Annotated in this window: 112 protein-coding genes, 1 tRNA gene and 2 riboswitches (1 of these 115 cut by a window edge); of the genes, 41 read left to right on the forward strand and 72 right to left on the reverse strand. The window is 69.9% G+C overall.

Features of this window, described 5'->3' with window-relative positions; translation table 11 throughout:
* Positions 1-76: 76 nt before the first annotated feature.
* Complete coding sequence (locus tag ACI6PP_RS00005) at positions 77-403, forward strand: antibiotic biosynthesis monooxygenase family protein (protein WP_421107972.1); 327 nt, start codon at positions 77-79, stop codon at positions 401-403.
* A gap of 118 nt (positions 404-521) precedes the next feature.
* Here ACI6PP_RS00005 and ACI6PP_RS00010 read toward each other — a convergent pair whose 3' ends face one another.
* Genes ACI6PP_RS00010 through ACI6PP_RS00020 form a run of 3 tightly spaced genes read right to left on the reverse strand, consistent with a single transcriptional unit; the run spans position 522 to position 2,730 of the window.
* Positions 522-1,127 (reverse strand): GNAT family N-acetyltransferase, encoded by a 606-nt coding sequence (locus tag ACI6PP_RS00010; protein ID WP_421107974.1) that lies wholly within the window; start codon positions 1,125-1,127, stop codon positions 522-524.
* Positions 1,124-1,579: an Lrp/AsnC family transcriptional regulator gene (locus ACI6PP_RS00015; protein ID WP_421107976.1), complete on the reverse strand. Its 456-nt coding sequence runs from the start codon at positions 1,577-1,579 to the stop codon at positions 1,124-1,126. Before ACI6PP_RS00015 ends, ACI6PP_RS00010 begins: the two co-directional genes overlap by 4 nt.
* Before the next feature lie 47 nt (positions 1,580-1,626).
* Positions 1,627-2,730 (reverse strand): M24 family metallopeptidase, encoded by a 1,104-nt coding sequence (locus ACI6PP_RS00020; protein WP_421107977.1) that lies wholly within the window; start codon positions 2,728-2,730, stop codon positions 1,627-1,629.
* Between the two features lie 19 nt (positions 2,731-2,749).
* Here ACI6PP_RS00020 and ACI6PP_RS00025 point away from each other — a divergent pair, with 19 nt between their 5' ends.
* Entirely contained in the window at positions 2,750-3,688 is a 939-nt protein-coding gene (locus ACI6PP_RS00025) for a 5'-3' exonuclease (protein ID WP_421107978.1), read from the forward strand.
* A 55-nt stretch (positions 3,689-3,743) separates the two neighbouring features.
* On the opposite strand, the gene ACI6PP_RS00030 is transcribed toward ACI6PP_RS00025, so the two are convergent.
* The 11 genes from ACI6PP_RS00030 to dop form a co-directional block, all read right to left on the reverse strand.
* Positions 3,744-6,518, reverse strand: a complete 2,775-nt coding sequence (locus ACI6PP_RS00030) for a DEAD/DEAH box helicase (RefSeq protein WP_421107979.1) — start codon at positions 6,516-6,518, stop codon at positions 3,744-3,746.
* 30 nt (positions 6,519-6,548) lie between these two features.
* Complete coding sequence (gene tatC / locus ACI6PP_RS00035; RefSeq protein WP_421107981.1) at positions 6,549-7,436, reverse strand: twin-arginine translocase subunit TatC; 888 nt, start codon at positions 7,434-7,436, stop codon at positions 6,549-6,551.
* Between the two features lie 80 nt (positions 7,437-7,516).
* Positions 7,517-7,816 (reverse strand): Sec-independent protein translocase subunit TatA, encoded by a 300-nt coding sequence (gene tatA / locus ACI6PP_RS00040; protein WP_421107983.1) that lies wholly within the window; start codon positions 7,814-7,816, stop codon positions 7,517-7,519.
* The gene (locus ACI6PP_RS00045; RefSeq protein ID WP_421107985.1) at positions 7,816-8,835 is read right to left on the reverse strand and encodes a helix-turn-helix transcriptional regulator; all 1,020 of its coding nucleotides are present in this window, start codon (positions 8,833-8,835) and stop codon (positions 7,816-7,818) included. Before ACI6PP_RS00045 ends, tatA begins: the two co-directional genes overlap by 1 nt.
* Positions 8,832-9,791, reverse strand: a complete 960-nt coding sequence (locus tag ACI6PP_RS00050) for a helix-turn-helix transcriptional regulator (protein ID WP_421107987.1) — start codon at positions 9,789-9,791, stop codon at positions 8,832-8,834. The genes ACI6PP_RS00045 and ACI6PP_RS00050 overlap by 4 nt, the downstream gene beginning before the upstream one ends.
* A 12-nt stretch (positions 9,792-9,803) precedes the next feature.
* Positions 9,804-10,718: an FKBP-type peptidyl-prolyl cis-trans isomerase gene (locus ACI6PP_RS00055; protein WP_421107988.1), complete on the reverse strand. Its 915-nt coding sequence runs from the start codon at positions 10,716-10,718 to the stop codon at positions 9,804-9,806.
* A 97-nt stretch (positions 10,719-10,815) separates the two neighbouring features.
* Entirely contained in the window at positions 10,816-12,177 is a 1,362-nt protein-coding gene (gene pafA / locus ACI6PP_RS00060) for a Pup--protein ligase (protein ID WP_421107989.1), read from the reverse strand.
* A 4-nt stretch (positions 12,178-12,181) separates the two neighbouring features.
* Positions 12,182-12,895 carry a proteasome subunit alpha gene (prcA, locus tag ACI6PP_RS00065; RefSeq protein ID WP_421107990.1) on the reverse strand — a complete coding sequence of 238 codons (714 nt, stop codon included), beginning with the start codon at positions 12,893-12,895 and terminating at the stop codon, positions 12,182-12,184.
* Between the two features lie 43 nt (positions 12,896-12,938).
* Positions 12,939-13,754 (reverse strand): proteasome subunit beta, encoded by an 816-nt coding sequence (prcB, locus tag ACI6PP_RS00070; protein WP_421107992.1) that lies wholly within the window; start codon positions 13,752-13,754, stop codon positions 12,939-12,941.
* Positions 13,755-13,964 (reverse strand): ubiquitin-like protein Pup, encoded by a 210-nt coding sequence (locus ACI6PP_RS00075; RefSeq protein WP_421107993.1) that lies wholly within the window; start codon positions 13,962-13,964, stop codon positions 13,755-13,757. It abuts the gene before it with no gap.
* Between the two features lie 210 nt (positions 13,965-14,174).
* Positions 14,175-15,695: a depupylase/deamidase Dop gene (gene dop, locus ACI6PP_RS00080; protein ID WP_421107994.1), complete on the reverse strand. Its 1,521-nt coding sequence runs from the start codon at positions 15,693-15,695 to the stop codon at positions 14,175-14,177.
* A gap of 23 nt (positions 15,696-15,718) precedes the next feature.
* On the opposite strand from dop, the gene ACI6PP_RS00085 reads away from it, so the two are divergent.
* Genes ACI6PP_RS00085 through ACI6PP_RS00095 form a run of 3 tightly spaced genes read left to right on the forward strand, consistent with a single transcriptional unit; the run spans position 15,719 to position 18,378 of the window.
* Positions 15,719-16,228, forward strand: a complete 510-nt coding sequence (locus ACI6PP_RS00085; protein WP_421107995.1) for an NUDIX hydrolase — start codon at positions 15,719-15,721, stop codon at positions 16,226-16,228.
* Between the two features lie 34 nt (positions 16,229-16,262).
* Positions 16,263-17,147 (forward strand): DMT family transporter, encoded by an 885-nt coding sequence (locus ACI6PP_RS00090; RefSeq protein WP_421107996.1) that lies wholly within the window; start codon positions 16,263-16,265, stop codon positions 17,145-17,147.
* 10 nt (positions 17,148-17,157) lie between these two features.
* Positions 17,158-18,378, forward strand: coding sequence for an FAD-binding domain-containing protein (locus tag ACI6PP_RS00095; protein ID WP_421107997.1), 1,221 nt, complete (start codon positions 17,158-17,160; stop codon positions 18,376-18,378).
* On the opposite strand, the gene ACI6PP_RS00100 is transcribed toward ACI6PP_RS00095, so the two are convergent.
* From ACI6PP_RS00100 to ACI6PP_RS00120, 5 genes are all read right to left on the reverse strand, one after another.
* A complete protein-coding gene (locus ACI6PP_RS00100; RefSeq protein WP_421107998.1) occupies positions 18,344-18,829 on the reverse strand; it encodes a GNAT family N-acetyltransferase in 486 nt (161 codons plus the stop codon). The two genes, ACI6PP_RS00095 and ACI6PP_RS00100, sit on opposite strands and share 35 nt — an antisense overlap.
* 3 nt (positions 18,830-18,832) lie before the next feature.
* Positions 18,833-20,578 carry a proteasome ATPase gene (gene arc, locus ACI6PP_RS00105; RefSeq protein ID WP_421108000.1) on the reverse strand — a complete coding sequence of 582 codons (1,746 nt, stop codon included), beginning with the start codon at positions 20,576-20,578 and terminating at the stop codon, positions 18,833-18,835.
* 151 nt (positions 20,579-20,729) lie between these two features.
* On the reverse strand, positions 20,730-21,050 hold the full coding sequence (locus tag ACI6PP_RS00110) for a hypothetical protein (RefSeq protein WP_421108001.1): 321 nt from the start codon (positions 21,048-21,050) through the stop codon (positions 20,730-20,732).
* Positions 21,047-21,922 (reverse strand): tRNA (adenine-N1)-methyltransferase, encoded by an 876-nt coding sequence (locus ACI6PP_RS00115; RefSeq protein WP_421108319.1) that lies wholly within the window; start codon positions 21,920-21,922, stop codon positions 21,047-21,049. Before ACI6PP_RS00115 ends, ACI6PP_RS00110 begins: the two co-directional genes overlap by 4 nt.
* Positions 21,923-21,965: 43 nt before the next feature.
* Positions 21,966-23,087, reverse strand: a complete 1,122-nt coding sequence (locus tag ACI6PP_RS00120; protein ID WP_421108003.1) for a site-2 protease family protein — start codon at positions 23,085-23,087, stop codon at positions 21,966-21,968.
* A gap of 65 nt (positions 23,088-23,152) precedes the next feature.
* Between ACI6PP_RS00120 and ACI6PP_RS00125 the strand changes: the two genes are divergently transcribed.
* Positions 23,153-24,046: a RecB family exonuclease gene (locus ACI6PP_RS00125; RefSeq protein WP_421108004.1), complete on the forward strand. Its 894-nt coding sequence runs from the start codon at positions 23,153-23,155 to the stop codon at positions 24,044-24,046.
* Between the two features lie 20 nt (positions 24,047-24,066).
* Here ACI6PP_RS00125 and ACI6PP_RS00130 read toward each other — a convergent pair whose 3' ends face one another.
* The 7 genes from ACI6PP_RS00130 to metH form a co-directional block, all read right to left on the reverse strand.
* Positions 24,067-25,131 carry an ABC transporter ATP-binding protein gene (locus ACI6PP_RS00130; RefSeq protein WP_421108006.1) on the reverse strand — a complete coding sequence of 355 codons (1,065 nt, stop codon included), beginning with the start codon at positions 25,129-25,131 and terminating at the stop codon, positions 24,067-24,069.
* Positions 25,128-26,114 (reverse strand): ABC transporter ATP-binding protein, encoded by a 987-nt coding sequence (locus tag ACI6PP_RS00135; RefSeq protein ID WP_421108007.1) that lies wholly within the window; start codon positions 26,112-26,114, stop codon positions 25,128-25,130. Before ACI6PP_RS00135 ends, ACI6PP_RS00130 begins: the two co-directional genes overlap by 4 nt.
* Before the next feature lie 4 nt (positions 26,115-26,118).
* Positions 26,119-27,027, reverse strand: coding sequence for an ABC transporter permease (locus ACI6PP_RS00140; protein WP_421108008.1), 909 nt, complete (start codon positions 27,025-27,027; stop codon positions 26,119-26,121).
* Positions 27,024-28,028: an ABC transporter permease gene (locus ACI6PP_RS00145; RefSeq protein ID WP_421108009.1), complete on the reverse strand. Its 1,005-nt coding sequence runs from the start codon at positions 28,026-28,028 to the stop codon at positions 27,024-27,026. Before ACI6PP_RS00145 ends, ACI6PP_RS00140 begins: the two co-directional genes overlap by 4 nt.
* An 88-nt stretch (positions 28,029-28,116) precedes the next feature.
* A complete protein-coding gene (locus ACI6PP_RS00150; RefSeq protein WP_421108011.1) occupies positions 28,117-29,808 on the reverse strand; it encodes an ABC transporter substrate-binding protein in 1,692 nt (563 codons plus the stop codon).
* Between the two features lie 148 nt (positions 29,809-29,956).
* The gene (locus tag ACI6PP_RS00155; protein WP_421108013.1) at positions 29,957-30,616 is read right to left on the reverse strand and encodes an HAD family hydrolase; all 660 of its coding nucleotides are present in this window, start codon (positions 30,614-30,616) and stop codon (positions 29,957-29,959) included.
* Positions 30,606-34,091, reverse strand: coding sequence for a methionine synthase (gene metH / locus ACI6PP_RS00160; protein ID WP_421108015.1), 3,486 nt, complete (start codon positions 34,089-34,091; stop codon positions 30,606-30,608). Before metH ends, ACI6PP_RS00155 begins: the two co-directional genes overlap by 11 nt.
* 132 nt (positions 34,092-34,223) lie before the next feature.
* Here metH and ACI6PP_RS00165 point away from each other — a divergent pair, with 132 nt between their 5' ends.
* Complete coding sequence (locus ACI6PP_RS00165; RefSeq protein ID WP_421108017.1) at positions 34,224-35,078, forward strand: PAC2 family protein; 855 nt, start codon at positions 34,224-34,226, stop codon at positions 35,076-35,078.
* 81 nt (positions 35,079-35,159) lie between these two features.
* On the opposite strand, the gene ACI6PP_RS00170 is transcribed toward ACI6PP_RS00165, so the two are convergent.
* The 5 genes from ACI6PP_RS00170 to ACI6PP_RS00190 all read right to left on the reverse strand — a co-directional run bounded on the left by ACI6PP_RS00170 (position 35,160) and on the right by ACI6PP_RS00190 (position 39,586).
* Positions 35,160-36,077, reverse strand: a complete 918-nt coding sequence (locus ACI6PP_RS00170; protein WP_421108019.1) for a hypothetical protein — start codon at positions 36,075-36,077, stop codon at positions 35,160-35,162.
* A gap of 117 nt (positions 36,078-36,194) precedes the next feature.
* On the reverse strand, positions 36,195-37,496 hold the full coding sequence (gene mshC, locus ACI6PP_RS00175; protein WP_421108020.1) for a cysteine--1-D-myo-inosityl 2-amino-2-deoxy-alpha-D-glucopyranoside ligase: 1,302 nt from the start codon (positions 37,494-37,496) through the stop codon (positions 36,195-36,197).
* A 24-nt stretch (positions 37,497-37,520) separates the two neighbouring features.
* Positions 37,521-38,321, reverse strand: a complete 801-nt coding sequence (locus tag ACI6PP_RS00180) for an SCO1664 family protein (protein WP_421108022.1) — start codon at positions 38,319-38,321, stop codon at positions 37,521-37,523.
* Complete coding sequence (locus ACI6PP_RS00185) at positions 38,314-38,838, reverse strand: DUF3090 family protein (RefSeq protein WP_421108024.1); 525 nt, start codon at positions 38,836-38,838, stop codon at positions 38,314-38,316. The genes ACI6PP_RS00180 and ACI6PP_RS00185 overlap by 8 nt, the downstream gene beginning before the upstream one ends.
* Positions 38,839-38,881: 43 nt before the next feature.
* The gene (locus ACI6PP_RS00190; protein ID WP_421108025.1) at positions 38,882-39,586 is read right to left on the reverse strand and encodes an MSMEG_4193 family putative phosphomutase; all 705 of its coding nucleotides are present in this window, start codon (positions 39,584-39,586) and stop codon (positions 38,882-38,884) included.
* 48 nt (positions 39,587-39,634) lie between these two features.
* Between ACI6PP_RS00190 and corA the strand changes: the two genes are divergently transcribed.
* The gene (gene corA / locus ACI6PP_RS00195) at positions 39,635-40,606 is read left to right on the forward strand and encodes a magnesium/cobalt transporter CorA (RefSeq protein ID WP_421108026.1); all 972 of its coding nucleotides are present in this window, start codon (positions 39,635-39,637) and stop codon (positions 40,604-40,606) included.
* Positions 40,607-40,610: 4 nt separating this feature from the next.
* Here the strand turns inward: corA and ACI6PP_RS00200 are convergent, their stop codons facing one another.
* A complete protein-coding gene (locus tag ACI6PP_RS00200; RefSeq protein ID WP_421108027.1) occupies positions 40,611-41,444 on the reverse strand; it encodes an undecaprenyl-diphosphate phosphatase in 834 nt (277 codons plus the stop codon).
* Position 41,445: 1 nt separating this feature from the next.
* Positions 41,446-42,495, reverse strand: a complete 1,050-nt coding sequence (locus ACI6PP_RS00205; RefSeq protein ID WP_421108029.1) for an LLM class F420-dependent oxidoreductase — start codon at positions 42,493-42,495, stop codon at positions 41,446-41,448.
* Positions 42,496-42,589: 94 nt separating this feature from the next.
* On the opposite strand from ACI6PP_RS00205, the gene ACI6PP_RS00210 reads away from it, so the two are divergent.
* Together ACI6PP_RS00210 and ACI6PP_RS00215 are read left to right on the forward strand one after the other, a co-directional pair.
* A complete protein-coding gene (locus tag ACI6PP_RS00210; protein ID WP_421108030.1) occupies positions 42,590-43,540 on the forward strand; it encodes an aldo/keto reductase in 951 nt (316 codons plus the stop codon).
* A 60-nt stretch (positions 43,541-43,600) separates the two neighbouring features.
* Positions 43,601-43,786, forward strand: coding sequence for a DUF5703 family protein (locus tag ACI6PP_RS00215; protein WP_421108320.1), 186 nt, complete (start codon positions 43,601-43,603; stop codon positions 43,784-43,786).
* Here ACI6PP_RS00215 and ACI6PP_RS00220 read toward each other — a convergent pair whose 3' ends face one another.
* Complete coding sequence (locus ACI6PP_RS00220; protein WP_421108031.1) at positions 43,787-45,103, reverse strand: M20/M25/M40 family metallo-hydrolase; 1,317 nt, start codon at positions 45,101-45,103, stop codon at positions 43,787-43,789.
* A gap of 87 nt (positions 45,104-45,190) precedes the next feature.
* Here ACI6PP_RS00220 and ACI6PP_RS00225 point away from each other — a divergent pair.
* Together ACI6PP_RS00225 and ACI6PP_RS00230 are read left to right on the forward strand one after the other, a co-directional pair.
* A tRNA-Leu gene (locus ACI6PP_RS00225) sits at positions 45,191-45,275 on the forward strand.
* A 358-nt stretch (positions 45,276-45,633) separates the two neighbouring features.
* Positions 45,634-46,545, forward strand: a complete 912-nt coding sequence (locus ACI6PP_RS00230) for a hypothetical protein (protein WP_421108033.1) — start codon at positions 45,634-45,636, stop codon at positions 46,543-46,545.
* Positions 46,546-47,205: 660 nt separating this feature from the next.
* Here ACI6PP_RS00230 and ACI6PP_RS00235 read toward each other — a convergent pair.
* Positions 47,206-48,963: an acyl-CoA synthetase gene (locus ACI6PP_RS00235; protein ID WP_421108034.1), complete on the reverse strand. Its 1,758-nt coding sequence runs from the start codon at positions 48,961-48,963 to the stop codon at positions 47,206-47,208.
* On the opposite strand from ACI6PP_RS00235, the gene ACI6PP_RS00240 reads away from it, so the two are divergent.
* Positions 48,943-49,488 carry a TetR family transcriptional regulator gene (locus ACI6PP_RS00240; protein WP_421108035.1) on the forward strand — a complete coding sequence of 182 codons (546 nt, stop codon included), beginning with the start codon at positions 48,943-48,945 and terminating at the stop codon, positions 49,486-49,488. The genes ACI6PP_RS00235 and ACI6PP_RS00240 overlap by 21 nt on opposite strands.
* Before the next feature lie 102 nt (positions 49,489-49,590).
* On the opposite strand, the gene ACI6PP_RS00245 is transcribed toward ACI6PP_RS00240, so the two are convergent.
* From ACI6PP_RS00245 to ACI6PP_RS00255, 3 genes are all read right to left on the reverse strand, one after another.
* On the reverse strand, positions 49,591-50,058 hold the full coding sequence (locus ACI6PP_RS00245) for a PaaI family thioesterase (RefSeq protein WP_421108037.1): 468 nt from the start codon (positions 50,056-50,058) through the stop codon (positions 49,591-49,593).
* Positions 50,059-50,260: 202 nt separating this feature from the next.
* Positions 50,261-51,637 (reverse strand): MFS transporter, encoded by a 1,377-nt coding sequence (locus ACI6PP_RS00250; RefSeq protein ID WP_421108038.1) that lies wholly within the window; start codon positions 51,635-51,637, stop codon positions 50,261-50,263.
* Positions 51,634-51,804: a hypothetical protein gene (locus ACI6PP_RS00255; RefSeq protein ID WP_421108039.1), complete on the reverse strand. Its 171-nt coding sequence runs from the start codon at positions 51,802-51,804 to the stop codon at positions 51,634-51,636. Before ACI6PP_RS00255 ends, ACI6PP_RS00250 begins: the two co-directional genes overlap by 4 nt.
* Before the next feature lie 87 nt (positions 51,805-51,891).
* Between ACI6PP_RS00255 and ACI6PP_RS00260 the strand changes: the two genes are divergently transcribed.
* Positions 51,892-52,455, forward strand: a complete 564-nt coding sequence (locus ACI6PP_RS00260; protein ID WP_421108041.1) for a TetR/AcrR family transcriptional regulator — start codon at positions 51,892-51,894, stop codon at positions 52,453-52,455.
* Positions 52,456-52,627: 172 nt separating this feature from the next.
* Here ACI6PP_RS00260 and ACI6PP_RS00265 read toward each other — a convergent pair whose 3' ends face one another.
* The gene (locus tag ACI6PP_RS00265; RefSeq protein ID WP_421108042.1) at positions 52,628-53,077 is read right to left on the reverse strand and encodes a VOC family protein; all 450 of its coding nucleotides are present in this window, start codon (positions 53,075-53,077) and stop codon (positions 52,628-52,630) included.
* A gap of 248 nt (positions 53,078-53,325) precedes the next feature.
* On the opposite strand from ACI6PP_RS00265, the gene ACI6PP_RS00270 reads away from it, so the two are divergent.
* The 6 genes from ACI6PP_RS00270 to ACI6PP_RS00295 all read left to right on the forward strand — a co-directional run bounded on the left by ACI6PP_RS00270 (position 53,326) and on the right by ACI6PP_RS00295 (position 59,444).
* Positions 53,326-53,778 carry a DUF2231 domain-containing protein gene (locus ACI6PP_RS00270; RefSeq protein ID WP_421108043.1) on the forward strand — a complete coding sequence of 151 codons (453 nt, stop codon included), beginning with the start codon at positions 53,326-53,328 and terminating at the stop codon, positions 53,776-53,778.
* A gap of 139 nt (positions 53,779-53,917) precedes the next feature.
* On the forward strand, positions 53,918-55,078 hold the full coding sequence (locus ACI6PP_RS00275) for a DUF3500 domain-containing protein (RefSeq protein ID WP_421108044.1): 1,161 nt from the start codon (positions 53,918-53,920) through the stop codon (positions 55,076-55,078).
* A complete protein-coding gene (locus tag ACI6PP_RS00280; protein ID WP_421108045.1) occupies positions 55,071-56,378 on the forward strand; it encodes a HupE/UreJ family protein in 1,308 nt (435 codons plus the stop codon). Before ACI6PP_RS00275 ends, ACI6PP_RS00280 begins: the two co-directional genes overlap by 8 nt.
* Positions 56,379-56,471: 93 nt before the next feature.
* A complete protein-coding gene (locus ACI6PP_RS00285) occupies positions 56,472-57,302 on the forward strand; it encodes a hypothetical protein (protein WP_421108047.1) in 831 nt (276 codons plus the stop codon).
* A gap of 49 nt (positions 57,303-57,351) precedes the next feature.
* On the forward strand, positions 57,352-58,050 hold the full coding sequence (locus ACI6PP_RS00290) for a response regulator transcription factor (protein WP_421108049.1): 699 nt from the start codon (positions 57,352-57,354) through the stop codon (positions 58,048-58,050).
* Positions 58,050-59,444 (forward strand): sensor histidine kinase, encoded by a 1,395-nt coding sequence (locus tag ACI6PP_RS00295; RefSeq protein ID WP_421108051.1) that lies wholly within the window; start codon positions 58,050-58,052, stop codon positions 59,442-59,444. The genes ACI6PP_RS00290 and ACI6PP_RS00295 overlap by 1 nt, the downstream gene beginning before the upstream one ends.
* Positions 59,445-59,458: 14 nt before the next feature.
* On the opposite strand, the gene ACI6PP_RS00300 is transcribed toward ACI6PP_RS00295, so the two are convergent.
* On the reverse strand, positions 59,459-60,772 hold the full coding sequence (locus ACI6PP_RS00300; RefSeq protein ID WP_421108052.1) for a ferredoxin reductase family protein: 1,314 nt from the start codon (positions 60,770-60,772) through the stop codon (positions 59,459-59,461).
* A 757-nt stretch (positions 60,773-61,529) separates the two neighbouring features.
* Between ACI6PP_RS00300 and ACI6PP_RS00305 the strand changes: the two genes are divergently transcribed.
* A complete protein-coding gene (locus tag ACI6PP_RS00305) occupies positions 61,530-62,321 on the forward strand; it encodes a COG4705 family protein (RefSeq protein ID WP_421108054.1) in 792 nt (263 codons plus the stop codon).
* 120 nt (positions 62,322-62,441) lie between these two features.
* Here the strand turns inward: ACI6PP_RS00305 and ACI6PP_RS00310 are convergent, their stop codons facing one another.
* Positions 62,442-63,053, reverse strand: coding sequence for a hypothetical protein (locus ACI6PP_RS00310; RefSeq protein WP_421108055.1), 612 nt, complete (start codon positions 63,051-63,053; stop codon positions 62,442-62,444).
* A gap of 452 nt (positions 63,054-63,505) precedes the next feature.
* Between ACI6PP_RS00310 and ACI6PP_RS00315 the strand changes: the two genes are divergently transcribed.
* Positions 63,506-64,255, forward strand: coding sequence for a class I SAM-dependent methyltransferase (locus ACI6PP_RS00315; RefSeq protein ID WP_421108057.1), 750 nt, complete (start codon positions 63,506-63,508; stop codon positions 64,253-64,255).
* A 234-nt stretch (positions 64,256-64,489) separates the two neighbouring features.
* Here the strand turns inward: ACI6PP_RS00315 and ACI6PP_RS00320 are convergent, their stop codons facing one another.
* From ACI6PP_RS00320 to ACI6PP_RS00350, 7 genes are all read right to left on the reverse strand, one after another.
* Complete coding sequence (locus ACI6PP_RS00320; RefSeq protein ID WP_421108058.1) at positions 64,490-65,143, reverse strand: sulfotransferase family protein; 654 nt, start codon at positions 65,141-65,143, stop codon at positions 64,490-64,492.
* Positions 65,144-65,244: 101 nt separating this feature from the next.
* Entirely contained in the window at positions 65,245-66,255 is a 1,011-nt protein-coding gene (locus ACI6PP_RS00325; protein ID WP_421108060.1) for a ribonucleotide-diphosphate reductase subunit beta, read from the reverse strand.
* A 28-nt stretch (positions 66,256-66,283) separates the two neighbouring features.
* The gene (locus tag ACI6PP_RS00330) at positions 66,284-68,845 is read right to left on the reverse strand and encodes a ribonucleoside-diphosphate reductase subunit alpha (protein WP_421108061.1); all 2,562 of its coding nucleotides are present in this window, start codon (positions 68,843-68,845) and stop codon (positions 66,284-66,286) included.
* 142 nt (positions 68,846-68,987) lie between these two features.
* A riboswitch (cobalamin riboswitch) is annotated at positions 68,988-69,211 on the reverse strand.
* Positions 69,212-69,253: 42 nt separating this feature from the next.
* Entirely contained in the window at positions 69,254-69,607 is a 354-nt protein-coding gene (locus ACI6PP_RS00335) for a hypothetical protein (RefSeq protein ID WP_421108063.1), read from the reverse strand.
* Between the two features lie 2 nt (positions 69,608-69,609).
* The gene (locus tag ACI6PP_RS00340; RefSeq protein ID WP_421108064.1) at positions 69,610-70,680 is read right to left on the reverse strand and encodes a homocysteine S-methyltransferase family protein; all 1,071 of its coding nucleotides are present in this window, start codon (positions 70,678-70,680) and stop codon (positions 69,610-69,612) included.
* A 111-nt stretch (positions 70,681-70,791) separates the two neighbouring features.
* Positions 70,792-70,997: riboswitch (cobalamin riboswitch) on the reverse strand.
* A 191-nt stretch (positions 70,998-71,188) separates the two neighbouring features.
* Entirely contained in the window at positions 71,189-71,572 is a 384-nt protein-coding gene (locus ACI6PP_RS00345; protein ID WP_421108065.1) for a VOC family protein, read from the reverse strand.
* Positions 71,573-71,730: 158 nt separating this feature from the next.
* On the reverse strand, positions 71,731-71,958 hold the full coding sequence (locus tag ACI6PP_RS00350) for a hypothetical protein (RefSeq protein ID WP_421108067.1): 228 nt from the start codon (positions 71,956-71,958) through the stop codon (positions 71,731-71,733).
* 648 nt (positions 71,959-72,606) lie between these two features.
* Here ACI6PP_RS00350 and ACI6PP_RS00355 point away from each other — a divergent pair.
* Complete coding sequence (locus tag ACI6PP_RS00355) at positions 72,607-73,926, forward strand: MATE family efflux transporter (protein ID WP_421108069.1); 1,320 nt, start codon at positions 72,607-72,609, stop codon at positions 73,924-73,926.
* Positions 73,919-74,950: an NUDIX hydrolase gene (locus ACI6PP_RS00360; protein ID WP_421108071.1), complete on the forward strand. Its 1,032-nt coding sequence runs from the start codon at positions 73,919-73,921 to the stop codon at positions 74,948-74,950. The genes ACI6PP_RS00355 and ACI6PP_RS00360 overlap by 8 nt, the downstream gene beginning before the upstream one ends.
* Before the next feature lie 893 nt (positions 74,951-75,843).
* On the opposite strand, the gene ACI6PP_RS00365 is transcribed toward ACI6PP_RS00360, so the two are convergent.
* The 6 genes from ACI6PP_RS00365 to ACI6PP_RS00390 all read right to left on the reverse strand — a co-directional run bounded on the left by ACI6PP_RS00365 (position 75,844) and on the right by ACI6PP_RS00390 (position 80,271).
* Positions 75,844-76,062, reverse strand: a complete 219-nt coding sequence (locus ACI6PP_RS00365) for a hypothetical protein (protein WP_421108072.1) — start codon at positions 76,060-76,062, stop codon at positions 75,844-75,846.
* A gap of 497 nt (positions 76,063-76,559) precedes the next feature.
* The gene (locus ACI6PP_RS00370; RefSeq protein WP_421108073.1) at positions 76,560-77,162 is read right to left on the reverse strand and encodes a hypothetical protein; all 603 of its coding nucleotides are present in this window, start codon (positions 77,160-77,162) and stop codon (positions 76,560-76,562) included.
* A 273-nt stretch (positions 77,163-77,435) separates the two neighbouring features.
* Positions 77,436-77,933, reverse strand: coding sequence for a barstar family protein (locus ACI6PP_RS00375; RefSeq protein ID WP_421108075.1), 498 nt, complete (start codon positions 77,931-77,933; stop codon positions 77,436-77,438).
* A 243-nt stretch (positions 77,934-78,176) separates the two neighbouring features.
* Entirely contained in the window at positions 78,177-78,743 is a 567-nt protein-coding gene (locus ACI6PP_RS00380; RefSeq protein WP_421108077.1) for a suppressor of fused domain protein, read from the reverse strand.
* 302 nt (positions 78,744-79,045) lie between these two features.
* Complete coding sequence (locus tag ACI6PP_RS00385) at positions 79,046-79,441, reverse strand: hypothetical protein (RefSeq protein ID WP_421108078.1); 396 nt, start codon at positions 79,439-79,441, stop codon at positions 79,046-79,048.
* A 194-nt stretch (positions 79,442-79,635) separates the two neighbouring features.
* Positions 79,636-80,271: a hypothetical protein gene (locus ACI6PP_RS00390; protein WP_421108080.1), complete on the reverse strand. Its 636-nt coding sequence runs from the start codon at positions 80,269-80,271 to the stop codon at positions 79,636-79,638.
* A 380-nt stretch (positions 80,272-80,651) separates the two neighbouring features.
* Here ACI6PP_RS00390 and ACI6PP_RS00395 point away from each other — a divergent pair, with 380 nt between their 5' ends.
* Entirely contained in the window at positions 80,652-80,867 is a 216-nt protein-coding gene (locus ACI6PP_RS00395) for a hypothetical protein (RefSeq protein WP_421108081.1), read from the forward strand.
* Between the two features lie 95 nt (positions 80,868-80,962).
* On the opposite strand, the gene ACI6PP_RS00400 is transcribed toward ACI6PP_RS00395, so the two are convergent.
* From ACI6PP_RS00400 to ACI6PP_RS00420, 5 genes are all read right to left on the reverse strand, one after another.
* On the reverse strand, positions 80,963-81,511 hold the full coding sequence (locus ACI6PP_RS00400; RefSeq protein WP_421108083.1) for a hypothetical protein: 549 nt from the start codon (positions 81,509-81,511) through the stop codon (positions 80,963-80,965).
* Positions 81,508-82,083 carry an RNA polymerase sigma factor gene (locus ACI6PP_RS00405; RefSeq protein WP_421108085.1) on the reverse strand — a complete coding sequence of 192 codons (576 nt, stop codon included), beginning with the start codon at positions 82,081-82,083 and terminating at the stop codon, positions 81,508-81,510. The genes ACI6PP_RS00400 and ACI6PP_RS00405 overlap by 4 nt, the downstream gene beginning before the upstream one ends.
* 414 nt (positions 82,084-82,497) lie before the next feature.
* On the reverse strand, positions 82,498-82,893 hold the full coding sequence (locus ACI6PP_RS00410) for a hypothetical protein (protein ID WP_421108087.1): 396 nt from the start codon (positions 82,891-82,893) through the stop codon (positions 82,498-82,500).
* Between the two features lie 85 nt (positions 82,894-82,978).
* The gene (locus tag ACI6PP_RS00415) at positions 82,979-83,293 is read right to left on the reverse strand and encodes a hypothetical protein (protein WP_421108089.1); all 315 of its coding nucleotides are present in this window, start codon (positions 83,291-83,293) and stop codon (positions 82,979-82,981) included.
* A gap of 155 nt (positions 83,294-83,448) precedes the next feature.
* Complete coding sequence (locus ACI6PP_RS00420; RefSeq protein WP_421108091.1) at positions 83,449-84,078, reverse strand: hypothetical protein; 630 nt, start codon at positions 84,076-84,078, stop codon at positions 83,449-83,451.
* A gap of 206 nt (positions 84,079-84,284) precedes the next feature.
* Between ACI6PP_RS00420 and ACI6PP_RS00425 the strand changes: the two genes are divergently transcribed.
* The 3 genes from ACI6PP_RS00425 (at position 84,285) to ACI6PP_RS00435 (ending at position 87,984) form a co-directional block, all read left to right on the forward strand.
* Positions 84,285-84,467 carry a hypothetical protein gene (locus ACI6PP_RS00425; protein WP_421108093.1) on the forward strand — a complete coding sequence of 61 codons (183 nt, stop codon included), beginning with the start codon at positions 84,285-84,287 and terminating at the stop codon, positions 84,465-84,467.
* A gap of 664 nt (positions 84,468-85,131) precedes the next feature.
* On the forward strand, positions 85,132-86,436 hold the full coding sequence (locus ACI6PP_RS00430) for a right-handed parallel beta-helix repeat-containing protein (RefSeq protein ID WP_421108094.1): 1,305 nt from the start codon (positions 85,132-85,134) through the stop codon (positions 86,434-86,436).
* A gap of 135 nt (positions 86,437-86,571) precedes the next feature.
* Positions 86,572-87,984: a hypothetical protein gene (locus ACI6PP_RS00435; protein ID WP_421108096.1), complete on the forward strand. Its 1,413-nt coding sequence runs from the start codon at positions 86,572-86,574 to the stop codon at positions 87,982-87,984.
* Positions 87,985-88,166: 182 nt separating this feature from the next.
* On the opposite strand, the gene ACI6PP_RS00440 is transcribed toward ACI6PP_RS00435, so the two are convergent.
* The 7 genes from ACI6PP_RS00440 to ACI6PP_RS00470 all read right to left on the reverse strand — a co-directional run bounded on the left by ACI6PP_RS00440 (position 88,167) and on the right by ACI6PP_RS00470 (position 94,002).
* Positions 88,167-88,472: a hypothetical protein gene (locus ACI6PP_RS00440; RefSeq protein WP_421108097.1), complete on the reverse strand. Its 306-nt coding sequence runs from the start codon at positions 88,470-88,472 to the stop codon at positions 88,167-88,169.
* A gap of 137 nt (positions 88,473-88,609) precedes the next feature.
* Positions 88,610-89,185, reverse strand: a complete 576-nt coding sequence (locus tag ACI6PP_RS00445) for a hypothetical protein (protein WP_421108098.1) — start codon at positions 89,183-89,185, stop codon at positions 88,610-88,612.
* Positions 89,186-89,502: 317 nt separating this feature from the next.
* On the reverse strand, positions 89,503-90,078 hold the full coding sequence (locus tag ACI6PP_RS00450) for a hypothetical protein (RefSeq protein ID WP_421108100.1): 576 nt from the start codon (positions 90,076-90,078) through the stop codon (positions 89,503-89,505).
* 256 nt (positions 90,079-90,334) lie between these two features.
* The gene (locus ACI6PP_RS00455) at positions 90,335-90,496 is read right to left on the reverse strand and encodes a hypothetical protein (protein WP_421108102.1); all 162 of its coding nucleotides are present in this window, start codon (positions 90,494-90,496) and stop codon (positions 90,335-90,337) included.
* Positions 90,497-90,878: 382 nt separating this feature from the next.
* A complete protein-coding gene (locus ACI6PP_RS00460) occupies positions 90,879-91,367 on the reverse strand; it encodes a hypothetical protein (RefSeq protein WP_421108104.1) in 489 nt (162 codons plus the stop codon).
* A 293-nt stretch (positions 91,368-91,660) separates the two neighbouring features.
* The gene (locus tag ACI6PP_RS00465) at positions 91,661-92,815 is read right to left on the reverse strand and encodes a hypothetical protein (RefSeq protein ID WP_421108106.1); all 1,155 of its coding nucleotides are present in this window, start codon (positions 92,813-92,815) and stop codon (positions 91,661-91,663) included.
* Positions 92,812-94,002 (reverse strand): hypothetical protein, encoded by a 1,191-nt coding sequence (locus ACI6PP_RS00470; protein ID WP_421108107.1) that lies wholly within the window; start codon positions 94,000-94,002, stop codon positions 92,812-92,814. The genes ACI6PP_RS00465 and ACI6PP_RS00470 overlap by 4 nt, the downstream gene beginning before the upstream one ends.
* Positions 94,003-94,187: 185 nt before the next feature.
* Here ACI6PP_RS00470 and ACI6PP_RS00475 point away from each other — a divergent pair, with 185 nt between their 5' ends.
* Positions 94,188-96,209, forward strand: coding sequence for an ArsR family transcriptional regulator (locus tag ACI6PP_RS00475; RefSeq protein ID WP_421108109.1), 2,022 nt, complete (start codon positions 94,188-94,190; stop codon positions 96,207-96,209).
* Here ACI6PP_RS00475 and ACI6PP_RS00480 read toward each other — a convergent pair.
* Together ACI6PP_RS00480 and ACI6PP_RS00485 are read right to left on the reverse strand one after the other, a co-directional pair.
* Positions 96,199-97,539, reverse strand: a complete 1,341-nt coding sequence (locus tag ACI6PP_RS00480; RefSeq protein ID WP_421108111.1) for a hypothetical protein — start codon at positions 97,537-97,539, stop codon at positions 96,199-96,201. The two genes, ACI6PP_RS00475 and ACI6PP_RS00480, sit on opposite strands and share 11 nt — an antisense overlap.
* Positions 97,540-97,791: 252 nt before the next feature.
* Positions 97,792-99,366 carry a protein kinase domain-containing protein gene (locus tag ACI6PP_RS00485; protein ID WP_421108112.1) on the reverse strand — a complete coding sequence of 525 codons (1,575 nt, stop codon included), beginning with the start codon at positions 99,364-99,366 and terminating at the stop codon, positions 97,792-97,794.
* A gap of 229 nt (positions 99,367-99,595) precedes the next feature.
* On the opposite strand from ACI6PP_RS00485, the gene ACI6PP_RS00490 reads away from it, so the two are divergent.
* The gene (locus ACI6PP_RS00490) at positions 99,596-100,009 is read left to right on the forward strand and encodes a hypothetical protein (protein ID WP_421108114.1); all 414 of its coding nucleotides are present in this window, start codon (positions 99,596-99,598) and stop codon (positions 100,007-100,009) included.
* 1,059 nt (positions 100,010-101,068) lie between these two features.
* Here ACI6PP_RS00490 and ACI6PP_RS00495 read toward each other — a convergent pair.
* Positions 101,069-101,272 carry a hypothetical protein gene (locus tag ACI6PP_RS00495; RefSeq protein WP_421108115.1) on the reverse strand — a complete coding sequence of 68 codons (204 nt, stop codon included), beginning with the start codon at positions 101,270-101,272 and terminating at the stop codon, positions 101,069-101,071.
* 61 nt (positions 101,273-101,333) lie between these two features.
* Here ACI6PP_RS00495 and ACI6PP_RS00500 point away from each other — a divergent pair, with 61 nt between their 5' ends.
* Positions 101,334-101,846, forward strand: a complete 513-nt coding sequence (locus ACI6PP_RS00500) for a GNAT family N-acetyltransferase (protein ID WP_421108116.1) — start codon at positions 101,334-101,336, stop codon at positions 101,844-101,846.
* Positions 101,847-101,850: 4 nt separating this feature from the next.
* Here ACI6PP_RS00500 and ACI6PP_RS00505 read toward each other — a convergent pair whose 3' ends face one another.
* The gene (locus ACI6PP_RS00505; protein WP_421108119.1) at positions 101,851-102,444 is read right to left on the reverse strand and encodes a GNAT family N-acetyltransferase; all 594 of its coding nucleotides are present in this window, start codon (positions 102,442-102,444) and stop codon (positions 101,851-101,853) included.
* 122 nt (positions 102,445-102,566) lie between these two features.
* Here ACI6PP_RS00505 and ACI6PP_RS00510 point away from each other — a divergent pair, with 122 nt between their 5' ends.
* The 10 genes from ACI6PP_RS00510 to ACI6PP_RS00555 are packed head-to-tail and all read left to right on the forward strand — an operon-like array spanning position 102,567 to position 112,217.
* Complete coding sequence (locus ACI6PP_RS00510) at positions 102,567-103,394, forward strand: amidohydrolase family protein (protein ID WP_421108120.1); 828 nt, start codon at positions 102,567-102,569, stop codon at positions 103,392-103,394.
* A 59-nt stretch (positions 103,395-103,453) separates the two neighbouring features.
* Positions 103,454-103,975 carry an MSMEG_0572/Sll0783 family nitrogen starvation response protein gene (locus ACI6PP_RS00515; RefSeq protein WP_421108122.1) on the forward strand — a complete coding sequence of 174 codons (522 nt, stop codon included), beginning with the start codon at positions 103,454-103,456 and terminating at the stop codon, positions 103,973-103,975.
* Between the two features lie 10 nt (positions 103,976-103,985).
* Positions 103,986-105,080: an MSMEG_0568 family radical SAM protein gene (locus ACI6PP_RS00520; RefSeq protein ID WP_421108124.1), complete on the forward strand. Its 1,095-nt coding sequence runs from the start codon at positions 103,986-103,988 to the stop codon at positions 105,078-105,080.
* Position 105,081: 1 nt separating this feature from the next.
* Positions 105,082-106,497, forward strand: a complete 1,416-nt coding sequence (locus ACI6PP_RS00525; RefSeq protein ID WP_421108126.1) for an MSMEG_0567/sll0787 family protein — start codon at positions 105,082-105,084, stop codon at positions 106,495-106,497.
* The gene (locus ACI6PP_RS00530; RefSeq protein WP_421108127.1) at positions 106,494-107,345 is read left to right on the forward strand and encodes a carbon-nitrogen hydrolase family protein; all 852 of its coding nucleotides are present in this window, start codon (positions 106,494-106,496) and stop codon (positions 107,343-107,345) included. The genes ACI6PP_RS00525 and ACI6PP_RS00530 overlap by 4 nt, the downstream gene beginning before the upstream one ends.
* A complete protein-coding gene (locus ACI6PP_RS00535; protein ID WP_421108129.1) occupies positions 107,338-107,634 on the forward strand; it encodes an MSMEG_0570 family nitrogen starvation response protein in 297 nt (98 codons plus the stop codon). The genes ACI6PP_RS00530 and ACI6PP_RS00535 overlap by 8 nt, the downstream gene beginning before the upstream one ends.
* A complete protein-coding gene (locus tag ACI6PP_RS00540; RefSeq protein WP_421108131.1) occupies positions 107,631-108,914 on the forward strand; it encodes an MSMEG_0569 family flavin-dependent oxidoreductase in 1,284 nt (427 codons plus the stop codon). The genes ACI6PP_RS00535 and ACI6PP_RS00540 overlap by 4 nt, the downstream gene beginning before the upstream one ends.
* On the forward strand, positions 108,911-109,750 hold the full coding sequence (locus ACI6PP_RS00545) for a carbon-nitrogen hydrolase family protein (RefSeq protein WP_421108133.1): 840 nt from the start codon (positions 108,911-108,913) through the stop codon (positions 109,748-109,750). Before ACI6PP_RS00540 ends, ACI6PP_RS00545 begins: the two co-directional genes overlap by 4 nt.
* Positions 109,747-110,829 carry an MSMEG_0565 family glycosyltransferase gene (locus tag ACI6PP_RS00550; protein WP_421108135.1) on the forward strand — a complete coding sequence of 361 codons (1,083 nt, stop codon included), beginning with the start codon at positions 109,747-109,749 and terminating at the stop codon, positions 110,827-110,829. Before ACI6PP_RS00545 ends, ACI6PP_RS00550 begins: the two co-directional genes overlap by 4 nt.
* Positions 110,830-110,834: 5 nt before the next feature.
* Positions 110,835-112,217: an AMP-binding protein gene (locus tag ACI6PP_RS00555; protein ID WP_421108136.1), complete on the forward strand. Its 1,383-nt coding sequence runs from the start codon at positions 110,835-110,837 to the stop codon at positions 112,215-112,217.
* Positions 112,218-112,255: 38 nt separating this feature from the next.
* Here ACI6PP_RS00555 and ACI6PP_RS00560 read toward each other — a convergent pair whose 3' ends face one another.
* Together ACI6PP_RS00560 and arsB are read right to left on the reverse strand one after the other, a co-directional pair.
* Positions 112,256-112,651 carry an arsenate reductase ArsC gene (locus ACI6PP_RS00560; RefSeq protein ID WP_421108138.1) on the reverse strand — a complete coding sequence of 132 codons (396 nt, stop codon included), beginning with the start codon at positions 112,649-112,651 and terminating at the stop codon, positions 112,256-112,258.
* Positions 112,648-113,221, reverse strand: the 3' portion of a protein-coding gene (arsB, locus tag ACI6PP_RS00565) for an ACR3 family arsenite efflux transporter (protein WP_421108140.1). 515 nt of this gene lie beyond the right edge of the window; only the last 574 of its 1,089 coding nucleotides appear in the window; its start codon lies off the right edge, out of view; it ends in the stop codon at positions 112,648-112,650. The genes ACI6PP_RS00560 and arsB overlap by 4 nt, the downstream gene beginning before the upstream one ends.

A 113,221-nucleotide genomic window follows, 5' to 3' on the forward strand; every position in this document is an offset into this window, starting at 1 on the left:
AAGTTGTCCGTACAGGATGGGTCGCAGGGAGCGACGGTGTCAACCGGGGCTGGGTCTCGCCTGGCAGGATCGCGGCATGACGATCATCAAGATCAACGCCATCAGCGTCGCCGAGGGCTCCGGCGACGAGCTGGCCCACCGGTTCGCTGCCCGCGCGGGAGCCGTCGACGGGCAGGACGGCTTCGAGGGCTTCGAGCTGCTCCAGCCCACCGACGAGCGCACCACCTGGCTCGTCATCACCCGCTGGCGCGACGAGGAGTCGTTCCAGGCATGGCTGTCGTCCCCGTCCTTCGCCCACGGCCACCGCTCCCAGGCCGAGCGCGACGGCGGCGACGCCCCCAAGCCCGTCGGCGTCCACTCCGAGCTCTGGTCCTACGCCGTCGCCGGCGGCTCCCCCGGCTGACCCCGGCCGCGGTCTCGGTTTCCCAGGTTCACCTGGGAAACCGACGAGACCACGGGAAGTTCTCCGGGGTGCCGTCGGGACACCAGGTTCACCTGGGAAACCGTCACACCGGAGAGCGTCAGCGCAGCTCGGACGCGCCGGGGCCCTCGGGGGTGTCGCCGAGCATCTCGAGGTCGGCGTGCTGGGCCTTGCCGCGCAGGTCCATCGAGAAGTAGACGTTGTCCCAGCGCTGGTTCTCCACCGCGACGAAGTCGGGGATGCGGCCGTACTCGACGAAGCCGAGGCGCTCGTAGACGTGCATCGCGGCGTGGTTGTTGCCGCGGACGTCGAGGGTGAGGATCTCGATGCCGACCGTGCGGGCGTACTCGATCAGGCCCTCGACCAGGCGGCGGCCGAGGCCGCCCCCACGGGCGTGGGACGAGACCGCGACCCGTCCGATGTCGGCGTGGGGCTGCTCGGTCTCGCCGTCGCGGCGCGTCCAGTACGCGAACCCGACGACCTCGCCGTCGGCCTCGCGCTCGGCCACCACCAGGCAGGCGTCGTCGAAGTCGGCGCCCTGGATCAGGTCGGCGAGCAGCTCGCCGACGTCCGAGCGCGTCGGCGGCTCGACCCAGCCGAGCGCGGCACCCTCCTCGACCATCTCGACGACGAGCCGGTGGATCTGGTCGAGGTGCTCGGGCTCGGGCTCGCTCACGCGCCGGACGACGTACTCGGACTGGCTCACGCAGGTGGCTCCTCGGTTCCCAGGGGGCGGTTCTCGTACGGGATGGACAGCACGATGGTCGTGCGGGTCGACACGTTCGCCGCGGCGCGCACGCGGGCCAGCAGCGTCTCGAGCGCGGGGGTGTCGGCCACCCGCACCTTGAGGATGTAGCTCTCGTCGCCGGCCACGGAGTAGCAGGCCTCGATCTCGGGGATGTGGCGCAGCCGCTCGGGGCAGTCGTCGGGCTCGCTCGGGTCGATCGGGCGGATCGAGATGAACGCCGTCAGGGCCAGGCCGATGACGGCGGGGTCGACAACGGCGCGGTAGCCCGAGATCGCTCCGCGCTGCTCGAGCCGCTTGACGCGCTGGTGCACCGCCGACGTCGACAGGCCGGTGGCCTTGCCGAGGTCGGTGTAGGACAGCCGCCCGTCCGCGGCCAGCAGGCCGAGGATGCGTTGGTCGATCTGTTCCACGCCCGGCACTCTACCGGCGCGGGTCGCCCGGACCGGACGTTCGACGCTCAGGGCAGCGTGACGACATCGCGGGTCGTCAGGTTGAGCCGCTCCAGGCCGTCGTCGGTGCAGACGACGATGTCCTCGATCCGCGCGCCGTGACGGCCCTCGAGGTAGATGCCGGGCTCGATAGAGAAGGCCATGCCCGGCTCGAGCACGATGTCGTTGCCCTCGACGATGTAGGGCTCCTCGTGGGTCTCCAGGCCGATCCCGTGCCCGGTGCGGTGGATGAACAGGTCGCCGTACCCGGCGTCGGCGATCACCCGGCGTCCCACGGCGTCGACGGACTCGGCCGTCACGCCGGGGCGGGCGTAGTCGCACTGCACCTGCTGGGCCTCGCGCAGCACCGCGAACGCCTTCTCGTACTCCGCGGACGGGGTGCCGCCGGCGACGTAGTTGCGCGTGCAGTCCGAGCAGTAGCCGGCCGGGGTGGTGCCCCCGATGTCGACGACGACGGGGTCGCCCGCCTCGATCACGCGGTCGGACACCTCGTGGTGGGGCGAGGCGCCGTTCGGACCGGACCCCACGATGACGAAGTCGACGGTCGCGTGCCCCTCGGCCAGGATCGCGTCGGCGATGTCGGCGCCCACCTCGCGCTCGGTGCGACCGGGACGCAGCCACTCACCCATCCGCGCGTGCACGCGGTCGATGGCCGCGCCCGCCTCGCGCAGCGCGTCCACCTCCTGCGGGGTCTTGCGCATGCGCAGCTCGCGCAGCACGGGGCCGGCGAGCCGCTGCTCGACGCCGGGCATCGCGTGCGCCAGCGCCAGGACCTTCTCGGCCCACATGTGGTTGTCGAGGCCGACGACGCCGCCCTTCACGAGGGTCGCGGTCAGCGCGTACGGGTCGTGCGTCTCCTGCCAGGTGACGATCTCGACGCCGAGCGCCTCCACGCCGGACGCGACGGCGGCCGCGCGCTCCAGGTGCGGGGCCACGAGCACGGGCGTCCCGCTCGACGGGAGCACCAGGCAGGTGAGCCGCTCGAGCGGCTTGGCGTCGTACCCGGTGAGGTAGCGCAGGTCGGGTCCCGGCGAGACCAGCAGGGCGTCGACCCCCTGGTCGGCGGCGGTCTGCTGGGCGCGGCGGAGTCGGTCGGCTGTGTCGGAAGTCATCGCCTGGCACGATACCCGCATGAGTCCGACCGGCCCGCGCCTGATGCTGCTCGACACCGCCTCGCTGTACTTCCGCGCGTTCTACGGCGTGCCCGACACGTTCAAGGCTCCCGACGGCACGCCCGTCAACGCCGTGCGCGGGCTGCTCGACTTCATCGCGACCCTGTCCTCGGGCTACCACCCCGACGCGATCGCGGCGTGCTGGGACGACGACTGGCGCCCGGCGTGGCGCGTCGAGCTGCTGCCGTCGTACAAGGAGCACCGCGTCGCCGAGGTCCGGCCCGGCGTGGACGAGGAGGAGGCGCCCGACGAGCTCGGCGTCCAGGTGCCGCTGATCCGCGAGGTGCTCGCGCTGCTCGGCATCAGCGTGGTGGGCGCGGCCGCGGCCGAGGCCGACGACGTCATCGGCACCCTGGCCACCCGCTGGGAGGGCCCGGTCGAGGTGGTCACCGGCGACCGCGACCTGTTCCAGCTCGTCGACGACGACGCCGGCATTCGCGTGCTCTACACCGCCCGCGGGGTCGGCCGTCACGACAAGGTCGACCGTGCCTGGGTGCACGAGAAGTACGGCGTCGACCCCGATCGCTACGTCGACTTCGCCGTGATGCGCGGCGACCCGTCCGACGGCCTGCCCGGCGTCACCGGAATCGGCGACAAGACCGCCGCACGCCTGCTCAAGGAGTTCGGCGACCTCGACGGGATCCTGGCCGCCGCCGACGACCGTCGCAGCTCCATCACCCCCCGCGTGCGCACCAACCTTCAGGCCGGCCACGACTACGTCGCCCGGGGGCGCAAGGTCGTCGCCGTCGACCGTGAGGTGGAGTGCGGTGAGCCCGGCACCGTCGAGGCGCTCACCCTCACCCCGCTGGACGTCGACGCGCGCGCCGCGGTCGTCGCGTTCGGCGAGACGTGGGGCCTCGGCGGCTCGGTCGAGCGCGTCCTGTCCGCGTTGCCGTAGGAGTTGTCGGTGGCTGGTGATGCCAGGGCATCACCACGCACCGACAAGTCGACGATCAGGGCGCTGAGACCGAGCTGTACGCGACCACGCCGTGGCGCAGCAGGCCGGCGGCCGTGCGGGCCTGCTGGCGCACCGGTGAGTCGGGCCCGGCGGCGTCGGCCACCTGCTCGGTGACGTCGAGCAGCTGCTTGACGGCGCGGACGAAGTCGCCCGCCGCGATCTCGTTCTCGGCGAGCAGCCGGTCGAGCGGGACGCCGGTCGCCCACTGCCAGGCCGCCCAGGCGAACCCGAAGTCGGGCCGCCGCAGGAACGACACCCGGTGCGCGCGCTCGACGGACTCCAGCGAGGCCCAGATCCGGTTCATCGTGGACGCGGCGTCCTGCACGCCGCCCTTGGGGAACTGCGGCGCGTCGGCGTCGTCGGGGTTGCGCGACTCGAACGTCAGCCCGCTCAGCGCCGAGACCAGCTCGGCGGGCGTGAGGTCGTCCCAGACGCCCTTGCGGATGCACTCGCTGGCCACCAGGTCCAGCTCGGAGTAGAGCCGTTGCAGGCGTCGTCCGGTGGGCGTCACCTGGTCGCCGTCGAGGTAGCCCAGCTCGTCGAGCACCTCGCAGACGCGGTCGAACTGCCGCGCGACCGTGTTGGTGCGGTCCTCGATCTTGCGGCGCTGGGCCGTGACGTCGCGCTCGAGCTTGTGGTACCGCTCGGCCCAGCGGGCGTGCGACTCCCGCTCGGGGCAGCCGTGGCACGGGTGGTCGCGCAGACGCTTGCGGATGTGGTCGATCTCGGGGTCGGGGGCGGAGTCACCGCGCTCGGCGCGCCTCGGCCCGCCCTTGCGGGGCGGCGGCAGCTCGCCGGCCCGCTGGCGCAGCGTGGACGCGAGGTCGCGCCGGTTCTGCGGGTTGCGGGCGTTGAACGACTTGGGCACCCGCATCTTGCCCAGCGCCTCGACGGGCGTCGGGAAGTCGACCATGGCCAGACGCCGCGCGTGGCGGTCGGCGGTGAGCACCAGCGGACGGGGCCCGCCGCGGTCGGCCGTCACACCGGGGTCGAGGACGACCGCCAGGCCGGCCCACCGTCCGGCGGGCACCTCGACGATGTCGCCCGGGCGCAGCATCTCCAGCGCCTCGACGACGGTCTGGCGCTCGACCGAGCGTCGCTGCTTGGAGCCCTTGGACTCCCGGTCGCTGAGCTCGCGGCGCAGGGCGGCGTACTCCATGAAGTCGCCGCGGTCGCAGGTGGCGGCCTCGGCGTAGCCGGCCAGCGCCTCCTCGGCCTTCTGCGCCTGGCGGGCGAGCCCGACGACGGCGCGGTCGGCCTGGAACTGCGCGAACGACTGCTCGAGCAGCTGGCGTGCGGTGGCCCGCCCGACCTGGTCGACCAGGTTGACCGCCATGTTGTACGACGGGTGGAACGACGACCGGAGCGGGTAGGTGCGCGTCGACGCGAGGCCGGCGACGTGCCGCGGGTCGAGCCCCGGCTGCCAGAGCACCACGCCGTGCCCCTCGACGTCGATGCCGCGACGGCCGGCGCGTCCGGTGAGCTGGGTGTACTCCCCCGGCGTGACGTCGGCGTGCGTCTCGCCGTTCCACTTCGAGAGCCGCTCGATGACCACCGAGCGCGCGGGCATGTTGATGCCCAGCGCAAGGGTCTCGGTGGCGAAGACGACCTTGACGAGGCCGCGGGTGAACAGCTCCTCGACGCACTCCTTGAACCGCGGCAGCATGCCGGCGTGGTGGCTCGCGATGCCGCGCGCCAGCGCCTCGGAGAACTCGTGGTAGCCCAGCACGTGCAGGTCCTCGGCCGGGATGGACGCGCAGTGGTCCTCCACGAACGCGCGGATCTCGCGCTCCTCGTCGGGCGAGGTGAGGCTGAGCCGGGTGGTGAGGCACTGCTTGACGGCGTCGGCGCAGCCCTTGCGGCTGAAGATGAACACGATCGCGGGCAGCAGCGCCGCCGCGTCGAGCCGTTCGAGCACGTCGATGCGGCTGGGGGTGAAGTTCTTCTGCCGGTTGCGGTGGGACGCGTACTGCTCGCCGCGCTTCTTGCCCCGCCCGTACCTGCCCTGCGACGCGCGCTGCAGGCGCTGGGCGCGCTGGTCGTCGCGGGCGATGCGCTCGAGCTCGCGGTTGACGCGGCGCTCCGACCCGTCGGGGCCGTCCTCGAACAGGTCGTGCATGCGCCGGCCCACCAGCACGTGCTGGTACAGCGGGACCGGTCGCCTCTCCTCGACGATCGTCACGTTGTCGCCGCGCACCTCGGCCAGCCAGTCGCCGAACTCCTCGGCGTTGGACACCGTGGCCGACAGCGACACGACGGCGACGGACTCGGGCAGGTGGATGATGACCTCCTCCCACACCGCCCCGCGGAACCGGTCGGCGAGGTAGTGCACCTCGTCCATCACCACGTAGCCGAGTGTGTCGAGGGTGCGTGAGCCCGCGTAGAGCATGTTGCGCAGGACCTCGGTGGTCATCACGACGACGCTCGCGTCGCCGTTGATCGAGTTGTCGCCCGTCAGCAGTCCGACGCGGTCGGGGCCGTAGCGCTCGACGAGGTCGTGGTACTTCTGGTTCGACAGCGCCTTGATGGGCGTGGTGTAGAAGCACTTGCGGCCCTGCTCGATGGCCAGGTGCGCCGCGAACTCGCCGACGATCGTCTTGCCCGACCCGGTGGGCGCGGCGACGAGGACGCCGTGCCCGTCCTCGAGCGCCTTGCACGCCTCGATCTGGAAGCCGTCGAGACCGAACTCGTACAGGCCCCGGAACTCGGCGACCTGCGGGTTCTGCCTGTCCGCGCGCGACTGGGCATAACGCTCGGCCGGGGAGGTCATGCCACCCACCCTACGTGGGCGGCACGACGCTCACCTGATGTCGTCGTCCTCGCCGCGGTCGCGCCGGATCACGTCGTCGTCGGGGGCGTCGAGGTCGCTCGGCCCCTCGATCGCCGTGGCGCCCACGGCACCGGACGCGACGATGGGCGAGGCCTCGTCGTCGGACCACGACGCGTAGTCGGCGTCGTCCAGGGACCTGGCGGCGCGACGTCGGTCGACGACCCGGGCGATGATCTCGGAGATCATGAACAGCACGGTCATGGGCAGGGCCAGGAACAGCATGCTGATCGGGTCGGTTGACGGGGTCGCGACGGCCGCGAAGACGAAGGTGCCGACGATGATCCAGGGCCGCACCTCGCCGAGCTTCTTGCCGCTCACGACGCCGGCGAAGTTGAGCATCAGCACGAACAGCGGGATCTCGAACGCGACGCCGAAGACCAGCAGCATCCGCAGGATGAAGTTGAGGTAGAGCCCGATGTTGGTGAAGTTGCTGACGCCGTCGGGGGTGAACCCGATCAGGATCTCGATGCCCTTGGGGAGCACGTAGTACCCGACGCCCACGCCGAGGATGAACAGCGGGCCGGCGACGGCGACGAAGGCCATCGTCCACTTGCGCTCGTGCCGGTGCATCGCCGGCACGATGAAGGCCCAGATCTGGTAGAGCCAGACCGGGCTGGACAGCACGATGCCGACGACCAGGCTCGTCTTGAGGAACAGGGTGAGCGGGCCGGCGACGTTGTCGATCACCAGCTGCGCGTCGACGCCCTTCTCGCGCGCCAGGTCGGCGACCGAGGTGGTGTACGGCTGCGTCAGCGCGGCGTAGATCTCGTCGTAGAAGAACGCGGCGACCACCGACAGCACGACGATCGCCAGCACCGACTTGACCAGCCGGTTGCGGAGCTCCCGGAGGTGCTCCATGAGCGGCATGCTGCCGTCAGGGGTCGCCGGCGACGGCGCGCTCCCCCGGCGGAACGAGAGGGCCACGGACTACCCGCGCCTCAGGCGTTGTCGTCGCGCTGCAGGCGGCGCAGGGACTCCTCGGGCGTCTCCGCACCGGTGGCGCCGCTCTCGCGGGGCAGCTGCTGCGGCTGGGCGGCGCGCTGGGGCTTGGCGGCCGGGTCGTCGACGGCCTTGGTCTTCTCGTCGTCGTCGTCGCTCATCAGGCCGGACGTCTCGGACTTAAAGATGCGCAGGGCTCGGCCGGAGCCGCGGGCCAGCTCGGGGAGCTTCTTGGCGCCGAACAGCAGCACCACGACCAGGAGGATCAGGATGATCTCGGTCGGACCTAGGTTGCCCATCAGGGTGACTCCTCTTCGCGGGTGCGCGCGTCGTCACCGACGCCGGTCGCTTCGTCCTCACTGTACGCCCCGAGCGCCAGGCGGGCCCGGGACCTCACGTCGTCGGCCAGTGACGCAGGCTCGACGACCACGACGGTACCCGCCTGCCTCAGGACGAAGCGACGCAGCCACTCCTCGTCACCGCGCATCGTCACGCGGACGATGCCGTCGTCGCGGTCCTGGCGGTCCTCGAGCGCGTAGTACTCGCAGATCCAGTGCGCGTTCGGGCTGAGGTCGAGCACCGCGTACGGGCCCTCGCCGTGGGGGCGGTAGACGCCCTGGCTGAGGTCGCGCGGGGCGACCTCGGGGTGGTCCTCGGCCGGGACGTCGAGCACCTCGACCCCCACGACGCGGTCGAGCCGGAACAGCCGCAGGTCCTCGGCGCGGTGGCACCAGCCCTCGAGGTAGGTGCGTCCCTCGGCGGTGAGCACGCGCAGCGGGTCGACGTCGCGCTCGGTGCGCTCGTCGCGCCAGGGCACCAGGTAGGTCAGGTGCACGCGCCGACGCTCGCGGACCGCGGTGGCGAGCCGGTCGCGCAGCGCGGTGTCGACGTCCTCGTCGAGCACCACCTCGACGGCCGCGCTGGCCGCCGCCGCGTCTCCGGCGGCCGACTCCAGCTTGGCCAGGGCGCGCTCGATGACGTCGCGCTCGTCGCCGGTGGCGCTCTCGCGCAGCGTGCGCAGCGCCACGACCAGCGCGACGGCCTCGCGTGCGGTGAGGCGGACGGGACGCGACAGGAACTCGGCGTTGTCGACGTAGACGACGCCCTGGCCGCGCAGGGCGTCCATGTCGACGTCGATCATCTCGCCGGTGACGGCACCGGGCAGACCGCAGAACCACAGCACGTTGAGGTCCTTGACGATCTGGCGACGCGGGACGCCGAAGGTCTCGGCCACCTGCGCCACCGGCACGCCCTCGTTGCCGCGCAGGTAGGGCACCAGGGCCAGCATCCGGGTCACCTGCTCCTGGGAGGTGCTCACGCGTCGTCCCCCGCCAGCCGGCGCAGGCCGTCGACCACGCGTGCACGCAGCTCGGCCGGCTCCAGCACCACGACGTCGGGCCCGTAGCTGACGACGTCCTCGGCGAGCTCGCCGACCATGCCGTAGGGGACCTCGAGACGGTCCCAGCGGTCGTCCTCGACGGTCTCGGACGCGGCCCGACGGCGTAGGCCGAGGCCGGCGCCCGAACGCACGCGCAGGACGGCCGTCGAGGCGGCCGGCGCCGGGAACAGCGAGGTGGCCATCGCCTCGACGTCGAGGTCCTCGGGCACGTCGTACTCCCCCGCCGCCCCGGCGGGCGTCACCTCGCCCACCACCCGCGACAGACGGAACATGCGCGGCGCGTCGCGACCGCGGTCGCGTCCGGCGAGGTACCAGCGGCCGTGCCACGACAGGACGCTCCACGGCTCGACCTCGCGCCAGGTGCGGTCGTGGCCGGGGCGCTGGTAGGTGAACGTGACGGGGGTGCGCGACACGACGGCGTCCCACAGCGGCTCGAACGCGGGCTCGCTCGCGGCGAGCCGGGGCTCGATGCCCGTCAGCCCGGACGCGTCGACCTGCTGGCCCGCCGCGCGCAGCTTGAGCAGCGCGGACTGGGTGGCGTCGGCGAGCCGCGCCTGCTGCCAGACCCGCGCCGCGAGCCCCACGACGGCGGCCTCGTCCGGCTCGAGCGAGATCTCGGGCAGCTCGAACGCGTCGCGGCGGATCCGGTAGCCGAGCTCGTCGCCGAACACCGCGTCGTGCGAGCCGGTCTCGATCTCGACGCCGATCTCGCGCAGCTCCTCCTTGTCGCGCTCGAACATCCGCCCGAAGGCCTCGTCGTTCTGGTCGCGGTACCCCTCGACGGCGTGCCGGATGCGCTCCTTGGACAGGTACGACGGGGTGACGAGGAGCGCGATGACCAGGTTCATCAACCGCTCGCTCTTGCGTGCCGACATGGGTGGAGCGTGTCAGCCGATCTTGAGGATGTCGACCACGAAGACCAGCGTGTCGGTCCCCTGGATGCCGGCCTGGCTGTTGCCCTGGACGCCGTAGCCGTCGGCGGGCGGGATGGTGATGACGACGCGGTCGCCGACCTTCTTGCCCACCAGGCCGGTGATGAAGCCCGGGATCAGCTGGCCCTCGGCCAGGGTGAAGTCGGCGGCCTGGCCGCGGGTGTAGGAGCTGTCGAACTCCTTGAGGTCGCGGCCGTTGATGCCCACGTAGTTCACGTTGATCGTGTCGCCGGCCTTGACCACCGCGCCGTCGCCCTCACGGGTGACCTTGGACTCGGTCTTGTCGACGTAGAAGTCCTTCTTCACCTCGACCTTGGGGGCCTTGCCCTCGGCGCCGGTGACCTTGACGTCGGCGATGGTGCCGGTGGCGGCCTTGGGCTCGATCTTGGAGACCAGGTCGAACACCCAGACCATCGTGTCGGTCTTGTTCAGGCCGATCTGCTCGTTGCCGTCGGGGAAGCCGTCCTTGGCCGGGATCGCGACCAGCACGCGGCTGCCGATCTTCTTGCCCTCCAGGCCCTTGACGAAGCCCGGCACGAGCGACTCGGCGGTGAGCGTCGTCGACAGCGGCTCGCCACCCTGGCTGAACGAGCTGCCGAACTCCTTGCCGGTGCGACCGTTGACGCCCACGAAGTCGAGCGACAACGAGTCACCCTCCTTGACGGCGGCGCCGTCGCCCTCGTCGAGGACCTTGGACTCCGTCGACGTCACCGAGAAGTCCTTGCCGGTGGTGACCTTGGGGGTCTTGCCGAACGCGCCGGTCACCTTCACGCCGTCGATGCCGTCGCCGGAGCCACCGCCGTCACCACCACCACCGCACGCGGTGAGCGCGAGGACGAGGACGGTCAGGCAGGCGAGCAGACGGCGCACGGTGGTTCAGGCCTCCGGGGTGGGGAAAGTCGAGAGCCCACCAGTGGCGGGCCTCCCCCAGCGTAACCACCGCCCGGTCGCCGACAAGGACGGCGGGTTACATGCCCTCGATCAGCTTGTGCACGCGCTCGTCGTGCGACCGGAACGGGTCCTTGCACAGGACGGTGCGCTGCGCCTGGTCGTTGAGCTTGAGGTGCACCCAGTCGACGGTGAAGTCGCGGCGACGCTCCTGGGCCTTCTTGATGAAGTCGCCGCGCAGGCGGGCGCGGGTGGTCTGCGGGGGCACCGACTTGGCCGCGAACACGTCGAGGTCGTTGGTGACGCGGGCGACGGCGCCCTTCTTCTCGAGCAGGTAGTACAGGCCGCGGTCGCGGTGGATGTCGTGGTACGCCAGGTCGAGCTGGGCGATGCGGGGGTGGCCGAGGCCGATGTCGTTCTTGGCGCAGTAGCGCTCGAGCAGCTTGTACTTGATCACCCAGTCGATCTCGCGCTCGACGAGCGACAGGTCGCCGGAGTCCACGGCCTTGACGGTGCGCTCCCACAGGTCGAGCACGCGCTCGATGGTGGGCGTGGCCAGCCCGTTGCGGTCGACGAAGTCGCGCGCCTTGGTGAGGTACTCGGTCTGGATCTCGATCGCCGACAGCTCGCGGCCGTTGGCCAGCGCCACCTTGCGGCTGCCGGTCATGTCGTGCGCGATCTCGCGGATGGCGCGGATGGGGTTGTCGAGGGTCATGTCGCGCATGACGACGCCCGCCTCGATCATCCGCAGCACGAGGTCGGTGGTGGCGACCTTGAGCATCGCGGTGGTCTCGCTCATGTTGGAGTCGCCGACGATGACGTGCAGGCGGCGGAACCGCTCGGCGTCGGCGTGCGGCTCGTCGCGGGTGTTGATGATCGGCCGCGAGCGGGTGGTGGCGCTCGAGACGCCCTCCCAGATGTGCTCGGCGCGCTGGCTGACCGAATAGATCGCGCCGCGCGGCGTCTGCTGCACCTTGCCGGCACCGCAGATGATCTGCCGGCTCACCAGGAACGGGATCAGGACGTCGGCGATCTTGTTGAACTCGCCGTCGCGACCCACCAGGTAGTTCTCGTGGCAGCCGTAGGAGTTGCCGGCCGAGTCGGTGTTGTTCTTGAACAGGTAGATGTCGCCGAGGATGCCGTCCTCGCGGAGCCGCTGCTGGGCGTCGATGAGCAGGCCCTCGAGGATCCGCTCCCCCGCGCGGTCGTGCGTGATCAGCTCGGTGATCTCGTCGCACTCGGGCGTGGCGTACTCGGGGTGGCTGCCGACGTCGAGGTACAGCCTCGCGCCGTTGCGCAGGAAGACGTTGCTGCTGCGGCCCCACGACACGACCCGGCGGAACAGGTACCGCGCCACCTCGTCGGGCGACAGTCGGCGCTGACCCTTGAACGTGCAGGTGACGCCGTACTCGTTCTCGATGCCGAAGATGCGACGGTCCACTGTCTCAGCCTAGGTCGGTGGGGCTGTTCTGCAGGGCAGTGCGGACCGCGTCGCGGGTGATCCGGCGGAACTTGCGGGGACGGGCGCGGGTGCGGTCGAGCACCGCGACCTCCAGGAACCCGGCCTCGACGGTGCGGGGCTCGGTGCCGTCGTGGCCCAGGGCGTCGGCGGCCAGGCGCAGCGCGGCGTCGAGGTCGAGGCCGTCGGTGAAGTGCTCCGACAGCCAGGTGCCGACGGTCTCGGCCTGCCCGCCCATCACGCCGTGGCCCTGGACGTCGGCCACCGAGCCGTCGTAGGTGAGGCGGTAGATCTGGTCGCCGTCGGCGTCGTCGCCCACCTCGGCGACGAAGATCTCGACCTCGTACGGCTTCTCGCCGCCCGAGGAGAAGATCGTGCCGAGCGTCTGGGCGTAGGCGTTGGCCAGCCCGCGGCCGGTGACGTCGCGCCGGTCGTAGGAGTAGCCGCGGACGTCGGCGAGGCGGACGCCCGCGATGCGGAGGTTCTCGAACTCGTTGTAGCGGCCCACCGCGGCGAACCCGATGCGGTCGTAGATCTCGCTGATCTTGTGCAGCGCCTGCGAGGGGTTCTCGGCGACGAACAGGACGCCGTCGGCGTACTGCACCACGACCACGCTGCGGCCCCGGGCGATGCCCTTGCGGGCGAAGTCCGCCCGGTCCTTCATCAGCTGCTCGGGCGAGACGTAGAACGGGGCGGTCACGGTGCCTTCTTCCTGGGGCTGGGTGGGCGGGACGAGGGGCGGGTCAGGTGAGCCCGGCGACGGGGCCGTCGGGGCGCGTCATCCGGCCACCGATGACGGCGTCGGCGACGGCGGCGGTGGCGTCCTCGTCCCACTGGCGGTAGCCGTCGGCGGTGACGACCGAGACGAGCGGGAAGATCCGACGCGTGAGGTCGGGGCCGCCCGTCGCAGAGTCGTCGTCGGCGGCGTCGTACAGCGCCTGGATGGCCGCGGTGACCGTCTCGGTCTCGGTGAGGTCGTCGCGGTAGAGCTTCTTGAGCGCGCCCCGAGCGAACGTCGAGCCCGAGCCCACCGAGTGGAAGGTGCGCTCCTCGTTCTTGTTGCCCGTGACGTCGAAGGCGAAGATCCGCCCCACCTGGGCGTCGATGTCGAAGGCGGCGAACAGGGGGACGACGGCGAGGCCCTGCATGGCCATGCCGAGGTTGCCGCGGATCAGGGCGGCCAGGCGGTTGGCCTTGCCGTCGGTGGAGAGCGTGGCGCCCTCGATCTTCTCGTAGTGCTCGAGCTCGACCTGGAACAGCCGCGTCATCTCGACCGCGAGGCCCGCGGTGCCGGCGATGCCGACGCAGGAGTACTCGTCGGTCGGGAAGACCTTCTGGATGTCGCGCTGGGCGATGACGTTGCCCATGGTGGCGCGGCGGTCGCCGGCCATGACGACGCCGCCGGGGAACGTCGCGGCGACGATGGTCGTGCCGTGGGTGGGCGCCGGGGACAGGCTCTCGGTGCCCGGGCGGTTGCGCGGGAGCGCGTCGGGCACCTGGCTGCCGAGGAACTCGGCGAACGAGGAGGTGCCGGGACGCAGGTAGGCGTCGGGCAGCATCTACTGCCCGCCCTTCTGCACGAAGCTGCGCACGAACTCCTCGGCGTTCTCCTCGAGCACGTCGTCGATCTCGTCGAGGATCGAGTCGACGTCGTCGTCGAGCTTGCCCTTGCGCTCGGCGACGTCCTCGGAGGAGTCGACCTGCGTCTCCTCCTCGACCTCGCTGCTCCTGCGGGGGGTCTTGTGCTGCTGTCCGCCGTCGCGCGCCATGGTCCACCTCGTCCGGGTCGTGGGGTGCCTTGATTCGTGGTGCCGACGGTCCCGCCGGACCGTCACCTCGACCCTATAACGGGGGTGGGACCCACGTCCGACGACGCGGCGACGTCTCACCGCGACGGGTCGGCCGGGGAATCGGCCTATGACCGCCCACGACGGCCGTACGCCGATTCTCCCGTCGTCACGCGCCGGTCGTGCCGCGCGCTACCGCCCCGTGATGGCGGCGAACAGCTCGGCGGCGGTGGAGCTGCGCTCGAACAGGTCGCCGACGTGCTCGCGGGTGCCACGGAGGGGCTCGAGGGTGGGCACGCGCTGCAGTGAGTCGTGGTCGGGGAGGTCGAAGATCACCGAGTCCCACGACGCGGCCGCCACCTGGTCGGGGAAGCGGGCCAGGCAGGTGCCGCGGAAGTAGGCGCGGGTGTCGTGCGGGGGCGTGGCGACGGCGGCCGCGACCTCGTCGTCGGTGAGCAGGCGCTGCATGCGTCCGGTGTCGACGAGGCGGTGGTACAAGCCCTTGCCGAGCCGGACGTCGGCGTACTGCAGGTCCACCAGGTGCAGCTTGGCGTGGTCCCAGTTCAGGCCGTCGCGGTCGCGGTACTGCTCGAGCAGCTTGAGCTTGGCGACCCAGTCGAGCTGGTCGGCCAGGCTCATCGGGTCGGACTCCAACCGGTCCAGGACGTCCTCCCAGCGCGCGAGCACGTCCTGGGTCTGCTTGGCGTGGGTGTCGTCGGTGTCGTAGGAGCCCTGCTGGACGAACTTCTGCGCCAGGGCCAGGTACTCGCGCTGCAGCTCGACCGCGGTGATGCGGCGTCCGTCCGCCAGCTCGATCTCGTGCTGCAGCGAGTAGTCGTGCGACACCTCGTGCACCGCCTGGACGGGTCGGGTGATCGCCAGGCCCGACGGGATGGCGCCGGCCTCGATCATCGCGATCACCAGCGAGGTGGTGCCGACCTTGAGGTAGGTGGAGATCTCCGAGCAGTTCGCGTCGCCGATGATGACGTGGAGGCGGCGGTACTTCTGCGGGTCGGCGTGCGGCTCGTCGCGGGTGTTGATGATCGGGCGCTTGAGCGTGGTCTCGAGCCCGACGCCGACCTCGAAGTAGTCGGCGCGCTGGCTGATCTGGAACCCCTGCTCGCTGCCGTCCTGCGCGCGCCCGACCCGTCCGGCGCCGGTGACCACCTGGCGCGAGACGAAGAACGGCGTGAGGTGCTCGACGATCGCCGCGAACGGGACGTCGCGCCGCATCAGGTAGTTCTCGTGGGTGCCGTAGGAGGCGCCCTTGTTGTCGACGTTGTTCTTGTAGAGCAGGATCGGCGTCGCTCCGGGGACGCGCCCGGCCAGCTCGGCGGCGCGGCGCATGACGTGCTCGCCCGCGACCTCCCACAGCACGGCGTCGCGCGGGTTGGTGGTCTCGGGGGCGGAGTACTCCGGGTGCGCGTGGTCGACGTAGAGCCGCGCACCGTTGGCCAGGATGACGTTGGCCAGCCCGAGGTCCTCGTCGGTGAGCAGGCCGGGGTCGGCCTGGTCGCGGCCGAGGTCGAAGCCGCGCGCGTCGCGCAGCGGGCTCTCCTCCTCGAAGTCCCAGCGGGCCCGCCGCGTCAGGCCGTGGGCGCTGGCGTACGCGTTGACGATCTGGGTGGCGGCGAGCATCGGGTTGGCGCCCGGCTGCCCCTGGACGGAGATGCCGTACTCGACCTCGGTGCCGACGACACGCGTCACAGTCATGCCCGCAACCCTACGCTGGGGTCGTGGACGAGGTGGGTCAGGAGCAGGTGGGGCTGTTCGACGTCGAGGGACGCCCGGCGGGCACGGCGCCCCGGGCACGGGTGCGTCGCGAGAACCTCCTGCACGCCGCCACCGCGGTCCTCGTGCGCGACGGCACCGGACGCGTCTACGTCCACCGCCGCACGACCACCAAGGACGTCTACCCGGGCCTGCACGACTACGTCGCGGGCGGGGTGCTGCAGGCCGGGGAGGACCCGACCGAGGGTGCCGTCCGCGAGCTCGAGGAGGAGCTGGGCGTCAGCGGCGTCCCGCTGTCGCCGCTCGGCGCGAGCCTCTACGAGGACGAGCACACCCGTTACTGGGCGCACCGGTTCGAGGCGGTCTGGCACGGCCCCGTCCGCTGGCAGCCCAGCGAGGTCGACTGGGGCACCTGGATGACGCCCGACGAGCTGCGCGCCCACCTCGCCGACCCCGCCTGGCCGTTCGTGCCCGACACGCGCGCCGTGATGGGGCCGGTGCTCCGCACGCTCTGACCGGGCCGTCCCCGGCGCGTGGTTGTGTGGGCCCATGGCGAGCGCCCGCACCGACGTGGTGTCCTCCACGGTCTTCGTCCTGTGCTGGAGCTCGGGCTTCGTCGGGGCGCGCCTGGGCACGGCGGTGGCCTCGCCCGTCACGGTCCTCGGCTGGCGGTTCGCGTGCCTCGGCCTGGTGCTGCTGGCGGTCTGCCTCGTGCTGCGCGTGCGGTTCGCCGCCCGCACCGTGCGCCAGCAGGCGCTCCTGGGAACCCTGCAGCAGGTCTGCTACCTGGGGCTCGTGTTCTGGGCGATCTCGCTCGGGGTGCCGGCCGGCCTGGCCGCGCTGGTGACGTCCATGCAGCCGCTGCTGGTCTCCACCGTCGCCGGACCGCTCCTCGGCGAGCGGGTGACGCGGTGGCAGCGCGTGGGGCTGGTCGTCGGCCTGGCCGGCGTGGCGCTGGTGGTCGGCGGCGACCTGGGCGGCTCGTCCGCACCGTGGTGGGCGTACCTGCTGCCCGTCGCCGCCATGCTCACGATGGCCGTCGGCACCGTCACCGAGCGTCGCTGGCGCACGAGCGAGTCGCTGCTCCAGGTCGTCACGGTGCAGTCGGTCGTGGCCGCGCTGGTCTTCGGCGTGGTGGGCGCCCTGACGGGGCACGCCGCACCCCCGCCCGACGTCCAGTTCTGGGTGGCCGTCGCGTGGCTGGTCGGGCTGTCGAGCATCGGCGGGTACGGCGCCTTCGTGTTCGTCAGCCGGCGCCAGGGCGCCACCCGCGCGAGCACCCTGCTGTACCTGACGCCGCCGACGGTGATGGTGTGGACGTTCCTGATGTTCGGCGACACCGTGACCGCGCTCGGGCTGACTGGCCTGGTCGTCTGCGCCGCCGGCGTCACCCTCGCGCTGCGCTCGCGCGGCGGTCCGCAGCCCGTCGGGTGACCATGGACGGGTGCCCGTCCTCCCCGCTCCCCCGGTCGGCGTCGACGCGGCCGTCGACTGGGTGCGCGAGCACCTCGGCCACCTCACCTGCGACGACGTGCACCCCTCGGCGATCCGCGGGGGCCAGTCGGCCGCCGACGCCGCGCTCGCCGGTCTCGACGTCTCCGGGTACGCCTCGAGCCGCAGCACGGTCGCGCCGGTCGCACGGCGCGGCGCGTCCCGGATGTCGCCGTACATCCGCCACGGCCTGGTCGACCTGCCGACGGTGTGGGCCGCCGTGGCCGACGCACCTTCGCGCGACCGCGGCAAGTACCGCGACGAGCTGCTCTGGCAGGAGTACGCACGCCACCTCTACGCCCGAGTCGGCGCCGACCTCGGGTCGTCGATGCGCCACGAGCAGCCGGTGGGCGACTGGGCCGACGGGACGGGCCGGTTCGGCCCGCACGAACCGTGGCCGCAGGAGATGGCCTGCATGCAGGCCACCGTCACCGAGCTGCACGACGACGGCTGGCTGGTGAACCAGACCCGGATGTGGCTCGCCAGCCAGTGGGCGGTCCGTGCGGGCGCGGCGTGGCGCGACGGCGAGGACGAGATGTTCCGCCACCTGGTCGACGGGTCGCGGGCCGCCAACCGCCTGGGCTGGCAGTGGACGGTCGGCACCGGGAGCGGCAAGCCCTACGGCTTCAGCCGCTGGCAGGTCGAGAAGCGCGCCCCCGGCGTCTGCGGACGCTGCGCCCTGCGCGACGCCTGCCCGGTGCAGGACTGGCCCGAGTCCGGCACTGGCGCCCGGATCGAGCCGCCGGCCGGCCTGGGCGGCGGCGACACCGACGCCGGACCGGTCGAGCCGCTCGTCAACGGCACGCCCGAGGCGGTCTGGCTCACCGCCGAGTCGCTCGGCGTGGACGACCCCGCGCTCGCCGCCCACCCGGACCTGCCCGCGGTGTTCGTCCTCGACGAGCCGCTGCTGGGCCGGTTGCGGCTCTCGGGCAAGCGGCTGGTGTTCCTGGCCGAGACGCTGGCCGAGCTGGGCTGCGAGGTCCGGCTCGGCGACCCGGTCGAGGAGCTGGCCGGGACGCCGCTCGCCACCACGTTCGCCCCGGTGCCGGGCTGGCGACGACGCGCCGACCGTCTCGACGTCGCGGCCCTGCACCCCTGGCGCTGGCTCCGATGTCCCGGCGGCGGGACGCTGCGGTCGTTCAGCGCCTGGGTGCGCAAGGACGGGTCGCGCTGACCGCCAGGTCGCGTCCGAGGTAGACGCTCAGCGGGCTGTCGGCGTAGTGGCCGAACGCCTCGACGTCGGTGTACCCGCCCGAGCGGTACATCGCGACGGCGGCGGGCTGCATCAGCCCGGTCTCGAGCACCAGGCGCCGCGCACCGGCCTCGGCGGCGGTGCGCTCCAGCCAGTGCAGCATCTGCCGGGCGTGCCCGCGCCCGCGGTGCTCGTCGGGCACGTACATCCGCTTGATCTCGGCGCGCTCGTCGTCGAGCTGGCGCCACCCGCCCATCGCGACCGGCACGCCGTCGGCCAGCCCCACGCCGAACAGACCGGCCGGCGGCACGAACTGCGCGCCGTCGGCCGGGCCCTCGTCCGGCGAGCCGTACAGCACCGTGTACTCGGCCTGCACGCGCTCCACCAGCGCGACGACCTGCGGGTGGTCGTACGCGCGGACCTCGATGCGCATGCCCTACAGGTACTGCCCCGTGTTGGCGACGGTGTCGATGGAGCGGCCGGGCTCGCTGCCCTGCTTGCCGGAGATGAGCGTGCGGATGAACACGATCCGCTCGCCCTTCTTGCCCGAGATGCGCGCCCAGTCGTCGGGGTTGGTGGTGTTGGGGAGGTCCTCGTTCTCCTTGAACTCGTCGAGGCACGCCTGGAGCAGGTGCTGCACCCGCAGGCCGCGCTGGCCGAGGTCGAGGAGGTCCTTGATCGCCATCTTCTTGGCACGGTCAACGATGTTCTGGATCATCGCGCCCGAGTTGAAGTCCTTGAAGTACAGGACCTCCTTGTCGCCGTTGGCGTACGTGACCTCGAGGAACCGGTTGTCCTCGGACTCGGTGTACATCCGCTCGACGGTGCGCTGGATCATCCCGGCGGTGCACGCGTCTCGGTCGCCGGAGAACTCCGCGAGGTCGTCCTCGTGCAGCGGCAGGCGCGACGTCAGGTACTTGGAGAAGATGTCGCGCGCCGACTCCGCGTCGGGGCGCTCGATCTTGATCTTCACGTCGAGCCGGCCGGGGCGCAGGATCGCGGGGTCGATCATGTCCTCGCGGTTGGAGGCACCGATGACCAGGACGTTCTCGAGCCCCTCGACGCCGTCGATCTCGCTGAGCAGCTGCGGGACGATGGTGTTCTCGACGTCGGAGGAGACGCCGGACCCACGGGTGCGGAACAGCGAGTCCATCTCGTCGAAGAACACGATGACGGGGGTGCCCTCGCTCGCCTTCTCGCGGGCGCGCTGGAACACGAGCCGGATGTGCCGCTCGGTCTCGCCGACGTACTTGTTGAGCAGCTCGGGACCCTTGATGTTGAGGAAGAACGAGCGTCCCTCCTCGCCGGTCTTCGCCGCGACCTTCTTGGCCAGCGAGTTCGCGACCGCCTTGGCGATCAGCGTCTTGCCGCAGCCGGGAGGGCCGTAGAGCAGGACGCCCTTGGGCGGCTTGAGCTCGTGCTCGACGAACAGCTCGGGGTGCAGGTAGGGCAGCTCGACGGCGTCGCGGATGGTCTCGATCTGGCTGCTGAGACCGCCGATCGTCGAGTAGTCGATGTCGGGGACCTCCTCGAGCACCAGCTCCTCGACCTCGCTCTTGGGCACCCGCTCGTAGACGTAGCCGGCGCGGGAGTCGAGCAGCAGGGAGTCGCCGGCGCGCAGCTTGACGTCCTTGAGCGACTCGGCGAGGCGCACGACGCGCTCCTCGTCGGCGTTGCCCAGCACCAGGACGCGCTCGGCGTCGGCCATGACCTCCTTGAGCATCACCACCTCGCCGACCTGCTCGAACTGCAGGGCCGCGACCACGTTCATGGCCTCGTTGAGGATGACCTCCTGGCCGCGCTGCAGCTCGTCGCGGTCGACCGCGGGGCTGACGTTGACGCGCAGCTTGCGGCCGCCGGTGAACACGTCGATGGTGTCGTCGTCGTTGCGCTGGATGAAGGTGCCGAAGCCCGTGGGCGGCTGGGCGAGGCGGTCGACCTCCTCCTTGAGCGTGAGGATCTGGTCGCGGGCCTCGCGCAGGGTGGCGCCGAGGCGCTCGTTCTGGGCGGTGACGCCCGACAGCCGCGACTCCGTCTCGGCCAGCCGGGCCTCGAGGTTCCGGGGGCCGCCGATGCCGGGGCTCGCCTCGGACAGGCGGCGTCGCAGGTGCTCGACCTCGGCGCGCAGGTAGGCGATCTCGTTGGCCTCGTCGCTGGGACTCGGCGTCTGGTTCTCGGTCATGGCGCAACCTCCACCCCGTCCGCGGTGACCCGCGGTCGTCATCGGCTTCCTCCCTGTCGACCCTACCGGGGTTCGGTGACGGTGACGTGACGAAGACACGTGGTTACCGATTCGGTATCAACGTTCCTGCAACCTCGGGGCCGCGCGGCGTTCAGGCGTCGTCGTCCAGCGCGTCGAGGTCGCGCAGCGCGTCCTCCCAGCGGCGCCGACGATCCTCCAGCGGGAGGTCCCACCACGCGTCGCCGCGCTCGCCGAGGCCGTGCTTGGCGAGCCCGACGCGCTCGCGGGCGGCGGCCACCGCGTCCTCGTCACCGGCCTTCTTGGCGACCCCGACGCCGGAGCGTCCGCGTCCGAGGTGGGAGCGCAGGCGATCGGCGACGTCGTCGGGCAGCTCGGGGTCGGTCGCGCGCCAGCGGCGTCCGTCGACCACGATCCAGTGGCCGTCGTCGGTGCGCTCGACGTCGCGGCTCACGCCTGCTCCGGCTCCTGCGCGTCGGCGGGCCGGGGGCCGGTGTAGTCGGGGCCGTACGCGCCGGGCGCGGGGCGGCGGCTGCGCGTGAGCGGCTTCTCGCCCGGCGCCATCCGGCGCGCGGTGACGAGGAAGGCGGTGTGGCCGACCATCTTGTGGTCGGGACGCACCGCGAGGCCCTCGAGGTGCCAGGAGCGCACCATCGTCTCCCAGGCGTGCGGCTCGGTGAACTCGCCGAGGGCGCGGATGGTCTCGGTCACACGGGACAGCTGCGTGGTCGTGGCGACGTAGCAGCAGAGCACCCCGCCGGGCACGAGCGCGGCCGCGACGGTGTCGACGACCGTCCACGGGTCGACGAGGTCGAGGATGACGCGGTCGACGTCGGTGTCACTGAACGTCTCGCGGACGTCGCCGACCGTCAGCCGCCAGGCCGGGTGGTCCTGCGATCCGTAGACCTGGCCGACGTTGCGGCGGGCGACCTCGGCGAAGTCCTCGCGCCACTCGTAGGACGAGACCATGCCGTGCGGGCCGACGGCGCGCAGCAGGTAGCTGGTGAGCGCGCCGGAGCCGGCACCGGCCTCGACGACGCGCGCGCCGGGGAAGACGTCGGCCATCGTGATGATCTGGCCGGCGTCCTTGGGGTAGATCACGGCCGCACCGCGCGGCATCGACACGACGTACTCGTGCAGCTGGGGCCGGAACACCAGGTACTGGCCGCCCAGGCTGCTGGACACGACGATGCCCTCGGGGCGCCCGATCAGCTCGTCGTGGTCGATCTGGCCCTTGTTGGTGTGGAAGCTCTCCCCCACCGCCAGGCAGATGTTGTGCTTGCGGCCCTTGGCGTCGGTGAGGCGCACCCACTCGCCCTCGGCCATCGGGCCCCGGCGCACGCCGGACCACGGTCCTGCCTCCACCACCTCAGACCTCCGAGAAGGCGCGGTCGACGTCGCGCGTCGTGAGCAGGCCGTACGGCGCGCCCTCGGACGTGACCAGCACGTAGTACGGAGCCGGGTGTGACTGCATGGAACGGAGCATCTCCTCGCCGCCTGTGGAGTCGGGCAGCACCTGCCCGTCGTGCAGCGTACGGGCCACGCTCGTGACGGCGAGGTGCGCCCGTCGCAGGTCGGGCATCGCGAGGACGGCCTCCTCGTCGACGACCGCGACCGGACGCCGCTCGGCGTCGACCACGACCACGCCGGCGGCGCCGTCGGTGCGGGCGGCCTCGACGGCGGCGGCCACCGTCGTCTCGGGGGTGACGGCGACGACGCGCCGCGCGATCGTGCGGCCGTGCAGCGCGGGCAGCTTCTTGCGCAGCCGGGCCGAGAGCAGGGCCTGGGACGCACCGCCCCACAGGAAGGCGGCGACGACGGCGGCCAGCACCCAGTCGATGATCGTGGGCTCGCTGCCGAGGAGCTCGCTGATCAGCAGCGGGTAGCCCAGCACCAGGACCGCGAGCACGCGGCCGGCCCAGGCCGACACGATCGTGCCGGTGTGCGGCGTGCCCGAGACTCCCCAGACGAGGGCGCGCAGGACGCGTCCGCCGTCGAGCGGCATGCCCGGGAGAAGGTTGAGCACGCCCACGACCGCGTTGGCCAGCGCCAGGGACTGGAACGCGAGCAGCAGCAGGCCCTCGGGGAGCAGGAAGGTGACGCCGAAGGACGCCGCGGCGATGGCGATCGACGTCAGCGGGCCGACCACGGCGATCCAGAACTCGCGCCAGGCGGTGTCGGACTCGCCCTCGATCTCGGTGACGCCGCCGAGGAAGTGCAGGGTCACCGACCGGACCTCGAAGCCGAAGAACTTGGCCATCACCGCGTGCGACACCTCGTGCAGCAGCACCGACAGGTACAGCAGCACGGCGAACGCGAGCCCCGCGACGTAGACCAGGCCGCCCAGGCCGGGGGCCACCATGTCGATCCGCGGCGAGACGATGTAGCTGATCAGCACGGCGACGACGAACCACGACGCGCGCACGAGCACGTCGACGCCCGCGATCGTGCCCAGGCGGATGGTGCCGGGAGGGCGCTGCGGGGAGGTCACGGGCCAACGCTATCGGGTGGTGCGGCACGCGCCGGTTGTCGTGGGCGCCTCCTAGGCTCGGGTCCATGACCACGCAGGCGCACGCCACCGACCCCGAGACCGGCCGCACGCTGGTCGACGGCGTCGACGTCGTGGGCAGCCTCTCGCCCAGCCGCGCCGCCGACTTCATGGCCTGCCCGCTCAAGTACCGGTTCCGCACCATCGACCGGCTCCCCGAGACGCCCAGCGCGGCCGCCGTGCGCGGCACCGTCGTGCACGCGGTGCTCGAGCGCCTCTTCGACCGTCCCGCGCCCGAGCGCACGCCCGACGTCGCCGTCGGCCTGCTGCCCGCCGCGTGGGAGTCCGTGCTCGCCGCCGAGCCCGGGCTGGCGGCGCTCTTCGAGGGCGACGAGCCGCCCGTGGCCGACCGCGCGGCCTGGCTCGAGGAGTGCGCGGGGCTGGTGCGGCGGTGGTTCGAGCTCGAGGACCCCACCCGCCTGGAGCCCGCCGACCGCGAGCTCTACGTCGAGCACGTCATCGACTCGCGGCTGCTGCTGCGCGGCTACGTCGACCGTCTCGACGTCGCGGCCACCGGCGAGGTGCGGGTGGTCGACTACAAGACCGGCCGCGCCCCCAGCGAGCAGTGGGAGGCCTCGGCCCTGTTCCAGATGCGCTTCTACGCCCTCGTCCTGTGGCGCAGCACCGGACGCGTCCCCACGCTGCTGCAGCTGGTCTACCTCGGCAGCGGCGAGGTGCTCACCCATGCCCCCGACGAGGCCGACCTGCTCGCCACCGAGCGCAAGGTCGAGGCGCTCTGGACGGCCATCGACCTCGCCCGCACCACCGGCGACTTCCAGCCCAACCGCGGCCGGATCTGCTCGTGGTGCGACCACCGCGCCCTCTGCCCCGCCTGGGGCGGCACGCCACCACCCCTGCCGACCGTGGAGCTGTCGGTGCCTCACAGGCCCATAGGCCCCTGAGGCACCGACAGCTCCTCAGGTCAGGCGGGGGTGGGCGTGTCCGTGGGCGACGTGTCGGCCGCGACGACGGTGCCGGCGGCGATCTCCTCGGCGTAGTGGCAGGCGACGCTGTGGCCGGGGGCGAGGAGCCGCAGCAGCGGACGCTCGTCGTCGCAGCGGGTCTCCTGGCGGAACGGGCAGCGGGTGTGGAAGCGGCAGCCGCTGGGAGGGTCGGCCGGCGACGGGAGGTCGCCGCTGAGCAGGATCCGCTCGCGCCGGTCCTCGACCTCGGGGTCGGGCACGGGCACCGCCGACATCAGCGCCTTGGTGTACGGGTGCAGGGGTGCGTCGTAGAGGTCGGGGGCGTCGGCCTGCTCGACGATGCCGCCGAGGTACATCACCGCGATCTCGTCCGACACGTGCCGCACCACCGCGAGGTCGTGCGCGATCACCAGGTAGGTCAGGCCGAGGCGCTCCTGCAGCTCCTGGAGCAGGTTGAGCACCTGCGCCTGGATCGAGACGTCGAGCGCCGAGACGGGCTCGTCGGCGATCACCAGGTCGGGCTCGAGCGCCACCGCGCGGGCGATGCCGATGCGCTGGCGCTGGCCGCCGGAGAACTCGTGCGGGTAGCGCGAGCCGGCGTCGCGCGGCAGGCCGACGAGGTCGAGCAGCTCGGGCACCCGCGCCCGCTTGTCGAACGCGATCCCGTGGGCCTTGAGGGGCTCGGTGAGGATCGTCTCGATGCTCTGGCGCGGGTTGAGCGAGCTCATCGGGTCCTGGAAGACCATCTGCATCCGACGACGCGCGCGTCGCAGCGTCTCGCCCTTGAGCGCGGCGACGTCGGTGCCGTCGAAGTGCACCGACCCGGCGGTGGGTCGCGTCAGCTGCAGGATGGCGCGGCCGAGCGTGCTCTTGCCGCAGCCCGACTCCCCCACCAGGCCGAGCGTCCGGCCCCGGCGCACCGAGAGGTCGACGCCGTCGACGGCCTTGACGTGGCCGACGGTGCGCGACAGCACCGCGCCGCTCTTGATCGGGAAGTGCACCTCGAGGCCCTCGACGCGCAGCAGCACGTCGTCGTCGGTCCGGTCCACGGTCTCCTCGTTCATCGGGCGCCCACCGGGGCGGCCAGCGGGTGGAAGCAGCGCAGCGCACGGGCGTCGTCGCGCTGCAGGAGCGGCGTCTCGGTGCGGCACCGGTCGTCGACGTTGCCGCAGCGCGGCGCGAACGCGCAGCCCTGCAACCACGGCAGCGTGTCGGTGGGCGACCCCGGGATGGGCAGCAGCGGCTCGCCCCGCGCGGTGTCGACGCGCGGGATCGACGCCAGCAGCCCGCCGGTGTAGGGGTGGCGCGGCTCGGCGAACAGCGGCCGACGCGGCGCGGTCTCGACCACCCGTCCGGAGTACATGACGTGCACGGTGTCGCACAGGCCCGCCACCACGCCGAGGTCGTGGGTGATCATCACCAGCGCGGTGCCGGTGCCCGAGACGAGCTCCTTGAGCAGCTCGAGGATCTGCGCCTGGATGGTGACGTCGAGCGCCGTCGTGGGCTCGTCGGCGATGAGCAGCCGCGGCTCGCAGGCGAGCGCGATGGCGATGAGCACGCGCTGGCGCATGCCGCCGGACAGCTGGTGCGGGTACTCCCCCACCCGGCGGCCGGGGTCGGGGATGCCGACGCGGCGCAGCAGCTCGACCGCCCGCTCCCTGGCCTCGCGCTTGTCCATCCCCTTGTGCTGCTTGAGCACCTCGGTGATCTGGGTGCCGACGGTGACCACGGGGTTCAGTGAGCTCATCGGGTCCTGGAAGACCATCGCGACCTCGCTGCCGCGGATCTCGTTCAGCTCCGAGCGCTGCAGGCCGAGCAGCTCGCGTCCGTCGAGCCTGACGCTGCCGCTCACCTCGACGCCGCGCCGCGGCAGCAGGCCCATGATCGCCAGCGACGTGACGCTCTTGCCGCTGCCCGACTCGCCCACCAGTCCGACGTGCTGGCCGGCGTCGACCGCGAAGCTCACCTCGCTGACGGCCTCCACCGGGTCTCGTCCCTTGCGGGTGAACCGCACGGACAGGTCCTCGACCTCCAACAGCATGCTCATCTGCTCACCGCCTCTGCTTGGGGTCGAGCGCCTCGCGGAGCGCCTCGCCGAACAACGTGAACCCGAGGGCCGTGATCGCGATGCAGATGCCCGGGTAGAAGGCCAGCCACGGCGCGATGTCGAAGCGGTCCTGGGCGCTGACGATCATCCGTCCCCACTCCGCCACGGCCACCTCGCCCGTGCCGAGCCCGAGGTACGACAGCGCCGCCACCTCGATCACCGCGGTGGCGAGGTTCAGGGTCGCCTGGACGATCGTCGGGCCGATCGAGTTGGGCAGGACGTGCCCCATGACGATGGTGCGCCGACGCAGGCCGAGCGCCGTCGCCGCGAGCACGTAGTCCTGACGGCCCTGCGAGAGCATCGAGCCACGCAGCAGCCGCGCGAAGATCGGCACCTGCGCCGCGCCGATGGCGATCATCAGCGCGAACGCGCTCTTGTCGAGCACCGCGGCGATGCTGATCGCGAGCAGCAGGCTCGGGATCGACAGCAGGATGTCGACGATGCGCATGACGATCGAGTCGACCCAGCCGCCGAACGCCCCGGCCAGCAGGCCGAGCGCCGCGCCGGCGAGGAGGCCGAACGCCGTCGACACCAGGCCGATGACGAGCGACTGCCGTGCGCCGTAGATCAGCTGGGTGAGCATGTCCGAGCCCCAGCGGTCGATGCCGAGCAGGTGCTCGGGGCTGGAGAACTGCACCGCGTACGGCGTCGACAGGCTCTGCCACTGCGTCGAGGCGGGCTCGTACGGCGCGAGCACCGGCGCGAAGATCGCGACGAGCACGAACAGCAGTACGATGACGGCGCCGATGATGGCCGTCGGGCTGCGCCGCAGCCGACGGAACGCGCCGCGCCACAGGCTGTCGCCGCGCTCGAGCTGCTCGGGTGCCTGGGTGGCGTCGAGGGGGATCGTCATGACTCACGCACCCGGGGATCGATGAGGCCGTAGGACAGGTCGACCAGCAGCGTCACCAACGCGTAGATGATCGCGATGAACAGGATGAAGCCCTGCAGCACGGGGTAGTCGCGGTCGCGGATCGCCTGGTACAGGTAGTTGCCCACCCCGTCGAGCGCGAACACGGTCTCGGTGAGCACGGCGCCCGCGAGCAGGAGCCCGAGCTGCAGGCCGATCGTGGTGACGACGGGCAGCAGCGCGTTGCGCATGACGTGACGGCGGTTGACCAGCGACGCCTTCAGGCCCTTGGCCTCGGCGGTGCGCACGTAGTCCTCGTGGATGACCTCCGACACCGCGGCGCGCGTCATCCGCACGATGATCGCGAGCGGGATGGTGCCCAGCGCGATCGCCGGCAGCACGAGGTGGACGACCGCGTCCCACGCGGCTCCCGGTTGGCCGTTGATGATGCCGTCGAGCACGTAGAAGCCGGTGGTGTGCGTCGCGTCGCTGCGGGCGCTCTGCCGGCCGACGGTCGGGAAGATGCCGAGCTGGATCGCGAACACGTACTTGAGCAGCAGGGCCAGGAAGAACACCGGGGTGACGACGCCGACCAGCGAGACGGTCACGGCACCGGCGTCGGCGGCGCTGCCGGTGCGGCGGCCCGCGACGTAGCCGAGCGGGATGCCCACGAGGATGGCGAACAGCAGCGCGGCGACGGTCAGCTCGATGGTGGCGGGGATCTTGTCGAGGAACGCGGTGAGCACCGGCTCGTTCTTCTTGATCGACTCGCCGAAGTCGCCGCGCAGCAGCGACCCCATGTAGGTGAAGTACTGGGTCAGCAGGGGCTTGTCGAAGCCGTAGACCTCGGTGACGCGGGCGATGGCGGCGGGCGTGGCGCGCTCGCCGAGCAGGGCACGCGCGGGGTCGCCGGGCAGTGCGCGCACCCACGCGAAGAGCAGGAGCGTCAGGCCGAACAGCGTCGGCACGAGCAGCGCGACGCGTCGGATCGCGAAACGGAGCACGCGTTCCTCAGTTCTTCAGACGGGGAGGGGATGAGCAGGCAGAGCCCGGGGTGCGACGGCCGACGGCCGCCGCACCCCGGGCGCCGGATCACTTGGTGACGGTGACGTTCGCGAACGACTCGTCCTGCACCGGGCTGGGCACGAAGCCCTTGACGCCGGGGCCGAACGCGAGCGACGGGACGCCGTGCGCCAGCGGGACGCCGGGCAGGTAGTCCATGACGTCCGCGTTGATCTTCTCGTAGGCCGGCTTCTGCTCCTCGACCGTCGGCAGCTGACGGGCCGCGGCGAGCTCGTCGAACAGCGTCTGGTTGGTGAAGCCCCACTCGTTGCTGGCCTGGCCGAAGAAGACGCCGAGGAAGTTGTCGGTGTCGTTGTAGTCGCCGGTCCAGCCGAGCAGGTGGATGCCGTGGTCCTGGCCGCCCTGGATCTTGTCCAGGTAGTCCGGGCTCCACTGGTCGGCGACGGGCGTGACCTTGATGCCCACCTCCTGCAGCTGGCCGCGGATCACGTTGAAGGTGTCCTGGGGGCTCGGCATGTACGGACGGCTGACGTCCGTCGGGTAGTTGAAGGTCAGCTCCAGGTTCTCCTGGCCGGCCTCCTTGAGCAGCGCCTTGGCCTTGGCCGGGTCGTAGTCGTAGCCCGTGACGTCGTCGTTGTAGCCGTTGACGACCTCGGGGATGAACTCCTTGGCGGCCACCGAGCCCGGCGTCATCGACTGCGACACGATCGCGTCCTTGTCGATGGCGTGGGCGATCGCCTGGCGGACCTTGGGGTCGGCCAGGGCCGGGATCTTCTGGTTGAAGCCCAGGTACAGGACGTTGAACGCCGGACGCTGGACGAGCTCGAAGTCCTCGTCCTGCAGGGGCTTGATGTCACCGGGGCCGACGAGGTCGAAGCCGTCGATGTCACCGGCACGCAGGGCGTCGGTGCGGGCCTTGCCGTCGGCGATCGTGGTGATGCGGACGTTGGGCGTCTTGGCCTTGTCGCCCCAGTAGCTCTCGTTGGCCTTGAGGGTGACGGCCTGGCCGCGGTCCCACGAGACGAACGAGTACGGGCCGGTGCCCGTCGGGTGCGCGGTGCCGTACTCGCTGGACGTCGGGTCGCCGCCCGCCTCGACCTTGTTGTACTTGGCGAGCGCCGTGGGGCTCTGCATCGAGAACGCCGGCAGCGACATCGAGGCGACGAAGCCCGCGTAGGGCTGCTTGAGGGTGATCGTCGCGGTGTTGCCCTCGGTGGCGCAGGAGTCGTAGATGCTCTTGTCGCCGAAGCCCTTGAACAGCGAGATCCAGTAGTACGTGACGTCCTCGGTCTGCGCCGGGCCGGCGGGCTGGTTGTTCCAGTACTCGAACATCGAGCAGACGGCCGCGCCGTTGAACGGGGTGCCGTCCTGGAAGGTGACGCCGTCGCGCAGCGTGAACGTCGTCGACTTGCCGTCCTCGGAGGTCTCCCACTTGGTGGCGAGCGACGGGGCGGGGTCGGCGGTGCAGGGCTTGGCCGAGACCAGGCCCTCGAAGATCTGGCGGCTGACGCGGAACGTCTCGCCGTCGGAGGCGTGGAACGGGTTCAGGGTGGTGGGGTCCGACGAGGCGGCGAACACGAACGTGTCCTCGCCCGCGTCGCCGCTGTCGGCGTCGGCCAGCTCCTTGCACTGGGCCTCGGCGTCGGCGCCGTCGGGCGCAGCCGAGTCCGAGGAGCCGCCGCCGCACGCGACGAGGGTGGCGGCCGACAGCGCGCCGGCCACCGCGAGCATCACGCTGCGGCGAAGGTGTCGATGACTCATCCAGGTCCTGCTTTCTCCGGGGCGCTCCAGCGCCCGCACGGTCAGATGTGCGGGACGCTAGTGCGTCCACGGAGCGAGACGGAAGCCACCGGGCGGTTGCGGGCCGAATCGTTATGGAGTCAGTACCTGGCGAAATGTGCCGGTTACCTCAGAGCAGGCGGCCGAGGTCCTGCGGCGTCAGCCCGACCAGGGACTGCCGCACCGTGCGGCGGTCCTCCTCGCCGACGGGCACGTGGTGCGGCACCGCGAGGACGTGGCAGCCGGCCGCCTGGGCCGAGCGCGCCCCCGTCGGGGAGTCCTCGACGGCGACGCAGTCGCGCGGGTCGACGCCGAGCGCGCGGGCGGCGGCGAGGTACGGCTCGGGGTCGGGCTTGCCGGCCGACACCTCGTCCCCGGTCATCACCACGTCGAAGACGTCCTCGGGCAGGTGCGGCAGCAGCGACTCCACGATGCTGCGCCACGACATCGTCACCAGGCCCAGCAGCACCCCGGCCGAGCGCAGCTGGGCCAGCAGCTCGAGGGCGCCGGGCCGCCACTGCAGGTCGCCGGACTCCATGTGCCGCAGCACCGCCGCGATCAGGTCGGCGACGATCTCCTCCGGCTCGAGGTCGAGGTCCATCCGCTTCTTGATGTAGCGGCCCGACTCGAGCAGGTCGTTGCCGACCAGCTGCATGGCGTCGTCGTCGCTCCACTCGGCGCCGTGGCGACGCGCGAGGTCGAACTCCGCCGCGATCCAGATCGGCTCGGTGTCGACGATGGTGCCGTCGAGGTCCCACAGGACGGCGGCCGGCAGGCCGTCAGTTCGCATTGAAGTAGGTCGCCTCGGGGTGGTGGAGGATGATCGCGTCCGTCGACTGCTCGGGGTGCAGCTGCAGCTCCTCGGACAGCTCGACGTTGATCCGCTCGGGACGCAGCAGGCGCACCAGGTCGGACCGGTCCTCGAGGTTCGGGCAGGCCGGGTAGCCGAAGGAGTACCGCTCGCCCCGGTAGCCCTGCTTGAGGATGCCCGACAGCTCGGTGGGGTCGTCGCCGTCGATCTTGAGCTCCTCGCGGATCCGCGAGTGCCAGTACTCCGCGAGCGCCTCGGTGAGCTGGACCGACAGGCCGTGCAGCTCGAGGTAGTCGCGGTAGGCGTTGCGGCTGAAGATCTCGTTGGTCACGTCGCTGACGTGGGCACCCATCGTCACCAGGTGGAACCCGACGACGTCGAGCTCGCCCGAGCTCTTGGGACGGAAGAAGTCGGCCAGGCACAGGTGGCGGCTGCGGGTCTGCCGCGGGAACGAGAACCGGGCCACCTCGTCGCGCTGGTGCTCCGCGTCGAGGACGACGAGGTCGTTGCCCTCGGAGTAGCAGGGCCAGTAGCCGTAGACGACGGCCGGCTCCATGATCTTCTCGGTCTGGATCCGGTCCATCCACATGCGCAGGCGCGGGCGTCCCTCGGTCTCGACGAGCTCCTCGTACGAGGGACCGTCGTCGGCGCGCGAGGTCTTCAGGCCCCACTGCCCCATGAACGTGGCGCGCTCGTCGAGCCAGGACGCGAAGTCCTGCAGCGGGATGCCCTTGACGATGCGGTCGCCCCAGAACGGCGGCGTGGGGACGTCGACGTCCTGGCGCACGTCGGAGTGGTCGGGCGGCGGCGGCGCGTCCTCGGCGGGTGCGGCGGGCTTGCGCTTGACCCGACGCTGGCGCAGCTCGGGCAGCGCGGCCCCGGGCACGCCGCGCTTCACGCCGATCATCGCGTCCATGAGCCGCAGGCCCTCGAACGCGTCGCGGGCGTAGCGGACCTCGCCCTCGTACATCCCGGCGAGGTCCTCCTCGACGTAGCCGCGCGTCAGCGCCGCGCCACCGAGGATGACCGGGAACCTGGCGGCCATGCCGCGGGTGTTCAGCTCGCCGAGGTTCTCCTTCATGATCACGGTGCTCTTGACGAGCAGGCCGGACATGCCGATGACGTCGGCGCGGTGCTCCTCGGCGGCGTCCAGGATCGCCTGGACCGGCTGCTTGATGCCGAGGTTGACCACGGTGTAGCCGTTGTTGCTGAGGATGATGTCGACGAGGTTCTTGCCGATGTCGTGGACGTCGCCCTTGACGGTGGCCAGGACGATGGTGCCCTTGCCGTCGTCGTCGGTCTTCTCGATGTACGGCTCGAGGTAGGCCACCGCGGTCTTCATGACCTCGGCGGACTGCAGCACGAACGGCAGCTGCATCTGGCCGGAGCCGAACAGCTCGCCGACCGTCTTCATGCCGGCGAGGAGGTCCTCGTTGATCACCTCGAGCGCGGTGCGGCCGGCGTCCATCGCCTCCTGGAGGTCGACGTCGATGCCCTTGCCCTCGCCGTCGACGATGCGCGCCTGCAGGCGCTCGGCCAGCGGCATCGCGGCGAGCTCGGCGGCGCGGTCGGCCTTGGAGTCGGCGGCCTTGACGTCGGCGAACATCTCGAGCACCGCGGTGAGCGGGTCGTAGTCGCCGTCGCGCTTGTCGTGGACGAGGTCGAGCGCGGCCTTTTTCTGGTCCTCGGGGATGCGGTTGAGCGGCAGGATCTTGGCCGCGTGGACGATCGCGGAGTCCAGGCCGGCCTCGACGCACTCGTGCAGGAACACCGAGTTCAGCACGATGCGCGCGGCCGGGTTCAGGCCGAACGAGACGTTGGACAGCCCGAGCGTGGTCTGCACCGTCGGGTAGAGCTGCTTGATCTGGCGGATCGCCTCGATGGTCTCGATGCCGTCGCGGCGTGTCTCCTCCTGACCGGTGCCGATGGGGAACGTCAGCATGTCGATGACGATGTCCTCGACGCGCATGCCCCAGTTGCCGGTGAGGTCCTCGATCAGACGGGTGGCGACGCGCACCTTCCACTCCGCGGTGCGGGCCTGGCCCTCCTCGTCGATGGTCAGGGCCACGACGGCCGCGCCGTGCTCACGCACCAGGCGCATCGTCCGCGCGAAGCGGGAGTCGGGGCCGTCGCCGTCCTCGTAGTTCACCGAGTTGATGACGCTGCGGCCGGCCAAGCGCTCCAGGCCCGCCTGCAGGACGTCGGGCTCGGTGGAGTCGAGCATGATCGGCAGCGTGGCCGAGGTGGCCAGGCGGAACGCGAGCGTGCTCATGTCGGCGGCACCGTCGCGTCCGACGTAGTCGATGTTGAGGTCGAGCATGTGGGCGCCGTCGCGGATCTGGGCGCGCGCGATGTCGACGCAGTCGTCCCAGCGCTCCTCCAGCATCGCCTCGCGGAACGCCTTCGAGCCGTTGGCGTTGGTGCGCTCGCCGACCGACAGGTACGACAGGTCCTGGCGGAACGGGACGGTCTGGTACAGCGACGCCGCACCGGCCTCGGGCTCGGGGTGACGGGTCACGACCTCGCGTCCGCGGACGCGCTCGACGACCTTCTTCAGGTGCTCGGCGGTGGTGCCGCAGCAGCCGCCCACCAGGCTCAGGCCGTACTCGCGGGTGAACGTATCGTGCGCGTCGGCGAGCTCGTCGGGCGTCAGCGGGTAGTGGGCGCCGTCAGCCGTCAGCTGGGGCAGGCCCGCGTTGGGCATGCAGCCGATGGGGATGCGCGAGGTGCGCGACAGCTGGCGCAGGTGCTCGCTCATCTCGGCCGGGCCGGTGGCGCAGTTCAGGCCGATCATGTCGATGCCGAGCGGCTCGAGCGACGTCAGCGCGGCGCCGATCTCGCTGCCGAGCAGCATCGTGCCGGTGGTCTCGACCGTGACGTTGACGATGATCGGCAGGTCGACGCCCGCGGCCTCCAAGGCGCGCTTGGACCCGACGACCGACGCCTTGGTCTGCAGGAGGTCCTGGGTGGTCTCGATCAGGATCGCGTCGGCGCCGCCGTCGATCAGGCCGCGGGCCTGCTCCTGGTAGGCCTCGCGCAGGATCGCGTAGGTGGTGTGGCCGAGCGTGGGCAGCTTGGTGCCCGGGCCCATCGAGCCGAGCACCCAGCGGGGACGCTCCTCGGTGGCGTACGCGTCGGCGGCCTCGCGGGCGATGCGCGTGCCCGACTCGGCCAGCTCGTAGATCCGGTCGACGATGTCGTACTCGGCGAGGTTGGCGAAGTTCGCGCCGAACGTGTTGGTTCCCACGCAGTCGCAGCCGACCTCGAGGAAGCTGTCGTGGATGGCGCGCACGACGTCGGGCCGGGTGACGTTGAGCACCTCGTTGCAGCCCTCGAGACCCTCGAAGTCCTCGAGGTCGAGGTCGAAGTCCTGCAGGGCCGTGCCCATGGCGCCGTCGGAGACGACGACGCGCTCGGCGAGGGCCTGGCGGAGGAGGTGCGGGGAGGGAGGCATCGGCATCCATCTGAGACGTCGGGTGGGACTGGCCAAGTCTAGGTGGTCGGACGCGGGCTCCCCCGGACTTGCCACGGTGCGGGACGGCGGGGTATCGCCCGTCACACCCGGGCGCGGGCCTACGCTTGCGGGATGGACGAGGTGCAGGAGCCGAGATCGGCGGTCGACCCGTGGATGGTCGTCGCCTTCGAGGGCTGGAACGACGCCGCGGACGCCGCGTCCGGCGTCGTCGACCACCTGCTCGAGTGGTGGGACGCGACGCTCGTCGGCGAGATCGACCCCGAGGACTACTACGACTTCCAGGTCAACCGCCCTCACGTCGGCACCGACGAGCACGGCGACCGCGTCCTCACCTGGCCCACGACGCGGGTGTACCTGGCCCGCCCCGTCGGCGCCGACCGCGACGTCCTGCTGGTGCGCGGCGTCGAGCCGAACATGCGCTGGCGCTCGTTCTGCGAGGAGCTGCTGGCCATCGTCGACGTGCACGCCGTCAGCACCGTCGTGACGCTGGGAGCGCTGCTGGCCGACACGCCGCACACGCGTCCGATCCCGCTCTCGGGGACGACGAGCGACGTCGGGCTGGGCGAGGCGCTGCAGCTGGAGGAGTCGCGGTACGAGGGCCCCACCGGCATCAACGGCGTGCTGGCCGACCTGTGCATCCACGCCGACGTCCCCCACGTCTCGCTGTGGGCCGCGGTGCCGCACTACGTCGCGCAGCCGCCGTGCCCCAAGGCCACGCTCGCGCTGCTGAGCCGCCTGGAGGACCTCCTCGAGGTGCCCCTCCCCCTCGGCGACCTCGTCGAGGCGTCCAAGGCCTGGGAGCGCGGCGTCGAGGAGCTCGCCGCCGAGGACACCGAGATCGCCGAGTACGTCGAGGCGCTCGAGGAGGCCCAGGACACCTCCGACCTCCCCGAGGCCTCCGGCGACGCCATCGCCCGCGAGTTCGAGCGCTACCTCCGCCGCCGCTCTCGCGACTCCGACACCTAGCCCCCATCCCCCACCCCGCGATCCGTCGATCGCCGTCTACCGATCCGCCGATCCGTGCCTATCGATCCGCCGGATCGTGACTCACCAGAGCCGGGGAAGCGATCCGATGCCCAGCATCTCGGCCACCTGCGCCTCGAACGGCGGGCCGTCGCCCCAGATGTCCTCGCTCGTCACCACCAGGACGCGCCAACCGAATTGCTCGGCGACGGCACGGCGTCTGGCGGCGTCGTGGGCCCGGTCCTCGTCCGACGAGTGGTCGCGCCGCCCGTCGAACTCGACAGCGATCTTCTGCTCCTCGTACCCCATGTCGAGCCGGGCGACCACGACACCGGAACGAGACCTCAGGACGATCTGGGACGTCGGCGCGGGCAACCCTGCGTCCACCAACCTCAGGCGGGTCAGCGTCTCGCCGCTCGACTCGACGAGTGGGTCGATCAGCTCGGCCAGGACACGGGCCTGACGGATCCCCGGGTAGCCGCGCAGCATCACCAGAGCGCCCCGGACCGCATCCGGATCGATGAGACCGGCAGCGGCGAACGCGTCGGCGGCCACGAGGGCATAGGGGCGAAACGACGTGCGAAGCAGGTCGGTGACGGTCCGGACGGCTGTGGTCACCTGCAGGCCGTCGATCGTCTCGACGTCCCGTGGAGCGATGTAACCCTCGTGGCACACCACCCCTGCTCGCCGTGCCCGGCCGGAGCCGTGTGGCACCACGCACCGCGGGACGAGCTGGTGGCGGTCACCGGGCCGAAAGACGTCGAGCCCATGAAGCCACGCGACGGTCTCCCCGTAGAACACCGCACCCTTCGGCCGGACGAGGTCGAGTACCACCGCACGCAGGTCACGCGACTCGGGCACCCGCGCGTCGACCACTACCCCGCGAAACACGTCCCTGAGCCCGCCGTCGGCTCGCAGGGCGCGGACTCGGTAGGTCGACAGGCCGACGTCGGCAGAGTCGCGGGTGAGGAACGGACGTCCGCCGTTGATGAGTGCGCTCATCACCGAAGCGTCGCGCAGGTCAACGATCCGTCGCAGTCTCTATCCACAGGCCGCCGGAATCGACGGATCAATGGGTCAGGATCGACGGACGGATAGACCCGAACTGGCGGATCGCGGTCAGGGGGTGAGGCCGAGGAGGGCGTCGAGGACGAGGCGGACGGTGCCGGTGGCGTCGGTGCCGGTGGTGTCGGGACCGGGGGCCGCGCCCTCGTCGCCGCGGGGGTCGGTGCCCTGGGTGGGGGTGTGGCCGGCGAGGGTGGCGTCGACCCAGGCGTCGACGACGGCGAGGGCGGCGGGGGCGTCGAGGTCGGAGGCGAGGGCCGCGCGGACGCCCTCGACGACGGGGGCTGCGTCGGCCGGGGTGGGCGACGCGAGGGCCTCGCGCCACCGGGCGAGGCGGGCCTCCGCGGAGGCGAGGTCGCCGTCCGGCCCCTCGAGCCACTCCCAGTCGGTGCGGTAGTGGTGCGCGAGGAGCGCCAGGCGGATCGCGGCGGGGTCGACGCCGTCGTGCCGCAGCCGCGAGACGAGCACCAGGTTGCCCTTGGACTTGCTCATCTTCTCGCCCTCGTACCCCACCATGCCGGCGTGGACGTAGGCCTGCGCGAACGGCTTGCCCGTGGCGACCTGCGCCTCGGACGCCGACATCTCGTGGTGCGGGAAGACCAGGTCGGACCCGCCGCCCTGCACGTCGATGGTGTCGCCGAGGTACTCCAGCGCCATCGACGAGCACTCGACGTGCCAGCCGGGTCGGCCGCGACCGAGCGGCGAGTCCCACGCCGGCTCGCCGGGGCGCTCGGCCTGCCACACCAGGCAGTCCAGACGGTCGCGCTTGCCGGCGCGTTCGGGGTCTCCCCCGCGCTCGGCGAACAGCGCGTCCATGGTCGCGTCGTCGTAGCCCGACACCGACCCGAACGCCGGGTCGTCGTGCACCGAGAAGTACAGGTCGCCGTCGACCTCGTACACCGCGCCACGCTCCTGCAGCGTCTGGACGAGACCGACGACCAGCGGGATCGACTCCACCGCGCCGACGAAGTGCTGCGGCGGGACGACGCGCAGCGCCGTCATGTCCTCGCGGAACAGGTCGGTCTCGCGGACGGCGAGCTCCTCCCAGTCGACGCCGGTGGCCAGCGCACGCTCCAGCAGCGGGTCGTCGACGTCGGTGACGTTCTGCGTGTAGAGCACGTCGATGCCGCGGTCGCGCCAGGCGCGGAGCAGCAGGTCGAACGTCAGGTACGTCGACGCGTGCCCGAGGTGGGTGGCGTCGTACGGCGTGATGCCGCAGACGTAGATGCGCGCGGCGTCGGACGGGTCGCTGTCGACCAGGCCTCCGGAGGCGGTGTCGTGCACGCGCACCCGCGGGCCGTGGCCCAGCTGGTGGTCGGCGAGCGACGGGACGTCGGGAGCAGACCAGGCACGCATGACCGCGAGCCTATCGGCCGTCGGTCAGAACGCCGGCCACGGGATGGACGGCCAGTGCCGTCCGGGCTCGGGCAGGCGCCCCGAGCCGATCAGCGCGTCCACGCGTCCGACGAGCGCGAGGTGCTCGATCGGGGAGATCAGGCCGAGCAGCCGGCGTCGGACGGGCTCCTCCTCCAGCTCGATGCGCAGGGCGCCCAGGGTGAAGAGCTCGTCGTCGGTGAGCTCGCTGTCGCCCCAGCCCCACAGCACGGTGCGCAGCTTGTCCTCGGTGTGGAAGCAGATGCCGTGGTCGCAGCCGCGCACCTGCCCGTCGGCGTGCGGGAGCACGTGCCCGCCCTTGCGGTCGGCGTTGTTGACCACGACGTCGAACACCGCGAGCCGGCGCAGCCCGGGGTCGTCGGCGTGGACCAGCGAGATCGGACGGTCGCGCTCGTCGAACGCGTCGAGCACGTGCAGCCAGCCGTCGGGCACCTCGCCCTCGGGCACGACGTCGACGAGCTCGGAGTCCTCGGGGCTGTCGACCCACGCCTGCACCATGCCGGGCCCGAACGGCCCGTCGCCCAGCACCGTGGTGGGGACGACACCCCACCCGCCGAGCTCGGACAGCGCGTACGCCGCCACCTCGCGACCCGCGAGCGTGCCGGTCGGGAAGTCCCACAGCGGCTTCTCGCCACGGATGGGCTTGTAGACGCACGGCACGGTGACGTCGCCGTCGCGGGCCTCGGCCAGGAACGTCGCGTTGGACGCCTGGACGAGGCGTCCGGAGATCTCGAGGTCACCCGAGGCCAGCACCTGCGCGAGGTGCGCGGAGGCGTCGTCAGTCACGGATCACGCGGCGGAAGCCGTTGGCGCGGGGGCACAGGTGGCCGGTGGGGTCGATCGGGCCGCCGCAGAACTGGCACCGCTCGCGTCCGGCGCCGACGACGCTGCGCGCGCGCTCGGCGAACCCGTGGGCGGCGCCGACGCTGAGGCGCACCACCAGCTTGTCGGTGGCCTCCTCCTCCTCGTCGCCGTCGGTGAGGGAGAACGCCTCGACGAGCACGGACGCGGTGTCGGTCTCCCAGGCCAACGTCATCGTGCCGACCTTGAACTCCTCCTCGATCGGCTGGTCGAGGGGGCCCATGTCGGTGGTGATGTCGGCGAGGTGCTCGGCGTGGGTCTCGAGCGCGGTCTCCAGCAGCTCGTCGATCCGCTCGGCCAGGACCGAGACCTGCTCCTTCTCCAGGGACACCGACGTGAGCCGGTTGCCCTCGCGGGCCTGCAGGAAGAACGTCCGCGACCCCGGGGTGCCGACGGTGCCCGCGACGAAGCGGGTCGGCGTCTCGTACCGGTGGATCAGCATGACGACGAGCCTATTGCGTCGTCCCACACCGCGCGGGTCGGGCTCACAGGCTGCCGTCCCCGCCGCCCACCGCGGCGTCGCCGGAGCGCTTGCGCGCACGCTTGCGCGCGGGGGGCTTGAGGCCGGACAGGTCGGCGCCGCCGTCGTTGACGAACAGCACCACCGGGCGGCTCTGGGTGTACTGGACGACGCTCACCGACGCGGGCGCGACCATGAGCCGCTGGAACGAGTCGAGGTGCATGCCGAGGGCGTCGGCCAGGATCGCCTTGATCACGTCGCCGTGGCTGACCGCCACCCAGCACGCGCCGTCGCCGTGCTCGGCGGCCACCTCGGCGTCTATGCGCCGCACGGTGGCGACGGCCCGGTGCTGGACGCCGGCCAGCGACTCGCCGCCGGGGAACGTCACGGCGCTGGGCTGGCTCTGCACGGTCTTCCAGAGCGGGTCCTTGGACAGCTCCTTGAGCGGCTTGCCCGTCCAGTCGCCGTAGCCGCACTCGACCAGGCCCTTGTCGCGGACGATCGTCGGCGTGGGGTCCTGGTGGGCCGCGATGGCCTTGGCGGTCTCGACGGTGCGCGTCAGCGGGCTCGCGACGAGGCGCGCCAGCGGCACGGCGGCGATGCGAGCGGCGACCTTCTCGGCCTGCTCCCGGCCGACCTCGTCGAGGTGGACGCCGGGGGTGCGGCCGGCAAGGACGCCCTGGGCGTTGGCGGGCGTACGCCCATGACGGACGAGCACGAGGGTGGGCACGGGACCAGCCTATGCGCGGGGTGGGACACGGCAGGTCATGATGTCCCCGTGATCATCGACGCCGCCGTCTACCGCGACGGCAAGCGGGCCTCCGACCGGTGCTCGCTCAAGGAGGTGCGCCACCTGCTGGCCACCGTCGAGGGCGAGAACGACTTCGTCTGGATCGGCTTGCACGAGCCGACCGCGGCCGAGCTCGACGAGATCGGCGAGCTGTTCGGGCTGCACCGGCTCGCCATCGAGGACGTCTCCGAGCCGCACCAGCGGCCCAAGATGGAGAAGTACAAGGACCACTTCTTCATCGTGCTCAAGACGCTCTCCTACCACGACGACCAGGTCGAGACTGGCGAGATCGACGCGTTCCTCGGACCCAACTACTTCATCACCGTCCGCAACGGCAACCACTCGATCAAGGACGTGCGCGCCCGCGCCGAGGAGCGCCTGTTCTTCCTCGACCACGGCCCCGCGGCGGCCCTGTACGCGGTGGTGGACGGCGTCGTCGACCAGTACGAGGCCGTCGCCGACGAGCTGCAGACCGACGTCGAGGAGGTCGAGGCGTCGGTGTTCTCCGACGGCCGCACCCGCGACTCCGACCGCATCTACGCGCTCAAGCGCGAGATGCTCGAGTGCCGCCGGGCGATCCTGCCGCTCAAGGCGCCCACCGGACGTCTGCTGCGCGGCGACTTCGACTTCATCCCCGAGCGGGCGATGCCGTTCTACCGCGACGTCGCCGACCACCTCGCCCGCGTCGCCGACGACATCGACGCCGCCGACCACCTGCTCGACAACGCGCTCAACGGGCACCTGGCGCGGCTCTCGCTCCAGCAGAACGACGACATGCGCAAGCTCGCCGCGTACGCCGCGATGTTCGCCGCCCCCACCCTGATCGCGGGCGTGTACGGCATGAACTTCGAGAAGATGCCCGAGCTGACCTATCCCTACGGCTACCCGCTGTGCCTGCTGGCCATGGTCGCGGTGGTGGCCTGGCTCTACTGGAGCTTCAAGCGGTCCGGCTGGCTGTAGCGCGTCAGGCCGCGACGCCGGCGGTGATGACGCCGGCTCCCACGAGCACCAGGACGAGCGTGCCGAGGCCCACGCGGTAGACCACGAACGGCGTGTACGAGTGCGTGCTCACGTACTTGAGCAGCCAGGCGATGGACGCGTAGCCGACGGCGAACGACACCACCGTGGCGACGGCCGTCGGGCCGATGCCGTAGGGGTTGTCGGCGCCCGGCACGTCCTTGAGCTTGTACAGCCCCGCCCCCACGACGGCCGGGATGGCCAGCAGGAACGCGTAGCGGGTGGCGGCCGCGCGCTCGTACCCGAGGAACAGGCCCATGGTGATGGTCGCGCCCGAGCGGGAGACGCCGGGGACGAGCGCCGCGGCCTGCGCCAGGCCGAACGCGATCGCGTGCCCCCAGGTGAGCTTCTCGATCGGACGGTTGAGCCGACCGACGCGCTCGGCCAGTGCGAGCACCAGACCGAGCACGATCAGCGTCGTGCCGATCACCCACAGGTTGCGGAACTGGCTGTCGATCGCGTCCTCGAGCACCAGGCCGAGCAGCACGATGGGCATCGAGCCGATGATGACGAACCAGCCCATGCGCCACTCGTGCTCCCGACGTGCGGCGGCGCTGAACAGCCCGCGCACCCAGCCCGACCCGATCGTCCAGATGTCCTTGCGGAAGTAGATGAGCACCGCGAGCTCGGTGCCGATCTGGACGACGGCGGTGAACGCCGCGCCGGGGTCCTCCCAGCCGAAGAACTTGGGGTAGATCGCCAGGTGCGCGCTGGAGGAGATCGGGAGGAACTCCGTCAGCCCCTGCAGCACACCGAGGAAGATCGCCTGCAGCAGCTCCACGTCACTCCCCCAGACCGGACGCGTCGAGCGCCTCGGCCATGGTGCGCAGCACGGCCGCGCGCTCGTCGTGGGTCTCGCCGAACGTCGAGACCGCGATGGTGGTGGCGCCCGCCTCGGCGTACGCGTGCAGCCGCTCGGCGATGCGCTCCCGGGGGCCGATCAGCGCCGTCTGGTCGATCAGCTCGAACGGGACGGCCGCGGCCGCCTCGCGCGGCTGGTGGTCGAGGTAGAGGTCCTGGACCTCCTGCGCGGCGTCCTCGAACCCCATCCGGCGGGCCAGCGCGTTGTAGAAGTTCTTGTCGCGGCTGCCCATGCCGCCGACGTACAGGGCGGTGTACGGCCGCAGCGGCGCCGCGCACGCCTCGAGGTCGTCGCCGACGACGACCGGCACCGTGGCCACGACGTCGAGGTCGGCGCGTGCGCGTCCGGCGCGGGCCAGCCCGGCGTCGAGCGGGTCGAGGGACACCGCGGCGTGCTCGGGGGCGAAGAAGATGGCCAGCCAGCCGTCGGCGATCTCGCCGGTGAGCTCGAGGTTCCTCGGACCCACGGACGCGAGGTAGATCGGCAGGTCGGCGCGCTGCGGGTGCAGCATCAGCTTGAGCGCCTTGCCGGGGCCGTCGGGCAGCGGGAGCGTGAAGAACTCGCCCTCGTGGCGGACGGTCTCGCGGGCCAGCGCTGCCCGGACGACCTCGACGTACTCGCGGGTGCGTGCCAGCGGCTTGTCGAACCTGACTCCGTGCCAGCCCTCGGAGACCTGCGGGCCCGAGACGCCGAGCCCGAGCCGGAAGCGCCCCTCGGACAGCCGGTCGAGCGTGGCGGCGGTCATCGCCGTCATGGCCGGGGTGCGGGCGGGGATCTGCATGATCGCGCTGCCGAGGTCGATCCGCGACGTGCGCGCTCCGATCCACGACAGCATCGTGGGCGCGTCGGAGCCGTAGGCCTCGGCGGCCCAGACGACGTCGTAGCCGAGCTGGTCGGCGAGCACGGCGGTCTCGACGCGCTCGGCGACGTCCGGGCCGGCCACGTAGCCGACGTTGAGTCCCAGGCGCACGTGCGCTCCTCTCGTCCCGCGGTGGGTGTGATTCCCCACGGCCTCGGCGAGCCTAACCCTCGTCGGGGACACCCCGGGCACTAGCCTCGGGGGCATGCGAGAGCGGTACGTCGGGCGTTCAGGGCTGCGTGTCCCGCGCCTCGGCCTGGGCACGTGGTCGTGGGGACGCGCCACCGACGAGCACGAGGCGCCGGACGTCCTGCGCGCCTACCTCGACGCCGGCGGCTACCTGCTCGACACCGCCCCCACCTACGGCGGCGGCGCCTCCGAGGAGCTGCTCGGCAAGATGCTCGGCACCGTCGTGCGCCGCGAGGAGGTCGTGCTCGCGTCCAAGGCCGGCCTGCGGGTGACGCCCCGCGGCGCGTCGGCCGACACGTCCCGCCGCTCGATGCTCGCGCGCCTCGACGACACCCTGCGCCGTCTCGGCACCGACCACCTCGACCTGTGGCAGGTCAACCGCTGGAGCCCCGACGTCCCCCTCGAGGAGACGCTGTCGGCGCTCGACCACGCGGTGGCGACCGGTCGCGCCCGCTACGTCGGCGTGTCCAACTACGCCGGGTGGCAGACGGCGCTCGCCCACTCCTGGCAGGCCGCCGCACCGGGCCGCTCGGCCATCGTCTCGACCCAGGTCGAGTACTCGCTGCTCAACCGCGAGGTCGAGCACGAGGTCGTCCCCGCCGCCGAGGCGCTCGGCGTCGGCGTGCTCGCCTGGTCCCCGCTCGGACGCGGCGTGCTCACCGGCAAGTACCGCCACGGCATCCCGTCGGACTCCCGCGCGGCGTCCGACGACCTCGCGTCCTTCGTCGAGCCCTACCTGGACGACCACGCCGCCCGCGTCACCGAGGCCGTCGTCCGCGCCGCCGACGGGCTCTCGCTGAGCCCGGTCGAGGTGGCGCTGGCCTGGGTGCGCGACCGGCCGGGCGTCACGTCGGTGCTCCTGGGGGCCCGCACGGCCGACCAGCTGCGCGCCGCGCTGTCGGTGGAGAAGGTCGAGCTGCCCGCCGAGATCGTGCGTGCGCTCGACGACGTCTCGGCTGGTGGCTAGCCGACCGGTCCTCCTTGGCCCGGTTGGGCATGATGGGGCGTCGGACGTCGGAGAGGGGTCATCGTGGAGTACGAGTTCCAGCGCTTCTCGTTGTCGCGCACGCACTCCCGCTCGGCCGTGCGCCGGCTGCTGACCGACGCGGCCGAGTACCAGGGCTGGGAGCTCGACCGGCTCCGCCTGTTCCCCGACGGCACCCGCCGCGTCGTCCTGCGCCGCAAGATCATCCGGGTGCGCCGCACCCTCTGATCACGCGAGGTCGACGAGGGCGTCCAGGACCTTGCAGCCGAACTCGAGGGCGTCGGTGGGCACGCGCTCGTCGATGCCGTGGAAGAGCGCGGTGAAGTCGAGGTCGGCGGGCAGGCGCAGCGGCGTGAAGCCGTAGGAGCGGATGCCCAGGCGGTCCCAGGCCTTGGCGTCGGTGCCGCCCGACATCAGGTAGGGCGCGATGTGGGCGCCGGGGTCCTGGGTGTGCAGCGCCAGCGTCATGGCGTCGACGAGGTCGCCCTCGAAGCCGATCTCCAGCGCGGGCTGGAACGTCTCCGGCTCGGCCCGGACGCGCTCGCCCAGCACGTCCTGGACGGCCTTCATGAACGAGTCCTGGTGGCCGGGCAGGTAGCGGCCGTCGATCTTGGCCTCGGCGGTGCCGGGCACGACGTTCACCTTGTAGCCGGCCGACAGCATCGTCGGGTTGGTGGTGTTGCGCATGCCCGCGCCCACCATCCGCGCGGCCGGTCCGAACTGCTCCAGCAGCGCGGACGTGTGCCCGCGGTCGATGCCCGACAGCTCGGCCACCTTGTCGAGCAGCAGCTGCATCGACGGGCCGGGCTCCTCCGGCCACTCGTGGGCACCCAGCCTGGCGACGGCCTCGGCGAGCGCCGTCACCGCGTTGTCGGGATGACGCATGGAGCCGTGGCCGGCGGTGCCGTCGACCTGCAGCCGCATCCACGAGATGCCCTTCTCGCCCGACTCCACGAGGTAGAGGCGCTGGCCGCCGATCTCGACCGAGTACCCGCCGACCTCGCCGATCGCCTCGGTGACGCCCTCGAACAGGTCGGGGTGCTCGTCGACGAGGTGGTGCGCCCCGTAGGTGCTGCCCGCCTCCTCGTCGGCCGTGAACGCGAGCACCACCGGACGCCGCGGCGGCACCCCGGCGCGCTGCCGCGCCCGGACGACCGACAGCACCATCGCGTCGAAGTCCTTCATGTCGACGGCGCCGCGCCCGTACAGGTAGCCGTCGACGACCTCGCCGCCGAACGGGTCCTGCGACCAGTCCGCGGCCTGCGCCGGCACCACGTCCAGGTGGCCGTGCAGCAGCAGCGGCGCCTGGCTGCCCGAGTGGTCGCCCCACCGCGCGACGACGCTGGCACGCCCCGGCGCCGACTCGACCAGCGTCGACTCGATGCCCACCTCGTCCAGGCTCGCGGCGACGTACTCGGCGGCCTTGCGCTCCCCCGGCCCGGTGCCGTCCCCGAAGTTCTGGGTGTCGATCCGGATCAGCTCCCGGCAGATCCGGACGACCTCGGCCGTGGGGTCGTACGAGGGCGTCTGCTGTGCGTCCGTCATGGCTCCATCCTGCCCGACCGATGCGAGAGTGCCGGACGGTGTTTGCTAGTGTTCTGTCCGCACCGAGGGACGCGACGCGCCCCTCACGTCCGGGTGGCGGAATAGGTAGACGCGCTAGCTTGAGGTGCTAGTGCCCGTATAGGGCATGGGGGTTCAAGTCCCCCCTCGGACACGACCTGGTGGGTTGAATCCCACTCACCGGGTAGTCGCAGGATCAGGTCCCACCGTCAGGCCCACGAGCCCGACGGTGGGACTTCGTCGTTCTCGGGCAATCGCCCACCGTCGGCAGACCCCTTCCACGTGGACGACAACGACGGTCCGGCGGCGGCCTCGGAATGCACGGGTCCGTAGACGGCGATCGGGGCGACTGCGCTCGAGGCCGAGGTCCAGACGGGTGCGTCCATGCCCAACTACGCACCACCGGCCGCCCACCGTGCCCGCCCGTCCGCCCACCGTGCCCGCCCGGTCACCCACGTGCCCGACGCGGCGCCCCGCCCAGGTGGTCCGGCTCCGATGCAGCCCGTCCCCACGTGTTCCCCGAGACCGGGCAGTCCGCCACCCACGACGAGTTCGTCGCCGCCCGCACCGCCGGCATCCCCCGGCTCGTGTTCCACAAGACCGGTGTCGACCCCGACGCCGAGCAGGCGGGATTCATCACCGCCGTGGGCGACTACTCCGTCGGGAGCTTCTGGGCCCACTACGAGTCCGTACCGGAGCTTCAAACCCTGGCGACCAGGGCCATCCGCGAGCTCGAGGCCCAGCCGTCCCCGTTGACGTTCGAACCGCTGACGGAGTCACCGAACGTGCAGTGGAAGGACGACTGGCACGCCGGCACGCCGTCGTTCGGGTTCGGTCACGTGGCCCCGTTCATCGAGCTCCACGCCGTCGACCTGGCCGGCAACGCACTGTCGGCCAGGCAGCTGGGCGACCTCGGCGACCCGCTGGTCACCAAGCTGCGGACCTTCGGGGTGCTGCCCGTCGCATCGGGCGCAGAGGTCGACGTCAGCGAGACGTCGGTGACGATCACCGTCCCGACGCCGGATCGCCGGTTCGACCAGGCGGTCCCCCATCGCTTCGCCGGTGTCAGGGTCACCAAGTCCGGGCAGGTGAGCGTCTGGTCGACCCTGCCTCACGACAACATGGGCGGGATGCTCGACGAGACCGACCTGAGGGCGACGCTCGTCGAGCAGCTCGGAGTCATCGGGGTCCTGGGCGTGTTGACCGGCGACCGGTTCGCCCTCGCGCCCGGTCTCGGCGGATCGATGAGCCGGGTCACCATCGCCTCGCCCGGCATCGCGCGCAGCTCTGTGTCAGGCTTCGGCTCGGACCAGCCGGTCCGCGTGGACCCTGACGAGTCGGTGTCGGCGGCCGCGTTCGACGTCGGCGCCGACGACGTCGCGAGGATCCTGGCTCGGTCCGTCATCACGAGGCTCGGCGGCTGACACATCGTGGGAGCGGTCGGCCTTGCCCTCCGCCAGCCACCTCTTCATCTGCCTGCTATTCCTGCTTGTCGCCGGTCTCGCCGTCCATCCCCGGATGGGGATCGCCAAATGAGACGCTCGGACCGATCGAGATTGGGACGCTACGACGGGTTGTCGCCAACTTGGCGCCCGTTACGGTTCATGCGACAACCGCAGTTCGCGCAGGTCCATCCACCGCGCAGTGCCTGACTGGCACTAGTTGGCTTGCGAAAGCGCGGAACCTTCTCGCCGCAATTGGGGCAGTTCGGTAGAGGCAAGAGCGTTGCAAGGCCGAGAACCGCCAGACCCCCGGCGATCCCGCCAACAACCCCGACAATCAGCAAGCCTGTGAGCATGGCCAGATCCTGTCATCCGAGTGCCTGCCGGAACGGCGTCTCGGACCCTCACAAACGTCCGCTGCCGTAAGCCGATCCCCATCCGGACCGACAGTCGCGCGCCGGGATAGTTCTTGCGGTCGACATGGACGCTCGCAACGTGCGGGGATGTCGGGCGACAGCCGAACCTTCGCGCAATCGAGTAGGTCAGGCAGTTGAGCGCCACTTCGGGCCATCCGTGAGCTGTGTCCGATGCCGCACAGCCTGTCGGTCACCCAAGAGGCCAGGCGGTGCAACTCGCACCGTGTCAGCGCGGCACTGACGTCTCGCGGTACTGCTGCGCGAGGACCCGCTTGACGAGCTTGCCGGTGGCCGTGCGTGGGAGCTCTTCGATGAAGTCGACGGAGCGGGGGGCCTTGTAGTGCGCGATCCGCTCCCGGACAAAGGCGATGAGCTCGTCGGCGAGCTCGGGGCCGGTTGTGATGCCCTCGGCGGGCTGCACGACGGCCTTCACCTGCTCGCCCATCTCGTCGTCGGGGACGCCGATGACGGCGACGTCCTGGACGGCGGGGTGGAGGACGAGGGCGTCCTCGGCCTCCTGGGGATAGATGTTCACGCCGCCGGAGATGATCATGAACGACGTGCGGTCGGTGAGGTAGAGGTAACCCTCGTCGTCGACGTAGCCGATGTCGCCGACGGCAGACCAGGTCGGGTGGTCCGGGTGCTGCGCCAGGGCAGTCTTGTCGGAGTCGTTGTGGTAGCTGAACGGCATGGTGTCGCGCTCGAACCAGATGACGCCGATCTCCCCCGGAGGTAGCTCCTCACCGGCCGGGTCGCAGACGTGGATGACTCCGAGCCCCGCGCGTCCGACGCTTCCGGGGTGCTCGAGCCAGTCCTGCGGTCCGATCAGGGTGATGCCGTTGGCCTCGGTGGAGGAGTAGTACTCGTGCAGGATCGGCCCCCACCAGTCGATCATCTGCTGCTTCACCTCGACCGGGCACGGAGCGGCTGCGTGAACGGCGACCTCGAGCGACGACACGTCGTACCTCGCACGGGTCTCGGCGGGCAGCTTGAGCATCCGCACGAACATGGTGGGCACCCACTGGCTGTGGGTGACGCGGTGCTCTTCGATCGCGGCCAGGGCCTGCTCAGGGTCGAAGCCGTGGGCGAGCACGACGGTGCCGCCAAACCGGTGGACGATGCCACCGAAGCGCAGCGGCGCCGCGTGATACAGCGGGGCGGCACTGTAGTAGACCGTGTCGGTCGAGAAGCCGTAAAGGGGGCCGAACACCGCGGCGAACATGTCACCGGGCTCATCGACCTGGTAGGTAGGCAGGGGCGGCAGCACCCCCTTGGGGCGGCCGGTGGTGCCCGAGGAGTACAGCATGTCGGCACCGGCCGGCTGGCTCTCCGCACGCTCGGACGAGCCCGCAGCGAGCCCGGCCGCGTAGTCGTCAAACCCGTCCACCGGCCCACCGAACGCGAGGGCCAGCGTCACCGCCGGGCACTGGTCAAGCACGGCGACGGCCAGATCGGCAAGGTCACCCGACACGACCAGGACGCTCGCCCCGCAGTCGCCGACGATGTAGGCGGCCTCGGCGGCCGTCAAGTGGCTGTTGACGCCGGTGACGTAGAGCCCCGAGCGCATCGCCGCCCAGTAGATCTCAAAGATCTCCGGAGCGTTCGTGCTGAGGAAAGCCACATGGTCCCCGGGCTGCAGACCGTGACCGCGCAGCAGCGACGCCAGCCTGGCGGACCGCTCGTCGAGCTCGGCGTAGGTGGTCACGGCGTCGGTGTCCGCGTCGACGATCGCAGCACGGTTGGGCGCCGACGACGCGAAGGTGCCTGGGTACAAGACGGGGCTCCTCGGTGCGCGGGGGTGTGTGCGCGCAGTTTCGTACCGGTCAGCACTGACTGTCAACGCAGCGGGTCGCGGTACGGTACCTCGATGACGGACACGCCGAGGGGCTTGGACGCCCCGGCGGACCCACGTCCACGACGGTCCCGCAGCGAGGTCAGCCAGCGGACCATCCTCGACGCCACGGTGCGCGTGCTCGTTGAGCACGGACACGCCGGAGCCTCGACCCTGCAGATCCAGCGGGAGGCCGGCGTGTCCCGCGGGCGGCTCCTGCACCAGTTCGCCTCCCGCGAGGCCCTGCTGGTCGCAGCCGTCAGCCACCTGGCCTCGATCTACATGACGTCGAGCGGGCAGCTCTCAGCCTCCCTCCCCGACAGCTCCCAGGACCGCGTCAACGCGGCGGTCACAGACATGTGGGCGAACTACCAGCAGGACCACTTCTGGGCCGCCACCGAGCTGTGGCTGGCCGCCCGTCACCACCCCGCGCTCGCCGAGGCGCTGCGCCCGGTCGAGCATGTCGTCGGGGAGCGGGTGCGCGCCGCCACCGACTCGTACTTCGGGCCGACCCTGTGCGACCACCCGGACTACCGGGCGACCCGAGAGCTCCTCAACACCTCGATGCGCGGGGTGGCGCTGACTTACGCCTTCAACGGACGCCGCGACCGCATGGCCGACGACACGCACCTGCCGCAGTGGCGCGACCTCGCCTCCCGGTCGCTGCTTGACCCCTGAGGACGTCGACGTGCCGACCGAGGAGGTGTCGGCGTCGCGGGCCGACAGGAGACCAACACCCCAGTGTGGAGGTGTCCCCCGTCGATCTGGGCTCTGGACCTGTCAGCCGCCCGGCTTCGAGGTCGGTGCCGGCGCCCCGTCCTGACGGGGTGGCGAGATGACCAGCAGACCGCTGGTGGCCGAGGCGATCAGGGTCCCGTCCTCGGTGTGGACCTTCGCCTCGGCTGTCATGTTGCGGCGCCCCGGATGGATGATCTCCGCTCGGGCTCGTAGTGTCCCGCTGCCGGGGCGGGCCGCCTTGTGGAAGCGCACCTGCAGGTCCACCGTGGTGTAGGCGACGCCCTGGGGCAGCAAGGTCTGGCAGGCGCAGCCGCACGCCGAGTCCAGGATCGTGGCCAGGGCGCCGCCGTGGATCGAGCCGATGGGGTTCATCAGGCTCTCGTCCGGCTCGAGGTGGAACTCGACGACACCGGGGTCGGCGAAGGCGATCTGGGCTCCGACCAGCGCGGCGAACGGCGGTGCCGGCACCTCGCCGCTCACCAGGCCGCGGATGAAGTCGAGTCCGCTCATGGTGGCTGCGCGCGCCAGGACGGGCCCAGGGTCTACCCAGGAGACCTCCCTGGACCCCATCACCGCCTCCCCAGCCGCGAGGTCGTGGTCCTCGTCGCTGCCGGCGGGCCGCCGAGCGGTCGAGCTCCTCGCTCGTCTGGGTGGTGCATCGTCATGGCTGCGTCTCCTTGGGTGGCGGGCGTTGGCGGGTCGTCGTGGCGGGTCACTGCTTCGCGGGCACCAACAGGGCGGCGAGGACGGCGGAGGCGGCGAACACTCCTGCCACGACCTCCACGCCCAGCTGGACGCCGTGGGCGACGACGACGGACCCCACGAAGCTGGAGCCCATCACCGAGCCGACCTGTCGGGCGGCGTTGACGGCGCTGGCGGCCATGCCGGCCTCCTCTGGGCGCACGCCGGCGATCGCGGCCGCCGTGCTGGGCGCGGCGACAAGTGCGATGCCGGCACCGATGGCGATCAGGGCGGGCCAGACCCGCAGGTAGCCGGCCGCGTCCACCTGACTCGCCAGCCCCAGGCTTGCCGCGGCGACCAGGACGAGTCCGGCCACCAGGGGCACCCGGAACCCCGCCCGACGCACCAGTCGGCCCGCGGCCATGGCCACGACGACGTAGGCGAGGAAGAGCGGAAGCAGACGCCACCCCGTCGCCAGCGCGTCCAGCCCCAGGTCGCTCTCGAAGTGCAGGACGAGCGTGATGGCCAGGCCGGTGAAACCGAACAGCGCGACGCCGGCCACCACCATGACCGCGGCGAAAGCGGGGTTGGCCAGCAGCCTGACGTCGAGCATCGGTCGTCTCACCCTGCGTTCGACGTCGACAAACACGGCCGCGGCCACCGCGGCGGCGGCGAAGGCGGTCAGCGAGCGTGGGTCGTCGTACCCGTGCTGGCCGCCACCGACGAGGCCGTAAACGAAGCCGCCGATCGCCACGGTGCCGAGCACGGCGCCGGCGAAGTCCAGCTCGGCGTCGGGGTGGCGCGAATCGGTGACCAGTGAGAGAGCCAAGCCGGTGGCGAGCAGGCTGAGGACGATGACCGGCACGAACGTCAGGCGCCAGTCGTGGTGCAGCAGCACCCAACCGGCCGCGAGTGGGCCCACGGCCAGGCCCAGGCCCGAGCTGGCCACCCAGGTCGTGATCGCCTCGGTCCGACGGTGGGGGTCGGCGAAGGTCAGGCTCACGATCGACAGGCTGTTCGGGAGCACCAGGGCACCGCCGACGCCGGCGAGCAGCTCCCCGGCCAGCAGTGCGCCGAACGTGCGCGTCGACAGCACGAGTACGGCCGCGGCGGCCAGCACCAGGGTGCCGCACACGAAGGCCCGTCGACGGCCCCACCGGTCACCTGCCGACCCCGCGGTCAGGATCAGGCTGGCGACCACCAGAGTGTACGAGCTCGGCACCCACACCAGGCTGGCCGGAGCCACGGCTAGGTCGGCGCCGATGGCACCGAGGGAGGAGACCGAGGCGGTGATGAGGAAGAACGTCACCATCGCACCCAGGCACGCCGCGACGAGAACCCCGGCCTCGCGGGACGAGAGTCTGGTCGAGGCCCGGTGGAGGTGGGCGACCTCGGGGACCGCGCTCACGGCAGGTCCGCCGGCGAGCCGGTGGGCATCGCCCTCGCCGCCCGGGTGACCGCGTCATCGCGGGGCTCGACCTCGTCCGAGACCGGCGTGGCGAGCAGCTTCGGGCCGAAGGCGCGGCCCGGGCCGCGGTCGCCGCCTGCGATGGAGGCCATTCGTCGCTGGCTCACGCTCACGCCCCTCTGCCTCGTTGCGGACCGATCGGTCCGTGCTCATCCAACCACATGACGGACCGGTCGGTCCGGTAGCGTGTCGACATGCCCCGAGCGCGAGACCCGCACACGCGTACGCGGATCCTCGACGCCGCCGTGCCCCTGTTCTACGAGCGCGGCGTCCAGGCCGTCGGCATGGCCGAGCTTGCCGCCGCCGCAGCGTGCGGCAAGAACGCGATGTACCGGGAGTTCGCCACCAAGGACGGACTCGTGCTGGCCTACCTGCGACTCTTCGGCGAACGCCGCAGGGAGTCCGAGCGCCTCGCCGTGACGGGCGCGGCGGACCCGCGCGACGCCATCAGGGCCATCGCCCTCGAGGTGGTCGCCAAGTCCGACCGGCCCGGCTTCCGTGGCTGTCCGCTGCGCAACTATCTGAGTGAGCTCGGCCACGCCGACGACGAGGTGTCGCTCTACGCGGAGCAGTGGCTGCGCGAGCGTCGCGCCACCGTCCAGAGCCTGGTCCGCGAGACCGAGGTGCCCGACCCGGAGGTCGTCGCCGACCAGGTGTGGTTGGCGCTGGAGGGCCTGTGGTCCAGCGCCGCCTACCCCGACCGGCGTCGACTCGGGGAGGCAGCACTCCGCCTTATCGATGACCTGATGAGCGCCTAGCCGGCCGCGCTCGGGAGTTCTGCTCCCCGCCCGCAGAGGAAACCCGAGTCGCGACACGCCACATCGAACCGCCACCCCCAGTTATCGGACCGCGGCCTCCGACGTCCCGCGCTGGATCGTCGACTGGATGAAGCGGGAAGCGCGGCTGGCTCGTCCAACCGCACGCTCAGTCTCAGACGACGCAGAACTCATTACCTTCCGGGTCCGCGAGTGTCGTGGCGTAGTGACCGACGAACTCGCCCTCGTGTGTGTGCAGCACGGTGGCGCCGAGCGCGGTCAACGTCGCGACTCTCGACCGGACCCGCGTCCTCCGTTCGTCGAGCGGCACCCCACGTCCGCCACCGACCTGGACGTCGATGTGCAGCCGGTTCTTCACCACCTTGCTCTCCGGCACGACCTGGAACCACACAGCGGGCCCGACTCCCTTCGGGTCGACGATCCGGTCGCAGGCGTCGCCGGTCTCAGGCAGCTCGGTCTCGGGGACGCCGCCGCGTACGTAGAACTCGCGCCACGTCGGACTTCCCGCGGGCGGCGGAGCCGGTACGTAGTCGAGCGCCGCAGCCCAGCACGGGATCAGTCGGGCGGGATCCGAGCAATCCACCACGAGTTGAATCGTCGCCATGCCGCAACTGTGTTCCCGCTCCCCCTGAAACCGCAAACTCCCTTGTTGTCGCGACGACTACCGGCGCCGTTCGCCATTGTGCGCGGCGGTCGTTCCGCGGGGGATCGCCTTGCGGGACCGGACCATCGCCCCGTCTTACGGGCCCCGTGTATAGCGGCGGATTGACGCGGTCTTGACGTCTGGTTAATGACCGGACGGACACCCTAAGCACGGCCCGCGCTCCGCGGGCCCACACCCAGGGAGCTCTCGTGTTCGACTCTTTCAACGGCCTGCCGCTGCACCCGCTCGTGGTGCACGCCGTGGTCGTGCTGCTGCCGCTGACGGTCGTCGGCGTCGTGCTGGTCGCGCTGCGGCCCGCGTGGCGCCAGAGGTACGGCTGGCTGGTCGCTGCGCTCGGCGTCGTCGGCGTCGCACTGATCCCGGTCGCCACGTCGAGCGGCGAGGCCCTGGAGCGTCGCGTCGGCGACCCCGGTGCTCATGCGGCGCTGGGCGACCAGCTGCTCTGGTTCTCGCTGCCGATGGTCGTCCTGCTCGTCGTGCTGCTCATGCTCGACCGCGCCGGCAGCGCCCGGAAGGCGATCACCACCGGTGTCGCGGTCTTGGCCGTCGTTGCCTCGGTCGCGGCCGGCGTCCAGGTGTACCGCGTCGGCGACTCCGGTGCCCGCGCCGCGTGGGGCGACACACCAGCCGCAGCCCGCTGACCACTCCGGGCCCACGATCGGCCCGTGCACACGCGGCTCCATCCCGGGCCACAGGGGGCGCACAGGTCGAGCCCCCAGATTTCTCCTGAACACTCCGTCGGGCACATGCCCGTCAGACCTCGAACGGACACACCCCTTCATGAACAAGATCCGTCGCACCGTCGTCGCCCCGATCGCTGTGCTCGCGCTGGTCACCGGCCTGGCCGCCTGCAGCTCCAGCGACAGCACCGACGCCTCCTCGTCGTCCACCAGCTCCGAGAACGGCCCCCCGCAGGGCGGTTCCGGTGGCGGCCCCGGTCAGATGCAGACCTTCACCGCGGTCGACCTGAACACCGACGGCACCAACGCCTCCGACGCGAACACCACCGACGTCGTCAAGGCCACCGACGCGTTCCTCGCCACGCTCACCGACGAGCAGAAGAACACCGCCACCTACGACTTCAGCGACAACCAATCGCGTCAGACCTGGTCGAACTACCCGGCCTCGACGGTCGCCCGCAAGGGCATCGCGCTCACCGATCTGAGCGCCGAGTCCAAGACCGCTGCGATGGCCGTGGTCAAGACGATGCTCAGCGCGCAGGGCTACTCCCAGGTCGAGGCCATCCAGAAGGCCGACGACTGGCTCAAGGCCAACAGCGACGGTGGCAACAGCGACTTCGGCGACGAGAACTATTACATCGCCGTGTACGGCACGCCGTCCACGACCGACCCGTTCATGGTCCAGTTCGGCGGGCACCACCTCGCCCGCAACTACACCTACAAGGGCACCACGGCCAGCATCACGCCGGACTTCACCGGCACCGAGCCCAAGTCGTTCACCATCGACAACACCGACGTCGAGCCCATGAAGGAGAAGGCCGGCACCGCGTTCGCCGTCTTCGACTCCCTCACCGACGACCAGACCGCCCAGGCCAAGCTCTCGGCCACGCTGAACGACATCCTGATGGGACCCGGCGTCGACAGCGGCAAGTTCCCCACCACCGAGGGCCTCAAGGTCTCCGACCTGTCCACCGCGCAGCAGAAGCTCGTCCTCGCCGCCATCGCCGCATGGGTGGACGACGCCAACCCCGGGATGGCCGCGTCGCTGATGAAGACCTACGAGTCCCAGCTCGACCAGACCACCATCGCGTTCTCGGGCAGCGACACCGTGGACGGCGACAACACCTACCTGCGCATCGACGGTCCCCGCGTGTGGATCGAGCTGGTCAACACCCGAAGCCGCAGCACCCCCAACGTCCACTACCACGGCGTGTACCGCGACAAGACCGACGACTACGGCAGCACCAACCCCAGTGCGTGACGTCCTCACCGCCTGGGCGCGACGGGCGGCGGCGCTCCTGGTGGGCGCCGCCGTCCTCGTCCTCGCGGGCTCACAGGTCGCCTCGGCGCACCCCCTGAGCACCTCGGCGGTCCTGCTCGACGTCACCTCCAGCGAGGTGACCGCCACCGTGCAGATCCCCCTGGACGAGCTCAGCATCGCCCAGGACCGCGATCTCACCGCCACCAGCGTGCTCACCCCGTCCACCCTGGCCGGGCTGCGCGCCTACGTCCGCGACCACCTCGGCGCCACCGACGACGCCGGCCGCACCTGGACGACCACGGTCAGCGGCGGCACCGTCACGGAAGTCGACGGCGTCGACAACCTGGTGCTGGCCGCCACCCTCGCCCCGGCGACCGGGACCGTCGGCGACTTCGTGCTCCACGACGACGCCGTCATGGACGCGCTGCCGGCGCACCGCGTCTTCGTGTCGGCCCGCTACGGCCACGACGGCGCCTACACCCAGCTGGCGATGCTGTCGTGGCAGACCACGGCGGTGCCGGTGGCCCGGGCCTCGGCGGCCACCGACGCAGACAGCGGGTTCGTGCCGGCGGTGCACCTGGGCATCGAGCACATCAGCGGCGGCAGCGACCACCTGCTGTTCCTGCTCATGCTGCTGCTGCCCGCTCCCCTGGCGGTCCGAGGCCGGAGATGGGTCCGCCGGCCCGATGTCCGCCGGGCCGGGTGGCGGATCGTGCACGTCGTCACCGCGTTCGCGATCGGGCACTCGATCACCCTGGCGCTCGGCGCGCTCGGATGGGTGCACCTGCCGTCGAGGTTCGTCGAGGCCGGCATCGCCCTGTCCGTCCTCGTCTCGGCCGTGCACGCGATCCGACCACTCGTGCGACGCGGCGAGGTGCTCATCGCCGGTGGGTTCGGCCTGCTGCACGGTCTGGCGTTCGCGACGCTCCTCGGTGACCTCGACCTCAGCCGCACGAGCCTGGTGACCACCCTGCTCGGCTTCAACCTCGGCATCGAGGTCACCCAGCTGCTGGTGGTCGCCCTGGCCATGCCGTCACTGATCGTCCTCAGCCGCACCCCGGCCTACCCCTGGCTGCGCGCCGCCCTGGCGTCGCTCGGCGCGGTGCTGGCCTCGGCCTGGCTGCTCGAACGGGTCGGTGTCCTGACGGCCAACCCGCTCGAGCCGGTGGCCAACCTCCTCGTCGACCACCCAATCGCTCTCGCCGTCGGCCTTGCGACCTGCGCCCTGGTGGGTCACGCGAGCATGCGGGCGAGCGGTGGCGGAGCCACCGCCCCGGACCGGTTCTTAACCCGGACTTGACGGTCCGCTGCCACCGGCTTGACGCGCACGCTCCTAGCGTCGAGCCATCGCCGCCGGGCCATCGGGGCCCGGCTGACGCCCACTGGAGACCACGTGAACATCAAGCAGCTCAGCACCACCAGGAAGGCCCTCTTCGGGGCCGGCTCGGTCATCGCCGGCGGCGCGGTCCTCACCGCGGTGCTGCTCACCGGCGGCACCGCGTCGGGCGAGGCCACCGACGGCGCGTCTGCCTCGACGTCTCAGAGCAGGTCCGACGAGACGCCGCTGACCGGCACCACCGCCGCCAAGGTCAAGGCCGCCGCACTCGCGAAGTACCCCGGCGCCACCGTCGACCGTCTCGAGACCGACTCCGACGGCGTCTACGAGGCGCACCTCACCACCACCGCCGGCCAGGACCTCACCGTCCAGGTCGACAAGGCCTTCAAGGTCACCGGCACCCAGACCGGCCGCGGCGGGCACGGCGGCGGCAATGAGACGCCGCTGACCGGCACCACCGCCGCGAAGGTCAAGGCCGCCGTCCTGGCCAAGTACCCCGGCGCCACCATCGAGCGAGCCACCACCGACGACGACGGCACCTACGAGGCCCACATCACCACCAAGGCCGGCGACCGCCTCGAGGTCCAGCTCGACAAGGCCTTCGCCATCACCGGCACACAGACCGGACACGGCGGACGCGGCGGGCACGGCGGCGGCAACGAGACGCCGCTGACCGGCACCACCGCCGCGAAGGTCAAGGCCGCCGTCCTGGCCAAGTACCCCGGCGCCACCATCGAGCGCGCCACCACCGACGATGACGGCACCTACGAGGCCCACGTCACCACCAAGGCCGGCGACCGCCTCGAGGTCCAGCTCGACAAGGCCTTCGCCATCACCGGCACACAGACCGGACACGGCCGAGGCGGCCACCACGGGGACGACGACTGAGCACGTCGGCGGTCCGGCTGTCCGGGGCAGGTGGCCTACGGTGTCCGACGTGACGCACGTGCTGCTCGTCGAGGACGACGACGCCATTCGTACCGCGCTCACGCGCGGCCTTGGTGAGCTCGGCTCGTCAGTCACTGCCGTCCCGTCAGGCGCCGAGGCGATCGCAGCGGCGGTCGATCAGCGTCCCGACATCGTGGTCCTCGACCTCGGACTGCCTGACATCGACGGCGCCGACGTGCTCAAGATGCTCAGGGCGATCAGTGACGTCCCGGTCATCATCGCCACCGCCCGCGACGACGAGCGCGAGGTCGTGCGTCTCCTCGACGCCGGCGCCGACGACTACGTGATCAAGCCGTTCTCGGCCGCACAGGTCGAGGCACGTGTGCGTGCAGTCCTGCGCCGCTCGGGGGCGACCAGCAAGCGCGGCGCGCACGTCGAGGTGGGGCGTCTGCGCATCGACCGGTCCGCCCGCCAGGCCCGCCTCGACGGAACGGATCTGAAGCTCAGTCGCAAGGAGTTCGACCTGCTCCTGGCACTCGCCGAGAACGTCGGCACCGTGATGAGCAAGCGCGACCTGCTCGCCCAGGTGTGGCAGATGCCTTGGGGCGGCGCCGACCGGACCGTGGACGTCCACCTGTCGTGGCTGCGCCGCAAGCTGGGTGAGACGGCGCAGGAGCCGGTCTACCTGCACAGCCTGCGCGGCGTCGGGGTCAAGATGGTGGACCCCACGGCTGCAGCAGGAAGCTGATGCTCGGCACGATGCGGCGCCGGGTGCTCGCGCTCACCACCGGCACCACCGCCATCGTCCTGGTCCTTCTCGCGGTGCCGCTGGCCGTCACCATCCGGGATCAGCTGATCGAGGGCTCGACCCGAGAGGCGTCCCTGCTCGCGCAGTCGGTGGCCGACTACCTCAGCACGGGCCGCTACGACGAGGAGCAGCTCGACGCCTACCTCGCCCGCCAGGGCCGCCGTGACCAGGTGAGCCTCCAAGTCGAGCTGCCCGACGGCACCGAGGTGGGGGACACCTTCCCCCAGGACGTCACGGGCACGGACCGCGCCGGGCGACGTGGAGGTGGCCGGGGCGACGGCGACCGGGACGGCCGTGGACGTGACCGCGACGGCGACGGGCTCGGCGAGGTCTCCACGGCCACCGAGAGCGCGACCGCGCAGGGCCGCCTCGTCGAGGTGACGGCGTCAGCGACCGGCGGCATCGCCGTCGTCCGCGCCTACGCCGACGACGACGAGCTCGCCGCCGGCGTCACCGCCCGCTGGGCCCTGATCGCCGGCGTCTGTCTGCTGCTGCTCGTCGCCTCCGCGGTGGGCGCCGAGCTGGTGAGCCGGCGCCTGGTGCGCCCGCTCGACTCCGCCGCCGACACCGCCGACCGGCTCAGCGCCGGCGACCTCGCGGCCCGCGCCCCCGAGGGCGGGCCGCGCGAGGTCGCCGCCGTCGGGGTGGCGCTGAACGCGCTCGCCGACCGCATCGGCGACCTGATGGCCGCCGAGCGCGAGACCGTCGCCGACCTGTCCCACCGGATGCGCACTCCCCTGACCGCGGTGCGTCTGGACGTCGAGGCGCTTCCGCCCGGTCCGCGGACCGACGACCTCACCGAGCACGTGGCCCAGCTGGAGCGCACCTTGACGGCGGTGATCCGTGCCGCACGCCGCCGTCCCGAACGGGCCGACTCCAGCAGGTCCGACCTCGCCGCCACCGCACGTGACCGGGTCGCGTTCTGGCTGCCGCTGCTGGAGGACCAGGGACGTGAGGTCCAGGTCGACGTCGTCAACCGTCCGGTCTGGACCCGCTGCGAGGAGGGCGACCTCACCGCGACCCTCGACGCCCTGCTCGAGAACGTCATCGCCCACACTGCCGAGGGCACCGCGCTGTCGGTGCAGGTGGCCGTCGACGACGACCGCGTGCAGCCGATGGCGCGCGTCGACGTCATCGACGAGGGCCCCGGCATCCCCGACGCCGCTCGCGAGCGCGGCCACAGCGACCGCGGCTCCACCGGGCTCGGCCTCGACATCGCCCGCCGCTGCGCCGAGAGCGGCGGCGGCACCCTGGAGATCAGCCGCCCAGACGGCCGCACCCGGGTGCGCCTCGCGGTGCCGCTGGCCGAGGCGCCGCCCCCGGCTGCGGTCTGACGTCGCCCCGGACCTCAGAACGCGAACCGCTCCTCGTGCAGCTGCTCGACGGGCAGCCCCGCTTGCTCGAGGTTGGTGCGCACGACCTGGGCCATCCCCGGCGGGCCGCACAGGTAGACGTCGTGCTCCGCCAGGTTCGGCACCAGCCGCAGCAGGGACGCCGCCGAGAGCAGGTCGGGGTCGTCGCCGAGGAGGTAGACGACGCGGGCACCGCGGTGTGTCGCGATCGCGTCGAGCTCGGCGCGGAAGACGATCTGGTCGCGGTCCCGCGCGCGGTACAGCAGCGTCAGCCCCGTCCCCGGCCCGAGCGGCATCGTCTCGAACAGGGCACGCATGGGCGTGATCCCGACACCGCCGGCGACCAGCAGCACCTCGCGGCGGGTGCGCAGGTCGGCGGTCATCGCGCCGTACGGCCCCTCGGCCACCACCCAGGTGCCGACCTCGATCGCCTGCAGCAGCCGGCTGCCGTCCCCTAGCGCCTTGACGGTGAGCCGCAGCCGGTGGGCCCCGGGAGGCGCGGAGAGCGAGAACGGGTGCGCGGTGAGCCAGGTGTCGGGGGTCAGGAACCGCCAGCGGAAGAACTGCCCGGGCTCGGCGCGGAGCTCGCCGAGGTGCTCGCCATCGAGGATGATCGACACGACACCGGGGGCCTCTGGCACCACCGCCGCCACGCGCAGCCGGTGCCGGGCGGCCGCCCGCACCGGCGCGATCACGCGGTGGCGCAGCACAAGGCCGAAGGCGTGCGCGTACATCAGTGCCCACAGCACCTGCAGGACCGGACGTCCTGCGAGGTCGGGCCCGCCCAGCTGGTGCAGGAACGACAACGCGATCGCCACGTAGGTGAGCAGGTGCACCAGGTGCCACCGCTCGTACGACAGCCTGCGCCTCGCGATCCTGACCGAGACGACCGCGACGCCTACGAGCAGGACCGTGGCCACCGTCGCCGAGATCAGCCACGGCATGCCCAGCACCTGCCACAGGGCGACCGACAGGCTGACCTCGCGGCTGTCGGCCCACGCCTGCGTGGCCGCCCAGGCGTGCACCAGCACGAGCGTCAGCACGATCCGTCCGCCGCGGGCGTGCCAGCGGGCGAGCCGGTCCGAGCCGACGCCGCGTTCCAGGACCGGCCAGCGCGACATCAGGGTCATCAGCACCAGGACCCCGTACCCGGCGAGCATCCCCGCGACGTGTGCGAGCACCGGCAGGACCGCGAACGGGACCGGCGCCGCGACGGCCACCACGACCGGCCACACTGCCACCAGGACACCGATCGCGACCATGATCCCGACCGCCGCGTCGCTGGCGGCACGGTGGTCCCGGCGGTTCACGGTTGCCCCACCTGGACGGTCGCGGGGTCGGGCTGGACGGGTGAGTCCGACGGGCCGGTGAGCCCCAGCCACACGCCGACGACGGTGCACAACACCAGCACCGCCGGACCGGCACGTCCGCGTCGGGGGCGGTCGGCCCGGCGGCCCGGTGGGCGGCGGGAGACGTCACTCATCGGGTCATCGACCGCCACGTCCGGGTCCGTCGAACGGGCGTCCGACCGTCCCGACGCCCTGGTCCCCCGGTGCGTCGTCGGCCATCGCCTGGGCGGCCACGAACCCTCCAGTCATCACCAGCACCGAGGTCGCCACGAACCCCACGCCGAGGGCCGCCCACCCACCCCGTGACCGCCGGACGGCCGGCCGACCGGCGGCTGGTCGCACCGCCGTCACTCTGCGCGTGTCGCGCGCGAAACCGTAGTGCTCCACCACCCACGGGGTGCGGCTGGGCGTCGTCGCGGCCGGGCTCCCCGGCGCTGTTCCGCGAGGCACTCGCTCCCACTCGGTGCCGGGTCTGGACTGGTCGGTCATGGTGCTCCTGAGGTCGAACGCGAGGGTCGTCACGAGCATCGCCGACACCGGCGCAACAGAACCCCAACGCGACGTCAAGTGCCCGTCAAACCTCGACCGGCCCGCTGGTGCGACGCGTCAGCCGGTCCTCACAGGTGACCCACAGTCGACGCCCATGAGGCCGCCAGGCAACGTCGGCAGACTCCCGTCCGGCGCACGGCGCGCCAGTCATCCCTCCGAGGAGCCCTGCATGAGCACGACGCGCAACCCACGACCGACGGCCGTGAGCCGGACGGGCTCGTGGGCCGTCAAGGTCCCCACCGTCACCGCCCTGTTCTGGGTCGTGAAGATCCTCACCACCGGCATGGGCGAGGCCGCCTCGGACTACCTCGCCCGCCTCAGCCTCGTGCTCCCGGTGGTCGTCGGCCTCGGCTGCCTGGCCGTCGCCCTGACCGTCCAGCTCCGCTCCGACCGCTACCGCGCCGCCACCTACTGGAGCGTCGTCGCGTCCCTGGCCGTGTTCGGCACCGTCGCCGCCGACGGCCTGCGCATCGGCCTGGGCATCTCGCTCCCCGTGATGACCACCGCCTACGCAGCCGCCCTCGGCTTGGCCCTGCTCGCCTGGTTCCGCACCGAGCACACCCTCTCGATCCACACGATCACCACCCGGCGCGCCGAGATCTTCTACTGGATCACCGTCCTGCTGACCTTCGCCCTCGGCACCGCGGCCGGCGACCTCGCCGCCGACACCCTCGGCCTGGGCTACCTCGACGCCGCCCTCGTCTTCGGCGCCGCCATGGTCGTCCCCCTGGTGCTCCACCGCACCCGCCTGATCGGCGAGGTTGCCGCCTTCTGGAGCGCCTACGTCCTCACCCGTCCCATGGGCGCCTCGGTCGCCGACTGGCTCGGCAAGCAGTCCGGCCTCGGACTCGGCGACGGCACCGTCACCGCCGCCAGCCTCGTGCTCATCGTCACCCTCGTCGCCTACCTGGCCGTCAGCCGCGTCGACGTTCCCACAGGGCGGCCACACCGCACCCACTGAACGACCGGGCCGCCCATTCCTGGTTCGAGAATCCCGAACCGCTGCGCGAGTTTCGCGGCCGTGCGAACGACGCCCCGGAGCCGACCCGCGCGAGGATCCGTCACCGGGCCAAGGGCTGCGTTATCGGCTGTTGAGGCTGACCTCGCAGTCAGCCTCACCGCTGGGTGAGAGGTCGGCGTCGTCGCAGTCGTCGTCTGGGCTTGAGCCGGCAAAGAACGTCAGGCCGTAATCGGCCACCGCGGTCCTGGTGATTCCGCGCAGCTCGTAGTCCACCTCAAGAGATTGAAGGGTCGCGGGGTAATTGGTGGCAATTAGCTGCACGGCGACGCTCTGGCTGGAGCTGCCACATTGCACGGTGATGCTGTCGTCGGTGTAGCCCCTGAGTCGAGAGATTGGCTCGTCTGCGGTTCCTACCGGCTGGGTGTTGGTCGGGTTGGTGGCGAACGCGACCACCCTGAGCCCACCGGTCGCACCCACGGGTCGGATTGCAACGATCTTTGCGGTGCCGTCGCCGGCAAGCCATCCGTTGATCCCGACAACCAGGGCCAGACGTTCCGGAGCCCGATCGAGACAGATGCCAGCGCCTCCGAACTGGACGACCGGCATGTAGGTCTTCCAAGCCCACCGGCCGACAAGAGACAGGACTACACCTACGACGACGAGGGCGATGGCTGGGACGACGAACCGGTTCACCTGGCGTCGCGTGCGCTTTGGCTTGAGCGTCTCGGTCACACCGGAAGCCATTTCGATTGCACGCCAACCATCGGCCGAATGCCAAGTTCCTGGGCCAGGATCGCGCTTCGGCCGCGGCCAGGCTTGACCGCAACGGGGACGCTCGCCGGCACAGTGCCGGGACGCAGCAACAACGGGAACCCCGACACCTCCCGCCGAGGAGTGAGTCCCCCGGACCCGGCCCGGCTCGAACGGGCAGCCACCCTCACCGTGCGGCGGGCAGGGCACATCCGTACCGGGTAGATGCACCTTGGGCGGGCTCGGCTTTAGCCTAGACCGAGTGCACAGAATGCATGGTCGGTCGGCGAAAATCTGAAGACCCGAGAGCTGAACGACACCGAGCGCCGCTCCCCTACTGGTCGGGGACGGCGGCCGGTGTCTCGCAGGGGATCCGCGATCGGGCGCTCGAAAGCGGGTGTGCGGCACGCAGGGATGGTGGCAGGGTCCGGTCCATGGAACCTGCGAACTTCTACTCCGGAATCGTCGTCGACGCCTACGCGAAACTGAAGTCCTCGACGTTCGAGCCCGGGCCGTACGCCGAGTTCGTGAGGGCCCATGGGGAGCCTGCGCTCGAGATCGGCTGCGGTGATGGCGAGCCGTTACTGGACTTGAGTGCGCTCGGTCTCGACGTCGATGGCGTCGATTCCTCGGCCGACATGGTCGAGCGGTGCCGGAGCAACGCCGCCGCGCGAGGTCTTCCCACCCAGGTCTTTCACCAGCGTGCCGAGAACCTGAACCTCGAGAGGACCTACGCGTCCATCTACTTCGCGGGCCCCACCTTCAACCTGCTGCCAGACGACGACACAGCCGCTGCTGCACTTGGTGCGATCGAACGGCACCTGGCCGGCGGGGGCGCCGCCCTGATCCCCTTGTGGGTGCCACCACCGACTTCGCCCGAAGATCTCGGCTCCACGCGCGTCGCACTCGATGACTCCGGTGCCCGGCTCAGCTACACCCCGCTGCGGGAGACCTACGACCGCACCGGTCGGACACGAACCACCTCGGCGCGGTACGAACGGACCACGAACACGGGGGTCGAAGTGGCCGACAGGGACTGGATCATCCACTGGCACACGCCCACGTCCTTCGCAGACCTGTGCGCCGCCGCCGGGCTCCGGATCGTCGAGATGGTCGACGACGACACCTACACCGACGCGCATGAAGACTCCACCAGCTTCACCGCGACACTGCAGCACCGCTGAGCGATCCTTTACTGGCGATGCTTCGAGGCGGTGCACCCCGTCTGAAGTCAAGTCGTCGCGCCTTCGTAGGACCGCATGGTCCCCCAGGCGAAGGAGCTGGTTGCGAACTGATCCTGCAGTTCAGAAGCGACCCTGAAGCGCAGATCTGAATCTGTCTCAAGGGAACGCTCTGAGTGACTAGGTCTGGGCTTGATGTGGTCGTGGCTGGACGGGCGAACTCGGGGCCGGGCTCGCTCAGGCGTCAGGTCGATCGTCGATCTCTGGAACGGCTGTGAGGTTCGGGTGGCGCGCCCGGTAATCAGCGGTGCTGTTGACGTGGGGGAAGTCGAACTCTGGGACGGGGACGTCGAGTGCTCGACAGATCGGGGTCCAGCCATCGCCAGGTTGCCACTCGACGAGGCGGGACGGCGAGATCTCAGACCGAACCTGAGCGAGCCAGCGCTCGTATCCAGCTGTCATGGCCTGCGGGTCGTCGATGTCGACAGCGAGCTCGGCGAAGATCAGCCCGAAGATCGCTGCCGTCGGGTCGCCGTCGCCCCCCGACACCATGGCCCGTGTCCGGGGCAGGACGGTGGCCGCCATGCTGCGGTACCAAGTCTCAGGAGTGGCGCGACGAGACAGCAGCACTGGGGCGTCGGGGTAGGCCTCGGCCAGCTCGCGCCAACAGTTGGAGAACGGGGCGTCGACGCCGGCGACGTATCCGGTCAGGAAGTTGTCCCAGACCGGCGGATGTCCCTGGAGCGCAGCGACCCACGTCGGAGCGTGCTCGGGATGAGCCAGGGCCTCGCTCATGTGATACACCGGCGCGCCGAGCACGTGTCGTAGCGCCTCGCGAAGGGAAGAGGTACCGGTACGCGGCAAGCCCGCACCGATCAGCCGGATGACCACCTCGGAAGGCTAGGCCAAGATCGGATGCGGGCGTGCCGATCGGCGAGTCCCCTGTGGGCCGACTCGGACCTCGCCGGGTGTTCGGCGAGGTCCGAGCCGGGTCAGTGCGCTCGAGCGTTGACCTCGTAGGAGGTGTTGGTGGCTTCGAAGAAGTTGACCAGCTGCAGGGTGTCGTTGGCGGTGGCCATCCACTTGGCTGGGTTGGCGTCGCCGAAGGCGGGTTCGAAGCCGAGCTCCTCTAGGCGGCGGTCGGCGAGGTAGCGGACGTAGGCGTTGACGTAGTCGGCGTTCAAGCCGGGGATCCCGCCGGGCAGCAGGTCGTGGTTGTACGCCTCCTCCATCGCGACGGCGTCGATCACCATCTGGCGGATCTCGTCGGCGAACTCGGCGGTGGCGATCTCGGGGTTCTCCTCGAGGACGGTGAGGATGAGGTTGATGCCGAACTTCAGGTGCAGGCTTTCGTCTCGGACGATCCAGTCGACCAGGGAGCCGAAGTTCCGCAGCAGGTTCCGCTGTCGGAAGCTCAGGGCCACCATGAAGCCCGAGTAGAACCAGATGCCCTCGAGCACGACGTTGTACGCGACGAGGTTGCGGACGAAGTCCTGCTTGCCTTGGACTGTCGCGATGTCGAGGGTCTGCTCGGTCATCCGGCGGATGTAGCGGACCTCGAACTCCTCCTTCGCCGCCATCGACGGCACCGTGACGTGGGAGGCGTAGGCGGCTTCGCGGTCGATCGGGAAGGTCTCGAGGACGTATTCGAAGCTCATGCAGTGGTTGGCCTCCTCCCACATCTGCTTGGCGAGGTAGAGGTGGCACTCGGCGGCGTTGACGTACGGGTAGACCCCGAACGCGAGGGCCTTGTTGACGAGCAGCTCGTTGGGGTTGAAGTAGCTCATCAGGAACGTCAGCGCGTGACGCTCGTCGGCGGTCATGCGGGAGAAGTCGCCGAGGTCCTCGCCGAGCTGGATCTCGTGGGGGAACCAGGTATTGGCGACGGCCTGCTCGTACAGCTCCATCGCCCACGGGTAGGTGACGGGCTTGAGCAGCAGGCCCGAGGCGATGCCGGTGCCGAGGATCCCTGTGGTGGTCGGTGCGTCGTGGGTGGTGGTCATCGTCGTGCTCCGTCTCGGTTCGGTGTGGTCACTGGCAGGAGTCGCACTGCAGGCGCTCCATCGGGTCGGTCGGGCAGACGAGCGCGGCGTCGGGCTCGGCGACGGTGAGCAGCTCGTCGCGCCCGTCGGGCGTCACCGGCGCTGCCGCGACGGGAGCTGCGGCGCGCGCGGCGCCGAAGCCACGACGGCCGGTGCTGCCGCCGACGGGCGTGCGGGCCTCGGCCTTGTTGACCTTGACAGTGCTCTGCTCGGCGGTGTGCCGCGGCATCATGTGCAGGTAGTAGGTGGTCTTGACGCCCATCCGCCACGCGTCGGTGTAGAGGCGCTCCATCCCGGCGACGTCGCGGCTCGCGAGGTAGATGTTGCGGCTGATGGCCTGGTCGATCCACTTCTGGGCGCGCGCGGCGACGTGCAGGAACGCGTGCGGCGACAGCTGGAACGACGTCCGGTAGACCTCCCGGAGGTCGTCGGGGACGCCGTCGACCTGCGACAGGTCGCCCTGGGCGCGCAGCAGGTCGCCGCGCACCTGCTCCCACAGGCCGCGCTCGCGTAGGTCCTCGACCAGGTTGCGGTTGACCTCGAGGAACTTGCCCGAGGAGGTGGCACGGCTGAAGATCTGGCTGAACTGCGGGTCCAGGCCCGGTGTGGTGCCGGCCACCAGCCCGATCGACGCGGTCGGCGCTATCGCCATCAGCGTGGAGTTGCGGATGCCGCCGGCCACCTTGACGCGTAGGGCGTCCCAGTCCATCCGGCTGTGGCGGTCGACGTCGACGGGCGTCCCGCGGTCGGCCTCCAGCCGGTCGAGGGTGTCGATCGGCACCTGTCCGTGGCTCCAGCGCGACCCCGCGAACTGCGGGTACGGGCCGCGCTCGCGGGCGAGGTCGCAGCTGGTGTCGATGGCGTGCCAGCTGACGAACTCCACCAGCTCGTCGACGAGGTCGTAGGCGCGCTCGCTCTCGTACGACAGGCCCATCCGCTCGACGACGTCGGTGAAGCCCATGACACCCAGGCCGAGGGCGCGGTTGTCGGCGTTGGACCGCTCGGACTCGGGCACCGAGGAGATCGTGACGTCGATGAGGTTGTCGAGCTGACGCACCGCGAGGCGGGTGGACGCCGCGAGGCGGTCCCAGTCGACGCGGGCGTCGCCGCGCCGTCCGGTGACGTGGCGCGACAGGTTGATCGAGGCGAGGTTGCAGACCGACACGTTGTCGCGGTCCTGCGGCAGCGTGATCTCGGTGCACAGGTTCGACAGGTGTATGGTGCCGGTGTTGTCGTTCAGCGCCCGGGTGTTGATCGTGTCCTTCCACGTCAGCCACGGGTGCGAAGTGGTCTGCAGCGAGATCAGGATCGCGCGCCACTGCTCGCGGGCGCGGACCTTGGTGTGTCGCAGCTGGCCGCGCTCGGCCGCGGCGACGTACTCGGCGTAGCGCGCGGAGAACGTGGCGCCGACCAGCTCGGTGAGGTCGGGCACGTCGAGCGGGTCGAACAGGTACCAGGGCTCGTCGGCCTCCACGCGCTTCATAAACTCGTCGGAGATCCAGACCGCCGTGTTGGCCGTGCGGGTGCGCCTGTAGGGGTCGCCGGAGCTCTGGCGCAGATCGAGGAACTGCGCGAAGTCCAAGTGCCAGTTCTCCATGTAGAAGCACAGGGCGCCGAACTTCTTGCCGCCGCGCGAGACCGCACGCAGCGTCGAGTCGATCGTGTGCATGAACGGGATCGGGCCGGTGGACGAGGTGTTGTTCGAGCGGATCGGTGAGCCCTCGGCGCGCAGCTTGGTCACCGACATGCCGATGCCGCCGGTGCCCTTGGTCAGCCACATGACGTCGCGAACCGACTTCGCGATGTGCTCGATGTCGTCCTGCATCTCCATCACGAAGCAGTTCGACAGCTGGGAGTACGCGGTGCCGGCGTTGACGAGCGTCGAGCCCGCGGCGAGGTACTCCAGCCGCGACATCGCGTCGTAGAACCCGAGCGCGGCGACGGTGGGGTCCTCCTCGTCCAGCGCCAGGCCCATCGCGACCCGCATCCAGAAGAACTGCGGCACCTCGAGCGGGTCCCGTCGCTCGTCGCTGATCATGTAGCGCGTGCGCATCGTCTGCACGCCGACGTAGCGCAGCAGGTCGTCGCGCGACGGGTCGAGCGCGGCGCCGAGCCGGTCGAGGTCGAACCGCTCCCCCAGCCGGGCGTCCAGGAGACCGTCGGCGACACCGTGGTGGACGTAGGAGACGAACGCGGGCCCGCAGAACGCGTCGACCTCGGCGCGGGTGACGCCCTCGCCGAACACCTTCTTGTAGATGGTCTTCACGAGCAGCCGTGCGGCGACGGTGTCGAACGCCGGGTCGTCCTTGACGTTCTGCAGCGCGACGCCGACGACGGCCTCGTCGAGCTGCTCGCTGGTGATGCCGTCGAACAGGGTGATCTCCAGCTCGGACTGCAGCTGGGTGACACGCGCGACCTGGTCGGGCAGGCCGGCACTGGCCTCCTCGATCGACCGTGCGATCTCGTAGCCGTCGTACGGCGCGCGGGTGCCGTCGCGCTTGACGACGTGGACGGTGCCGGCCGGACGTGGTGCCGGTGTGGTGGTGCTCATGGTGGATCCCCTCGGATACGCAGTCCCTGGGGTCCGGGGCGGCGGGGAGGATCGAGGGGACCGGAGGCCCGGGGTCGCCTCGACGACCGCCGCACACCGGTCGGCCCCAGGCCCTCCCACGGGGCCACGGACCACCACGCCCGTCGGACGTGGTGCGCTGGCAGGTCTTCGGACTCACGGGCCAGAGCCACCGGTGGAGCCGGCTGCTCGCCTACTGGTCGTCGCTTCCCAGGCGCGGTGCGCCCAGTGCCGTTGACGACGGTCGTTCCCGTTCACCGCTGCGGGGCAGTCCCGGATTCACACCGGGTTCCCTCTTGCGACGACCCGCCTGGGTGGCGGGTCGAACCAGCTGCGGGACCACCATATCTGGAAACTACATTGGTGCAAGTACCTACATCTCGTGTCCGGTCACGTCAACAGAGGTGCACACACCGCCTCGGCGACCACGACCGGCACCGTGCCCGTGGCACCGAAGTCGAAGCTCTGGACGCTGCGTCCGACCACGACGACCTCGGCGGACCAATCCAGCTCGGCGCACGTCCGGGCCACCTCACCGAAGGTGCGCACCTGCCACCGCGTCGGCGGGGTGGGCGTCCACGCGCCGAGCTCGAGCGCGGCGCGGCGGTGCACCAGCAGCTCGAACCCGACCACGGACCGCCCGCCGTCGCCAGCCTCCACCCAGGGCGTGGTGGCGACCACGCCCTGGACGAGGACGTCGGTCCTGGCACCGACGGACAGGTAGGCCGCACGCTGCGAGACCACGGCTAGGCGTCCGCGCCGAGGGCCTTGATGTGGTCGGGCAACCGTCGGTTGTCCCCGTACATGAAGTGGTTCGACATGTTCTCCGAGAACCGGCTGGCCTCGACGGTCAGCCCGACCGCCTCGGCGACCTCGCGGACCAGCATCGGCGACGCACCGCAGCACACGCCGAGGTAGTTGACGCCCAGCGCGTGCGCATCGGCAGCGAACCGTCCGATCTCGTAACGGTTGGCGTACAGCGGGTCGAGCGCGGTCGGGAACGTGCGGCCGTGCGGCGACGGGACAGTGACGCCGCGGTCGTCGGTGAGGTTGAAGAACGTGGGCTCGGCCTCGGTGGTGCGGTATGGCACCGGGAGCGCGGCCACGTGGCAGCTGACGGCCTCGCGGATCTGACGCAGCCACGGCAGCATCGTCGCCGGCCCACGGAAGCAGTTCATCCCCACCACGTCGGCACCCGCCTGCTCCAGGCGCTGGCACGCCTCGACGATGCCGACGTCGTCGGTCATCACGTTCTGCGCCATCGGCGCGATGGTCAGCACAACGGGCAACCCGCTGGACTTGGCGACCTCCAGCGCGGCCAGCGCCTCGCCGGCGTAGTAGAAGGTCTCGCCGATGATCAGGTCGGCGCCCTCCTCGACGGCCCAGCCGACCATCTCGGTGAACATGCCCCGCACCTCGGTCTGCGCCGTGGGGTCGGACGGGTCCCACATGTTCGTGTTGGAGATGTTGCCCGCCACCAGATCACCGGGACAAGCGTCGGCGACCTGCCGGGCGATCCGCAGCGCGGCACGGTTCAGCGGTTCGAGCAGCTCCTCCTTGCCGATCACCCGCATCTTCTCGCGGTGCCCGTTGTAGGTGAACGCCTCGACGACGTCGCTGCCCGCGCGCTGGAAGTCGCGGTGCAGCGCGGCCAGGGCGTCGGGGTTCTCCAAGGCGACCTCGGGCACGAACTCGCCGGCGGTCAGGTAGCCGCGGCGCTCGAGCTCGAACAAGAAGCCCTCGGCGCACAGGACGGGTCCGGCGTCCAGGCGCTCGGTCAGGGTCGGGGTGTGGTCGGTGGTGATCATGTCGCTCATCTCCTCGTGAACGGTGCGGGAGGCGTCCGCGGACGAGGAGGTGGCCGACCACACGGCGACCGGCCGTGCGGAGCGGTCGAGCCGAGTCCTCGCGGCCGTGGACCACCGGGCATGGTGCCCAGCGCGCTGGCAGGTCTTCGGACTCGTGGGCGCTCTGCGTGTTCCTACCGGCCGTCGCTTCCCGGACCCGTCGGGTCCAGTGCTGATGACGGCGTTCGTTCCCACTCACCGCTGCGGGACAGTCCCGGAATCTCACCAGGTTCCCTCTTAGCGACCCCTCTGGCTGACGGGCCGAACCAGCTGCACCTCGGACGCTACCCCACTGCATCCGCGTCGGACCTTCGGTCGCCAGCATCTCGGTCCGTGAGCGGCCCCGCCCCGACCGCGCGCGTGGGTTCCTGGGTCGACGAACGCTGAACCTCGGTCGGAACAACTCCCCCGCCGGTCATCGGGCAACCGCGGGCGTTCCTCAAAGGGATCGTCGTGCGAAACAAACTGAACGGCCAAGTCAAGCCACGCAGAACTCGTTTTCCTCCGGATCCAACATGACGACATGGTCGAGCACTTCTCCATAGCTCTCTTCGCGGACCAGCGTTGCGCCGAGGGCGAGGAGTTGTGGCACCTTCTCTCGAATCAATCGCTCCCTCTGCACCATGTCCCAAGGACCTTCGCCGGCGACTCTGATGTCGATGTGGAGCCGGTTCTTGCTGGACTTTCCCTCCGGGACGCGCAGCCATCCGATGGCCGGGCCCCGACCTGCGGGATCGACGATGGATGCGCCGTCCGGATCCTCGAAGCCCGCCTCTGCGATGTACCCCAGCGCCGCGGCCCAGAACACCGCCAACCGGTGGGGGTCCTCCGCATCACAGCCAAGGGTCCAGTGCATAGCCATGCGCACAGGCTAAACCGGCCTTTGGACAGAAAGGTGCCGCCGCCGCCTGCGGAACGTCTGGCGGCGCCCCTCCCCCGCTGGCCATCGAAGCGGTCGATTGTTCCGCACGGGATCCCCATGCGGCAATTGGAACTGCCGACTGGAAGTGACCGCTGGTATCACCACTTGACGTCGAGGAACGACACCACCACCGCGACCACGCCTAGGAAGCCCGCGTAAGCCCCCACTGCCTTCACGGACCAGACACGAACTCCTTCGGGAGACTTCGGAACTGCGTGCTTTCCAAGCTGCTTCACCATCCAGCCACCCACACTGGTCCGAAGCATCGCGACGCTGATCGCCAACATGACAAGCCCGCCAAGCAAGCCGGGCACGAACACCGTCACGCCAATCCTCCTATCGACGAATGGAGACTGACATGCTGACAGGCCCGAGCTCGATCCGCGTGTGGTGGCAGGAGAGAAACTGCCAACCCACGGCGCAAAGACTTGCGCCGGCCACAACCCTCATGGCGCTTTCACAAATCTGGGGCTGCGCCCGCTCTTCATCGATTGCAGGAGCCGGCCGGCTGGCGACCGTCGTACGGAGGGACCGCCCCCTGCTAGTCACGACGAACGTGACCACAGCAGGATCGACTCGCGGAACTGCTCCACGCTCGCCACCTAGCGCGATACATCGCACCACCACGGATCGTCGGCCGATGCGGACTGGACGAACAGGAGTTGTGGCTCCTGGGCAGCGATGGGCGGGTTGCTCGTGGCATGGTGTGGGTGGCGTCACACGGCGGTTTGATCTCGGTGCGGCTCTCTGCATTCTCGGCGAACTACCGGCCCAACCGGAGGCCCACGCGCATGTGGGCTGCGGCTTTCGAGGGAGTCTCGGTCGAACAGCGAGCCGAATGCCCCACGGACCCGGAGGCGTGGCGAGACAAGAGCGAAACGTACTGACGACCACTGGACCAGGAGTGAGCGTGGACCGACGTGCCTGACCAGTCGCAGTCGGCCGGCGCCTCGGCGGGCGGCTACCGGACTGACATGAGCCGGGTGGTGTCGTCAGCTGCGCCGCTCTACATGGCCATGATCGCGGCGTCGGTGGCTGCCGTCGTGGATGCCGCCGTCCTGGGCAACACCAGTACTGCAGCGCTTGCGGCGTTCGCCTTGACCGGGGTTGTCTACTTCCCGGCAATCGCGACGGTGACCGGCGCCGTCCGCGGTGTGATGCCGTTCGTCTCCTCAGTCGGGGACGACCAGGCCGCACTACGTCGAGTCCTGGGTGACGGGACGTGGCTGTCGGTGTCCATTGGCGTGGTGGGCGCCGCAGCGGTCGCATCGGTGCCGCTCCTGGGGCGCGCCTCGGGTGTCCCAGACGCGACCCTCGACGCGCTCGGGGTCTTCCCCTGGCTGATGGCCGGCGTCGTGGTCCTGAGCTCGTTCGGGGCGATGGCGTCATCGAGCCTGGTGGGCATCGGTCGCAGCACGGTCGTGATGAGGGCCGGTCTTCTAGGTGCACTCACAACCATGGTGCTGTCCCCGCTGCTGGTACTTGGTCTCGGGCCGGTACCAGGGTTGGGGCTGGCGGGATCTGGACTGGCGCTTCTGGTCGCGTACGTCGCGACGCTGTCAGTGAACCTGCTTACGCTTCGCCGGTCACTGTCCTTCTCGATCGTCGGCACCTTGCGACGCCTGCCCAACGTTGGCCGGGTTCTCGAGCTGGCCAAGGTCGGCATTCCGATGGCTGGGACGGTCCTGGTGAAGTTCGGTGTCTTAGGAGTCGTCGCACTGGCGGCGTCACGCGTCGGCACCACCGCGGCGGCCGGCCACAGCATCGCCACCACCCTGGTCGGTCTCACCTTCAGTGCGTCGGTGGCGGTCGGGCAGGCCGGGATACCGCTCATCAGCGAGCGCGTGAACATCGGTGACCTTGCAGGCGTGCGTCGAGCCGCGATCGCCGGCTCGATCGTGGCTGGCGCGGTGGTCGCGACGCTGTGCGCGGCGCTGGTGGTCTTCGACGGTCCGGTTGCGCGGCTATTCAGCAGCGATCCAGAGGTGCTGTCCTTGATGCCGTCGCTGTTACCGGTGGTGGCGGTCGCGATCGTGGCCGACGGGCTGCAGGCCGTTGTCGGGTTCGGGTTGACCGGGCTCAAGAGAACATTTCCCGGTTTTGTGATCTCTTGCGTGTTCTACGCGGTGCTCGCGGTGGTTGCGCTCCCTGTGGCTCAGCACTTTGGTGTCGTCGGGCTGTGGGGGGCCGTCGCGGTCGTCAACGTCCTGTTGATCGTGGGCAGAGGGGTCGCCATGTGGCGAATTTCAGCTCAGCTGGAGTCCCGTACTGCGGGACGTGGCACGCGTGCATGACACCGGACACCCGACCCCCGCGGATCCCTCTGTCGCGAAGTACGTACGGTTCGAATCACCCGAGCCGAATGCTCGAGGGCACCACATCGGCGTCTTTGGGCTCGTCAACAGTCTCGCCCGCGACGGCCTGCTGACCCCACCCGAAGAAGCTTTCCGCCGGGCCACCAACGACTGGTTCGACCGGGCCTACACGGACCCATCATCAGTCGACGCCTCCATCTACAACCACGCCATCAACCCCGTAACGCGCTCGTGGTTCAAGACCAGCGCGCAGCACCTCATCGACCGCGTCGACGGATACCTGCGGATTCTCCGCGCACACGGCGTCGCGTACGTCCGGATCGAGTGCCACGACCCTGGCCCTGTTCTCTACGAGGACGCCCACCAGGTCGTTGCCGGGGCGCATGGCACCGCGTGGGCGGCCGCCGCGACGCCGCGAAGTCTGAGAGTGCCGGACGCGGTGGCCGCTGTCGCCGAATTGGTGCGAGGCCTAAACACACGCGACGACCTGGCGGTCCAGCACCAACAAGAGACACTTGCCTGGCTCTCGTCGACCGACGACATCTACAGGAGAGTGAAGCCCAAGACGCCGTCGCCGCATCTCGTCTCGTACTTCCTCGTTGTCGATCGTCCCAGGCGTCGGTTCCTGCTGTGCGACCACCGCCTGGCCGGTCGGTGGCTGCCAGCCGGTGGCCACGTCGAGCCGGGAGAGGACCCGGCCCAGACCGTGCGACGTGAGGCCAAGGAGGAACTGGGTCTCGACGTCGAGTTCGATCCCGTCGTCGGCGCCCGCCCCTTCTTCTTGACCGTCACCGAGACCGTGGGCGACCCCGACAGCACACACGTCGACGTCAGCCTCTGGTTCGCCGTCCGCGCAGACAGCAGCCTCGAGCTTGCGGCGGACGAACGGGAGTTCGCCGCCGTGCAGTGGTGGACCCGCGACCAGCTGTTGACACTCGACCCCGGCCGCGTCGAGCCACACCTCGTTCGGGCACTCGACGCGCTCAACGAGTCGGTCCGGTGACCTAACACCTCGAGTGCGACCTCTTCCACCCACTTCAGGTTGTGCAGCTGCGGCAATCCTCTGGACCGACGCGCCTCAGTAACCTCACGCGGAGCGTGACCGTAGCGGGAACGCTCTCTCCGGCACAGTGCAGGGACGCAACAACAACGGGAACCCCGACACCTCCCGCCGAGGAGTGAGTCCCCCGGACCCGGCCCGGCTCGAACGGGCAGCCACCCTCACCATGCGGCGGGCAGGGCACATCCTTACCGGGTAAATGCACCTTGGGCGGGTTCGGCTTCAGCCTAGACCGCGTGCGCAGAACGCATGGTCGGTCAGCGAAGATCTGAAGTCCCGAGAGCTGAACGACACCCGGGGCCACTCCCCTACTGGTCGGGGACGGCGGCCGGTGTCTCGGGGGGGATTCTCACGCGGGAACCGTGCCGGCGGCCAGCGGAAGTCAGTGACCGCCACGGTCGCCACTTCATCCGCGGCCACGAGCCGATGAGCTGTTAGCGCGACTCTTGGGACTGCCTAGCCGCCCGCAGAACCTTTCGCGCTTCCCGTCGCAGGGCATCAGCCTCACTCGATGTCACCCCAGTGAGGATCGAGAATCGCTCGCTACCGACCAGGTCAAGAACTTGGAGTATCGAGTTCGAGATGCACAGCAGATCAGTCTGCGCCAGTGCAACCAACACCTCATCGCTACTGCCTTCATCACCTGCACTTGGCGACGCAGACGAACCAATGAGTCGCATGCACCCATCTCAATCCGCGCCGGAAATGAGCGGATGTATCAAGGTGCGCGGATCTGATGGGCGCGATTCACACCGGCGCGGAGAGTCGCCGTAGCGGGATCGTCACGCGGAGCGTGACCATAGCGGGATCCTCACGTGGGTCATCAACGACGGCCACTACTGGCGAGGGTCGCTCTCCTGGCCTTCTGAGTGGTCGTTGCGGTGGTCTACATCTGCGGCTTGTTGGACGCCCGACGTGGACCGGCGAGCCCGCAGACGGCGGACGAGGTTGCGCACCATGCCACCCGCCAGCCCAATCCCCATGGCGAGCAATAAGTCCGCCCAGTACGGCCAATCCAGCGCCTTGACCAGAGGCATGAGCACGATGATCGCCACCGACACCATTGCGCCGATGCGAAGCACTCGACCAAGGGGGAAAGCCACGAAGTCGTCCGGTTCGCGAGTCGGGTATGGCATCAGAGGTACCTGCCAGTGACATACCACCATGTAGTCGCGATGGCGCCAGGAGCGAATGCGACCGCCCCGACAGCGGCCAGGGCCATCGACCCGCCGAGTACGCCAATCAGCGTCAGGAACAACCCTGGCAATGCCACGCCCAGGTTGTACCAACTCCAGAAAGCTCTCCGCCTGTTCGGCGGATGGTCCGGCTCTGTCATTGGTCATCCACCCCGGGCGTGCGTCGAGCACGCTTCCCCAAGATCCACGCGACCATGAACGCGACTGCCGCAGAAACTCCTGCGGCTGCTGGGAACGAGGCGTACCAAGGCCAACCCATGCCTTCCCCAAAGAATGGCTGTGCGAGCCAGATGGACCCGAAGGAAGCGACGTACACCCAGAACTGGTACCAGGACCACTGGCCCGGCTTGTGTTCACTAGTCACCCGAAGACGACCCTCGGCTGCGTCGTGCACGAATGGCCGGCTGTATCCACGCCACCCACAGGAACCAACTCACCCCTAGCGCCCCGATCACACTGCTCAGCAGTGACCAGATGGACACTTCGCCTAGGAGGTTGAACACTGCCCCCAGCCCGATCAGCAGTGCGTAGGCGACTGCTATGGCCAGCAGCCACCCTTTCAGAAAACCCGGCACGCCACTGGGCTTGGTGGCGACCGCAGTCACAGGCACTGCCTCGTCAAACACCCCACCTGCCTCGCTCACCACGCCCCTCAATGTCTGAGCGAACGTCTGCACCCGGGGCAGCAGGAAGATGCTGATGGCGCCGTCGCGGGTCTGAATGAACAGCCGTTTTCGGGGCACGGGACCGCCGCGCTTGACCAAGACATCCGTTATCTCTCGCACGGGCACCTCGACAGTCGTGTCACCTCCCAAAGACCTCTCAAACCCATGAGGGGCAAACTTCAGATTGGTGGCCGTCAAGGTCAGCTGCCCGCCGAGGGCGCGCCGCCCTCGGAAATAGTTCGCTCGGACCGTCTGCGGCAGGGCCAGATAGGGCACCTCGTCGTTGGACTGCACCCCAGAAAGCCTAGGGGTGCGGTCGTTTGTCCGGGGCGAAACGGTTCGCGACACAACGCGGCAGCAGACCAGCGATCTCACCTTGCCGGTCGATCGCAGATCAACCGGTCCCAACACTCACAGCGTGACCACAGGGGAACCCTGACCGGGGCCGCTTCCCCACTTGCCGGCCGAACCTCATGGTCGTCCCGCAGGGGATCCCTGCGAGACGCCGGGGTGCGTGGGCGACTGCCAGGGAAGTGGCGCCGGTAGGCGTTCGTGTCGCGACACGCATTACCTGATCAGTGGCACCTGCCAGCCGGCAATCTCGAGAGGGCTGCTGCGGGTTTCGTCGAGCAAGAGCCAGATGATTCGGTGACCAAACAGCAAGCCGTCACGGCTGCAATGGGCAGCAGCGGCGACTAGGCCCTGGGCGGTCGAAGACTCGCAGCGGGAGAATGTCCCGAAGTTACGCAGAGTGATAGCCAGACCCGTACGGCTCGGATTCCAACCGTAGTCACCGTGCGCGACGTCGTAGAGGCAGTCGTGCGTAGCGTCTAGGTTGTGTCCGTAGTAGTCCGGAAACTCTAGGGCGTTCGCTAGCTCGCGGTGCATGGAGTCTTCATCCCACGTGCCGCACTCGAGGCTCACCAGGTCGTAACCGGTTCGCACGAGTCGCGCCTCGGTGGCGGCGAGCGCATCCGAGTCTGTGAAGCAGACAAGTCCGCCTCCTCTCACGAGATCAAAGTCGGGAGGATGAGTGACGTCTGCGTCCAGGTGGAAGGCGACCACGGAGATCACCGTAACTCCGCCGGTCCGGGCTGGACACGAGGCGGGCGAGGCCCACAAGACGATCGTCACGCGGAACAGTCCGGTGGCGCCGGCACCCCCACTGCAGACGACTTCGGCCTCCACCTCTCCCTCGTCCACAACGACGCCCTAGCCGCTCAGCAGTCGACAGGGCTCGGCTGGGCCGCGGCGCAGAGCTGGACAACGGTGTTACCAGATGCAGCGAGGCGCTTGGCGCGCTGTCGCCTAAACGGTGCTCAGGCGGTTTTGATCGGTGAGGTCTGGGTCCTGCGCCATCAAGACGTCCTCGAACCGTACCCACCCCCGATCCAGGATGAAGTGCATCTCCTCGTGCTTGAGGGGGATCAGCCATGTAACCAGAGCTCCCCCGCCGTCTCGCGCGACGAACTCGGAGAATGAGTCATCAAAATATGCCGGGTGCGCGGCGACCAGTCCGACGAATCCGGACGCCCGCATGTCTGACCCCTGCGTCGCGATCACTTGGCCACTGAGCAGCGAACGGTGCTGGGCAAGCATCCGCATGCCGGTGCCGGCGAGTTGCTCAACAGCAATCTCGTCGCGAAAGCCGTTACGCAGCAGGAAAAGGAGCTCAGTTTGGGTGGTCTCATTGATCTGGTCGTGCCCCAGGCGATGGTCACTCAGCCCGAGTGTCGAGTAGGCGTGGTCGTCGTCGTGTGATCCCCGCGCGTACTTGACGACCTGGAAGGGCAGACGAGCCCCGTTCGGAGTGCTGTTCCAACCCTTCTCGACGACGCCGAGATGCGACTCAAAGTGGCCGACGACGTCGGGCATGCGTTCTCCATTCGAGGTAACGGACCGTGCGGACGCACTGCCAGGCACGAGGCCCAACGCTCCGGTTCGGTGATGCTAGGTGGCGCCGCGCCACCCGCGCACCCTCCAGCAGGTTCGGGGTTGCCTCATAGCGGAACCCCGGCCGGCGCCACTCCCCTGCCGGTCGGGGAAGGCGGCCGCCGTCCCGTAGGGGATCGTCGTGCGGAACGACACCCTGCTGGCCACCGCCCAGGCCACGTCGGCAGAATGCCCTCGCCACCTGCACTGACTTGGAACCGTGTCCCCTGGTCCCGCAAAACGCGCTACAAGCGGCGACCGCTGTCTTCGCCGCGGTCTGTCTCATCTTCTTCGAAGTAGCGGTTCACCCGGCGGTTGTACTGACGTATCGCTAGTGGTCCGATGACACCGAAGCCGACGACCACGACCACCATGCGGAAGATGAACTCCCAGCCCGAATCGCCGTCGGGCTGCCCAGTCTCATTGAAGATCGGGGTGAACAGCGCGACCCCCGCAAGGACCAGCGAGACGGCGAGTCCCAGCCACCCCCACCGCGCATGCCGTCGAACCTCATCATCCGTCCGCTCGCGACCCTCAAACCGGTCAGACCACCGAGTCAGACGCTGGCCAAACACGACAGCCAATACGCCAGTCACTACAGCCGGAATCGCAAACAGCAACGCTTCCGCATTCCAGACCACTCATCCCCCTCAAGTGCATGGTCAGACTACTGAACCTGTCAGCGTACGGCGCAAATACACGACCTTTACTCGAGTCACGCGGAGCAGTCCGGCAAAGACTTCCAGCGGCGCGGGCCCCGTTCGCCATCGGGCTCAACCATCGGCCGGAGCGGGATCCCGCTATGGTCACGCTCGGGGTATGAGCTGGCAGAGTCTTAGTAACAGACGGTGGTGTCAGGCATCTGCTGCTTGATAGCGGCGGCAATCTGGCGGGTTTCGATCTCGAGGTCCGGTCGGTGATGCGGGTGGGCGGCGGACTCCCAGGCGCCGTTCCACACGCGAATGCGCTTCTTGAGGTCGGCCGACAGGTCAAGGTCATCGAGGTCGACGTCGGTCGTGATGGTGGCGTCAGCAGTCGCCAGATCCCAGACGCCATCGGTGAAGACCTCGGGCATGAGCAGGAGGTACGGGGGTCGGGCCGGGTTGAGTTCCTCGACCGAGGCGATGATCGTCGTTGGATGGTCGACGAGGAGTTCCCATCTCGTCTCGCTGGGGCCACCAAGTCCGTTCGATCTGAGAACCCACGCGCGTGCTGCGAAGGTGCCTTCTAGCCAGTAGAGCCCGTCGACCTGCATGGTCGGGCTGCAGTCATCGGTCGCCCATCTACCGACCTCGGTCACAGCCGAGCTGCCGCCGAGCCGAAGGGTGAGCCGAAGAGGTATCCCGGGCACGGGTGAGTCCTGCGCTGGGACGATGAACGTCAGCGCCACTTCGTCGCCGTCGTGTATCCAGCCCTCCAGCCCCGACTCATACAAGTCGATTGGTTGCCCGTCGAGCAGCCACTTGGTCACAGAGCCGTCTGGGATGGCATTCAGAGGCGCACGGGCGCTCGTAGAGAGAACAGAAGTCGGCAGCGTGCCTAGAGGCGGGCAGGCGGAGTCGGGACGCCGCGGCGCTGCGCGGACCAGGCCGGCTTGTCGTCAGGCATGCGGCCATCGTGCACCAGGCAATTGCGTGGGGTGCGTCCTTTAGTCCGCCAAGCACCACTGCACGGGACTAGGACTGCTACCTCGTTGCTATCCCACTGTGGCCACGTCCCATCCCGGGATCGTCACGCGGAGCGTGACCATAGCGGGATCGTCACGCGGAGCGACCCGGTGCAGCATCCTGCTTCTAGAACGGGACTGTGCAGAGTCCGCTCTCGATGGCGATGAGTGCGAGGATCGGGCTCATGCCTCTCATGCACGGCTTGCGAGGGTTCTTCTTATCGGCCAAGCCCTGGCAAATCGCCGTAGTGACGGCTTTGATCGCGGCCGTGATCGCCGCGGCACTCGGTCGCTTTGTGATGGGAGAGAGTTGGGGCGAATCGCTGCGGTTCGCTGGCATCTTCTTCGTGATCATGGCCGTCATCTGGACGGTTCGGGAACGTTGGCGCCAGCAAGCCTGAGGCGCCCTCATATGAGAATCACGTGGGTAAGCACCCAGTTGTCGATCGTCACGCGGGCGGGTCCCGTGCGGGACGTCGGCTCAGCGGCGCGCGTCTCAGATGCCGTCCGGGTCGTCGATCAGGCGGCACGGTCCGACCGCGCCGTCGGCGATGCCGATGGAGCCGGCCGAGCCGTTCGTGATCGAGGAGACCGCGATCACGAGCGTCTTGCCATCTTCCACGTCGCGCAGGTCGAGCTTGACGTCGATGCCGTTCCCGCCCACTGAATACTCCGAGCGGCTCCGATAGGACTCGTCCGCCGACTCCTTGTATCGCCCAGGCGCGCACTTCTTACCCTCGCCCAGGTAACTGATGTCAGCGTTGACACCTTCATCCTCGAGTGCTCGTTCTAGTCCCGCGGCGTCTTCCAACCGGTTGACCTTGACCTCGACGATCCCGCCGGCTCTGGCGTCGACGGCGAACGCGGGCGCGCTCCCCACGGTCATGACGGCGACAGTCCCGCAGAGCATGGCAACGAAGGTCGCCGCGATGGTCTGAGGCCAGTAGCGCCAAGACCGTGTGGTCCGGTGAGTACTGCGATTCTCCACCTCCAGCCGCAACTCCCCCAGAAGTTGAGCCTCAAAGGAATCCAGTTCTGACCTCATGCTTCATTCCTTCCGGGGTCGTTGATTCTCGCCAGCGCTGTTCCACCCTTGCTCAGCGCCTGATGCGCCCGGTGGAGCCGAACTCGAGGCGTCCCCGGTTTGATCCGTAGCACCGCGGCAGCCTCAGCCACACTCAGTTCGTCCAGGACCACCAGCTCGAACACCGCACGGGGGCCCGCGCTCAACGTGTCGAGCCGTCGGTACAGGTCCCGAGCCTGCCGTTGGGCATCGAGCCGGGCGGTCGCGTTCTCGATCGCATCGGGCTGCAGGTCACGACGGCGGCCGGCCCTGTCGGTCGCACGAGTGCGCCGGGATCGCTGCCGATGCTCCATCAAGACGGTGTTGCGGGCGATCCCGAAGACCCACGCTCGCACAGAACCGCTGCTCGGGTCGAAGCGCCCCGCTGACTCGATTACGGCCAGGAACGTGTCGGCGACCAAGTCGGCAGCGGTGTGCGGATCGTCGACGCGTCGTGCCACGAACCGCTCGACAGCACCCAGATGCTCCCGGTAGAAGCGCTCGAACGTGTCCGGATCGGTCCCGATCTGCTGCACGTCCTTGTTGGCAGTCACACCAGTACTTTGCCGAAGCCAGCCGCTGCGTTACATCTGGTCGACCACAGTGCACATCTTTTGGAAGCCGCTACTTGATGGTCCCGACAACCGATCCTCTGGCGGACTCGCGACATCATTACCACCGTCAGCCGCAGGGAGGATTCGGTCCAGGTCACTCGCTTCTACGGATACGTCAGTCTCATCCTGCTGCCGATCGCGCTCAACTCCTGATCCTCGGCACGACCGCTCCGACCCCGGAGTGTCGTGGGAGCCGCTGTGATGTTCTTGATCAGAGGGCCAACGGCCTATCTGTGTCTGCGGAGCCGCCACTAGCGCGCACCCGCCCCGGCAGCTGCCCGGCTCGTCCCGAACCCACCCATCGGCTGGCAACGTTGGTCCGGTAGTCGGAAGGCCAACGGTCAAACTGCGTAGTTAGCGAATGACGTACCTCTGGAACACCGGCAGAGTGGTCGTGTGGTCCTCAAGGTCAATGCCGAGTTCGGCTAGTGACCGGTCCGCCCTACCCCCGCCGCCGGTGACGCGATCACCCAGGCCCACGACCCGGCCATTCAAGACCCGCAGGGCCAAGGGGACCTCGGACACAAGGGTCACACCCGCGGGCAACCACAGGACTGTAGACCCCACCCCCAGATAGCCGTCGACATCGACCAGGACGCCGTCCAGCCCCGCCTGCATTCCTCCAGCCATTGGTGGGGCTACGAGAACTCGCATACCCGACCCGACTACCACGCAGGTTGCCCCATGGACGCCCAGGCCGATCCCGTCGTTGGGATCAACAAGCGCAAGGTCGTCCTCGGGCACCGGCATGCGAATGACACTAGCCGTGGCCGAGATCGCGGATGCCTGTCCCACGCGGGAACCCTTACCGGCACACCCTCCTATGGATCACGGCTCAAAACAGGTAATCGGCCGGCAAGTCCGGTGTCGTCGAGGCGACCAGTTCGTACTGGCCGTAGACCAGATGCCGCTCTCGCTTCAACTGTTCGAGCACGCCACGGACCTGCTCTACAGCTTGGTCGACGTAACCGCCATAGAGCACGCTGACCATCTCGTTCCACTGCTCTCGGCTGAGCCAAATATCCACGGTAATGGACTTGCCGGCGACGTCGGCAAACGTCAGCTTGAGATGCCCCGGGCGGATCTCGGTAACGCAACCAATCCTGCCCAGTTGACTCAGCAACACACCCCACTGATTCACGTCGTCCACCTCCTTGATCGACCAGCCGCTGCGACTTCACACAGTCCGCGCGTGAGCACCTTCGAAACGACTTTGCCGGAGTTACTCCGCACCGGTCGCCGAGCAGTATGTGTCGTTCCGCGGGGGACGTGGTGGCTAATAGGTAGCAGAGTGCCGTCAGAGGGTCAGAAGCACGACTTCTCGCCCTGAGGGAGCAACTCGAGCGTGCTGCCCAAGCGCGACCTGTACGCCCGCCCCTGGTCGTCGTGATACTCGACCTCGATCGACTCGAAGCTCGCTGCGCCGGCGCCATCCAGCCGCAGCCCCACTGCCAGCGCGTACGACTGCCGCTCATCGTCGTGCGGAGGGACCACGGCACCCGGGGCGGCCTCGAACGTCCTGCCCACCGCCTGCTGGTTGGCCTTTTGGCCAGTAGGAGGAAAGCCCGACGTGACGCCCGGCAGTAGGAAGTAGCCGTCGTACTTGGCCACCTCGAAAACGCCGGCCTCGGTCAACCGCAGCCCCCTCGGCTTGACCAGCTGCACGTGGTCCAGCGTCAAGTCGCCACCGGTGTCGTTGGACAGCCCGTACGACGAGGACGTGAGAACTGATCCGTCGGGCCGCGGCGTGCACGTCTTGCCCGCCCCACCGTCCTCGACACCGAAGCCCCACGGCTGGTCCTCACCGGTGCGGTAGTACCCGTCGAACGGGCCCGTCCACGGCGAGCACGCCGAAATCAGCACGGCTGTGAAGCCTGCGCCCACCGCGCGCATCAACAGTGAACGGTGATGAACACGCGCCGAGGAGTGAGTCACGAACGGCATTCTGCCCGCCCGATCAGGGGCCACATCAGCAAAACAGCCTTCTGCGCCCACGTCGTTGCCCCCAGCGACGCATACGCCGGCCGGACCGGATTCATCACACGGGCGACTTGCCGGGTTGGCGTCCCCGGGCGATCGCAGAGGTCCGAGACCTCGTCACACCGGGCGCCCTCGACGGGCTACTCCTGCTCAGCAGCGACGTGCACACCAGCTTCGCGGCACTCCGAGCCGCCAGCATCGAAATCACCCAAGAGCCAGTTCAGCAGCCCTACGGCGCCGACTTCGGCATCGGCGACCCGTTCGGCAACCACATCCACATCAGCCAGCCCAACACCGGGTCGCCTGAGAAGATGCAGCGCGCACACGAGGGCGCCGGCGCCTGACTCCTCTACTGCCCGCCGTGACCTCTCGCGGAGCATGACCACAGCGGGAACCCCTGCCGGGCACTTCGACGCTGATGGCGGCCCCGGATCCGTTGGTCCCGCCTAGGTATCGGATACGGGCAGTCGTGACACCCCTCAGCGGGTCACGCCGGTGAGAGCGCGTTGTCGATCGATGGCCCGGTAGACCGTCGAACGACTGATGCTGAACAGGTCCGCCAGCTCGGCGGTGGTGTACTCACCGGTCTGCGTCGCGAGACCAGATGTCGACCAAGCACCCGCAACGCCACGTGCACGGCAGGGATCGCGCGCCCGAGACGGTCTCGACGACCGCTGCGCCCGCGGCTGCGCCGACGGCGGCTGGAGCTTGACGGATGGATGCGAAGAGTTCACGAAGCACCGAGCGGAGTCGGGAGTTCTACGGGCTCCGGGTGCGCTCACTGAGACCCGGCCGTCGTGGCCCACCCCGCGCGCCGAAACCCCTGCTCGCGGCGCATGCGCTCAGCGAGGTGGTGCTGAACACCGCCGGACAAGGGCCCGCCGGGGTTATGTTGCCGTCATGCTGATGAAGCCCCTCCTGACGGCATGTCTCGCTGTGGCGGTTGCTCTCGTGACGCCCATCGCGCCGACGGCCGCCGGTCCGCAGCCGCGGAAGGCTCGTTGCGACGTGCGTGTCGAGCCCGGGGCGAACCTGCCGCGCGCGGTAGCGCGTGCCGACCGTGGCGACCGGATCTGTCTGTCCGCGGGCACGTACCGGCTGACCCGGCCGATCCGTCCGCGCGCGGGCCAGACCATCGTGGGCTCGAAGGCGGTGCTCGACGGGTCACGCATCCTGCGCGGTTTCGTCAAGCAGCCAGACGGCTGGGCCGTCCGCGGTCAACGACAGCAGGGCGAGCGCAACGGCGAATGTCTAAAGGGGAAGGCCTGCACCTACCCCGACGACGTGGTCCGCGACGGCAAGCCCCTGCGCCGCGTGCTCAAGCGCTCGCAGCTCGGGCCCGGACGCTACTGGTTCGACTACAAGCGCAACACCATCCACGTCGGCGACGACCCCCGCGGACATCGTCTCCGGGCGCTCGTGTCCTCGGGCGCGATCGTCTCCCGCAACGGCGCCGCGGGCGCGAACGTCACGGTGTCCGGGCTGACCGTCCAGCGTTTCGCCACCCGCGCGCAGCACGGCGCCATCGAGACGACCGCACCCGGCTGGACCATCAGAGGCACGACCGTGCGTGACAACCACGGCGCCGGCATCACCACCCAGGGCCACGCCCGGATCGTCCGCAACCGGGTGCTGCGCAACGGCCAGCTCGGCATCGGTGGCACCGGCGACCACACGCTCGTCTCGCACAACGTCATCGCCGGCAACGGCCGTGGAGGCTTCGACCCGGCCTGGGAGGCCGGCGGCGCCAAGTGGGCGGTGACCGACCACCTCACCGTCGTCGGCAACCGGGTCACGCGCAACACCGGCCCCGGCCTGTGGACCGACATCGACGCCCAGCACACCACCTACTCCCGCAACGTCGTCCGCGACAACACGTGGATGGGGATCTTCCACGAGATCAGTGCCGACGCCATCATCAGCGGCAACACCGTCACCGGCAACGGCCACGGCTTCGACGCCTGGCTCTGGGGCTCGGGCATCCTGGTCGCCGCCTCGCACGACGTCAGAATCAGCAGCAACCGGCTCGCCGACAACGCCCAAGGCATCGGACTCATCCAACAGGACCGCGGTATCAGCGACGTCGACGGGCGTCCGCGCGTGCTGCACAACCTCGCGATCACAGGAAACCGGGTGGCGATGGCGCGCGGGGACTCCGGCATGGTCCAAAGCGACGGCAACGGCTTCGTCTTCGACGACCCCACCATCACCTGGTCGGGCAACGTCTGGACCCAGCGCGACCGCGACCCCTTCGCCTGGAACGACACCAACCTCACGCTCGCCCAGTGGCGCGCACTCGGCCACGACAACTGAGCCGCGACCGCTGGTCGCGACGCGACGCTTCCGTCCCGCGGAGGATCCCCGACCGGTGATTCGGTCTGTGTTGATCTGCGCAGCGGCTTCCTGATTTGACCGCGTCTGTCCATGGTGGCTGCGAACATGGGGCCGATGAGTGTTGATGCCTGTCTCGACGCGGTCCGTCGACTTGCCAACGTCGTTGATGTCCCCGGTGCGCCCACCACATTGAGGCTCGAGCAGGTTAATTCGACTGCCGATGGCTTCAAGTTGAGGTGGTCGTGCTTCGACCCGATCGCGTGGGCGAACCGCGACCTGCCGAGCAAGGAGCAGGCACGGATGAGAGGGACCGTCCGTGTCGGGCTCAAGGTGGGAGACCCTGAGACGACCGCACGGGCGTGGTGGGCACGAACGCAGCTCGCAGCTGCGCGCCGGTACGCCCGGCACCTCGACGCCGACTGGGAACCAGGCGTGCCCTGGGTGAACCGCACCTGGACCATCGACGAGGCCTGGAAGGCACTCACCGAATATCTGACGGGCCCCCGAAGACGGGTACACACCGAGGAAGACGGCGTCCACGTCAGCTTCGACGACCCGGACCGACTCGACGAGGTCTACGAGTTCAAGCCCCGCGAGTGGGCCGCATACCTGCGCGAGTTCACCTCAACCACCCTGGGGCCGCTCGAACCAGGCCAGGTCGGCGACTCCGAGATCGTCCCCGCGGCCATTCCCCTGATCGACGGGCTGCCACTGTTCGTGACCGATGAGCTCAGCGAGATGATGGGGTCGAAAGGCCCCGCGGTGACGTTGGTCGACGGACGAATCGTTCGGGCCCCGCACCGACCGCTGTGGTCCCGGCCGTTGCCGGCGCCGACAGAGCGCCCGACCCTGCGCGGTGACCTGCAGATCGTGATCGACACATCGCGGCCCGACGACCCAACGGTGCGACTTCTGGTCGACGGTTTCGACGTCCTCGACCCTGAGCGTTTCGACACCGGCTACGACCCCGACAGCCTGCTAGGCACCGGCGATCTTGTGCCCACCGATCCCCCACACCGTGTCGGGCTCTATCACTGCAAGTGCGACACGCTCTTCTGCGAGAGCATCGCGGGCATCATCGTGCGCCGAGGCGACCGGATCGAGTGGACAGACTTCCGTTCGCTGACCGGGCAGTACGACGACAACCCCACATCCATCGACGGGTTGACCGATCCCTACGCCACCGACACCGACGGGACCTTCGAGCCGTCCGCACTCGACCTGCCGACCATCTCCTTCGACGCCAACCAGTACCTCGCCGAAGTCGCGCGCGCGACCGCCGACCGCGCCTGGGAAACGCCCATCAGGGCCCTCTGCCGGTTGGTCATGACGGCCCGGCCCCCATGGCACCTGTGGACCGGCCGCTCCGAGGACGAGCTGACCGTCGACACCAACGCCACCCGCGACTCCCGCGGAGTCCTGCGCGTCCCTCCAGGAAACCCCGAACAACTCGCGGCGTCGCTCATCGAGCTTCTCGACGCCGGCCACCACCCACGCACCATCGCCGAGCAGAGCCTCTGGCATTAACCCCACCCATCCGCACCGCGCGGTCTCAAGAGCTCTACTGAGCTGCACCTGGAACCCCACGGTGCACAGGATCGTGTGGCCCCTACGCGGCACGCGACGTTTGCGGGATCGGAACCGATCGTTGTCCCGAAGAGCTGCACCCGAGTTCGCGGGTTCACGCATAGCCAAGCGCAGCGCTCCTTTCAGTCGTGACGCTCGTCGACGGGGACGAAACCCCATTCGAGGGTGATCGTTCCCGACACGCCGCGATAGGAGTACGTGCAGGACGGTTCGAGGAACGATCCACCTAGTGACCATCCGGCCGACCCCTGGTACTCACCATCGGGTCCATCGAGCTCAGCGATGAGCCTGGACGAGGCTTCGTCGCACTGACGGTTCAACTCCTCCTCGCGACCAAGCGTGACAAGTGCGAAGACGAAGAGCAGACCCGCAGCAATCACCAAGGTGAGCAGCGCAGACAGCACCGGAGCGACGACCAGCAGCCGCATAGCCACCCCCGCGGGCGTCAGCGGTCGTAGGGTCGAAGCCGGCCGCGCTGGGTCGTCCGCCATACGCGCATCACCTGAAGCCTCGTTCCGATCCGCCGGGGCGCTCGCCCCCCAGCGGGGTGCCGAGGCGCGAGAGATCAGCCACGGCGGGTGGAGATGAAGCCGACGCCGTCTTTACCGAGCCCGTCGGACTCGATCATGTCGTCACCGTGACCTCGGGCCGCGCGAGGCACCGCGCGCCCACCGAGATCGCCGGCGTCAATCGACTGCACGCTGGTCTGCATGATCCGGCCCCGCTCGCTCAGGCAACTCTGCGGGACGACGAAACGCGCAAACCCACGACGACCCTGATCCCATCGGACCGACAACCGCGGGCAATCCACTGCGTGGTCACGCTCGGCTTCTGCCGGGAACACACGCAGCTGCACCATGTAACTGCGCTTGCCCGTCGGCAGGCTGTACACGAAGTAGTAGTCGCCACGGCGCGGCGTGAGGTCGACCAAAACGGCGGTACGACGTGGCTGGACAGTACGCAGTCGCACCGTCACCGCAAGGTTCTCGGCATTGTCCTGGACCTTCACCGAACTGATGTCGATCCGGCGAGGGACCTCACCGACCCCGTCCTTGCGCGCCTTGGTCTGCGCAGCAGAGGGACCCGCACTGAGACCGACCACCAACACGGCCAACACAATCGACACCAGCACACGACGCACGAGCACCCTCCCCCTCAGACTCACAATCGCCAGCAGGCTATGGCCGACCCGGGCTCGGCGTCCCGCGAACACCAAACCCACCACCGGGCACACACCCTGCGGAGTCGCGCCCCAACATCGGGGCCACGCCACGCGCGCGAGGCCGGACGTCCACCCGCAGTCGCCACTAGCCGCCAGCTCTTCGCAGGCATTCATCACGCGGAGCGTGAGCACAGCGGGGTCCCGCCGCGGAACCGGACTGTCGCGTCTTGCCGAGGCATCGAGTGTTGCCCGGTCGAGGTGCTGGGCGTGGACCGCCCATTCGCAGGACGGCGGTGTCAGCCTCGTCGGGTCGTGATGGTCGACGTCTCGTCCGTCAAGTCCTCGATGCTGCTTGGCTCGTCGCCCCGACGGGCAATGTTTGAGAACACGGCGCCACCGAAGTCCTGCTTGTCGTAGGAGAACGCCGACGTCTCGACCCTTCCTGCGGCAGCACCCAGACACGACTGGGGCATCACGAAGCGGAAGTAGCCTCGCTTACCTGTCTTGACCGTGGTCTGCAGACCTGGGCACTGGACGCGACTCGGACGACCAGCCTCGGGGTCGCTGGGAAGCAGCAGCGCGGTGGTCTTGTACCGACCACCAGCAACTGGCACCGACTCAACGATGAAGACGGGCGCATCGGACTCAAAGTTCTTCGAGACTCCGACCGTGGCGATCGTCTGTCGCTTAACCACGTTCGCCATCCGCACCGTGACCGCGAACTTCGCCGCGTTGTTCTGCACCTTCACGCTACGGATATCGACCCGACTCGGAGCGTCACCGGCCTTATCCTTCCGGGTCTTGGTCTGCGCAGACGCAGGTGCTCCGGCCAGCCCAACAACCACACCAGCCGCCACGAACGCGATCAGCACCCTACGAATCATCAAGACCATCCCCCGTCGATATCAGCGCCCTCTGCGCTCATCTGACGCGAACACTAGGTGCTGAGCAGACGCAACACGGCAGAACACACCCGATCCTCAAGACGCGCCGGCTCAAGGACTCACAACGCAACGGCTTATCCCGGCCTCGTCGTGCCCTGGCGCCGCGAGCGCGACCTCTCTGTCGCCTCCGGCCCGGCTGATACCTGCGGTGGCCGAGCAGGGCGCCTGTCACCTCAGATCAGCTCTACCCGTTGTTCGACTTCTTGGCGTAGTCGAAGCTGAACGACCACCATCCGTCGCCGAAGCGGGAGAAGCACCGCTGGACGTTCGTCGGGGTGTACCCGTAGCTGCGGTACTGCCCCAGCGTCTTACTTAACGTGCTCTCGCACGCCGCGTACCCGTACACGGTCCGGTTGTAGCTCGCCGCGTGAGCCGGAGTTGCGATCCCCACACCCAGGCCAGTCGCAAGGATGCCCGCGGCCGCTACGCTGCTCAATCTTTTCTTCATGCCAGCTCCCCCGTTTCTTGTTGCCGCCACCTCGGCGCTGACACAGACACTAAAGGCGTGCGGGGTCACCTAGTCGCGGGCGAGGCTCATTCGCTTGGGCTAATGGGGCCGCTGCGCAACCGGCGCTTCATTGAAGTTCTTACCGCACGGGTCGCGCCACTCTGAGTCAGCAGCCCCTTCACTCAGCTCCGCGCTACGCACCCCTCCTACACCTCTGGCGTGCCGATCAGCGATCGCCGAACGGCAAAGGCACGGCCCCCGGAGCGTCCAACCGCGGACCCTAACCCAAATCGACTGCCTCACCCGAGGCGGTAATCAGCCACCCACCCGACGAACGCGCGAGATCCACGACACCTGCCCCGTTGAGGTACGTGGAGTCGTCGTCACCGAACGGGTCTTTCAAGTTCTGCCCGACGCGAGAGATGTCCACCCGCGCCCGATCGACGGACTGGCTCAGCATGGCGGACCGAGGCACATTCGGTGACAGGTACTTGGGATCGGCGCCTAGTTTGCTCTCCAAGTATTCGGCGCAGGGCCGATCGGGGGTGTTCTGGTCCTCGAACCGGTCATCGACCAGCTTGCAAGCCTCGCCCGGCTCGCTATTGCTCAAGGACGCGTAGAAGTTGAACACAGCCAGTCGTGCGCTCCCGTTCAGATCACCCGTCTGAGCTGGCTGGTCAACGATCGGATCACGCCTACCCTGCTCGGCACAACCTGCAGCACCGAACATCAACACTGCGGCGGCCAGCCCAGCCAGGTCACGCCTCATCTAAACCGCCGTTCCCCATCGAACCCGCTTAACGGTAAACCTGGAACCTAGGCTGACACAGCAGTTTGGAGGACGACTCCGACGGTTACTGCCGGAACTTCACGCAGAGCGTGACCCGTAGTGCGGGAACCTCGACCGGCACCACTCCCCCAGTTTTCGTCAGTGGTCGGCGACGTCCCGCAGGGATAGGCTCGCGGAGCGACCCGATGCGGGATCCCGACGCGCTTCGCAAGAAATGCTTCTCGACGCAACATGTCTACGCTGTGGTCACTGCGCAGGCCGCGCCGACTTGGTCAGTCGCTCGACTCCGAAGCGTCAGCCGCTGCCTCGTCCGTTGCGCCCGCGTCGGGCGCCGGATCCGCAGTGCGAGTCTCGGGAGGCATCCCCATGAGGAGCTCTCGGAAAAGGACCCGGAAGCTCGGCGGCAGGTCTCCCGCGCCCACCAGGAAGGTCAGAACGTCACACGCGAGCTTCGCGGCGACCGGATCGAAGTCGTCGCCGAATGCCTCTGCCAGGTTGGGACGACGCTTGACGGCCACCCCCGCGGCCAACACCTCGAGATAGCGCATGCCTCCGTGCAGCCGGCCTGGCGCGATGAAGTATCGCCCGAACACCTCCACGAGGGTCCTGAAGTACTCAGGCAGCAGCGCCCGCTGGCTGCCGGCAATCTCAGCAAACGTCTTGGCCAGAGCTTCTTTCTCGCGCTTCGCCTGTTGGCCGCCCAGGAAGTACTCCTCGAACCTCGGCGCGATTTCGTTCGCCCCAGTGGTGGCCACATACGACACTGCTCGCGTTAGCGTGAACAGGTACAGCCAAGCCAGATCCAGCAGCAGGGCGACGTGAACAGGGTTCTCACTCGATAGGCCCTTCGCCCGCGCGAGGGTCGCCGGCAGAGCACTGAGATTTCGATACGAGTCAGTTGCCCACGCGTCGTACCGGAGGGCCTCAGCCAGCGGCTTGAGCTTCTTGTCGAGCGTCGTGACCTTCGACTGGAACTCGTGATGCGCGGCAGGATTGAAGAGTCGATCGATGGCGGCATGACTCTTTGCCCCCGAGTTGTGAACACGCAACAGGATGTCGAGATCTGCGCTGGTGAGGGTTCCGAGATCCAGTCGTTGAGCAAGCACCCGCGCCGCTTCCGTAACGCCTGAGGTACGCAGCAGCCAAGCACGGTCGGGAGCGAAGAGGTCTGAGACTCCTCGAAGCCAGAACATCCGTTCCGTGGTCCTCGAGGTCGAAGTCTTGCAGTCGAAGATCTCGATGCGGTGCTGAGAGTTCGGAGCCGGGAAGGTGCCGAGCACATCGAGGTCGGTGAACTCCTGATACCGACTACCGGCCCGCTCCCGATCTACGGCCGTGCGCAATGGCACGTTCAGCCGGGTGGCTCCGCCCTGCTCCCACACGAGACGTCGAGCAAGGAGCTTGAGCTCAAGGTCCTTCTCGCTCATCCGAGCGGCCCCCTTCCCATCAGTTGTTCGAACGCCCGGCTCAACCGAGCCTCATCCACCGCGCGCGTCCGCTGCAACTTCGCTGAGGTCTGCAGCGGCTTGAGGGCCTGAGCGTCGAGATTCAAGAGGTTCTGAACGTCACTCGTTGCCTGTCGCCCGTCAACGATCTCCTGGGCCGCAAGCAGAGAACGCGCCACGCTCATCGCCTCCCGGTTCTCCTGCGTACTGATGAACTCCACCCGCTTCCACGACCCCCAGGGCTTCGTGTCCGGGAGGAACTGAACCACACCCTGGTCCCGCATCAGCTTGTACTGCCGCTCATGGGATCCATGTTCTGACAGCTCACCGCTACCCACCAGCCGGTCGATGATGGCGATGGCACTACGCGTGTTCGTGGCTCCTCCGAAGGTCTGCCCGCAACGGACGCACGCCACGATCGCCAGCGCCTTGTCCATCACCATCTTTCGCACGGTCAGCAACTCACGATCCACCGTGTAGGGCACGGACGCGAAGGCACGAGTGGTCCCATCCGGAATCGTGACCGCGGGTGCAGTGATGAGGCCCATGGAGACCGCGTCACGCAACACCGCGTCTCCATCGCCCACCGGCAATCCTTGATAGGAGTGGATGCGGTGGAGCGCCTCAGCCAGTTCACCGGGACCGTGATCGATCAGCACGTCGGACATCGCCCCGGGGTTCTCGAAGGCCGAGAAGGGCGAGTACAGGATCTGCCCATTCTTCGTTTCCAGCTTCTTAAACACCGACGTGCCAGCCCCAACAGCGAACACCTCGTCCGCGTCGCGACTGCCGAAGCCCAGTTCGTCGTAGAGGCCCTCGACGGGCATCGGGCCGGCCGCCAGCCGATGCACAACGGCAACCAGACCCTCCTCGACTTGGCGCGGACCCCGGTCGCGCCACACTCCACCGAGGTCCTCGTACAAGTCGTGGAAAACCGGAATCCGCTCAGTGATTCGGACGATCTCACCGTGCCGGTCGCGATCGAGGTCGACCAGGTCGGCCTCGGCAAGTGCCTCCAGCGCCACCGGCAGCTGGAACGACCCGATGTCCAGCGTGTCCGCAGCAACCGTGGCCAACGCGTCCATCTGGTCGACGATGTTGCGGCCCTTGATCAGACCCGCGATGTCTGCCGCCATCCCCACCAGGCGCGTGTTCTTCAGCGGCGACACCAGCCCAGAGTTGGGGTCCACCGTCCTCATGCCCAGAGTCGCATCCTGGCACCTCAGTCCCTCCTCGAACGCCTCCAAGACTGATCCCAACCTTCATGCCCGACGACACTTGCCCGGCACAGTCTAGACCAACTTGAAAATAAGGTGCTCATGAGATGTACTTGTCGTACTACTTAGGAGTATTCATGACTTCTGCTGTCGCCCTCCCCCTTTTGCCTCTGGCTTCTCCCACTGAGGCCAATCGCGCCGAGCTCTTCCACTTTGCCCAAGAGCACGGGGCGTTCCTTGCGTTCCAAGACGGCAACCCCGAGCCAGTAGTGACGGTCTTGCGCGACCGCGCTGCCGACCTGCAGCAGACGGCTCACCAGGTGCCTGATTCGGGCTACCTACGCGGCTACCTCGACGCGCTTCGCTTGGTTCTGCGGGGGTTCCTCGACGGCATGGAGCGTCAGCACCAGGCCGAGAAGGTTGCTGACACGATCGACAGTGCCCGGTACCGAATCTTGCGACTCCTCGCAGTCACCCCACGCCGTCGAGCACAGCTGCCCGAGCTGACCGGGCTTTCGGACTCACACATCTCCAGGGTTCTGGCAGCCCTGTCGAACGAGGGCCTCGTCGGCAAGACCAAGGCACCCTTGGGACTAGATGCCCGCGCCGTACTTTGGAGGGCAACTGTTGCCGGCGAGGAGCTCGTCGCCCAGACGGCACGCTTCGGCCTTCATCCCGACGTGGACGCAGACGCTGCCTCAGATGAGGCTCTAAACCGTGCCAATCAACTCGCCGCGAGGTCCATGCTGGCCGACGCAAGGAGCGCACGGCGAAAGCTGTGGGAAGGTGAAAAGCTTCCCGACTCCGAAGAATCTCCTCCCGAGGCCGTGCGAAAGGCGCACCTTACTCGCTTGCGCCGCGTGCTCGACTCCGATGTGGCTGAGTTCGATAAGTGGTTGGCGCTCGAAGTCACCGGGGAGCTCCTAACCGCCACGCGGCTAAGTGGCGGAACCCTCGAGGACCAGGAGACGCTTGAACGTCGCTTGGAGGAACGGAGCGGACAGTCGCCGATCGGCCACTTTGCCGCAGGTTTGCTGGCCTTCCACCTCGGCAAGCGCTCCCAAGGCGACGCGCACGGCACGCACACCACGGCGTTGGATTACTTCGATGACGCCGAGGCGCATTTCCGAGTGGTCGAGGGACACCGGATCGCAGGGGTTCTAGCGGCGGAGGCGTGGAACAGACTCGCCGCAGGAGACGCCCACAGGCGTGCGGGCAACATTGCGGGAGCGTTGAAGTGGACGCAACGAGCATTCGAATCCGCCAAAGAGGCCGAAGAGCCCTACGCCGTGCTCAAGAGCGGCATCACCCTCGGCCTGCTACACCGAACTGCCGGCGAGCCCGACAGGTGCATACATCTCCTTGGCGGCATCCGAAACCTGGCCATTGAGCACGGCTACACCACGTTGGCGGCGCAGTGCGACTTTCACGTGGGCGAAGCAAGCCGCTACAAGGGGGCACTGGGCGAGGCAGGGGTTCTGCTGCGGGCCGCGGTAGAAGTCTTGGCGGATCGGGATCCAAAGACTCACGCGTTCGCCCTTTCGGCCTTGGGTGCATGGGCGTTCGACACGGCAGCTAGCGAAGAGGGCGTCTCCCGACAACGAGATCTACGTCAGTGCCGCGACACGCTGCGCCAAGCGCTGGACGCTGCCGAGAGGACCGTCCTGCCTGACGCTCAGGCGCTGTGCCTTCGCCGTCTTGGATTGGTTGAGGCCGTATTAGGCAATCAGAGCGACGCCAAGGTGGCGGTGGGCGAGGCACTGGAGCTGTACTCGAGTCAGCGGGTCATGAGCCGCATTGGTCAAGTGGAGTGTCATGCGACCTTAGCGCGAATGACCGCAGACCCAACTGAGGTCCGGGCCGCGTCAGGTGCGCTGGGGGACTTGGCTCGCGGGAGCGTCTGGCTCGTTGGCCCGAGGGGACCCAAGTCTGACGCCTTCGCGCTTTCCGGCCACTCGCTGCGATTGGTGGACCGCTGGGTCTATGAAAATCTCAAAGGCGCCGTATCCATCACCCACGATGACGAGCAGCTGCAGATGGTCAGGACGAAGCTGCCCGAAGCCTGGAAGTCGCTGTACACGGTGGGCTTGGCCGGCGGACTTCAAGTACAGGCCGGCCGGTCACCCATGGGCAAGGAACCACTCGTGCTCACCGCGTGACCGCCTCCCAAGCGGACTCAGAACCGCTTCCGTCCTGCTTCCAGCCGGTGTGCCGCAGTCCTGGTGGGACGTCGGTTTCGGGGCGGCTCTGCACAGTCTCGCCGGGGAAGCAGAAGAGGGTCGTGGGGACGCTGGAGCTACTCACCGGGTCGTTGGCCCAGACGACGAGCCCCTGATTGCGAATGCTGACGTCGTCGAGTGATGTCTTGAAGTACCCGATCTTCGGAGTCAGCGAGGACACGAGCACCAGGTTTGCATAGGAGTTGCGGAGCAGTTCCGGCACCACATCGGGGTTGACGTCGGCACAGATCAGGGTGGCAACAGTCCACCTTCTCGAGTACACGAGGGTGAGGCGGGTGCCGGGGTCGATCGCCTCGGGGGGTAGGGGGTGCGTTGAACCACCTCCGCCGAAGGGCTGCAGTTTGTCGTGAACCGCCACCACATCGCCGTCAAGGAATAGCTGAGCGCGGTTGCGCTGCTTGGAGTCGACTTCTTGATGTTGGGAGCCAGCGAAGACGAGTCGGGGTGAGTCCGTCGGGGCCCAGTTCGTGCAGCCATTGAGTTCGGGAATCACGGCCACTGATGCGCCCGCCGCAGCAGCGCGGGCTAGGAGTTCGTCGGTTCGATCGCGTGCATGAACCTCGTCTTCGGGACCGAAACCGAAGGAGGCTCCGTCTGGGGTCTGCGTGCCTTGAGCGCGGCGGTCGCCTGGCCCGAGCGGAAGGACCGTGGCGCAGGCCGGAAGCTGGCCCAGCGCGCGGTCGAGCTGATCCGCGTGATCCACGACCACCGCGACTTTGAACGGGCAACCCGCTGGGTAGCGAAAGAGGACGAACTGCGGCGGGAACTCAGGCGTCGGCGAGATCCCCAGCGCCCTCCGCTCACGACGAGGTCCCATGCTCGGTCGAGCACCATGGGCTTCCTCGTAGCCGGTCATCAGCTGCGCCTGCGGAAGGGGAATCAGGTCTCCGTCGATCACTTCGGGGATTGGGCGTGTCTCGAATTCGTGGCGAATCAAGTCGGCCCAGGCTGCGTCGATCGATGCGGCCAGCACGTAGGCGCGGGCGCACGGCGACAGCAGCAACGCTTCGTCATTGATCCGCCGGACTACAGGCTCGACGGCGGCTGGGAACAGTGTGGCTGTCAAATCCTCGAGGCATCGACGAATCAAGGTGGCGACGAGGTGGCGTGTGCCCCCGTCGCTGAGGTCGACGTGCAGTTCGACGGGGTCACGCTGACTTGCGCTGTGGGCTGCGCGCAGGAGTGTTCCTGGCGTGGTGGCATGTGGTGAAGGGTCGCTGCTCAGGTCCTCCCAGCGATGCTCCGCCATTCGACTCCCACAGCCTCGTGAACCGGCTCCCTTTGGCCGCGACAAGAGCAGATAGTCAAAGTCGTGTTGACGCGGCTGTCAATGCTTCGCAGTCAAGGTGGCCCAATCTTGCCCTAGAAGGCGAAATTGCCGGCAGGGCGGCAGCGGAGGCCTTGGCCAGGACTACGGCCGTTTCCTGGTTGCTGGGGTTCAGAGGAAGTGGACCCGTACATCACCAAGACCCCTGCGCGCTATCGGTGACTTGTCGCCGGCTCACGGCTCTTGATGACGATTGGACTCGGCCACGAAATGGTCAACGAGGACCTGCCAATTGAGTCCCTCGTTCGAGATCTCGACGAACTCGGGCGGCCCCGGCTCATTGGCACTCCTGGTGTTGTGCCAACGTTCGAGGGCGTTGAGCGTCACGGTCGGTGGGGTGTCCGCATGCTGCCGGGTGAAGTTGGGTCGAAGTTGCACGATCCGCCAACGCGACACGCCGTCGTCGGAAGGATCGGGTTGGGCATAGATGTTTGCGATCGGAGTTGACGAGGACTGGTTGACCCGCTGAAAGCTCAACGTGCCCACAGCGGTCGCGGCGCACTTGGAATCCGAGGGCGGCGTGTGCAGGGAGAACATCCGGTGGTCGTACAACCCAACTTCGCTCCGATTGGTGTCCTCGTGTCGCCCCCACCCTGATGGGTCAACGCTCCGTACCTGATGGGTCAGTTCGTCCCAGATGCGTCGTAGCTGGTCGAGCGCCGCAGCGGACGCCTCAGCCCGTGCTGCCGCCCTCTCGGCGAGAACACTCTGCTCGTCCTCCCGACGTCGCCCTCGGGCGGCAAGTTCTCTGAGTCCGTCGAGGTCGGTGCTGCTAGCTGCCGGACCCTCGAGCATGTCGAGGAGCTGCTCTGCGGTGACGCGTGAGTCGTGAGTCTTGGACAAGGCGTGTGTCAACGCACGGGCAAGGACGCGATCGCCGACGAGTCCCATGTCGGGCAGCTCGGTGAGGTGTGCCGTGGGGCGCTCGTTCTGGAAGGGCACCTGTCCTGCTGCGAGCTCGTACAACGTGCAACCCAGTGAGTACACGTCGGAGCGGAGTGTCTGGGAGCGGCCGGCGACCACCTCTGGTGCCAGATACTCGCGGGTTCCCATCCACGCAAACGTGCCGATTGTGCCTGTCTGTTGCTCCAGCACTCGGGCGATCCCGAAGTCTGCCCAGCACCAGATTCCGTTCCACAACAGGGCATTGTTCGGCTTGATGTCGCGATGCATCACGCCTGCCTCGTGCAGGCGGACTAGCGCACGGGTGAGCTCAACTGCGATGTGTCGGATCTCGCGGTCATCTGGTGCGGACAGGGTTGACGCTGGCAGGTGCTGAGTCGGAGCTCCCGCGGACTCGTGTCGCTGACCCGGATCGTTGTTGTCCGTGTCCTTGGCGGCCTTCCACCGCGCAGCGATCACATCAGCCAGCGATGTCTGAGCCCGGGGAAAGACCAGCACTAGGCGAGAGGTTTCGCGTACGGAAGTGATGAGCGGGACAATTCCGTCGAGCGTGGCTGCGTCGCGGTGCGCGGCTAGGTGAGTGTTGACGACCTCTTCACGCTCAGCGGCTTCCGCGTCGCGTACCCAAGCGCTGACGCCGTTGTTGACGCGCAGGTCGACGATCTTCACCGCAACCTGGTCACCGGTAGGGCCGGTGCCGCCGAAGACACGTCCGAACTGTCCAGCACCCAGGAGCTCTGAGTAGTCGACCACATACTCGTTGCCGTCGGCGCCGACCAGAGTCTCTGACTCTTGCCTGGTTGGCTGTGAGCTTTCGTCGAAGCTGTGGCCCATCTCGTTCGACACGATTCACCTCCCAACTGCGGTCACGTACTTGAATGAACTCCAGAGAAGAGGCTAGTCGGCGGACCTCGAAGTGGAGATCAGCCGATCGAGCCCGCGCCAACACGCCCACCATCCAGCTCCGCTGATCTAGCCGACGATGCTTCGACAACGTCCCCTTTGCGGCGCAGTCGCCCGCCCGGCTTGCGGCGGGTTGGGGTCGATGAACCAGGCCAGAACTGCGAGAGATTCCATGAACCAGACAGAAGTTCCGCAGCTGCTGCGCGACGCCACAGAGGACATTCTGGTGGGTCCGCCACCCGTGGAGACGATCGTGCGCAATGGCACTCGTGCCAAGCGTCGTCGCGCTGCTGCCCTCGCCGCGTCAGCGGCCGTCACCGTCGCGGTCTTCACCGCTATCGCTGCTGCTCCATCAGTTCTCACGGCAGGCGACCTCGACTCTGGCGTGGCAACCACGCCGAACGGCACGGTCACGATCACTCAAGACGACGCGAGTGTCTCACCTCCGAGCCCCTCTCGGTTCCTGTTGGGGGACGGTCTGACCGCCACGGACGTGCACGAGGCGATCACCCCGTTGAAGGACTGTCCTGAACTGATGGCCTTCCTCCTCTCACCGGAGGTAGCCGAGATGCAGAAAACCTTGTGACCCGTACACCCCGGAGACACGGTTCTGTCCCGACTGCCCCGACGTTGAGCTGATGCGGCTTTGGCACGAGGAGGCCGTCTCTCGCATGGAGGCGTCCGGAGACGCCCACGTCCGATGATTGGAAGCATGATGGCACGGCGTGTCCGCAGCGCGAGCACGGCAGGGCGTGATGGCAACTAGCGAGCGAGGGTGACCTCCCCGCAGCACAGATGCACCACATTGACGGGCTCAACTCAACACGACTAGCTGACCCGTTAGGCCGCGTACTGACAGCGGCAGAAGCGTGCACTTCTCCGGCAGGATGCATGGATGGCCGAGACGAGCAACGTGACCATCACTCTGACCTCCGACGAGGCGCTCGTGCTCTTCGAGTTGCGGCACCGCTGGAGGATGCCGACGTCGTGAGCCCGCCGCAGCACGAACCTCACGCGGAGCGTGACCATAGCGGGAACCCCATGCGGGATCGGTGCCGTTGGCGCCAAGACCATCAGACGACAGGTCTCACATGACCCGACCGGTCGTATGACCGGGACCGGGGCGTCAAGCGGCACGCTCTCAAGCGAGAGATGCAGCCCCGCGATGCCAACTCGAACTCGCGTCGCTCGTCCGTTCGAGGTCGTCCACCCGTCCTAGGGGTGACAGGGCCAAACCGTCTCGGGCGCTGGAGAAAGCCCGTCGCGCGTCAGCATCCTGATCGAGTCGACGCCCGGGGCATGGCCTGGCGGCAGGCCTCGAAGGTCGCACGCCGGGCAGACACCTCTCCAGGCTGCACACTTCTGAGGGCTGAATGAAGTTCATCGGGCTGTCCGAGCTGCACGATACGGTCCGACACTGGAGGTGCAGCTGATGACCGACTGCGCAGACCGCCGCGCCACAGACATTGACCACGAGGTCGCCGCTCAGACCCGCACGGGCACTGGTGGGATCGAACCCACGTAGGTGCGCCCCAGTCCCCCCTCGGACACCACGCGCTCGACCAGGTCCCATCGCCAGGCTCCCGAGCCCGACGGTGGGACCTCGTCGTCGGCGGGGTGGTCGTCGCGGCGCGCGGGTCCGGACCTAGGCACCCTGCTCGCGGGCGTGGGGCAGACCGTTGGCGTCCTCGTAGTCCCACACGCCCCAGTCGTAGCCGGCCTCGTAGGCGGCGTTCGGTGCGTCGGGCCTCAGGTGGCGCGCCTGGACTGCGCCGCGCGTCAGGCAGTACGTGCGCGCCGCCTCGTACCCCGCGGCCCACTGCTGCTGTGCATCGACGTCTCGTCCCACCCGCTCAGTCGAACACATGTTCGACGTCGTCGGCAAGCCTGCTACCGATATCTTCAAGGTCATGAGCGTCCCCGAGGCCCTCGACGTGGTCGTCCGCGCCATGGACGACGACGACCTCGTCGACGTGAGACGCATCTACGCCGAGGGCATCGCGGCCGGTGACGCTACGTTCGAGACCGAGACGCCGACCGTCGCGGCGCTGCGCACCAGGTGGATCGACGGTCACCGCTGGGTCGCGACCGTCGACGGCCGCGTCGTGGGCTGGGCCGCCGCGGCCCCGACCTCGGGGCGGGAGTGCTACGCCGGCGTCGCCGAGACCTCGGTCTACGTGGCCGCCGACGCCCGGGGACGACGGGTGGGTCGGGCGCTGCTGCGGCAGCAGGTGGATGCTGCCGACACCGGCGGCCTGTGGACGCTGCAGGCGTCGATCTTCCCCGAGAACCGGGCGTCGATCGTCCTGCACCACTCCGTCGGCTTCAGGACCGTGGGCGTCCGTGAGCGGGTGGCCCGGCACCACGGTCGCTGGCGGGACACCGTCCTGCTCGAGCGCCGCTCGGAGGTCGCGGGCACCTGAGCGCTCACGTCGCGTCCGTGAGGCGGAAGCGCACCACCCGTCGGCGCAGGGTGGGCGAGGCCACCACCTCGTATCCGGCCTCGAGGAACACCTGGAGCAGCCCGACGGACGCCTCGTCCCAGATCAGGGTCTTGCCGGGCGCCGGCTCGGTGGGGTACCCCTCCAGGACGCGGGCGCCGATCCTCCGCCCGTGCTCGACGGTGGCGGCGGCCAGCTCGTACATCAGGCCCTGGCGCCGGAAGCCCTTGCGCACGACGAAGCAGGTGACCGAGACGACGCCGTCGAGCTCGGGGTCCATCCGCATCCACGACTTCTGCCGGCTCCAGATCCGCGGGTAGTCCTCGCGAGGCTCGACGGCCACCCAGCCGGCAGGCTCGCCGTCGAGGTACCCGATCAGGCCGGACGTGGGCCCGTCGGTGCCGCACCCGGTCTGCTCCAGCAGAGCCACGTCGCGCTGCTCCTGGGTGGTGTCGCGCCAGATCCAGCCGGGCACCTTGAGCGCCTGGCAGCGGCACCTGCGGGCGACGCCGGTGTCGAGCACCGTCTCGACGTCCTCGGTCGACGCCTCGTTGGCCGGTCGCCACGTGAACTCGGGCACGTCTCGCACCGTAGACCCGCGACCTCCCCGGCGGTACCCGGTTACCTGAACGACTCAGGGTCCTCACGGGTCGCGTTTCCGGACGAAACCATCTCGAAACGCGGCGCGGGTGCACTGGGTCCATGCCGCAGACGATCCTCGACAGCCACCGCCACATCGGCCGGCTGCCCGCGTTCGCCTTCTACGGCGGGGAGCCGATCTCGCCTGACACCACGGCTCGCGAGACCGTCGCCGACTTCATGGCCGACCTCGACCGCGAGGGCACCGACCGCGCGCTCGTCCTGCCCAACTACGGCGTGCCGGTGCCGGGCGCCGCGTTCGACCTGAACCCGCTCGCGATCGAGGCGGCCCAGGCCGACGAGCGCGTCAGCTGCGGCCTGTGGGTGTCCCCCAAGGCGTCGGACGCCGAGCTGAACGACGGGGCGCTCGCGCTGGTCGGAGAGGCCGGCGTCAAGGCGCTGAAGACCAGCTTCCTGCTCGGCGGACGGCCCACCGACCCCGACTGCGCCGAGCAGATCGACCGGATCTTCACCACCGCCGCCGAGCACGACCTCGTCGTGCACGTGCACACCTCCCCGGGCGCGGCGTCCGACGTCGACGAGGTCGGCACGCTCGTCGAGAAGTACGGCGACGAGACCAAGATCCACCTGGTGCACCTCGGCGGCGGCATGAGCGGCCACATGAAGCTCATCGGCGGACGCCTCTTCGACTGGATCGAGGCCGGCAAGAAGGTCTACACCGACACCAGCTGGACGATCGGCTTCGCGCCCGCCTGGCTGGTCAGCGAGATCGAGCGCCGCGGCGTCGGCCACGACCGCATCCTCTTCGCCACCGACTGCCCCTGGGGCGACTTCGAGGGCGAGCACGCACGCCTGGCGGCCGCCGCCGGCGACGGCGAGCTCGCCGACCTGTTCTTCCGCGGCAACTTCGAGTCCCTCTACGGGGCCTAGCCGCGGCCCGCACCACCGCACCGCCCGTCCGCACGAACCCCCGAGACACAGGAGCACCCATGGCCATCGACACCGAGCTCGCCGACAACATCGCCAAGTCCCTCGCCGAGATCCCCCACCCGTCCCTGCCCGAGGGCAGCGACCTCTACGGCAAGACCAAGCTCTTCCCCGACTACCAGGCCGAGGAGGGCGAGACCTGGTTCTCGCTCGTTCACGGCATCCCGCACGAGTCGTCGGTGAGCTTCGTGGCCGTCCTGCAGGCCACCCGTGCGCTGCGCAAGGGCTTCGAGTCGGCGCTGTACTTCTACGGCCCCGGCACGCTGGCCTGCATCGCGACGCGAGGCTTCCCCACCACGGGCAACGCCGCGTTCCCGGGCGAGACGAACATGAACGCCTCGATCGCCACGTTCATCGCCGAGGGGGGCACCGTCTACTGCTGCCGGTTCGGCCTGGCCCTGCACGGCTGCCGCGAGGAGGACCTGATCGAGGGCGTCATCCCGGCGCACCCGCTCGACGTCCAGGACGCCGTCATCCACTACGCCCGCAAGGGCGCCATCATCCAGTCCAACTTCAACCTCTGAGGCACCGGCGATGACCACGCCCTGCGGAGGAACCGGCGGTGCCCCCTCACGCGCCAGCACGCGCGTGGACGTCGCCATCTCCGGCATCCGCCTGCTCGACGCACCGGTCGGCCGGCGGGCCGGGGCCGGTCCCAGCGACGACGGGCACGTGCTGCTCGACGGCGTGGGCGCCGCGATCCCGGTCAACCCGCTCAGCCCGTTCACCGTCAGCCGCGGACGACTGCTGCTCGACGGCGCCGACACCGGCCTGGGCATCGAGGCGGTGAGGCGTCCGCGCTTCTACGACCTCGTCACCGACGACGGCACGCCGTACGAGCAGATCGCGCGGCTGCACTCCTCGAACGTGCTCGCCACCACGGTCGTGCAGACCTGCGTCCGCTACGACGAGTCCGAGCGCTGCCGCTTCTGCGCCATCGAGGAGTCGCTGCGCCAGGGCTCGACCGTGGCCGTCAAGTCGCCGGCGCAGGTCGCCGAGGTGGCCCGGGCGGCCCACGACCTCGACGGCATCACCCAGATGGTGATGACGACGGGGACCTCCAACGGCCGCGACCGCGGCGCCACCCACCTCGCCCGGTGCGTGCGCGCCGTCCGCGCGGTGCTGCCCGACCTGCCGATCCAGGTGCAGTGCGAGCCACCCGCCGACCTGCGCACCATCACCGACCTCCACGACGCCGGCGCCCGCGCCATCGGCATCCACGTCGAGTCGATGGACGAGGACGTCCGCCGCCGGTGGATGCCGGGCAAGTCCACCGTGCCGCTGGACGAGTACCGCGCGGCCTGGCGCGAGGCCGTCCGCGTCTTCGGGTGGAACCAGGTCTCGACCTACCTGCTCGTCGGCCTCGGCGAGCGTCCCGACGACCTCGTCGCCGGCGCCCAGGAGCTGATCGACATGGGTGTCTACCCGTTCGTGGTGCCGTTCCGGCCGCTGGCCGGGACGCTCGCCACCGACGTCGACCAGGTGACCGCCCCCGACGCCGCGGTGCTGCGCGACGTCACCGAGCGCGTCGCCGCGTCGCTCCGTGCGGCGGGCATGCACGGCGCCGGCCAGGCCGCGGGCTGCGCGGCCTGCGGCGCCTGCAGCGCACTGCAGAGCGAAGGAGCCTGACGTGACCGTGGACACCGACCTGCTCGGCATCCTCACCGGCCCGGCCGTCCGCGCCAGCCCGGCCGCCTTCCGGATCGAGCAGGCCGCGACCACCGCCGAGCTCGACGCCTACCGCTCGCTGCGGCACGACGTCTTCGTCGCCGAGCAGGGTCTGTTCGCCGGCTCGGACCACGACGACGTCGACGACGACCCGCGCACGGTGGTGCTGCTCGCCGTCTCCCCCGACGGCGAGGTGATCGGTGGCGTCCGGCTCGCCCCGCAGGGCCAGGGACGCGACCTCGGCTGGTGGGCCGGCAGCCGTCTGGTGGTCGCCGCCGGCGCCCGCCGCGGCCCGTCGGTCGGCCCCGCCCTGGTGCGGGCCGCGTGCGCCCGCGCCGAGACCGAGGGCGTGCTGCGCTTCGACGCCTGCGTGCAGTCCGCGAACGAGACGATGTTCGCCCGGCTGGGCTGGGAGCGTCGCCACGACACCTCCCTGCACGGCGCACCCCACGTCGAGATGACGTGGCCCGTCGACCGTGTCGCGCGGCTGGTGGCGCAGACCAAGGCCGAGCTCGGCCTGGTGCTCTCCTCGATGCCCACCGGCTGGCTCGGTGGCGAGGGCTTCGTCGGCGACGACGGCGCCCCCGTCCCCGGCTCGGACCTGATCGCCGCCTGCGACGCGATCCTGCCGTCGATGGTCGAGCGCGACCCCGAGTGGGCCGGCTGGTGCTCCGTGCTCGTCAACGTCAACGACCTCAGCGCCATGGGCGCCACGCCCGTCGCGCTCCTCGACAGCGTGGGCGCCCGCGACGCCTCGTTCGCGCGCCGCGTGCTCTCCGGTGTCCGTGACGCCAGCCAGGCGTGGGGCGTCCCGGTCGTCGGCGGCCACACCCAGCTCGGCGTGCCCGCGTCGCTCAGCGTCACCGCGCTCGGTCGCACCGACCACCCCGTCCGTGGCGGGGGCGGCCGGGCCGGCCAGCACCTGCGCGTCACCGCCGACCTCGGCGGCGACTGGCGCCCCGGGTACGGCGGCCAGCAGTGGGACTCGACGTCGTCGCGCACCGGCGCCGAGCTGCGCCACCTCGCGGGCCACGTCGCCCGCCTGCGTCCGAGCGCCGCCAAGGACGCGTCCATGGCCGGCATCGTCGGCACCACCGGGATGCTGGCCGAGGCCAGCGGGTGCGGCGCCGTGGTCGACGTCGCCGACGTGCCCGCGCCCGACACCGCCCGCCTCGGCGACTGGCTCACCTGCTTCCCCGGCTTCGCCATGATCACCGCGCACGACAGCACCGACGTCTCGGGACCCACCACCGACCCACGTGTCCACAGCCGCGCCTGCGGCCGCCTGACCGACGAGCCGGGCGTCCGGCTGCGCTGGCCCGACGGGCACACCACCACCGCGGTGCCCGGCACCGTCACAGGAATGGGGACCTCATGACCACCACCACGCTCGCGGCCGTCGCCGCGAACTTCGGGCGCGACCTCGACCAGGACCTGGCCCAGGTCTCCGCTCTCGCCGACGACGCGCGCGCCCGCGGCGTCGACCTCCTCGCCCTGCCCGAGGCGTGCCTCGGCGGCTACCTGTCCTCGCTCGGCGAGGGCGCGGACGGCCCCGACTCGCTGCCGCCCGTCGTCGAGCTCGACGGCCCGGTGATGCGACGCGTCGCCGCCGTCGCCGGCGACATGACGCTGGTCGTCGGCTTCTGCGAGTCCGACGGCACCACCCGCTACAACAGCGCGGCCGCCGTCACCGGCTCCGGCGTGATCGGCGTGCACCGCAAGGTCCACCAGCCGCTGGGCGAGAACCTGTACTACGGGCAGGGCGAGACGTTCGAGGCGTTCGACACTCCGGCGGGCCGGGTCGGCATGCTGATCTGCTACGACAAGGCGTTCCCGGAGGCGGCCCGCTCGCTGGCCCTCGACGGCGCCGAGGTGGTCGCGTGCATCTCGGCGTGGCCGGCGTCGCGCACGGCGGGCGCCGGCTCCATCGACGACGACCGCTGGACCAAGCGGTTCAACCTGTTCGACCAGGCCCGCGCGCTGGAGAACCAGATCGTCTGGGTCGCGTCCAACCAGTCCGGGACGTTCGGCTCGCTGCGCTTCGTCTGCAACGCCAAGGTGGTGGGGCCGGGCGGCGACGTGCTCGACACGACCGGCCCGCGCGGCGGCATGGCCGTGGCCGGGGTCGACCTCGCCGACACCCTCGGCACCGCACGCCGCTCGATGTTCCACCTGCGCGACCGTCGCCCCGCCACCTACCCCGCGCTCGAGGTGGCCCATGCCTGAGATGACCGTGACCGTCCGCTGGCCCGACGGCACCCAGGACGACTGCTACTCCCCCTCCCTGGTGATGCACGACCACCTCACCGAGGGCACCACCTACACCGTCGCCGAGTTCGCCGACCGCGCCGTCGCCGCGCTGTCGGAGGCGAGCGCCCGCGTGCAGGCGAAGTTCGGGTTCGCCTGCACGTCCGCCGCGGCCACCGCAGCCAAGATCACCGACGCCGCCGAGCGCTACCGAGCCGACGACCCGGTGCACGTGGTCGCGATGCATCCCGACCTGGGGGACGCGTGACGGGCGCCGAGCGGACGGGCACCGTCGTGGTCGGTGGCGGCCAGGCCGGGCTGTCGGTCAGCCGGCACCTGGTCGAGCACGGCGTCGACCACGTGGTGCTCGAGGCCGAGACACCGACGCACGAGTGGTCCGACAGCCGCTGGGACAACTTCACGCTCGTCACCCCGAACTGGCACTGCCGTCTGCCCGGCTACGTCTACGAGGGGCCAGATCCCGACGGCTTCATGACGCGCGAGGAGGTGGTCGCCTGGCTCGCGGGGTTCGTGGCGTCGTTCGAGGCGCCGGTCCGCACCCACACCCGCGTCACCGAGGTGCGCGAGCGCGACGGCGGCGGGTTCCTCGTCGTCACCGAGGGGCCGGACGGCCGCCACGAGATCGAGGCCGACGACGTGGTCGTCGCCACCGGCGGCTACCACCGGCCGATCGTCCCGCCGTACGCGCAGGCGCTCGACCCGTCCGTCGCACAGATCCACTCCCAGGACTACCGCAACGCCGCCCAGCTGCCCGACGGCGGCGTGCTCGTCGTCGGCACCGGCCAGTCCGGTGCCCAGATCGCCGAGGACCTGCACCTCGAGGGACGCGACGTGCACCTCGCGCTCGGCAGCGCGCCCCGCGTCGCCCGGTCCTACCGCGGCCGCGACTCGATGACGTGGCTCGCCGACATGGGCCTGTACGACACCGCGGTGCAGCAGTACCCCGGCGGCCTCGCGGCGCGCGAGAAGACCAACCACTACGTCACCGGACGCGACGGCGGCCGCGACATCGACCTGCGTCAGTTCGCCGCCGAGGGCATGCACCTCTACGGCTCGCTCGTCACCGGACGCGGCACCGAGCTCGAGCTGGCGCCCACGCTGGCGCGATCGCTCGACGCCGCCGACGACGTCTACCGCTCGATCTGCCGCGACATCGACCGCTTCATCGAGCGCGAGGGCATCGACGCACCCGCCCAGGACGTCTACGCGCCCGGCTGGGCGCCCGAGACCGAGCCCACGTCGCTCGACCTCGCCGCCGCCGGCGTCACCTCGATCGTCTGGGCGATCGGCTACCGGCCCGACTACTCCTGGGTACGGGTGGGCGTCTTCGACGGCACGGGCCGCCCGACGCACACCCGCGGCGTCACCGGCGTGCCCGGCCTCTACTTCGTGGGCCTGCCGTGGATGCACACCTGGGGCTCGGGGCGGTTCCTCGGCGTGGCCGCGGACGCCGAGCACGTCGCGTCCTGCATCCTCGGCACCGTCCGCAGCACGACGTCCGGGACCGCGGCCGTCGGCGAGCGGTGAGGATCGGGGCGGTCGCCGCGCACTTCGGACGCGACCTCGACCACGCCTGCGAGAAGATCGCCCGCATCGTGTCCGACGCCCGCGGCGAGCGTCTCGACGTCCTGGTGCTCCCCCACGCCACGCTCGGCGGCTACCTGACGAACCTGCGTCAGCCCGACCCGTCGCAGATGCCGCCCGCGCTCGACGAGGACTCGCCCCCGGTGCGGCAGGTGGTCTCCCTGGCCGGCGACATGGTGGTGTGCCTGGGGTACACCGAGGCCGGTCCGCGGGGGCGTCCGTACAACTCGGCGCTCTGCGTCACCGGCGACGGCGTCCTCGGCCGGCACCGCAAGGTGCACCAGCCCGACGGCGAGTCGCGCGCGTACGACGCCGGCGACACCGTCGCGGCGTTCGAGACGCCCGTCGGGACGATGGGCATGCTCATCGACTACGACAAGTCGTTCCCCGAGGCGGCTCGGTCGCTCGCGCTGGACGGGGCCGAGCTGGTCGCCTGCCTGTCCGCGTGGCCGGCGAGCGTGACCGACCGCGCGGAGACGATGTCCAACGACCGGCAGTCGCGCCTGTTCGACCTCTACGACAGCGCCCGCGCCGCGGAGAACCAGGTGGTGTGGGTGTCGTCGAACCAGACCGGTGTGATGGGCGACCTGCGGTTCCTCGGCCAGGCCAAGGTGGTCGGGCCGGGCGGTGACGTGCTGGCCAAGACCTGGGCCAAGGGCGCGATGGCGGTCGCGGAGGTCGACGTCGCGCACGAGGTGGCGCGGTCGCGGCGCGTGCTGCACCACCTGCGCGAGCGGCGACCGTCGGCGTACCCGGGACTGCGGGGGCACGACGCATGAGGATCGCGCTGCTCACCTACTCCACCAAGCCTCGCGGCGGCGTGGTGCACACGCTCGCGCTCGCCGAGGCGCTGGCGCGGGCGGGCCACGACGTCGACGTATGGACGCTCGGCCGCGGCGGCGACACGACCTTCTTCCGCCGCGTCGACCCCGCGGTCGTCGTCCACGCGGTACCCCTGCCCGACGTGGACGGCGAGGGCGTCGGGCCGCGGATCCTGCGCTCGATCGCGGTCCTGCGCGAGGCGTTCGACCCGCGCGCCTACGACATCGTGCATGCCCAGGACTGCATCAGCGCCAACGCCGCGCTCCCCTGCCTGCGCACCGTGCACCACCTCGACGTGTTCACCACCCCCGAGCTCGCCGCCTGCCACGACCGCGCGGTGCGTGAGCCGGCCGGGCTCGTCTGCGTCTCGGCCTCGGTGGCTGCCGAGGTCCGCGACGGGTGGGGGCGCGAGGCCACGGTCATCCCCAACGGCGTGGACGCCGGACGGTTCACGGCAGCCGCCTCGCCCGGCGCCACCGGCGCCCGCGCCCGCTGGACCGACGAGCTCGGACGCTACGTCCTCGCCCTCGGTGGCATCGAGCCGCGCAAGGGCACGCTCGACCTGCTCGAGGCGTACGCGCTGCTGCGTGAGGACCACCCCGACGTCCGTCTGGTGCTGGCCGGCGGGGAGACGCTGTTCGACTACCGCGAGTACCGGGCGACGTTCGACCGGCGCGTCACCGAGCTCGGCGTCGAGCCGGTGATGCTCGGGGTGGTGGACGACGACGACGTGCCGTCGCTCGTGGCAGCGGCGTCGGCGATGGGGTTCGTGTCGACCAAGGAGGGCTTCGGCCTCGCGGCGATGGAGTCGCTGGCCGCCGGCGTGCCCGTGGTGACGCGCGACCTGCCGGTGCTGCGGGAGGTGTTCGGCGACGCCGTCGCCTACGGCACCGAGCCCGCGGGGTTCGCCGCCGCGCTCGAGCGGGTGCTCACCGCGCCGCCCGACCCGGTCGCCGGCGTCGCACTGGCCTGCTCCTACACCTGGGACGCCGCCGCGGCACGCCACCTGGAGCTGTATCGGCGCCACCTGGCATGACCTCGATGTCGATCGGCCGTGCCGTGTCGCTGCAGGCCGCCCGGGACCCCGACGCGGTGGCCGTCCGCTGCGGCGACGACGTCCTGACGCGCGTCGAGCTCGACCGCTGGTCCAACCGGCTCGCCCGGGCCTGGGGTCGTGAGGGCGTCGGGCAGGACGACCTGGTCACCGTCAGCCTGCCCAACGGCGTCGACGTCGTCGTCGCGTGCGTCGCGGTCTGGAAGCTCGGCGCGACCCCGCAGCCGCTGTCACCCCGGACGGACGCCGACGAGCGGAGAGCGGTGCTCGACCTCGCCCGCCCGGCGCTCGTCGTCGACGAGACCGTCCCGACCTGCGACGACGAGGACGACGGCCTGCTGCCCGACCGCGCGGCCACCTCGTGGAAGGCGCCGACGTCGAGCGGCAGCACCGGCCGTCCGAAGATCGTGCTGGCGGCGGCGCCGGCCACCGTCGACCCGGACGGGCCGATCGCGGCGTTCGTCCCGCACGAGGCCGTGCAGCTGGTGGCGGGCCCGCTGACCCACGCGGCGCCGTTCGTGTACGCGATGCGTGGCCTCACCGCGGGGCACGAGCTGGTGGTGATGCCGCGTTTCGACGCCGCCGAGTGGCTCGACCTGGTCCAGCGGCACCGCGTCACCTGGGGCCTGCTGGCGCCCGCGACGATGCACCGGGTCTGGCGGCTCGGGCCCGAGGTGCGCGACGCGCACGACGTGTCGTCCCTGGAGGCGGTGCTGCACCTCGGCGCTCCCTGCGCGGCCTGGCTCAAGCGCGCCTGGATCGACTGGCTCGGGCCCGAGCGCGTGGTCGAGGTCTACGCGGGCACCGAGTCGCAGGGCCTGACGACGATCCGCGGCGACGAGTGGCTCGCGCACCCCGGGTCCGTGGGCCGAGCCGTCGGCGGCTCGCGGTTCCGCGTGGTGCGTCCCGACGGCACCGCGTGCGACCCGGGCGAGAGCGGCGAGGTCCTGATGCGCCGTGACCACGGGACCTACGCCTACCTGGGCGCCGAACCCGTCGTCCGGGACGGCTGGCACACCCTCGGCGACGCGGGCCACCTCGACGCCGACGGCTACCTGTACCTCGCCGACCGCCTCGCCGACGTCCTCGTCGTCGGGGGGACACCGGTGAGCCCGGCCGAGGTGGAGGCCGTCCTCGAGGAGCACCCGGCGGTCCGCTCCGCGGTCGTGACGAGCCGCGAGGACCGCGACGGCCGGCTCACGCTGCACGCGGTGGTCGATGCCCCGGGGGCCCGGCCCACCGAGGCCGACCTGGACGCGTGGACGCGGCCCCGCCTCGGCGACGCCCAGCGTCCACGGTCCTACGCGTGGGTCGACGACGTCCTGCGCGACGACGGCGGCAAGGTGCGGCGATCGGCGTGGCGCTCATGAGGTGCGGAGCACCCGCACCCACGAGCGGGGGGCTGCGGTCAGGCCAGCTCCTCCAGCAGTTCCGTGACCCGACGGTCGATGTCGTCGCGGATGGCGCGCACGGCGTCGAGACCCTGACCGGCGGGGTCGTCCAGGGCCCAGTCCTCGTAGCGCTTGCCGGGGTAGATCGGGCAAGCGTCACCGCAGCCCATCGTGATGACGACGTCGGCGGCGCGGACGCCGTCGTCGGTCAGCGGCTTGGGGTGCTCGGCGGAGATGTCGAGCCCGATCTCGGCCATCGCCTCGACGACCGCGGGGTTGAGCCGGTCGGCCGGCTGCGACCCGGCGGAGCGGACCGTGACGCGGCCGGCGCCGCGATGCGCCAGCAGGCCGGCGGCCATCTGCGAGCGTCCGGCGTTGTGGACGCAGACGAACAGGACCTCGGGGACGGTCATGCGGGGACCTCCTCAGGGGACGGACGACGGTCGCGCAGCCACAGTGCGACGTACACGAGGGCGACCAGGACCGGGACCTCGATCAGCGGGCCCACGACGCCCGCGAGGGCCTGGCCCGACGTGACGCCGAAGGTGCCGATCGCCACGGCGATCGCGAGCTCGAAGTTGTTGCCCGCGGCGGTGAACGCGAGCGTGGCGGTCTTCTCGTACCCCAGGCCCAGGCGTGAGCCGGTCACCCAGGAGACCCCGAACATCACGAGGAAGTACGCCAGGAGCGGCAGCGCGATGCGCACGACGTCCAGCGGCCGACTGGTGATCGCGTCGCCCTGCAGGGCGAACAACACCACGATGGTGAACAGCAACCCGTACAGGGCGACCGGCCCGATGCGCGGGAGGAACGTCCCCTCGTACCAGTCGCGACCCTTGACGCGCTCGCCGAGCGTCCGGGTCCAGAACCCCGCCACGAGCGGGATGCCGAGGAACACCAGGACGCTGACCACGATGGCCCCGACGGAGAACTCAGCGCTCGTGGTCGACAGGCCCAGCCAGCCGGGCAGCACCTGGAGGTAG

The organism is Solicola agrisoli, from assembly GCF_049059935.1.
Lineage (GTDB): Bacteria > Actinomycetota > Actinomycetes > Propionibacteriales > Nocardioidaceae > JAURVT01.

Excerpts from the sequence above, each read along its gene's own strand:
- ACI6PP_RS00130 (WP_421108006.1), bottom strand. The coding sequence starts at position 25,131 with ATGAACGAGGAGACCGTGGACCGGACCGACGACGACGTGCTGCTGCGC.
- ACI6PP_RS00025 (WP_421107978.1), top strand. The coding sequence starts at position 2,750 with ATGAGTCCGACCGGCCCGCGCCTGATGCTGCTCGACACCGCCTCGCTG.
- ACI6PP_RS00475 (WP_421108109.1), top strand. The coding sequence starts at position 94,188 with ATGACTTCTGCTGTCGCCCTCCCCCTTTTGCCTCTGGCTTCTCCCACT.
- ACI6PP_RS00395 (WP_421108081.1), top strand. The coding sequence starts at position 80,652 with ATGCCTCTCATGCACGGCTTGCGAGGGTTCTTCTTATCGGCCAAGCCC.
- ACI6PP_RS00075 (WP_421107993.1), bottom strand. The coding sequence starts at position 13,964 with ATGGCGCGCGACGGCGGACAGCAGCACAAGACCCCCCGCAGGAGCAGC.
- tatA (WP_421107983.1), bottom strand. The coding sequence starts at position 7,816 with ATGGGCAACCTAGGTCCGACCGAGATCATCCTGATCCTCCTGGTCGTG.
- prcB (WP_421107992.1), bottom strand. The coding sequence starts at position 13,754 with ATGCTGCCCGACGCCTACCTGCGTCCCGGCACCTCCTCGTTCGCCGAG.
- ACI6PP_RS00090 (WP_421107996.1), top strand. The coding sequence starts at position 16,263 with ATGGCGAGCGCCCGCACCGACGTGGTGTCCTCCACGGTCTTCGTCCTG.
- ACI6PP_RS00100 (WP_421107998.1), bottom strand. The coding sequence starts at position 18,829 with ATGCGCATCGAGGTCCGCGCGTACGACCACCCGCAGGTCGTCGCGCTG.
- ACI6PP_RS00170 (WP_421108019.1), bottom strand. The coding sequence starts at position 36,077 with ATGAGCGCACTCATCAACGGCGGACGTCCGTTCCTCACCCGCGACTCT.
- ACI6PP_RS00185 (WP_421108024.1), bottom strand. The coding sequence starts at position 38,838 with ATGCTGATCCACCGGTACGAGACGCCGACCCGCTTCGTCGCGGGCACC.
- metH (WP_421108015.1), bottom strand. The coding sequence starts at position 34,091 with ATGCCTCCCTCCCCGCACCTCCTCCGCCAGGCCCTCGCCGAGCGCGTC.
- ACI6PP_RS00150 (WP_421108011.1), bottom strand. The coding sequence starts at position 29,808 with ATGAGTCATCGACACCTTCGCCGCAGCGTGATGCTCGCGGTGGCCGGC.
- tatC (WP_421107981.1), bottom strand. The coding sequence starts at position 7,436 with ATGGAGCACCTCCGGGAGCTCCGCAACCGGCTGGTCAAGTCGGTGCTG.
- ACI6PP_RS00500 (WP_421108116.1), top strand. The coding sequence starts at position 101,334 with ATGAGCGTCCCCGAGGCCCTCGACGTGGTCGTCCGCGCCATGGACGAC.
- mshC (WP_421108020.1), bottom strand. The coding sequence starts at position 37,496 with ATGCGTGCCTGGTCTGCTCCCGACGTCCCGTCGCTCGCCGACCACCAG.
- ACI6PP_RS00115 (WP_421108319.1), bottom strand. The coding sequence starts at position 21,922 with ATGGCCGAGGGCGAGTGGGTGCGCCTCACCGACGCCAAGGGCCGCAAG.
- ACI6PP_RS00315 (WP_421108057.1), top strand. The coding sequence starts at position 63,506 with ATGGAACCTGCGAACTTCTACTCCGGAATCGTCGTCGACGCCTACGCG.
- ACI6PP_RS00530 (WP_421108127.1), top strand. The coding sequence starts at position 106,494 with ATGACCACCACCACGCTCGCGGCCGTCGCCGCGAACTTCGGGCGCGAC.
- ACI6PP_RS00480 (WP_421108111.1), bottom strand. The coding sequence starts at position 97,539 with ATGGCGGAGCATCGCTGGGAGGACCTGAGCAGCGACCCTTCACCACAT.
- ACI6PP_RS00245 (WP_421108037.1), bottom strand. The coding sequence starts at position 50,058 with ATGAGCGGACTCGACTTCATCCGCGGCCTGGTGAGCGGCGAGGTGCCG.
- ACI6PP_RS00295 (WP_421108051.1), top strand. The coding sequence starts at position 58,050 with ATGCTCGGCACGATGCGGCGCCGGGTGCTCGCGCTCACCACCGGCACC.
- ACI6PP_RS00355 (WP_421108069.1), top strand. The coding sequence starts at position 72,607 with ATGAGCCGGGTGGTGTCGTCAGCTGCGCCGCTCTACATGGCCATGATC.
- ACI6PP_RS00410 (WP_421108087.1), bottom strand. The coding sequence starts at position 82,893 with ATGCCGGTGCCCGAGGACGACCTTGCGCTTGTTGATCCCAACGACGGG.
- ACI6PP_RS00400 (WP_421108083.1), bottom strand. The coding sequence starts at position 81,511 with ATGAGGTCAGAACTGGATTCCTTTGAGGCTCAACTTCTGGGGGAGTTG.
- ACI6PP_RS00340 (WP_421108064.1), bottom strand. The coding sequence starts at position 70,680 with ATGAGCGACATGATCACCACCGACCACACCCCGACCCTGACCGAGCGC.
- ACI6PP_RS00515 (WP_421108122.1), top strand. The coding sequence starts at position 103,454 with ATGGCCATCGACACCGAGCTCGCCGACAACATCGCCAAGTCCCTCGCC.
- ACI6PP_RS00560 (WP_421108138.1), bottom strand. The coding sequence starts at position 112,651 with ATGACCGTCCCCGAGGTCCTGTTCGTCTGCGTCCACAACGCCGGACGC.
- ACI6PP_RS00465 (WP_421108106.1), bottom strand. The coding sequence starts at position 92,815 with ATGAGCGAGAAGGACCTTGAGCTCAAGCTCCTTGCTCGACGTCTCGTG.
- ACI6PP_RS00050 (WP_421107987.1), bottom strand. The coding sequence starts at position 9,791 with ATGTCGGCACGCAAGAGCGAGCGGTTGATGAACCTGGTCATCGCGCTC.
- ACI6PP_RS00135 (WP_421108007.1), bottom strand. The coding sequence starts at position 26,114 with ATGAGCATGCTGTTGGAGGTCGAGGACCTGTCCGTGCGGTTCACCCGC.
- ACI6PP_RS00125 (WP_421108004.1), top strand. The coding sequence starts at position 23,153 with ATGACCACGCAGGCGCACGCCACCGACCCCGAGACCGGCCGCACGCTG.
- ACI6PP_RS00030 (WP_421107979.1), bottom strand. The coding sequence starts at position 6,518 with ATGACCTCCCCGGCCGAGCGTTATGCCCAGTCGCGCGCGGACAGGCAG.
- ACI6PP_RS00520 (WP_421108124.1), top strand. The coding sequence starts at position 103,986 with ATGACCACGCCCTGCGGAGGAACCGGCGGTGCCCCCTCACGCGCCAGC.
- ACI6PP_RS00440 (WP_421108097.1), bottom strand. The coding sequence starts at position 88,472 with ATGCGGCTGCTGGTCGTCGCTCCGGTGCTGTCTGCGCTGCTCACCTTG.
- ACI6PP_RS00165 (WP_421108017.1), top strand. The coding sequence starts at position 34,224 with ATGGACGAGGTGCAGGAGCCGAGATCGGCGGTCGACCCGTGGATGGTC.
- ACI6PP_RS00490 (WP_421108114.1), top strand. The coding sequence starts at position 99,596 with ATGAACCAGACAGAAGTTCCGCAGCTGCTGCGCGACGCCACAGAGGAC.
- ACI6PP_RS00550 (WP_421108135.1), top strand. The coding sequence starts at position 109,747 with ATGAGGATCGCGCTGCTCACCTACTCCACCAAGCCTCGCGGCGGCGTG.
- ACI6PP_RS00140 (WP_421108008.1), bottom strand. The coding sequence starts at position 27,027 with ATGACGATCCCCCTCGACGCCACCCAGGCACCCGAGCAGCTCGAGCGC.
- ACI6PP_RS00460 (WP_421108104.1), bottom strand. The coding sequence starts at position 91,367 with ATGAGGCGTGACCTGGCTGGGCTGGCCGCCGCAGTGTTGATGTTCGGT.
- dop (WP_421107994.1), bottom strand. The coding sequence starts at position 15,695 with ATGACTGTGACGCGTGTCGTCGGCACCGAGGTCGAGTACGGCATCTCC.
- ACI6PP_RS00555 (WP_421108136.1), top strand. The coding sequence starts at position 110,835 with ATGTCGATCGGCCGTGCCGTGTCGCTGCAGGCCGCCCGGGACCCCGAC.
- ACI6PP_RS00510 (WP_421108120.1), top strand. The coding sequence starts at position 102,567 with ATGCCGCAGACGATCCTCGACAGCCACCGCCACATCGGCCGGCTGCCC.
- ACI6PP_RS00265 (WP_421108042.1), bottom strand. The coding sequence starts at position 53,077 with ATGGCGACGATTCAACTCGTGGTGGATTGCTCGGATCCCGCCCGACTG.
- ACI6PP_RS00330 (WP_421108061.1), bottom strand. The coding sequence starts at position 68,845 with ATGAGCACCACCACACCGGCACCACGTCCGGCCGGCACCGTCCACGTC.
- ACI6PP_RS00260 (WP_421108041.1), top strand. The coding sequence starts at position 51,892 with ATGCCCCGAGCGCGAGACCCGCACACGCGTACGCGGATCCTCGACGCC.
- ACI6PP_RS00325 (WP_421108060.1), bottom strand. The coding sequence starts at position 66,255 with ATGACCACCACCCACGACGCACCGACCACCACAGGGATCCTCGGCACC.
- ACI6PP_RS00535 (WP_421108129.1), top strand. The coding sequence starts at position 107,338 with ATGCCTGAGATGACCGTGACCGTCCGCTGGCCCGACGGCACCCAGGAC.
- ACI6PP_RS00210 (WP_421108030.1), top strand. The coding sequence starts at position 42,590 with ATGCGAGAGCGGTACGTCGGGCGTTCAGGGCTGCGTGTCCCGCGCCTC.
- ACI6PP_RS00380 (WP_421108077.1), bottom strand. The coding sequence starts at position 78,743 with ATGCCCGACGTCGTCGGCCACTTTGAGTCGCATCTCGGCGTCGTCGAG.
- ACI6PP_RS00345 (WP_421108065.1), bottom strand. The coding sequence starts at position 71,572 with ATGGCTATGCACTGGACCCTTGGCTGTGATGCGGAGGACCCCCACCGG.
- ACI6PP_RS00435 (WP_421108096.1), top strand. The coding sequence starts at position 86,572 with ATGAGTGTTGATGCCTGTCTCGACGCGGTCCGTCGACTTGCCAACGTC.
- ACI6PP_RS00275 (WP_421108044.1), top strand. The coding sequence starts at position 53,918 with ATGAACAAGATCCGTCGCACCGTCGTCGCCCCGATCGCTGTGCTCGCG.
- ACI6PP_RS00155 (WP_421108013.1), bottom strand. The coding sequence starts at position 30,616 with ATGCGAACTGACGGCCTGCCGGCCGCCGTCCTGTGGGACCTCGACGGC.
- ACI6PP_RS00005 (WP_421107972.1), top strand. The coding sequence starts at position 77 with ATGACGATCATCAAGATCAACGCCATCAGCGTCGCCGAGGGCTCCGGC.
- arc (WP_421108000.1), bottom strand. The coding sequence starts at position 20,578 with ATGACCGAGAACCAGACGCCGAGTCCCAGCGACGAGGCCAACGAGATC.
- ACI6PP_RS00220 (WP_421108031.1), bottom strand. The coding sequence starts at position 45,103 with ATGACGGACGCACAGCAGACGCCCTCGTACGACCCCACGGCCGAGGTC.
- ACI6PP_RS00020 (WP_421107977.1), bottom strand. The coding sequence starts at position 2,730 with ATGACTTCCGACACAGCCGACCGACTCCGCCGCGCCCAGCAGACCGCC.
- ACI6PP_RS00305 (WP_421108054.1), top strand. The coding sequence starts at position 61,530 with ATGAGCACGACGCGCAACCCACGACCGACGGCCGTGAGCCGGACGGGC.